The 115,343-nt window shown below is 60.6% G+C and carries 93 protein-coding genes and 1 pseudogene (1 of these 94 running past the window's edge); 53 read left to right on the top strand and 41 right to left on the bottom strand.

What is annotated here, in order from left to right; genetic code table 11:
• Positions 1-1,166, top strand: partial view of a serine hydrolase gene (locus tag CFE428DRAFT_RS23235; protein ID WP_006982106.1) — the 3' portion only. 490 nt of this gene lie to the left of the window's left edge; 1,166 of the gene's 1,656 nt are visible here — the last part of the coding sequence; the start codon falls outside the window, past its left edge; its stop codon occupies positions 1,164-1,166.
• A gap of 179 nt (positions 1,167-1,345) precedes the next feature.
• Here CFE428DRAFT_RS23235 and CFE428DRAFT_RS23230 read toward each other — a convergent pair whose 3' ends face one another.
• A complete protein-coding gene (locus CFE428DRAFT_RS23230) occupies positions 1,346-2,410 on the bottom strand; it encodes a hypothetical protein (protein WP_006982105.1) in 1,065 nt (354 codons plus the stop codon).
• A gap of 86 nt (positions 2,411-2,496) precedes the next feature.
• Positions 2,497-3,585: a winged helix DNA-binding domain-containing protein gene (locus tag CFE428DRAFT_RS23225; protein WP_042725608.1), complete on the bottom strand. Its 1,089-nt coding sequence runs from the start codon at positions 3,583-3,585 to the stop codon at positions 2,497-2,499.
• A 79-nt stretch (positions 3,586-3,664) separates the two neighbouring features.
• Here CFE428DRAFT_RS23225 and hpnJ point away from each other — a divergent pair, with 79 nt between their 5' ends.
• Complete coding sequence (gene hpnJ / locus CFE428DRAFT_RS23220; RefSeq protein WP_006982103.1) at positions 3,665-5,095, top strand: hopanoid biosynthesis associated radical SAM protein HpnJ; 1,431 nt, start codon at positions 3,665-3,667, stop codon at positions 5,093-5,095.
• 120 nt (positions 5,096-5,215) lie between these two features.
• Here the strand turns inward: hpnJ and CFE428DRAFT_RS23215 are convergent, their stop codons facing one another.
• A complete protein-coding gene (locus tag CFE428DRAFT_RS23215) occupies positions 5,216-5,893 on the bottom strand; it encodes a SanA/YdcF family protein (RefSeq protein ID WP_006982102.1) in 678 nt (225 codons plus the stop codon).
• Between the two features lie 395 nt (positions 5,894-6,288).
• On the opposite strand from CFE428DRAFT_RS23215, the gene CFE428DRAFT_RS23210 reads away from it, so the two are divergent.
• From CFE428DRAFT_RS23210 to CFE428DRAFT_RS23195, 4 genes are all read left to right on the top strand, one after another.
• Complete coding sequence (locus CFE428DRAFT_RS23210; protein WP_006982101.1) at positions 6,289-6,681, top strand: hypothetical protein; 393 nt, start codon at positions 6,289-6,291, stop codon at positions 6,679-6,681.
• A gap of 111 nt (positions 6,682-6,792) precedes the next feature.
• Positions 6,793-7,815 (top strand): hypothetical protein, encoded by a 1,023-nt coding sequence (locus tag CFE428DRAFT_RS23205; protein WP_006982100.1) that lies wholly within the window; start codon positions 6,793-6,795, stop codon positions 7,813-7,815.
• 180 nt (positions 7,816-7,995) lie between these two features.
• A complete protein-coding gene (locus CFE428DRAFT_RS23200) occupies positions 7,996-8,886 on the top strand; it encodes an SGNH/GDSL hydrolase family protein (protein WP_006982099.1) in 891 nt (296 codons plus the stop codon).
• A gap of 267 nt (positions 8,887-9,153) precedes the next feature.
• Positions 9,154-9,495 (top strand): DMT family protein, encoded by a 342-nt coding sequence (locus tag CFE428DRAFT_RS23195; RefSeq protein WP_006982098.1) that lies wholly within the window; start codon positions 9,154-9,156, stop codon positions 9,493-9,495.
• Here CFE428DRAFT_RS23195 and CFE428DRAFT_RS23190 read toward each other — a convergent pair.
• The 5 genes from CFE428DRAFT_RS23190 to CFE428DRAFT_RS23170 all read right to left on the bottom strand — a co-directional run bounded on the left by CFE428DRAFT_RS23190 (position 9,479) and on the right by CFE428DRAFT_RS23170 (position 15,879).
• Complete coding sequence (locus CFE428DRAFT_RS23190; protein WP_006982097.1) at positions 9,479-11,488, bottom strand: transglutaminase TgpA family protein; 2,010 nt, start codon at positions 11,486-11,488, stop codon at positions 9,479-9,481. The two genes, CFE428DRAFT_RS23195 and CFE428DRAFT_RS23190, sit on opposite strands and share 17 nt — an antisense overlap.
• Before the next feature lie 5 nt (positions 11,489-11,493).
• Positions 11,494-12,396 carry a DUF58 domain-containing protein gene (locus CFE428DRAFT_RS23185; RefSeq protein ID WP_006982096.1) on the bottom strand — a complete coding sequence of 301 codons (903 nt, stop codon included), beginning with the start codon at positions 12,394-12,396 and terminating at the stop codon, positions 11,494-11,496.
• Between the two features lie 112 nt (positions 12,397-12,508).
• Positions 12,509-13,420 (bottom strand): AAA family ATPase, encoded by a 912-nt coding sequence (locus tag CFE428DRAFT_RS23180; protein ID WP_006982095.1) that lies wholly within the window; start codon positions 13,418-13,420, stop codon positions 12,509-12,511.
• Between the two features lie 183 nt (positions 13,421-13,603).
• On the bottom strand, positions 13,604-14,146 hold the full coding sequence (locus tag CFE428DRAFT_RS23175; RefSeq protein ID WP_006982094.1) for a DUF2127 domain-containing protein: 543 nt from the start codon (positions 14,144-14,146) through the stop codon (positions 13,604-13,606).
• A gap of 167 nt (positions 14,147-14,313) precedes the next feature.
• On the bottom strand, positions 14,314-15,879 hold the full coding sequence (locus tag CFE428DRAFT_RS23170; RefSeq protein WP_006982093.1) for a lipase maturation factor family protein: 1,566 nt from the start codon (positions 15,877-15,879) through the stop codon (positions 14,314-14,316).
• A gap of 65 nt (positions 15,880-15,944) precedes the next feature.
• Between CFE428DRAFT_RS23170 and CFE428DRAFT_RS23165 the strand changes: the two genes are divergently transcribed.
• Positions 15,945-16,187, top strand: a complete 243-nt coding sequence (locus CFE428DRAFT_RS23165; protein WP_006982092.1) for a hypothetical protein — start codon at positions 15,945-15,947, stop codon at positions 16,185-16,187.
• Positions 16,188-16,610: 423 nt separating this feature from the next.
• Here the strand turns inward: CFE428DRAFT_RS23165 and CFE428DRAFT_RS23160 are convergent, their stop codons facing one another.
• Positions 16,611-18,101 carry a sulfatase family protein gene (locus CFE428DRAFT_RS23160; protein WP_006982091.1) on the bottom strand — a complete coding sequence of 497 codons (1,491 nt, stop codon included), beginning with the start codon at positions 18,099-18,101 and terminating at the stop codon, positions 16,611-16,613.
• 283 nt (positions 18,102-18,384) lie between these two features.
• Here CFE428DRAFT_RS23160 and CFE428DRAFT_RS23155 point away from each other — a divergent pair, with 283 nt between their 5' ends.
• Positions 18,385-19,317: a sugar phosphate isomerase/epimerase family protein gene (locus tag CFE428DRAFT_RS23155; protein ID WP_006982090.1), complete on the top strand. Its 933-nt coding sequence runs from the start codon at positions 18,385-18,387 to the stop codon at positions 19,315-19,317.
• Between the two features lie 32 nt (positions 19,318-19,349).
• On the top strand, positions 19,350-19,886 hold the full coding sequence (locus CFE428DRAFT_RS23150; RefSeq protein WP_006982089.1) for an Imm21 family immunity protein: 537 nt from the start codon (positions 19,350-19,352) through the stop codon (positions 19,884-19,886).
• A gap of 406 nt (positions 19,887-20,292) precedes the next feature.
• Here the strand turns inward: CFE428DRAFT_RS23150 and mutY are convergent, their stop codons facing one another.
• Positions 20,293-21,297 carry an A/G-specific adenine glycosylase gene (gene mutY / locus CFE428DRAFT_RS23145; RefSeq protein WP_157447610.1) on the bottom strand — a complete coding sequence of 335 codons (1,005 nt, stop codon included), beginning with the start codon at positions 21,295-21,297 and terminating at the stop codon, positions 20,293-20,295.
• A 25-nt stretch (positions 21,298-21,322) separates the two neighbouring features.
• Here mutY and rnhC point away from each other — a divergent pair, with 25 nt between their 5' ends.
• The 4 genes from rnhC to CFE428DRAFT_RS23125 all read left to right on the top strand — a co-directional run bounded on the left by rnhC (position 21,323) and on the right by CFE428DRAFT_RS23125 (position 30,236).
• Positions 21,323-22,282, top strand: coding sequence for a ribonuclease HIII (rnhC, locus tag CFE428DRAFT_RS23140; protein ID WP_006982087.1), 960 nt, complete (start codon positions 21,323-21,325; stop codon positions 22,280-22,282).
• Positions 22,283-22,386: 104 nt separating this feature from the next.
• Positions 22,387-22,710 carry an HU family DNA-binding protein gene (locus tag CFE428DRAFT_RS23135; RefSeq protein WP_006982086.1) on the top strand — a complete coding sequence of 108 codons (324 nt, stop codon included), beginning with the start codon at positions 22,387-22,389 and terminating at the stop codon, positions 22,708-22,710.
• Between the two features lie 481 nt (positions 22,711-23,191).
• Entirely contained in the window at positions 23,192-28,708 is a 5,517-nt protein-coding gene (gene uvrA, locus CFE428DRAFT_RS23130) for an excinuclease ABC subunit UvrA (RefSeq protein ID WP_006982085.1), read from the top strand.
• A gap of 85 nt (positions 28,709-28,793) precedes the next feature.
• The gene (locus CFE428DRAFT_RS23125; protein ID WP_006982084.1) at positions 28,794-30,236 is read left to right on the top strand and encodes a type IV pilus twitching motility protein PilT; all 1,443 of its coding nucleotides are present in this window, start codon (positions 28,794-28,796) and stop codon (positions 30,234-30,236) included.
• 78 nt (positions 30,237-30,314) lie between these two features.
• On the opposite strand, the gene CFE428DRAFT_RS23120 is transcribed toward CFE428DRAFT_RS23125, so the two are convergent.
• From CFE428DRAFT_RS23120 to CFE428DRAFT_RS23110, 3 genes are all read right to left on the bottom strand, one after another.
• Positions 30,315-31,049 (bottom strand): 3-keto-disaccharide hydrolase, encoded by a 735-nt coding sequence (locus CFE428DRAFT_RS23120; protein WP_006982083.1) that lies wholly within the window; start codon positions 31,047-31,049, stop codon positions 30,315-30,317.
• 109 nt (positions 31,050-31,158) lie between these two features.
• Entirely contained in the window at positions 31,159-31,680 is a 522-nt protein-coding gene (locus CFE428DRAFT_RS23115) for a hypothetical protein (RefSeq protein ID WP_006982082.1), read from the bottom strand.
• 15 nt (positions 31,681-31,695) lie between these two features.
• On the bottom strand, positions 31,696-32,547 hold the full coding sequence (locus CFE428DRAFT_RS23110) for a sugar phosphate isomerase/epimerase family protein (protein ID WP_006982081.1): 852 nt from the start codon (positions 32,545-32,547) through the stop codon (positions 31,696-31,698).
• A 169-nt stretch (positions 32,548-32,716) separates the two neighbouring features.
• Between CFE428DRAFT_RS23110 and CFE428DRAFT_RS23105 the strand changes: the two genes are divergently transcribed.
• The 5 genes from CFE428DRAFT_RS23105 to CFE428DRAFT_RS23090 all read left to right on the top strand — a co-directional run bounded on the left by CFE428DRAFT_RS23105 (position 32,717) and on the right by CFE428DRAFT_RS23090 (position 40,292).
• Entirely contained in the window at positions 32,717-33,667 is a 951-nt protein-coding gene (locus CFE428DRAFT_RS23105; protein ID WP_006982080.1) for a ThuA domain-containing protein, read from the top strand.
• 600 nt (positions 33,668-34,267) lie between these two features.
• Positions 34,268-37,762, top strand: a complete 3,495-nt coding sequence (locus tag CFE428DRAFT_RS23100) for a DUF1553 domain-containing protein (RefSeq protein WP_006982079.1) — start codon at positions 34,268-34,270, stop codon at positions 37,760-37,762.
• Between the two features lie 4 nt (positions 37,763-37,766).
• A complete protein-coding gene (locus CFE428DRAFT_RS23095; RefSeq protein WP_006982078.1) occupies positions 37,767-39,218 on the top strand; it encodes a DUF1501 domain-containing protein in 1,452 nt (483 codons plus the stop codon).
• Between the two features lie 70 nt (positions 39,219-39,288).
• Positions 39,289-39,522: a hypothetical protein gene (locus CFE428DRAFT_RS36115; protein ID WP_157447609.1), complete on the top strand. Its 234-nt coding sequence runs from the start codon at positions 39,289-39,291 to the stop codon at positions 39,520-39,522.
• Positions 39,523-39,566: 44 nt separating this feature from the next.
• A complete protein-coding gene (locus CFE428DRAFT_RS23090) occupies positions 39,567-40,292 on the top strand; it encodes an SMP-30/gluconolactonase/LRE family protein (protein WP_006982076.1) in 726 nt (241 codons plus the stop codon).
• 10 nt (positions 40,293-40,302) lie between these two features.
• Here CFE428DRAFT_RS23090 and CFE428DRAFT_RS23085 read toward each other — a convergent pair whose 3' ends face one another.
• Positions 40,303-41,802, bottom strand: a complete 1,500-nt coding sequence (locus CFE428DRAFT_RS23085) for a sulfatase family protein (RefSeq protein ID WP_006982075.1) — start codon at positions 41,800-41,802, stop codon at positions 40,303-40,305.
• A gap of 167 nt (positions 41,803-41,969) precedes the next feature.
• Here CFE428DRAFT_RS23085 and CFE428DRAFT_RS23080 point away from each other — a divergent pair, with 167 nt between their 5' ends.
• Genes CFE428DRAFT_RS23080 through CFE428DRAFT_RS23065 form a run of 3 tightly spaced genes read left to right on the top strand, consistent with a single transcriptional unit; the run spans position 41,970 to position 47,466 of the window.
• Positions 41,970-44,405 (top strand): FlgD immunoglobulin-like domain containing protein, encoded by a 2,436-nt coding sequence (locus CFE428DRAFT_RS23080; RefSeq protein WP_006982074.1) that lies wholly within the window; start codon positions 41,970-41,972, stop codon positions 44,403-44,405.
• Between the two features lie 42 nt (positions 44,406-44,447).
• The gene (locus CFE428DRAFT_RS34310; RefSeq protein ID WP_006982073.1) at positions 44,448-45,899 is read left to right on the top strand and encodes a GDSL-type esterase/lipase family protein; all 1,452 of its coding nucleotides are present in this window, start codon (positions 44,448-44,450) and stop codon (positions 45,897-45,899) included.
• A 46-nt stretch (positions 45,900-45,945) separates the two neighbouring features.
• The gene (locus tag CFE428DRAFT_RS23065) at positions 45,946-47,466 is read left to right on the top strand and encodes a proteasome accessory factor PafA2 family protein (protein WP_006982072.1); all 1,521 of its coding nucleotides are present in this window, start codon (positions 45,946-45,948) and stop codon (positions 47,464-47,466) included.
• Here the strand turns inward: CFE428DRAFT_RS23065 and CFE428DRAFT_RS23060 are convergent.
• The 3 genes from CFE428DRAFT_RS23060 to CFE428DRAFT_RS23050 form a co-directional block, all read right to left on the bottom strand.
• The gene (locus CFE428DRAFT_RS23060) at positions 47,463-49,565 is read right to left on the bottom strand and encodes a response regulator (protein ID WP_006982071.1); all 2,103 of its coding nucleotides are present in this window, start codon (positions 49,563-49,565) and stop codon (positions 47,463-47,465) included. The genes CFE428DRAFT_RS23065 and CFE428DRAFT_RS23060 overlap by 4 nt on opposite strands.
• Positions 49,562-51,772 (bottom strand): TOL_0243 family YfiR-like periplasmic protein, encoded by a 2,211-nt coding sequence (locus tag CFE428DRAFT_RS34305; RefSeq protein ID WP_049975728.1) that lies wholly within the window; start codon positions 51,770-51,772, stop codon positions 49,562-49,564. The genes CFE428DRAFT_RS23060 and CFE428DRAFT_RS34305 overlap by 4 nt, the downstream gene beginning before the upstream one ends.
• A 358-nt stretch (positions 51,773-52,130) precedes the next feature.
• On the bottom strand, positions 52,131-52,886 hold the full coding sequence (locus tag CFE428DRAFT_RS23050; RefSeq protein WP_006982069.1) for a nucleotidyltransferase family protein: 756 nt from the start codon (positions 52,884-52,886) through the stop codon (positions 52,131-52,133).
• 113 nt (positions 52,887-52,999) lie between these two features.
• Between CFE428DRAFT_RS23050 and lexA the strand changes: the two genes are divergently transcribed.
• The 3 genes from lexA (at position 53,000) to CFE428DRAFT_RS23040 (ending at position 54,978) form a co-directional block, all read left to right on the top strand.
• On the top strand, positions 53,000-53,611 hold the full coding sequence (gene lexA / locus CFE428DRAFT_RS23045; protein WP_006982068.1) for a transcriptional repressor LexA: 612 nt from the start codon (positions 53,000-53,002) through the stop codon (positions 53,609-53,611).
• 13 nt (positions 53,612-53,624) lie between these two features.
• Positions 53,625-53,771 carry a hypothetical protein gene (locus CFE428DRAFT_RS37690; RefSeq protein WP_157447608.1) on the top strand — a complete coding sequence of 49 codons (147 nt, stop codon included), beginning with the start codon at positions 53,625-53,627 and terminating at the stop codon, positions 53,769-53,771.
• Positions 53,772-54,006: 235 nt separating this feature from the next.
• Positions 54,007-54,978 carry a 5'-3' exonuclease gene (locus CFE428DRAFT_RS23040; protein ID WP_006982067.1) on the top strand — a complete coding sequence of 324 codons (972 nt, stop codon included), beginning with the start codon at positions 54,007-54,009 and terminating at the stop codon, positions 54,976-54,978.
• Between the two features lie 229 nt (positions 54,979-55,207).
• Here CFE428DRAFT_RS23040 and CFE428DRAFT_RS23035 read toward each other — a convergent pair whose 3' ends face one another.
• The 4 genes from CFE428DRAFT_RS23035 to CFE428DRAFT_RS23020 form a co-directional block, all read right to left on the bottom strand.
• Entirely contained in the window at positions 55,208-55,858 is a 651-nt protein-coding gene (locus CFE428DRAFT_RS23035) for a transposase (RefSeq protein ID WP_006982066.1), read from the bottom strand.
• A 588-nt stretch (positions 55,859-56,446) separates the two neighbouring features.
• Positions 56,447-57,598: a site-2 protease family protein gene (locus CFE428DRAFT_RS34300; RefSeq protein ID WP_006982065.1), complete on the bottom strand. Its 1,152-nt coding sequence runs from the start codon at positions 57,596-57,598 to the stop codon at positions 56,447-56,449.
• Positions 57,595-61,002, bottom strand: coding sequence for a hypothetical protein (locus tag CFE428DRAFT_RS34295; protein WP_157447607.1), 3,408 nt, complete (start codon positions 61,000-61,002; stop codon positions 57,595-57,597). The genes CFE428DRAFT_RS34300 and CFE428DRAFT_RS34295 overlap by 4 nt, the downstream gene beginning before the upstream one ends.
• Positions 61,003-61,624: 622 nt before the next feature.
• Positions 61,625-62,782, bottom strand: coding sequence for a Fic family protein (locus CFE428DRAFT_RS23020; RefSeq protein WP_042725605.1), 1,158 nt, complete (start codon positions 62,780-62,782; stop codon positions 61,625-61,627).
• Between the two features lie 102 nt (positions 62,783-62,884).
• Between CFE428DRAFT_RS23020 and CFE428DRAFT_RS23015 the strand changes: the two genes are divergently transcribed.
• On the top strand, positions 62,885-63,112 hold the full coding sequence (locus CFE428DRAFT_RS23015; RefSeq protein ID WP_131989957.1) for a hypothetical protein: 228 nt from the start codon (positions 62,885-62,887) through the stop codon (positions 63,110-63,112).
• Between the two features lie 1,027 nt (positions 63,113-64,139).
• Here the strand turns inward: CFE428DRAFT_RS23015 and CFE428DRAFT_RS23005 are convergent.
• A complete protein-coding gene (locus CFE428DRAFT_RS23005; RefSeq protein ID WP_006982060.1) occupies positions 64,140-64,556 on the bottom strand; it encodes a hypothetical protein in 417 nt (138 codons plus the stop codon).
• 343 nt (positions 64,557-64,899) lie between these two features.
• On the opposite strand from CFE428DRAFT_RS23005, the gene CFE428DRAFT_RS22995 reads away from it, so the two are divergent.
• Both CFE428DRAFT_RS22995 and CFE428DRAFT_RS22990 read left to right on the top strand, forming a co-directional pair.
• On the top strand, positions 64,900-66,105 hold the full coding sequence (locus tag CFE428DRAFT_RS22995) for a hypothetical protein (RefSeq protein WP_006982059.1): 1,206 nt from the start codon (positions 64,900-64,902) through the stop codon (positions 66,103-66,105).
• The gene (locus CFE428DRAFT_RS22990) at positions 66,098-67,582 is read left to right on the top strand and encodes an ATP-binding protein (protein WP_006982058.1); all 1,485 of its coding nucleotides are present in this window, start codon (positions 66,098-66,100) and stop codon (positions 67,580-67,582) included. Before CFE428DRAFT_RS22995 ends, CFE428DRAFT_RS22990 begins: the two co-directional genes overlap by 8 nt.
• 60 nt (positions 67,583-67,642) lie before the next feature.
• On the opposite strand, the gene tnpC (CFE428DRAFT_RS22985) is transcribed toward CFE428DRAFT_RS22990, so the two are convergent.
• The 7 genes from tnpC (CFE428DRAFT_RS22985) to CFE428DRAFT_RS22955 form a co-directional block, all read right to left on the bottom strand.
• Positions 67,643-69,160 carry an IS66 family transposase gene (gene tnpC / locus CFE428DRAFT_RS22985; RefSeq protein WP_006982057.1) on the bottom strand — a complete coding sequence of 506 codons (1,518 nt, stop codon included), beginning with the start codon at positions 69,158-69,160 and terminating at the stop codon, positions 67,643-67,645.
• Positions 69,161-69,205: 45 nt separating this feature from the next.
• Entirely contained in the window at positions 69,206-69,562 is a 357-nt protein-coding gene (gene tnpB, locus CFE428DRAFT_RS22980; RefSeq protein WP_006982056.1) for an IS66 family insertion sequence element accessory protein TnpB, read from the bottom strand.
• On the bottom strand, positions 69,556-69,999 hold the full coding sequence (gene tnpA, locus CFE428DRAFT_RS22975) for an IS66 family insertion sequence element accessory protein TnpA (RefSeq protein WP_083805300.1): 444 nt from the start codon (positions 69,997-69,999) through the stop codon (positions 69,556-69,558). The genes tnpB (CFE428DRAFT_RS22980) and tnpA (CFE428DRAFT_RS22975) overlap by 7 nt, the downstream gene beginning before the upstream one ends.
• Positions 70,000-70,045: 46 nt before the next feature.
• A complete protein-coding gene (gene tnpC / locus CFE428DRAFT_RS22970; RefSeq protein WP_006982055.1) occupies positions 70,046-71,611 on the bottom strand; it encodes an IS66 family transposase in 1,566 nt (521 codons plus the stop codon).
• A 61-nt stretch (positions 71,612-71,672) separates the two neighbouring features.
• The gene (tnpB, locus tag CFE428DRAFT_RS22965) at positions 71,673-72,026 is read right to left on the bottom strand and encodes an IS66 family insertion sequence element accessory protein TnpB (protein ID WP_006982054.1); all 354 of its coding nucleotides are present in this window, start codon (positions 72,024-72,026) and stop codon (positions 71,673-71,675) included.
• A complete protein-coding gene (tnpA, locus tag CFE428DRAFT_RS22960) occupies positions 72,020-72,427 on the bottom strand; it encodes an IS66 family insertion sequence element accessory protein TnpA (protein WP_006982053.1) in 408 nt (135 codons plus the stop codon). The genes tnpB (CFE428DRAFT_RS22965) and tnpA (CFE428DRAFT_RS22960) overlap by 7 nt, the downstream gene beginning before the upstream one ends.
• A 72-nt stretch (positions 72,428-72,499) precedes the next feature.
• Complete coding sequence (locus CFE428DRAFT_RS22955) at positions 72,500-73,822, bottom strand: hypothetical protein (RefSeq protein ID WP_131990145.1); 1,323 nt, start codon at positions 73,820-73,822, stop codon at positions 72,500-72,502.
• A 104-nt stretch (positions 73,823-73,926) separates the two neighbouring features.
• Between CFE428DRAFT_RS22955 and lipA the strand changes: the two genes are divergently transcribed.
• The 3 genes from lipA to CFE428DRAFT_RS37680 all read left to right on the top strand — a co-directional run bounded on the left by lipA (position 73,927) and on the right by CFE428DRAFT_RS37680 (position 76,505).
• On the top strand, positions 73,927-74,814 hold the full coding sequence (gene lipA / locus CFE428DRAFT_RS22950) for a lipoyl synthase (RefSeq protein ID WP_006982051.1): 888 nt from the start codon (positions 73,927-73,929) through the stop codon (positions 74,812-74,814).
• 105 nt (positions 74,815-74,919) lie between these two features.
• Positions 74,920-75,753: a CHAP domain-containing protein gene (locus CFE428DRAFT_RS37685; protein ID WP_006982050.1), complete on the top strand. Its 834-nt coding sequence runs from the start codon at positions 74,920-74,922 to the stop codon at positions 75,751-75,753.
• Between the two features lie 62 nt (positions 75,754-75,815).
• Positions 75,816-76,505 carry a glycosyltransferase family 2 protein gene (locus CFE428DRAFT_RS37680; protein WP_006982049.1) on the top strand — a complete coding sequence of 230 codons (690 nt, stop codon included), beginning with the start codon at positions 75,816-75,818 and terminating at the stop codon, positions 76,503-76,505.
• 201 nt (positions 76,506-76,706) lie between these two features.
• Here CFE428DRAFT_RS37680 and CFE428DRAFT_RS22935 read toward each other — a convergent pair whose 3' ends face one another.
• Both CFE428DRAFT_RS22935 and CFE428DRAFT_RS22930 read right to left on the bottom strand, forming a co-directional pair.
• Positions 76,707-77,285: a DUF3106 domain-containing protein gene (locus CFE428DRAFT_RS22935; RefSeq protein ID WP_042725601.1), complete on the bottom strand. Its 579-nt coding sequence runs from the start codon at positions 77,283-77,285 to the stop codon at positions 76,707-76,709.
• Entirely contained in the window at positions 77,270-77,632 is a 363-nt protein-coding gene (locus CFE428DRAFT_RS22930) for a hypothetical protein (protein ID WP_006982047.1), read from the bottom strand. The genes CFE428DRAFT_RS22935 and CFE428DRAFT_RS22930 overlap by 16 nt, the downstream gene beginning before the upstream one ends.
• Before the next feature lie 759 nt (positions 77,633-78,391).
• Between CFE428DRAFT_RS22930 and CFE428DRAFT_RS22925 the strand changes: the two genes are divergently transcribed.
• Positions 78,392-79,630 (top strand): D-alanyl-lipoteichoic acid biosynthesis protein DltD, encoded by a 1,239-nt coding sequence (locus CFE428DRAFT_RS22925; protein ID WP_006982046.1) that lies wholly within the window; start codon positions 78,392-78,394, stop codon positions 79,628-79,630.
• Between the two features lie 184 nt (positions 79,631-79,814).
• Here the strand turns inward: CFE428DRAFT_RS22925 and CFE428DRAFT_RS22920 are convergent, their stop codons facing one another.
• Genes CFE428DRAFT_RS22920 through CFE428DRAFT_RS22910 form a run of 3 tightly spaced genes read right to left on the bottom strand, consistent with a single transcriptional unit; the run spans position 79,815 to position 81,666 of the window.
• Positions 79,815-80,249: a TPM domain-containing protein gene (locus CFE428DRAFT_RS22920; protein ID WP_006982045.1), complete on the bottom strand. Its 435-nt coding sequence runs from the start codon at positions 80,247-80,249 to the stop codon at positions 79,815-79,817.
• Between the two features lie 7 nt (positions 80,250-80,256).
• Entirely contained in the window at positions 80,257-81,030 is a 774-nt protein-coding gene (locus CFE428DRAFT_RS22915; protein WP_006982044.1) for a TPM domain-containing protein, read from the bottom strand.
• Positions 81,031-81,036: 6 nt separating this feature from the next.
• On the bottom strand, positions 81,037-81,666 hold the full coding sequence (locus CFE428DRAFT_RS22910) for a LemA family protein (RefSeq protein WP_006982043.1): 630 nt from the start codon (positions 81,664-81,666) through the stop codon (positions 81,037-81,039).
• A gap of 133 nt (positions 81,667-81,799) precedes the next feature.
• Here CFE428DRAFT_RS22910 and CFE428DRAFT_RS22905 point away from each other — a divergent pair, with 133 nt between their 5' ends.
• Positions 81,800-83,191: a glycosyl hydrolase family 79 C-terminal domain-containing protein gene (locus CFE428DRAFT_RS22905; protein WP_157447606.1), complete on the top strand. Its 1,392-nt coding sequence runs from the start codon at positions 81,800-81,802 to the stop codon at positions 83,189-83,191.
• Between the two features lie 78 nt (positions 83,192-83,269).
• Here CFE428DRAFT_RS22905 and CFE428DRAFT_RS22900 read toward each other — a convergent pair whose 3' ends face one another.
• Together CFE428DRAFT_RS22900 and CFE428DRAFT_RS22895 are read right to left on the bottom strand one after the other, a co-directional pair.
• A complete protein-coding gene (locus CFE428DRAFT_RS22900) occupies positions 83,270-83,659 on the bottom strand; it encodes a periplasmic heavy metal sensor (protein WP_006982041.1) in 390 nt (129 codons plus the stop codon).
• A gap of 77 nt (positions 83,660-83,736) precedes the next feature.
• The gene (locus CFE428DRAFT_RS22895) at positions 83,737-85,449 is read right to left on the bottom strand and encodes a sialate O-acetylesterase family protein (RefSeq protein ID WP_006982040.1); all 1,713 of its coding nucleotides are present in this window, start codon (positions 85,447-85,449) and stop codon (positions 83,737-83,739) included.
• A gap of 82 nt (positions 85,450-85,531) precedes the next feature.
• Here CFE428DRAFT_RS22895 and CFE428DRAFT_RS37675 point away from each other — a divergent pair, with 82 nt between their 5' ends.
• The 3 genes from CFE428DRAFT_RS37675 to CFE428DRAFT_RS22880 all read left to right on the top strand — a co-directional run bounded on the left by CFE428DRAFT_RS37675 (position 85,532) and on the right by CFE428DRAFT_RS22880 (position 88,421).
• The gene (locus tag CFE428DRAFT_RS37675; protein WP_157447605.1) at positions 85,532-86,917 is read left to right on the top strand and encodes a hypothetical protein; all 1,386 of its coding nucleotides are present in this window, start codon (positions 85,532-85,534) and stop codon (positions 86,915-86,917) included.
• Positions 86,918-86,969: 52 nt separating this feature from the next.
• On the top strand, positions 86,970-87,560 hold the full coding sequence (locus CFE428DRAFT_RS34290; protein WP_006982038.1) for an NUDIX hydrolase: 591 nt from the start codon (positions 86,970-86,972) through the stop codon (positions 87,558-87,560).
• A 351-nt stretch (positions 87,561-87,911) separates the two neighbouring features.
• Positions 87,912-88,421 (top strand): 3-keto-disaccharide hydrolase, encoded by a 510-nt coding sequence (locus tag CFE428DRAFT_RS22880; RefSeq protein ID WP_006982037.1) that lies wholly within the window; start codon positions 87,912-87,914, stop codon positions 88,419-88,421.
• A 5-nt stretch (positions 88,422-88,426) separates the two neighbouring features.
• Here CFE428DRAFT_RS22880 and CFE428DRAFT_RS22875 read toward each other — a convergent pair whose 3' ends face one another.
• Together CFE428DRAFT_RS22875 and CFE428DRAFT_RS22870 are read right to left on the bottom strand one after the other, a co-directional pair.
• The gene (locus CFE428DRAFT_RS22875) at positions 88,427-89,296 is read right to left on the bottom strand and encodes an alpha/beta hydrolase (protein ID WP_006982036.1); all 870 of its coding nucleotides are present in this window, start codon (positions 89,294-89,296) and stop codon (positions 88,427-88,429) included.
• Between the two features lie 437 nt (positions 89,297-89,733).
• Positions 89,734-89,955, bottom strand: a complete 222-nt coding sequence (locus tag CFE428DRAFT_RS22870; RefSeq protein WP_006982035.1) for a hypothetical protein — start codon at positions 89,953-89,955, stop codon at positions 89,734-89,736.
• Between the two features lie 119 nt (positions 89,956-90,074).
• Here CFE428DRAFT_RS22870 and CFE428DRAFT_RS22865 point away from each other — a divergent pair, with 119 nt between their 5' ends.
• The 17 genes and pseudogenes from CFE428DRAFT_RS22865 to smc all read left to right on the top strand — a co-directional run bounded on the left by CFE428DRAFT_RS22865 (position 90,075) and on the right by smc (position 111,525).
• Positions 90,075-90,782 carry a hypothetical protein gene (locus tag CFE428DRAFT_RS22865; protein WP_131990143.1) on the top strand — a complete coding sequence of 236 codons (708 nt, stop codon included), beginning with the start codon at positions 90,075-90,077 and terminating at the stop codon, positions 90,780-90,782.
• Positions 90,783-90,792: 10 nt separating this feature from the next.
• The gene (locus CFE428DRAFT_RS34280) at positions 90,793-92,322 is read left to right on the top strand and encodes a serine/threonine-protein kinase (protein ID WP_006982033.1); all 1,530 of its coding nucleotides are present in this window, start codon (positions 90,793-90,795) and stop codon (positions 92,320-92,322) included.
• Positions 92,273-92,644: a hypothetical protein gene (locus CFE428DRAFT_RS22855; RefSeq protein WP_006982032.1), complete on the top strand. Its 372-nt coding sequence runs from the start codon at positions 92,273-92,275 to the stop codon at positions 92,642-92,644. Before CFE428DRAFT_RS34280 ends, CFE428DRAFT_RS22855 begins: the two co-directional genes overlap by 50 nt.
• Positions 92,645-92,866: 222 nt before the next feature.
• Positions 92,867-93,985, top strand: a complete 1,119-nt coding sequence (gene hisC / locus CFE428DRAFT_RS22850) for a histidinol-phosphate transaminase (protein ID WP_042725599.1) — start codon at positions 92,867-92,869, stop codon at positions 93,983-93,985.
• A gap of 588 nt (positions 93,986-94,573) precedes the next feature.
• Positions 94,574-95,899 (top strand): tRNA uridine-5-carboxymethylaminomethyl(34) synthesis GTPase MnmE, encoded by a 1,326-nt coding sequence (gene mnmE, locus CFE428DRAFT_RS22845; RefSeq protein ID WP_064736178.1) that lies wholly within the window; start codon positions 94,574-94,576, stop codon positions 95,897-95,899.
• Between the two features lie 27 nt (positions 95,900-95,926).
• Complete coding sequence (locus tag CFE428DRAFT_RS22840; RefSeq protein WP_006982029.1) at positions 95,927-96,934, top strand: quinone-dependent dihydroorotate dehydrogenase; 1,008 nt, start codon at positions 95,927-95,929, stop codon at positions 96,932-96,934.
• 239 nt (positions 96,935-97,173) lie between these two features.
• Positions 97,174-98,265, top strand: a complete 1,092-nt coding sequence (mqnC, locus tag CFE428DRAFT_RS22835; RefSeq protein ID WP_042725617.1) for a cyclic dehypoxanthinyl futalosine synthase — start codon at positions 97,174-97,176, stop codon at positions 98,263-98,265.
• 149 nt (positions 98,266-98,414) lie between these two features.
• Positions 98,415-98,741, top strand: a pseudogene (locus tag CFE428DRAFT_RS40605) (POTRA domain-containing protein); the annotation flags it as partial.
• Between the two features lie 148 nt (positions 98,742-98,889).
• A complete protein-coding gene (bamA, locus tag CFE428DRAFT_RS22825; protein WP_083805295.1) occupies positions 98,890-100,749 on the top strand; it encodes an outer membrane protein assembly factor BamA in 1,860 nt (619 codons plus the stop codon).
• Between the two features lie 64 nt (positions 100,750-100,813).
• Positions 100,814-101,446: an OmpH/Skp family outer membrane protein gene (locus CFE428DRAFT_RS22820; RefSeq protein WP_006982025.1), complete on the top strand. Its 633-nt coding sequence runs from the start codon at positions 100,814-100,816 to the stop codon at positions 101,444-101,446.
• A gap of 9 nt (positions 101,447-101,455) precedes the next feature.
• The gene (lpxD, locus tag CFE428DRAFT_RS22815) at positions 101,456-102,505 is read left to right on the top strand and encodes a UDP-3-O-(3-hydroxymyristoyl)glucosamine N-acyltransferase (protein ID WP_006982024.1); all 1,050 of its coding nucleotides are present in this window, start codon (positions 101,456-101,458) and stop codon (positions 102,503-102,505) included.
• 104 nt (positions 102,506-102,609) lie between these two features.
• On the top strand, positions 102,610-103,017 hold the full coding sequence (locus CFE428DRAFT_RS22810; RefSeq protein WP_131990140.1) for a hypothetical protein: 408 nt from the start codon (positions 102,610-102,612) through the stop codon (positions 103,015-103,017).
• 717 nt (positions 103,018-103,734) lie between these two features.
• Positions 103,735-104,889, top strand: a complete 1,155-nt coding sequence (mnmA, locus tag CFE428DRAFT_RS22805; RefSeq protein ID WP_202797486.1) for a tRNA 2-thiouridine(34) synthase MnmA — start codon at positions 103,735-103,737, stop codon at positions 104,887-104,889.
• Positions 104,890-105,092: 203 nt separating this feature from the next.
• Entirely contained in the window at positions 105,093-105,431 is a 339-nt protein-coding gene (cutA, locus tag CFE428DRAFT_RS22800; protein WP_085951233.1) for a divalent cation tolerance protein CutA, read from the top strand.
• Between the two features lie 15 nt (positions 105,432-105,446).
• Positions 105,447-106,859: a dihydrolipoyl dehydrogenase family protein gene (locus tag CFE428DRAFT_RS22795; RefSeq protein ID WP_006982020.1), complete on the top strand. Its 1,413-nt coding sequence runs from the start codon at positions 105,447-105,449 to the stop codon at positions 106,857-106,859.
• Positions 106,860-107,063: 204 nt separating this feature from the next.
• The gene (locus tag CFE428DRAFT_RS22790; RefSeq protein WP_006982018.1) at positions 107,064-107,420 is read left to right on the top strand and encodes a hypothetical protein; all 357 of its coding nucleotides are present in this window, start codon (positions 107,064-107,066) and stop codon (positions 107,418-107,420) included.
• 262 nt (positions 107,421-107,682) lie between these two features.
• The gene (gene smc, locus CFE428DRAFT_RS22785) at positions 107,683-111,525 is read left to right on the top strand and encodes a chromosome segregation protein SMC (protein ID WP_006982016.1); all 3,843 of its coding nucleotides are present in this window, start codon (positions 107,683-107,685) and stop codon (positions 111,523-111,525) included.
• 462 nt (positions 111,526-111,987) lie between these two features.
• Here smc and CFE428DRAFT_RS22780 read toward each other — a convergent pair whose 3' ends face one another.
• From CFE428DRAFT_RS22780 to CFE428DRAFT_RS22770, 3 genes are read right to left on the bottom strand one after another with little or no spacing between them, the layout of a single operon-like run.
• Positions 111,988-113,220 (bottom strand): M16 family metallopeptidase, encoded by a 1,233-nt coding sequence (locus tag CFE428DRAFT_RS22780; protein ID WP_049975726.1) that lies wholly within the window; start codon positions 113,218-113,220, stop codon positions 111,988-111,990.
• Between the two features lie 38 nt (positions 113,221-113,258).
• Positions 113,259-113,981 (bottom strand): 2-C-methyl-D-erythritol 4-phosphate cytidylyltransferase, encoded by a 723-nt coding sequence (ispD, locus tag CFE428DRAFT_RS22775; protein WP_006982014.1) that lies wholly within the window; start codon positions 113,979-113,981, stop codon positions 113,259-113,261.
• Positions 113,982-113,999: 18 nt separating this feature from the next.
• Positions 114,000-114,452: a GatB/YqeY domain-containing protein gene (locus CFE428DRAFT_RS22770; protein WP_006982013.1), complete on the bottom strand. Its 453-nt coding sequence runs from the start codon at positions 114,450-114,452 to the stop codon at positions 114,000-114,002.
• Between the two features lie 129 nt (positions 114,453-114,581).
• Between CFE428DRAFT_RS22770 and mscL the strand changes: the two genes are divergently transcribed.
• Positions 114,582-115,007 carry a large conductance mechanosensitive channel protein MscL gene (gene mscL / locus CFE428DRAFT_RS22765; RefSeq protein WP_006982012.1) on the top strand — a complete coding sequence of 142 codons (426 nt, stop codon included), beginning with the start codon at positions 114,582-114,584 and terminating at the stop codon, positions 115,005-115,007.
• Positions 115,008-115,343: the final 336 nt, after the last annotated feature.

The following is a 115,343-nucleotide window of genomic DNA, read 5'->3' as shown; positions in this document are numbered from 1 at the left end:
TCGCTCCGGGGACGCGTTACGAATACTGCAATTCCGGCTACTTCCTCCTTGGAGAGATCGTGGCCAAAGTTTCCGGGCAGTCTCTCGCCGATTACCTCCGAACCACGTTTTTCGAGCCACTCGGGATGAAGGACACTGGCATTTATGTGAATGCGAATTCGCCAGCGGGCGCGGCCAAGGGTTACGCGGTGGCGGGTGGAAAGGCGACTCTGGCGCTGGATTGGGACATGTCGTGGGCCGGTGGGGCGGGGGCGATTTATTCCACGGTTGGCGATCTCTTCCACTGGACCGAGACGCTCCACGCCGGTCGCGTGGTCAATGCCGAGTCGCTGAAGGTGATGACTACGCCTTATCCGCTGCCGCCCGAGGTCGATCCCTCCCACTATGGTTTCGGCCTGGTGATCTCCGATTTTGAGGGGCTTCCCGCGATCTGGCACAATGGTGGATTGCAGGGTTGGTCGAGCAATGTGGTCTGGCTGCCGGGACAGAAGGTCGTCCTCGTGGCGCTGGCCAATGCGCTGCCTCCCCAGCCCAGCCTCGAGCCGGCCGCTCTCAATCACCAGTTTGCGAAGCATTTCCTCGCCGACGAAATCGCCCAACTGCCCAAGCCGTTGGAGGACAAGGCGGTCGATCCCAAAACCTTCGTGGCCTTTGTCGGTCGTTACGATTACCTGAGCGCGATCATGAACGTGACGCTGGAGAACGATCACCTATACGCCCAACTGACCGGCCAGGAGAAATACGAGATTTTCTCGAAAGCACCGGATGTTTTCTTTTGGAAAATCACGTCGGCGCAGGTGCAATTTCTACGCAACGACAAAGGCGAAGTGACCGCCGCGCGGCACTCGCAGAACGGCAACACCTTTCGCGCTCCGCGCCTGACCGACACCAAGGTCACGCCCGAACAACTCGATGCCTTCGTGGGCAAATACTACTACGGCCCCGCCGCGGTGTTGAACATCCGGCGGGACGACCGGCAGCTCTATGCCCAACTCACCGGGCAGCCCGAAATGCCCATCTTTCCCACGGCCGACGACAGCTTCGAGTGGCACATGGTCAAGGCCAGCATCCACTTCCTGAGGGGCGAGGACGGCAAGGTGACCAAGCTGGTGCACACGCAAAACGGCAACACGATCGACGCGCCGAAACTTGTTCCGGCCAAGTAGTGAGGCGGAAGGAGTTGCTGGCCGTCCATAGAGGGCGTACCGAAACTCATTCGGGATGAAGAGTGACCACGGATTACGCGGATTTCACGGATTACAGAAATCTGCTCCGCTCGCCTCATCTGTGAAATCCGCGTAATCCGTGGTCAAAACTCCTTTTGTCCGGCTTTCGGTCCACCCTCTTACGGACTGGCCAGCTTCGAGCCCTGCAAGTCGATGTTCAATTGCAGGTGGCCTTTGTTATTGATGTCGCAGCGACCGATGACGCCGGAAATGACAATCTCACTACCGACAGTGGCCTTGCCATCCGGTGGGACGGAGCTTTCTGGGAAGTAAGCCCAGAGGCGCCCGTTGATGTCATCGCCAGTCCCGTTGGCGACAGAAGCGTCCACCATGCGGACGCGGAATTTGTTGCGCTTTTCTGCGACAGGCTCGGCGACGGCGATCTTCACGCGGAACTGAGCCGGCTTCCCTTTGGCATTCTGAGCCAGGTATTGATTGATCTCGGTGATGCCGGCTTCCACGGTCGATGCGTCCTGGAGCTTCTTCAGCGAATCTGGCGGCACGGATTTCAGAACATCCGCCAGCGATCCAAACGTGCCCGCCGGGAGCGGGGAAGTGGGAATTGCCGAAGGAGGCGGGGCCGCCGGCCTGGCGAAGGGCGCCGAGGCGGGAGGTCTGGTTTCCGGCATTGGGGTCGCGGCAGGGCTGGGAGCGACGGGTTGCGGCGGTTGGTTTTCGACGACCTTGCTCGGTTCCCGCACTTCCACGTCGTCGACCTGCACCTTGCCGGTGCCGATCAGCGTCGCGATGTTCAATTCACGAGCGTCGACGTTTCCACCCGCACGGGTATAGAGGATGTGGAATTCGCGCCAGCTTCCATCTTCGGGCAACTGCTTGTTCCAGATCAGCGAACCACTGCCGGTTTGATGAATGGAGACGCGCAATCCCGGGCCGGTGTAATTGAGTGACCGGGCGCGGAAGATGACTTCCACCTGCTGGAGTTGCTTCATGTGAAACTCCTGCTTGATGTCTTTCATCCGGCTCTTGGATGCCTCAATCTCGCACACGCGATTGCCTTCCGGCAGTAAGACGATCTTGCCGTCGCCTTTCCAAATCTGCATGCCGGCTTCGAAACTGCCATTGACGATGAGGTTGCCGGGGACGTCGGCGCTGAACCCGAGTGTGGCCGAGAGGAGGAGAGAAGTGCTGGAGATGAACCAACGCGCAGCGAAGGAGTAAGCCATGGGGAGAAAATGAGTTTGAGGGCCTGCCTTTTGAACCCCGTGGACTTTATCCTTCGAGAGCTGTGCGGGTCAAAACGAATTGGGCGTCAGTCGACGACGGTCGCTTTGCTGCCCACGAATTGTCCATAGCGCCGAGCAGGTGCAGCGAGGGCGCGTCGGACGGTTGGGCCGAAACTCTCGAAAGGAGTGGGAGTGATCGATAGCGCGGATTTCTGGGCGATGCGCTTCCAAGTGCCGATGACCTGGCCGTCGACCACCACTGTGGGATGGAACACCCCATTGGAAGACGGACAGATCTTGTCCGCGTGCTTCGGTGCCAACGATGGAGAGCGGTCGCGATAGCCGAGCATGAATTCATCAAAGCCAGGCAAGAGATATGCGGCACTCGATTTCTTCGCCGCAACCGGTGTGTCGGTCGAAAACCAGTAGGTTTTCTCCGCCACGTTTTCGCGGGCGAGTCTCGTGGAGAGCAGGTGCACACCGGCTTTCGCCTCGGAAATGCGCAGCCCGGACCAGGCGACGAAATCGTCCATCGTGGCCGGGCCATGACTGGTGAAATAGCGGAGAGCGAGTTCGGCAAGGCAGGCTTCCGCATCGCGCGGTTGGCCAGCGGGCAGCCATTCGTCGAGCAAGGTGAAGGTGGGTTGCTTTCCCCGGTGTGTGCCGAAGCAGAGCAGGCCTTCCTGCGCGAGGCGCCACAGGATGTGATAGCCGCGCTGGTCCGTGGTGCTGATCCGCGATTTCTCGAGCAGGGCGAACATTTCCTCGCGGGTCAATTGCTGACCGCCACGCAGGGCCTTGAGGAAGATCTTCTCGGCGCGCGTAAAAATCGCGTCCGTCAATTCCAGTTGCCGGTGCCGGCCGGCGCTGCGGGCAATGATGCGCGGGGCGAGCAGCGTGCGCATCCAGTGCAAGTCCTCTGCTGCGACGAAATGCAGCGTGCCACGCATCGGCCAGGTGCGAACGATCGTGCGCTCGGCGATGGCGTGCTCGATGTCCTCTTGCGTGGCACCGGGCAGACGCAGTCCGATCGACCACAGCGCGCCGGGATAGTCCTGGGCCTGCATCGCGCCCAGCCAGGCGACGACCTCTGCCGGGCGCGTGAAGCGGTGCGTGGAGATCTGCTGGTTGTGAAGTCGAAGGCGGCCGATGTTCAAAGGCCACTGTTCTGGCATCAGTCGGACCGGGATGCAATCTGTCGCGATTGTCACAATCATGATGCAAACCGCGAATTCCGCGGCTAGATAGCTCGGTGTGAGCTCTTTCCAGAAAACCCTCTTCGTCAATCCACCCTCGTGGCAAGGCTTCGATGGCGGAGCGGGGTCGCGTTATCAGGCAAAACGTGAGGTGCGTTCGTTCTGGTTTCCGACCTGGCTGGCGCAACCGGCGGCGCTGATCGAGGGGGCGAAGCTGGTGGATGCGCCGCCGCATGATCTGTCGCGGGACGATGTCCTGCGGATTGCGCGGGATCAGGAGATCGTCATCATCCACACCAGCGCGCCGACCTTGCGCGGCGACGCCGAACTGGCCGAGGCGTTGAAGTTACAGAACCCCGATGTGCGCGTCGGATTGGTCGGCGCCCACGCGGCCGTGCTCCCGGAGGAGACGTTGCGCGCGAGCGAGGCGATCGATTTCGTCGGGCGCAAGGAATTTGATTTCACCTGCCGCGATGTCGCACTCGGCAAGCCGTTGGCGGAAATCGATGGGCTTTCCTTCCGCCGCGACGGCCAGATCGTGCACAATGCCGAGCGGGCGATGATCGAAAGCTTCGACGAGTTGCCGAGTGTCATGGATGTGTATGCGCGTCACCTGGAGATCGAGCGTTATTTCATCGGTTACCTGAAGCACCCCTACGTTTCGCATTACACCGGGCGCGGTTGCCCGGCGCAGTGCACGTTTTGCCTCTGGCCGCAGACCGTCGGCGGACATAAGTATCGCGCGAAATCACCGGCCGGTGTGGCGCGAGAGATGGCCCATGCGCAGCGGCTTTTTCCGCAGGTGAAGGAGTTCTTTTTCGACGACGATACGTTCACCGCGTATCAGCCCCGCGCGCGGGAGATCGCCAGGGAACTCGGCAAGTTGGGGATGACATGGAGTTGCAACGCACGGGCGAATGTCAACTACGAGACGCTCAAGACGATGCGCGACAATGGGCTGCGGTTGCTGCTCGTCGGTTACGAGAGCGGTGTGCAGCGCATTCTCGATAACATCAAGAAAGGCATTCGCATCGAGGAGGCGCGGGAGTTCACCGAGAATTGCCGGAAGCTCGGGATCACCATTCACGGGACATTCATTCTCGGATTGCCGGGCGAGACGCCGGAGACGATTCGCGAGACGATCGAATATGCGAAGTCGCTCGATGTGTTTTCGATTCAAGTGAGCCTCGCGGCACCGTATCCGGGCACCGAGCTTTACCGGCAGGCCAGGGAAAATGGCTGGTTTGCCGGCGACGCGCATCTCGTGGATGAATTCGGCCAGCAAGCCGCGGCGCTGGAATACGAAGGCCTGACGCAGGCGGAGATCTTCCGCTCGGTCGAACGCTTCTACAAAGCGTACTACTTCCGTCCGCGCCCGATCGCCCGCATGCTCGGCGAAATGCTCGGCGATTGGGATATGATGAAACGGCGTTTGCGCGAGGGTGCGGAGTTTTTCCGTTTCCTCAGTTTGCGCAGCGCGGGGACTTAGGTGCGGGTTAATACTGGTTTCTAGTTTCTAGTTTCTAGTTTCTGGTTCCAAGTGGGCGCCGCGCAATCTGAGGGGTCGCGACTTGGGACAACCAGAAACGAGAAACAAGAAACGAGAAACCTACTTGCCGTCCGTCCCGACAGCGATCTTCACCGGTGGGCCGAAGTAACGAGGCTTGGTGTGGAGCAGGTAGACTTCGAGAAAGGCCACGGTGCGGGAGGCGAGTTCGCGGGTGCGGACCTTTTTCGACCACCAATAGGCGACCCGTTCCGAAGGAAAGCCCACAACATCGAGGCCATAGGAGCGCGCGAGGAATACGGAGCGCGAGATGTGAAAGTCATCGGTTACGATCGTGAAGCGTTGCAGGCCGAAGACATTCTTTGCGCGCGCCATTGAGTCGAGCGTGCGGAAGCCCGCATAGTCGAGTGTGATCGCGGAGCGGGGGACACCACGGGCGATCAACGCGTCGCGCATCCACGTGGGTTCGTCGTATCCGACGTGGCCGTTGTCACCGCTCACGAGCAGATGGCGCACCTTGCCTTCATGGTAGAGGCGGGCGGCGGTGTTCATGCGCCCGAGGAAGAAGGGATTTGGGCTATGGCCGTCGCCGTTGTAACGCGAGGTGCCGAGCACCAGGGCGACGTCGGTCTTTGGCAGGAGCGCGAGGTCGGTGAAGATCGCCTCGCGCGTGCTATGAATGACCCAGTAATTGGCGCCGGCGACGAAAGCGACGAAGAGAAGAGCCAGCGCGGTGAGGACGAGCCAGAACGAGCGGCGTTTGAGAAAAGAGAGACCCATCGAGATGGGAGCTTGGGATGGAAAATGGGAAATTGAGAATGGAAAATTTTGCAACGATTAGCTGGCGGGGGAATGGCGCGGCAGTGGTAGCGGCGGTCTGTGACCTGATCTTTATAGAGACATCTCCGCAACATGCCACCGCTCCGAATGCCACTGGGAGCGGCGACTTCCCAGTCGCCGACCGAAAAACCTCGGCGCGAAGCGCCCTCCCTGAAGGGCACCGCTCCGCGGTGCAGGGTTTTTTCTAGGAAGTCGCCCCTCCCCGTGCTCTCGTGACTCATTGCCCCTTCTAGGAAAGATGTGCATAAAGATCAGGTCTGTGACCGGCGACCGTATTTGCCTTTTTCGGCATATCGTGTTGACAGCTCCTCCATCACCCCTGTAGCACCCTGCCCATGCCCCCAACGCTGCTCCGATTTGGCCAGGTGCTGATGCTCCTGGTGCTTTTCGCGGCTTCGGGTGGGCATTGGATGGCGCTGCAATCGCTGGCGTGGACGCGTATGTTGCTCTCGTATTCGCGCAGTGGTCACATCGTGACTGCGGTGACGAAGACCTTCGACGGCAAGCATCCATGTTCGCTGTGTAAGGAAGTAGCACGTTCGAAGAGCGCCGAGCCGCAGCCGGCGCAGAACATGGAAGTGGAAAGCCAGGCGACGTTTGTCATGCCGGCGCTGATGACCTTGGTGAGGTTGGAGGGAACCTCGTGGAAATTGGAAATCCCGGAATGGCACGGTAAAGCCCGTGCGGAGCAACCGACAGCCCCGCCTCCTCGAGGCGAGTTGGCCTAATTCGCAAACCGCTCCCTGCCCACCACGCTGTTCGTGGCCGGGCTTCTCCATTCATCCGCGGATCGTGCGCACACTGACGTGCGGCGCCGCATTTCCATCAATCTAATCCACATGAAAATTTCTCCTTATCTTCTTCCTCTTCTCTCCCTCTCCATCGCCGCTCCCGCTCTCGCTTGCGATTTTTGCGGCTGCTACACGCCCTCTCTCCGGGTGGTCGACGAAAAATCCTTCAGCCTCTACGGCGGTGCCGCGGAACAATTCACGCACTTCGGCACCGAGCGTCTCAATGGTGTGAAGCAACCCAATCCGGCGGGCGAATACATCGACAGCTCCATCACCCAATTTGTGGTCGGCGCTTCCTTCTTCCACGATCGAGTCGCTGTGCAGCTCAGCGTGCCCTACATCTATCGCGCCTTTCAGCGTCAGCTCGGCTTCGATATCGATCGCGGACACGTCGATGGCCTGGGTGACCTGACGCTCACGACCAACGTGACCGTCTTCCGAAAGGAAGCGCTTTTCCATGAGGAAGCCGCCTCGTATTCGAAGGACGGGAAACAGGTCATGCCCGCGCGGCGTGGCGAACCGGATTTCAGCGCCACGGTCAGCCTCACGGCCGGCATCAAATTTCCCACGGGCGACAGCGATCGGCTGAAGGAGAACTACCGGCCGGATGTGGAAGGCGCGCCGGACAGCGGCATCGGACCGCACGATCTCGCGCTCGGCAGCGGTTCCGTCGATGGGATTTTTGGCATCCAGGCTGAGTTGCGTTACAAGGCGTTGTTCCTGCAGGCGGAGTTGGAGTATTCCGTGAGAGGGTATGGCGACTTCCAGTTCCGCTATGCGAACGAGCTCGCCTGGAGCGGCGGCCCCGGCGTGTATCTTTATCGCAAGAACGGCAAATCCCTCGGCGTGCAGTGTGTGGTTGCCGGGGAAACCAAGGGCTATGATCGCTTCCAGGGTGTGCCCGATCCTGACAGCGGCGTGACGGCGCTTTACGTTGGGCCGCGCATCGTCGCCTCGTTCGGGCGCATCAACGGCGAGGTCAGCGTGGATCTGCCGGTGATCATGAACGCGACGTCGTTCCAGACCACCGCCGACTATCGCATCCGCGCTGGTTTCACGGTGCAGTTCTAAGAGACTGTAAATCAACCTGCAGAGAGGTTGTCTGGCCCGCGAATTACACAGATGAAGCGAATGGAAATCATCGCATTCGTGTCATTCGCGTGATTCGCGGGCCTTCTTTTCACCGTCGCTAAAGCCGCTCCGCCACGTTCGGGCTTGCGTGGGCGGGCGCGGCTTTGAAACAAAGGAAGCATGTTTCCTCCCACCCTCCGCTCCGTCGTTCGTCTCGCGTCCGTTGCCGTTGCCACCTCGCTGTTCTGCGCGTCTGCGCCCAGCAGTTTCGCGGAGATTCCCGTCAAGCCGGGCGACAAGGTGGCTTTTCTTGGAGATTCGATCACCGCGCAGGGATGGAGCAATCCGGCTGGTTATGTGAAATTGATCGTTGCGGCGTTCGATGCCAATGACATCAAGATCGACCCGGTCCCGGCGGGCATCAGCGGACACAAATCCAATGACATGCTGGCGCGTGTCGATCGCGACGTGCTGAACAAAAAGCCGCAATGGATGACGCTGAGCTGTGGCGTGAACGACGTGTGGCACGGCTTGAAAGGCGTGCCCCTCAACGACGCCGAGGCCGCGGCGCAGACCTACCAAAAGCGCAACGAGATGGAGCCGCCGAAGGGGACGTACGAGAAGAATATCACGGAGATCGTGGACAAGGCCCTCCACGCTGGTGTGCAGGTGGTCATCCTCACCTCGACGCCGATCAAGGAGGAGAATCTGGGGAACGACGAGAACAAGAAGCTGGTGGCCTACAATGATTTCCTGCGCAAGCTGGCGAAGGAAAAGCATCTGCCGCTGGCCGACCTGAACGCGATGTTCCAGGAGCGCATCAAGGCAGCGAATCGGCCAGGACAGAAGATCTTCACCGTCGACGGCGTGCACATGAATACCGACGGCAACAAGGTCATGGCGACCGGCGTATTGCAGGCTTTCGGCTTCGACGCTGCGCAGCTCAAGAAGGCGGAAGCGGCATGGGTGCCCCTCGAAGCGCAGGCCGTGGAGAGTGCGAAAAAAGCTGCCGAGGCCAGGGCGGCGAAAGCGGCCGCCAAAGCCGCGGCGACGCCCGTGCCGGCGAAGTAAAGATTACGGGATAGCACCGCAGCCACGGAACTCTGGGAGGGGCGATCTCCAGGTCGCCCTGCACCGCGGAGCGTTGCCCCACGAACAGAGGCGCTTCGCGAGATCCTATACCTCCTTCTTCCTATATCTCCTATCGCTAAGGCGAATGGCTCGCCGAGAAAATAGGCGCTATAGGAAGAATAGGAAGTATAGGAAGTATAGGAAGTATAGGAGCCCAAACCCGCACCTTCGCTCGCACGGGATCGGGAAACTGGTGTAAATGCAATCATGCCTGCCATCTGGAAAAGCGCTCTCCTTCTCATCGTTTCCAACGTGTTCATGACCTTCGCCTGGTATGCGCACCTGAAAAATCTTCTCAGCAAACCGCTCTACATCGCGATCGTCATCAGTTGGGCGGTGGCATTTTTGGAATACTGTTTTCAGGTGCCGGCCAATCGCATCGGCAACACCGCGCTCAGCCTGGGGCAGCTCAAGATCATGCAGGAAGTGATTACGCTCTCGGTCTTCGTGCCGTTTGCGATCTTCTACATGGGGCAACCCATCAAGCTCGACTACCTCTGGGCCGGGCTGTGCATGCTCGGCGCGGTTTACTTCATGTTCCGCTCTTAACGCTGAAGCGTGGCAGTTGACGGACAGCGGTGAGGAAGTGCGCGGCGCTGGCTTCGCCGCGGCCGTAACGCAGCTCGATGTAGAGCTGCGAGATGCGCCCGATGAGTTCGGCCTGTTCCGGAAAATGAGCAGCCGCGCGGGCGGCAAAATGTTGGGCACCTTCCCACGGTTCGCGGGGTAGACCCGCTCGCGCGAGCGCGTGGCAGAAGCCGGCATAGCCGCGGCCAACTTTGTCCACGGTGCTGCGGGAGCGCCGCAGGAAAAAACTCAGGCCGCCGACAAAAAGCGCGGTGGCGATCAGGACCCAGATGAGAATGCTGGCCCAGGACACCGAACCGAGGCCGAGGAGCATCAGGAAATTCATCTGTGCGTCCTCATCGAAATTGAGGATGTGCAGATCCCATTGGTAGTTCAGGCTGTCCCAGGCGAGTTGGAGATCGTGCTGGATTTCGCGCCAGCCGGTGGCGGCGAGGGAGCGCTCTCCGGAGGTGGCGTCGCTTTGCGAGGTGTGCGACTCGAGATACGACTCGAGGTTCGAGGAGATGCGATCCGGCGCGATGACATCCGTGGGATCGATGCGCTGCCAGCCGACATTCTGCAGCCACACCTCGCACCAGGCGTGGGCGTCGGATTGCCGGACGATGACGTATTTCCCCAGCGAATTGTACTCCCCGGCGTGATACCCGATGACGACGCGCGAGGGGACGCCGGCGACCCGCATGAGCGTGGCAAAGGCCGCGGCGTAGTGCTCGCAGAAGCCCTGCCGCCGCTCGAACAGAAATTCATCGAGCGCGTTCGCGTCACTGTAGGAGCCGGGCTGGAGGGTGTAGGTGAAACGTTCGTGGCGGAAGTAGCGCAACGCGGCTTCGACGATCTTTGCCGGGTTTTTACTTTCGGCTTTCCAGCTGGCGACGAGCGCTTTGACGCGGGGACTGAGGTGCGCGGGCAAATCCAGCGCGGCTCTCATTTGATCGCTTGGCAGCTTGGTCTGGCGGTCTTCGGGCAGCGAGGTGACTTCGTAACGATAGCGGCTGAGGATGGCGCGCTTGCTTTGCAGCACTCCACCCGGCAGGTAGCTGGCGCCGTGCATTTCCATCGGACGGTCGAGCGCGAACAGCCAGCGCCCGCCATGCGGTTGAAGACTGATCCGCTGGCGGATCTTCGGGCCACTCATCGGAGCGGGCTGATATTCCGTCCGCGAAAAGAATGGGCCGAGCACCCAGGTGAGTTCGTCGCCACGCCACAGGACGCCGCCGCGCCAATACATCGAGGACATGGGCGGGATATTTCCGTCGGGAAAATCCGCGCGAAAGACGACGTCGCTATTGAGGGCGATCGAGGACATGCTGCCGGGGGAAAGCCGGTCGGACATGCCGCCGATATTCATGAGCGACTGGCTGAACTGAAAACGGAAGCCGCCGTAGACACGCGGAAAAAACAGGAAGAGCAGTACCGCGATGGGCAACGCCTGGAGGAGCAGTCGCATGGCCAGCCAGGTGGATCGCGAGTAACTGCCGGGGCTCGTACCGCGATGAAAGCGCACCAGCGTGGCAAGCACGAGGAGCACGATGATCGCGACGTAGAGCCAGCGGAGAAGATCCTGCGAGAAAAACAAATCGCAGAGGGCGAGGAAGAAAGCCAGCAAGCCGAGGACGTGAAAGTCGCGCGGCCCATTGGCCTCGATCAACTTGAGCCCGACCAGCGCGACGAGAATGCTGAAGCCCGGCTCAATGCCCACCGCCGAACCGTAGTTGAAGGCGACGCCACCGACGCTCCCGGCGAAAAGCAGGAGCTTGAGGGGCAGCGAGGGCAGGCGCGCGCCGGGACGGTTGAAGATGAGGCGGGCGATACAGGCGGCGAAGAAGCCGCAGATGACCCAGCCGGCGACTTTCTCACCCATCGGAATGACCGCCGCGGCCAGGGCGATGATCATGCCGACCAGCGGGGCCGTGGCGACGTTGCTCGAGTACCGGGAATGGCGGAAGATGTCCATGGGCGTCAATTCGCGGCCGGGGATTCGAACGAAGCGAGCGCGCGCAGGCACGCGTGAAAATGGGATTCGCCACGGCTGGCGCGGACAATTTTTCCCGGCAGGCGCAGTTCGTAGGTCTCGAAGCCGCGCTCGGCGGTCACGACCCAGCGGGCGAGTTGGCTGATCCGCGTTTCGGTATCGAGCCCGGGCAACGTCGCCCAGTCGAGGTAGAGGATTTCATCCGTCTCGCCGGTCCATTGTTTGGTGAGGAGCACCGGATTGCGGGCCGCGGCTTTCCAATCGATGTGGCGCTGCGATTCGCCCGGACGCCACAGGCGTGTGCCGCCGAAGTCATCGCCCTCGTGCCGCACACCGTCGCGTGGTTGGCGGGTGGGAGCGACGGTGAGGGGAAACGGAAGGTCGCCGTGCGGTGTCGGGTAGACGTAAAATTCGTGGGCGACTTTGATGCGCCGTCGCGCGGTGAAAAAGCCCAGCGGGTAATCGCTGGTGATGCGCAGAGGGATCACGCGATAGTGCCCGCGCGCGGGTGAGGGAAAGCGCACCTCGAGACGCGAGGGTGACTCGGGAACAACAGCGCCTTCGTGGGCCGATGGTGCGCCGTCGGAGACAGAAACCAACACGCCGAAATGGCTGCCCCCTTTCCTGGCCGTGAGGACGACCGGCACAGAGACATCGTCCCCGGCGAAAACGGGAGGGATCGATTCCACGGAGGCACCGAGTCCATGGAGATTGGCCCACGCATGCACCAGCGAGACGATGGCCAGGCTGGTCAGGATGAAGCAAAGCAGATAGGCCGCGCCATTGCTCTGGCTGGCGCCGGCGTAACACATCGCGACCAGCACCGCCGCGAGGCCGAGCGTGCGGCCATTGGGCCAGACCCAGACGCGATCTGTGGGGGCGGATTCCATTTTGGGGATGAGTGATTAGTAATCAGTAATCAGTAATCAGTGATCAGTAAGAGAGAGCGGAGGCGATCGGCGGCGCACTGATTACTGATCACTGAATACTGATTACTTCTTCCTACGGCACCGGCACCTCGCGCAGGAGGTTCTGAGCGAGGGTGCGACCGGAAGTTTCGGTGGCTTCCATGTCGTGGCCGAGGCGGTGGGCCATGACGGCGACGCCCACGGCCTGGATGTCTTCCGGCAGGACCATCTCGCGGCCTTGCATGAGCGCCCAGGCCTGCGCGGCGTGGAGCAGGGCGAGACCGGCGCGCGGGGAAAGCCCGGCGCGATGTCGTCGTCGGCTGGCCTCGAGCAGGTCTTGCAAGTAGTCGAGCAATGCGGGCGAAGCGTGGACCCTGCGCACTTGCTCCTGCACTTCGGTGAGCGTCTCGATCGGCATGACCGGGCGGAACTCTTTCAGCATGATCTTGCGATCCTGCCCGAGGAGCATGGTGCGCTCGGCGGCGCGTCCCGGCACGCCGAGTTCAATGCGCATGAGGAACCGGTCGAGCTGCGACTCGGGCAGTGGGAAGGTGCCGATCTGGTGCTGCGGATTCTGCGTGGCGATGACGAAAAATGGTGAGGGCAGCGGATGCGTGACGCCGTCGATGGTCACGTGCGTTTCCTCCATGGCCTCGAGCAGTGCGCTCTGGGTCTTCGGCGTGGCGCGATTGATTTCGTCGATCAGTACCATCTGCGAAAAGAGCGGGCCGGCGTGGAAGATGAAACGCTGCTGTTCGCGGTCGAAGATGGAGTTGCCGACGATGTCCGCGGGCAGCAGATCGCTGGTGAATTGGATGCGGCGGAACTGCAGGCCGAGCGAGCGGGCCAGGGTGTGGGCGAGCGTCGTCTTGCCGACGCCCGGAATGTCTTCGATGAGCAGATGTCCGCGCGCGAGCAAACACGCAGTGGCTAGACGAACGGCGTCTTCCTTGCCCACAATGATCTGTCCGATTTGGGAGACGAGCGTTTCGATCCTACTTTTCATTGAATGGTCACTTTCGAGGGGGTGAGAGAGATGGTCCAGAGTGGGCGATGCAGGATGCATTCCACGTAATCGGTGCGATTGCATGCAGAAATCGACAGGCCGAGGCGGAAGAACCCGGCGGCGAACGAAAATCGATCGAGATGTGTTAAACACGCGATGAGAGTCGCGTGCCGACGGTGCGCCTTAAACCGTCTCGCAACTCACCGCCACCGGCTGCGGTCCGGCAGCCAGCGCTGGCTTGGTCAATTGCGTCCGCCGTTTCTCTCGCACGAGCGAGACGACGAGGAAAGCGACGATGGCGATATTCACCGCCAATACCCCAACCTTGATCCAGCCGAAGTGCCGGAAGAGTTCGACGATTTCCACAGGAATGAGCGCGCTGGTCACGCTCACTGTGAGATACTTCGCCCACTGCTGGCGTAGCAGAAGGCCGGAGCCTTGGGTGAGAAACACACCCGCCACGGCGAAGGTAATGCCGCTCAATTCGCGCAGTTGCTTGTCGGTCACCTTGTCCAGCCGTGCGAGAATGGCGATGACATGGCGGTTTTCCATGTTGAAGCCGAGGAGGCTCATCCAGTTGCCGACGATCATGTCGACGTCCTTGTGCAGGAAGCCGAGGAAACCGATGGCGAGGAGGCAGAGAAGGAGACCTTTGCCAACGGTGTAAATGGCGATCACTCGGAGGTAGCGATCTTCTTTCGAGGAGGGAACGGGATTGGGGGCCATCGATTGCCGCAATTTCGACTGTTTCCGAGATACTAGCACTGAGAACCGCAATGTCTTGTGAAAATGTGGCGAAATCCTCCACTCAACGACCACGCCACGGGCGAATAGTGTCCAACACTACAGAGGTGAGGTTGATGTAAAGAGAGCATTGGAGAACGGAAAATGAATTAGGGCTCATTGGGTTTAAGCCAGCCTTCTTCCCGGAGCAACTGTCGGAATTGCGGATGATCCACGGACAGCGGCGGGAGCCATTCGCCGACGCGCTCGCGAGTCCACCATGCGCCATCCTGGGTGCCTGGCGGTGCGAAATGGTAGCGATAGAGTTCGGCGCGGATGTAACGGGGCGGCTCACCCGGGAAAGGGTTGTTCGCGAGCAGACTCAGCGTGCCGGGATCGTTGTGCAGGAGCTTCCAGACAAAGTGGAAAGTCCACGGATACTGTTGCGGCGTGGCCATCGCCGCGAACCAGATCTGCCAGTCGATGCGCGGCTGATACGGCGCGATGATCGGCGGGCGCCGCTTGGGATCGCCGGGCTTGGCGACGAACTCGTATTCGCGCCAGGTCGCGGATTGAGGCGAAGGATCGCTGGTGCCTTCGAAGATGATTTCGAAGCGCTCACGCCCGACGGTGCCAAAGGCGCCATAAGTATTCACGAGGCTCAGCCGGTTGAACGAGGTGTTCATGACCTGGCCGGGCGAGATGAGGTTCATCACCGGTTCGAGGCTGAGGATGGCGATGACGAGGCAGAGAAACACCGCGGCAAATTCCGCGCCGCTGGAAGGCTGGGCGCGCTTCGTGGCATCGTGGGCGCGCTGGACCAGGGCCCGCGGGAGCAGTCGCGCCCAGAAAGTATCGTTGAAGCAAGCGAGGCAGGGGACGATGGTGAGCCAGTTGAGAAAGGAGAGATTGCCGCTGATGATGAGGATGATCTGGAAGCTCACCATGAGGACACCCGCGATGTGACGGCTGATCCGCGGGTAAAAGCCAAACCACGGGACGATGAGTTCGACGAAGTGATTCCACAGCACGCCGAAACGCTGGAACCAGTGCGGCCGGAAATACAGCCACCAACTCACGGGATTCGGAATCGGCTGCGTCTCGTAGTGATAGTAGAGGCAGGTGAGATCGCGCCAGCAAGCGTCGCCGCGCAGTTTGATCAAGCCCGCGCCGAGCATGATCCGGAAAATGAGCCAGCGATAGAGCCAGAGGACGGCGACCTGCGGCGCGCGTCGTGGAAAGGGCCGCCAGTCGAGCAACGGGCAGAGGAAGACGGCGAGAAAACCGGTCTCGAGCAATTGGATTTCCCAACCGTATCCGTACCAAAGCTGCCCGACATTCACGATGGACATGTAGAGCGCCCAGAGCGCGAGCATGATGAGCGAGTTGGCGTATCCGCACATCACGACCACGGAGAGAATCAGCCCCAGCCAGGAGACGAGCATCAACCCGTCATCCGAGATGCCGAGCCAAAAGAGGCTCGGCAGTTCAAAGAAGCCTTCGCTGTTCGATCCGAGATGCTCGGAGAGCCGGTGGAGGAAATCATCGGCCGGGAGCAGGCCGTCGTGGCCAATCAACGGGATGAGTTGTTTCACCGCGCAGAGGAAGGCGATGAAATAGATGAAGCCGAGAAACCGCAGCAGGACGAAACGGGTCAGCCAGTATTCGGACTTCGGAGCCGCGGGCGAAGAAGCGGCGGGCTTTGTAATTGGCGGTTCGTCGGGAGCGGGAGGCACGGGTGGAGGAAAAGGATGAAGGAGGAAGGCGGAAGGATGAAGAAAAACCGTCGCGAGTGGTGGTCATGAAACGGTTTCGATTGCGTGAGCGTCCGGAGAGCACGGGTCCGGATTTTAATTTTCCGGGGTATACTGCGAACGACGATCCGAAAATCATCATCCTTGCTTCACCGCGACCGTTTGAAAGTTCCTCCGGCCGCAAGCGTGCGGTCGTGCATGTAGATGTCTCCGCTATCATTATCAAGGAGTCGGAATTTCAGGAGCTCATGCAAAAGCAACGAGCGGCGAAAGCCGCCCGGCAGCAGTGAACGGAGGGACTCGCTCCCGCCGAGGTGGCGGTGTACGGGACAAGCGGTGACTGGTAAATGAGCGAGCCGCGTTCCCATTCTTTCGCAAACCGCCGTCCCAGGCTGAATCGACATTCCGTAAAGGCGTCCGACAGCGGTCTTTTCAATCGCGGAGCGATATTTGCTTGTAGCCGTGGACTTTAGTCCACGGAAAGGAGTTCGTCGTGGTCCGTCGCGGAGCGACGTTTGCCGCGACGACTGAACAGCAAATGACAAACGTCGCTCCGCGACGAGGCCGCTGGAAAAAGGTTTCCGTGGACTAAAGTCCACGGCTACAGGCAAGGATCGCTCCGCGATGAGAAGAATCGCCAGCGCGCGCTTCCAGTGAATGCCGATTCAGTCTGGCCTTTGAAGGTGAAACGCGCAGGAGCGCGTCCCTCCGGATTATCGGATCTTCGCGTCCGGCAGCTCTTGCTTGATACCTTCGTCGATCGGCATCTTGTCCGTCTCGGGTGTGAGGCCGGTTTCCTTCATCTTTTCCACGAGGAGCTTTTTCAACTCTTCGATTCGCCCCGCCTGTTGCGGGTCCTTGACGAGATTGTGGTCCTCATTCGGGTCGGTCTTCTCGTTGTAGAGCTCGCCAATATAACGATCGGGCGTGCCGTCGCCGTGCGGATAATGGACGTACTTCCATTCATCCGTGCGGATGGCGCGGACGTTGGGCGTGTAGGGAAATTGCTTCTCGTAGTTGTATTCGTAGAACCAGGACTTGCGCCATGTCGGGTCGCCTTCGCGGACGAGTTTCACCCACGATTTGCCTTGGATATTGTCCAGCGGCTTCGCGCCGCAGAGTTCGAGCAGGCTGGGGGCGACGTCCAGGGTCAGCGCCTGTCCCTCTTCGACCTTGCCCTTGGCCAGGCCGGGATAGCGCACCAGCATCGGAATGCGCATGGAGGGCTCGTGCGCCGTGCGCTTGTCCACCATGCCGTGTTCGCCTTCCAGCAGGCCATTGTCGCCCATGAAGACGATGATGGTGTTGTCGAGTTGCTTCGTGTCCTCGAGATACTTGAGCAGACGCCCGACACTGTCATCCACGCTCAGGATCGTGCCCCAGTAACCGTGCACCATGTTCTCGAAATCCTTCACTGCTTCGGGCCGGTCATCCGGGAACTTTTTGCGCCACTCGAAGAGCGGGCCGTAGATGCCGTGCCAGGTGTAGAGGCGCTGCTTCATCCATGTCGGCTTGTCCTCGAGATGAAACGCGCTCTCGGGATACGGCACGCGGACGTTGTCGAAGACATGCGCGTATTTTTCCTCGGGCGTGTAGAAGCTGTGCGGCGCCTTGTGGCCGATGCAGAGCGCCCAGGGCTTGCCGCCGTGATCCTTCTTCAGCCAATCGAGCGCCATGTCGGTGACGATGGTTGTGTAGTAGCCGGGAATGACCTTCGAGCCGGCGCCGTTGATGTTCCAGGCGGTGTCCCAATATTTGCCCTGGCCCTTGTGCGTGGCGAAGAAATCGAAGCCCGGGCGCGGCGCATCGTTATCCTCGCCCATGTGCCACTTGCCCATGTAAGCGGTCTCGTAGCCGCTCTCGTGCAGGCGCATCGGCCAGTGGACGAGTTTCTCGGGGAATTCGGTGAAATTATTCGTCACCCCGTGGGTGTGCGCGTAGACGCCCGAGAGGATCGAGGCGCGGCTCGGCGAGCACAGCGAGGTGGTGCAGAACATATTGGCGAAACGCACGCCTTCATTGGCGATGCGGTCGATGTTCGGCGTCTTGAGCGCGGGGTGCCCCGCGCAACTCATCGCGTTCCAGCGGATGTCGTCGCAGAGAATGAAAAGCACGTTCGGGCGCTTGGTTTCAGCGCGCGCAACGGACGCGACAATGCAGAGCGTCGCGAGGAAGAGCAGGGGGAGGGGGAGAAAACGTTTCATGATGGGCGGGATCTCGAGTAAACAGTGCTTAGTGCTCAGTGCTTAGTAGTGACGGAATCGAACGTCATCCGCAGGCTACTGAAACTAAGCACTACGCACTAAGCACTGATTACTTTTTACTCCGCCCAGTCTTAGGTCCGCCCGCCTTCCACGGCAATCGCCGTTTGCATTTGTCCGCAACCTGCCTCTTTTTCGGGGTTCACGATGGACGGAATCTGCGTGATATGCTTTTTGAGTCACGCGGAATTTTCTTCTGCATCATCCACTTCAAATACTCCACGCCTTGAATATCCCTCCCCAAACTCGTCGCGAATTTACCAAATTTGCTCTTTCGTTCCTGCCCGGAGCGGCCCTGCTTTCCGCGGCCGGCCGGCTCGCCGCCGCCGATGCCAAACCCAACTCGAAGGTCAACGGCGTGGTGATCGGCTTGAACGTGCCCTATAGCTTCGGCAATGGGTTGATGAGCGGGGACGACATCCTCAAGAATTGCCTGCAGCTCGGGTTGAGCGGGGTGGAATTGCGCACCCAGCCGGTGGAAGCCTTCCTTGGCTTGCCGCCCGTCGAGCACGCGAAGAACAAGGCGGACATCGCCCAGCAGACCCGCGAATGGCGCAAGACCGTGTCGCTGGACAAGGTGAAGGACTTCCGCAGCAAGTATGAGGACGCGGGCGTGAAGATCGACATCGTGAAGGTCGACGGCGTCTTCGGCATGACGGACGACGAACTCGACTACGCCTTCAAGCTCGCCAAGGCGCTGGGCGGTCGCGCCATGTCCACGGAAATTTCCCACAAAGTGGAAGACCTGAAGCGGGTCGGCGCCTTTGCCGACAAGCATGAATTCATGATCGGCTATCACGGTCACGCCACGACCACGCCCGAGCACTGGGAAGCGGGTTTCGCCGTGGCCAAATACAATGGCGCCAACGTCGACCTCGGACACTTCGTCGCCGGCAACAACACCTCGCCGGTCCCGTTCATTACGAAATACCACGACCGCGTGACGCACGTGCACGTGAAGGATCGCAAATTCAACAACGGCCCCGCCGTGCCCTTCGGCGAAGGCGACACGCCGATCATCGACGTGCTGAAACTGATCCGCGACAACAAGTGGAATATCCAGGCGACGATCGAATTTGAATACAAGGTCCCGGCCGGCTCCGATCGCATGACCGAACTGGCGAAGTGCGTCAAATACTGCCGCGACGCGCTGGCGTAAGCCGGCGCGAGGGGAATAACCATCGGGAAAATATGGCGACGTTGCCATACGTGAGCTCGGAAGGCGGCCCACTATTGGTGGCCGATGCCGACGCGTTGCGTGCTTGGAGCGGCGCTTTTGATGATGGGGAAGACTACACGCGGGCGTGCTCGGCATTGGGATCCGGCGGCCTAGCGTCGCTCGACGGGCGAGCCCTGGTCTGGGACATCCAGGGAGGCGGCACCGCTTATTTGACGCGATCCGATGAGCAGTCGTTTCAACTGGTGCGGTTTTGGGCCAACGCTGAACTCGATGATGCTGCCATCCAGGATTGCATTCGGCTGATCAAACCGGCCGGCGAGGCATCGACGGTTCAGATCACCGCCCCGCTGGCCATAGTCGTATGGGCCTGTGAAGATACGCGAACGATGGCGATCAAATCCTGCCCAGGAGTTCCCGAGGGAGATTGGAGCATGGGCGGGACGGTTTATTGTTTTCCGGTGAAAGCCGGCACCTATCTGGCCGAGACCGGCTCGTTTGAATCTGCCGACTGCTCCGCGGTGTCGCTCACTTGTACGCTTTCGACCTGAGAGCCTGTGGAATGAGAAGCGTCACTTCGCTCGGCTCTTCGACTGCGTGCCTGGCCACATTTACCGACGGCACTCTGCTAGAGCGTTTTAAATGCAGATTATCGCGTGGCACTTAGCGCCAGCGCCGAAAAAAAGCTGTCATCCTGAACGAAGCGGGGAAGCATGGGCGAAGTCGAAGGATCTCCAATATATGCGGGTTTTCGTGCGGAGCTGCTATGCTTACAAAGCAACTGTATGCCTCCTGCAACCAAGCAGGTGAAGAAAGGCGGATATTGGAGGTCCTTCGACTTCAGTCAGTCGCTTAGGCTCCCTCTTTTCGCTCAGGATGACAGGGTTTGTGTTTCGACGCTATCGCTGCCTTCCGTGCGACATCCCGTATTGAAAATGGTCGCCGCAGAATGTATGCCTATTTGTGCGAGGCGGCGAGGCGTTTGATGGCGCGTCGATGCGGGGCGGCGAGGGCGATGCTGTCGATACTGGTTAGCGGAACCCATTGCTGGTTCGGACGCGATTCCATGGGGACACGCGAAGCGTAGACGCTGAGGGTCACGCGGTGATTGGTGAACGGGTAATCGAAGGCGAGCAGCAGTTTGTTGCGCGGGTGCGATTCGCCGATGACCGGCAGTTTCCACAGGCCGCGCCAGCGGGAGCCGGTCTGTTGTTCGAGAAGGAGGTTCCCGTCGTTCACGATCCACGCACAATTTTCGGCGAGGGCGATGGTTTTCGGGCGCGGCTTTTTGCGGGGAAGCGATTCGGGGCTTTTGGTGCGGCAATGCTCGCGAATGGGACAGATAGGGCACTGCGGCGCGCGGGGCGTGCAGAGGAGCGCGCCGAGTTCCATGAGGGCGGAGTTGTGCACGCGGCCGCTCTTCGCGGGCAGAAGTTCCTCGGCGGTTAGCCAGAGGATTTCGCTGCCGCGCTTGGTGTCGATGGGTTCCTGGAGATCGAGCAAGCGGGCGATGACGCGGGCGATATTGGCGTCGATGATGGGAGTGGCTTGATCGAAGGCGAAAGTCGCGACAGCGCCGGCGGTGTAGCGGCCCACGCCGGGCAGTGCGGAAATGGCGACGAGGTCGTTCGGTAGTTGACCGCTGTGCAGATCGGCGACTTGCTTGGCGGCGCGATGTAGGTTCCGCGCACGCGCGTAGTAACCGAGTCCCTGCCACACGTGCAACACATCCGCCTCGCTGGCGGCGGCGAGCGCGTTGAAATCGGGAAACCGCTCCAGCCAGCGGGCGTAGTAATCGCGCACCGTCACGACCTGGGTCTGCTGCAGCATGAACTCCGAGACCATGATGGCGTAAGGATCGTGGGTGCGCCGCCAGGGGAGGTCGCGGCCATGCTGGCGAAACCAGCGGGCCAGCTTCTGCCGCAACGATTTCGGATTTTCGATTTGGATTTTAGCAGCCAAGGCGCGCAGTTTGATCGCCAACCCGATGCCCGAAAACGAAAAACCGCTTACGCTCTACACTTCACCGCTCACAGCCGCCCAAGCGGAGAAGCTGCGCGCCATTCTCGTGGCCGATGGTTACAAATTCGAGCCCAAGCCCTACACGCTCTATTATGCGGCGAAGGACAAGCTGAACGTCGCCGTTTACGAGAAGGGGCCCAAGGTTGTGTTGCAGGGGAAGGGGACGCAGGATTTCATCACTTTCCGTCTCGAACCCGAGGTGCTCGGCGAGGCCAGGCTCGGCTACGAAGACGTGCTCAACCCGGAGATGTTTGCGCCGCATTTCGGCGTCGATGAAAGTGGCAAGGGCGACTTCTTTGGACCGCTGGTCATCGCGGGCTGCTACACCGACCGTGGGATTACTCGCACGCTCATGGAAGCGGGTATCCAGGACAGCAAGAAGATCGGCAGCGACAAGCGGATCCGCGATCTCGCAGCCATCATCAAGCGGACCCAAGGAGCGGTGCATAGCGTGGTGGCGATCGGGCCCGAGCGTTACAACCAGCTCTATGCCAAGTTTGGCAACCTGAACCGGCTCCTTGCCTGGGGCCACGCACGGGTCATCGAGAACCTATTGGAAATCCGGCCCGATTGCCCGCGGGCGTTGTCGGATCAGTTTGCCAATCCCGCGCTGATCAAGCGCGCTCTCCTGGAAAAAGGTCGCGCCATTCAGCTCGACCAGCGGACGAAAGCGGAGAGCGACGTGGCGGTAGCCGCGGCGTCTATTCTAGCCCGCGAGGCATTTATCGATTGGCTGCGGAATAAAGGCCGGGAATTCCAGATCGAATTGCCCCGCGGCGCCTCCGCGCTGGTGAAGCAGGTCGGGCGCGGCCTGATTGCCCAACGCGGCCAGGAAGTGCTCGGCCAGCTGGCCAAGACGCATTTCAAGACGGCCAGCGAGCTGGCGCCCGAACTTTTCCCGCCCCGTCCGCCGGACGGGGAATGACGCAAAACGCTGGGATTCAACGGAAAAACCTGAATATCCATTCATTTTTCACCAAACCGTCCTTGCCCGCAAACATGAGACGCGCTAATTGTCCGCTCATATTTATGGGAACATTAACGAAAAGGGAACTCGTCGTTAAAATCAGCAACGAGACGGGCTTGGTTCAGCACCAGGTCTTCGATGTTGTCCAACGGACACTCGATCATATCACCGACGCGCTCGCCCAAGGCGACACAGTCGAACTGCGCAACTTCGGCATCCTCGAAGTGAAGCTCACCAAACCGCGGGTCGGCCGCAACCCGAACCAACCGGGGAGCAGCTTCGTCATTCCGGCGCGGGCCACGGTGAAATTCAAGTCCGGCAAGATCATGCGCCAGAAAGTGGCGAAGCTCTCCGCTGTCTTGAAGCGCGAGACTCCGGCCAAATAGTTTGGCCGGCGACCGCGGCGATCACGTCGCTGGAGATCGGGCGGATCTCGGTCCTCTTTCACTCCTGATGAGGGAGCGCTTTCGGCGTCCCTTGATCGTTCGACCCTTTCGAGGAGCGTTGCAAGGCAGGGCGGTTTCCACAGGCATCGGTGTGCCCGACGTCCGTTCAAAGGCGCTGCCAGATCGCGTGTCCCGTAGGAATCAGTGCGACTTCGAAATCTGGTAGATCACGCTGGCGGCGCAGAAAAGGCCGAGGCTGAAACCGAAAAGGCAGAACAGGTAGGTCATGGTATATCGAGGTGATTTTTCACACCGCACACCCGTGCGGTGTCATTGCGACGAAGCAAACGCCGTTGTAGAAATTCCCGCTCTCCATCTTTTGGCGAAGGTTTGACCGGGATTGCGCAAGAATTTCTTACGAAAGTGCGTTGTGTTGGTTGCAATCGTGCCGCTGCAGGGCGAGCATTCACGCCCTTTGTCGATGAAGAAACCGAAGCTGACTGTTGTTCCTGATCTTGGCGTGATTGAAATCCGTGGTGCACGGCAGAACAACCTGAAGGGATTCGATCTCGATGTTCCGCTGGGCAAGCTGAACGTCGTCTCCGGCCCGAGCGGCAGCGGCAAGTCGTCGCTCGCCTTCGACACCATCTACGCGGAAGGCCAGCGGCGCTACGTGGAGACCTTCTCGCCTTACACCCGGCAGTTCCTCGATCGCATGGACAAGCCGCAGGTCGATGAGATCCGCGGCATCCCGCCGGCCATCGCCATCGAGCAGTCGAACCCGGTGAAGACCACGCGATCCACCGTGGGGACGATGACGGAGATCAACGACTACCTGAAGCTCCTCTTCCCGCGCCTGGCGCAGGCGTTTTGCCCGGATTGCTCGCGAGAGATCCGGCCCGAGACGCCGAAATCGATCGTCGACGAGATCTTCCAGGCGCTGGCGGAGGACACCGTGATCGTGACTTTCGGGGTGCCGGTGCCGTCCGGGACGAAGCCGGCGGACTTTTTCGATTTTCTCAAGCAGCAGGGTTACCTGCGCGTGTTGCTGAATGACCAGACGGTGCGGGTCGATGAGCCCGGGAAGATCACGCGACTGCCGGCGGTCGTGCCGGTCATTCAGGATCGCGTGACGGTGAACGCCGAGGGACGCTCGCGGCTCACCGAGGCGATTGAAATCGCGCTTCGCTATGGCAAGGGGAAGGTGGCTGTCTATGGAGCGGCGAAGAAGACGCACCTGCCGTTTTCGACCAGCTGGCATTGTGCGCATTGTGATCTCGATATCACGCCGCCCTCTCCGGGACTGTTCAGCTTCAATCATCCGCACGGGGCGTGTCCCTCCTGCCGCGGGTTCGGGCGCACGATCGCCATCGATTTTCTGCGGGCGATTCCCGATCGGAACATCAGTATCGCCGGTGGAGTGGTGAAGCCGTTCCAGACGGAGAACGGCAAGGAGTGCCAGCGCGACCTGCTGCGTTGCGCACGAGCCAAGGATATCGACACGCTCTGTCCCTTTGCCGAACTGTCGAAGGCCGAGCAGGATTGGGTGCTCTACGGCGAACGCTCCGGCGGCGGGACAGTGGAGGAATTGTACGAGAGCGGGCAGTGGTATGGTGTGAAGGGCTTCTTCGCCTGGCTCGAGACGAAGAGCTACAAGATGCATGTCCGCGTGCTGCTCAGCCGCTATCGCAGCTACACGCTCTGCCCGGATTGCCACGGCGGCCGCTATCAGCCCGCGACGTTGAATTTCCGTCTCGGAGGCAAGACGCTGCCGGAGTTGATGCGGGCTTCGATCAGTGACCTGAGCGCGCACATCCAGGAACAGAAAAAGCGGACGGACAACAATGCCTCGACGCTGATGCTGATCGGTGAAGTCGCCTCGCGCCTTGGCTTCCTCATCGAGGTCGGGCTCGCCTATCTTTCGCTCGATCGTCCCACACGTACGCTCAGCGGCGGTGAGGTCGAGCGCGTCAATCTCACGACGTGTCTCGGCGCCTCGCTGGTCAATACGCTCTTCGTCCTCGATGAACCGAGCATCGGCCTGCATTCGCGCGACACCAGCCGGCTCATCCGCGTGATGCAACAGCTCCGGGACAAGGGGAACACGCTGCTCGTCGTGGAGCACGACGAGGCCGTGATCCGGTCGGCCGACAATCTCATCGAACTCGGCCCGGGCCGCGGCGCCGCGGGCGGTGAACTCGTTTTCAATGGCTCCCTCGGCGCGCTGGAGAAGCGCGGCAAGGGCTCGCTCACGGCGGACTACTTGATCGGCCGCAAATCGATCCCCGTGCCGAAACAGCGGCGCAAGGCTCGCAATTTCATCTCGGTGAAAGGTGCGAGTCAGCACAACCTGCGTAATGTCGACGTGGAGTTCCCGTTGGATGTCTTCACCTGCGTGACGGGCGTCTCCGGCTCCGGGAAGAGCACCTTGGTCCACGATGTCCTCTACGCCAACTTGCAGGCGGCGAGTGGCAAGATCAGCGAGGAAGCACCGGGTGCGCTGAAGAAGCTGCTCGGCGCGCATAAGGTGGAAGAAGTGGTGATGGTCGATCAGTCGCCGCTCTCCCGCACGCCGCGTTCCAGCCCTGCGCTCTATCTCGGTGTCTTCGACGGTGTCCGCGAGCTCTTCGCCTCCACGCCGGAATCTGTGGCGCAAGGCCTCACCGCCGGCGCGTTCTCGTTCAACTCCGGGGCCGGCCGCTGCGAACGTTGCGGCGGCATGGGTTACGAAAAGATCGAGATGCAATTCCTCAGCGACGTTTTCATTCGCTGCGCGGAATGCGACGGCAAGCGTTACCAACCGCACATTCTCGATATTCACGTCTGCGGAAAAAGCATTCACGATGTGCTCTCGTTGACCGTGACGGAGGCGATCAAGTTCTTCCGCGACCTTGGCGAAGACCGTGTGGCCGCGCCGTTGGCCACGCTGGAGGAGGTGGGCCTCGGTTATCTTACGCTCGGCCAACCGTTGAACGTGCTCAGCGGTGGTGAATCGCAACGGCTCAAGCTGGTCGAGCGGCTGGTGAATCAGCGCGAAGAAAAAGCGCTGCTCATTTTCGACGAACCGACCACCGGTCTGCATTTCGATGACGTGGCGCTGCTCGTTCGGGTTTTCGATCGTCTGGTGGAGCGGGGAAATTCGTTGCTCGTCATCGAACACAATCTCGAAGTCATCAAGTGCGCCGATTGGGTGATCGATCTCGGACCGGAAGCCGGTGATGGCGGCGGCCTGGTCGTCGCGACCGGCACACCTGAGGAGGTCGCCCAAATCGAGGAATCCCACACCGGTCGCTTCCTGCGTGAGGCCTTGGAATCCGGCATTTCGCGGAATGGCAAGCATGGCCTCGGCGGAGAAGAGGCCAGCGCCCGCGTAGCGGAAGAGCCGGCGCCGGGTTATGCGGTGCGCACTTCACAGGCGATCGCCGTGCATGGCGCACGGGAGCACAATTTGAAGAACATCTCGCTGGAAATTCCGCGGGACAAGATGGTCGTGATCACCGGCCTGAGCGGCTCCGGCAAGTCGACCCTCGCCTTCGATATTCTCTTCGCCGAAGGGCAGCGCCGTTTCCTCGATTCCATGTCGCCGTACGCGCGGCAATTCGTCGAGCAGCTCGAAAAGCCCGATGTGGACTTGATCACCGGCCTGCCGCCGAGCGTGGCCATCGAGCAGCGCATCACCCGTGGCGGTGGCAAATCGACGGTCGCGACCGTGACCGAGGTCTACCATTTCCTGCGGCTCATGTTTGCCAAGCTCGGCACGCAGTACTGCCCGAAGTGCAATGTGGCCGTGGAAAAGCAGACGAACGCAGCCGTGGCCAAGCATGCCGAGTCGCTGGCCCGGGGCAATCGCGTCCGCGTCCTCGCGCCGCTCATTAAAGCCCGGAAAGGTTTTCACACCGACGTCGCGAAATGGGCGGAGAAGCAGGGCTTCAGCGAACTCTTCGTCGATGGCAAATTCGTCGCCGTCGAGGGCTTTGAGAAGCTCGACCGTTTCCGCGAGCATACCATCGACGTGCTGATCGGCGAGCCGGATTCCCCGGAGGAGATCCGCGAGATGGTGAAGCACGCGCTGAAAATCGGCAAGGGAACGGCGAAGCTGCTCGATGCCCGCAAGCGCGCCACGGTGCTGAGCACGGAGATGAGCTGCCCCAGTTGTGGACAGTCCTTCGAAGAGCTCGACCCGCGTCTGTTTTCCTTCAACTCGCCCCACGGCTGGTGCGAGGAGTGTCACGGATTTGGCGAAGTGTGGAAGGCCTATGTCGATCCGAAGCTGGAGTCCGCCATCGAGATCGAAATGGCGCAGGAGCGTCAGCACGAATGGTTGGAAGAAGGCGAAGCGAAGCCGTGCCCGAGTTGCAACGGTGCCCGGCTCAATGAGATTGCGCGGAACGTCCGCCTGCAGTCGCGCACCATCGATGAGTTCACCGGACTCTCCGTGAGCGGCGCGCTGGAATTGCTCAGCAAACTGAAGTTCGACAACGCGAAAAAACCGATCGCGCAGGATATCGTGCCTGAGATCGAGCAGCGGTTGAAATTCATGGGCCAGGTCGGCCTCGATTATCTCGCGCTCAGCCGCTCGGCGAAGACCTTGAGCGGCGGTGAAAGCCAGCGCATCCGCCTCGCGGCACAGCTCGGCTCCAACCTCCGCGGCGTGCTCTATGTGCTCGACGAACCCACCATCGGCTTGCACGCCCGCGACAACGAGAAACTCCTCGACACCCTTGAGGCCCTCAAGCGCAAGGGCAACTCGCTCATCGTCGTGGAGCACGACGAAGACACCATGAAGCGCGCCGATTCCATCGTTGACCTCGGCCCCGGCGCCGGCTCGCGTGGTGGCACCGTGGTCGCGCAGGGGACGATCGCGCAGATTCAGCAGGTGAAGGAATCGGCGACCGGCAAATACTTGCGCGAGCCGCTCAAACATCCCACGCGCGGCGAGCGCCGCAGTCTCAAGGACGTAAAACGCTGGCTCGAAGTGCAGGGCGCGACGTTGCACAACCTCAAGGACGTGGACGTGAAATTCCCGATCGGGCGCCTGAGTGTCGTCACCGGCATTTCCGGCTCGGGCAAGAGCACGCTCATGCGCGGTGTCTTGAAGCCGGCCGTGACCGCGAATCTCAAGCGGACCCGCAAGATGGAAGTGCCCGGCTGCCGCGGCATCAGCGGCGTCGAGCATTTGGAAACGGCTTACGAGGTCGATCAATCACCCATCGGCAAAACCTCACGCTCCACCCCGGCGACCTATATCAAGGTCTTCGACGAAATCCGCGCGCTCTATGCGCAGATGCCGCTGTCCCGCATGCGCGGCTACACCGCGAGCCGGTTTTCGTTCAATGCCGAAGGTGGGCGTTGCGAGACCTGCCAGGGGCAGGGCGTGATCAAGGTGGAGATGAATTTCCTGCCGACGAGTTACGTGCCGTGTACCGATTGCCACGGCAAGCGATACAATTCCGCCACGCTCGAGGTGCTCTACAATGAGCGCAGCATCGGCAACGTGATGGAGATGACGCTCGAGCAAGCGGCGGAATTTTTCGCCGCGCAGCCGAAGATTCACCGTCCGCTCGCGCTGCTCTGCGACACCGGCCTCGGCTATCTCAAGCTCGGCCAGCCCAGCCCGACTTTGAGCGGCGGTGAAGCGCAACGCCTCAAGCTGGTCAGCGAATTGACCCGCGGCCTCGGTCGCGCCCAGACCGCCCGCCTCCGGCAAAACCGCGAGACGAAGTCCACGCTTTACCTATTGGAAGAACCGACGATCGGCCTGCACATGGCGGACGTCGCGGAACTCCTCAAGGTGCTCCACCGACTCGTGGACGATGGCAACACCGTCATCGTCATCGAACACAACCTCAGCCTCATCGCCGATGCCGATTACATCGTCGATATCGGCCCCGAAGCCGGGGCCAAGGGCGGGGAAGTGGTCGCCGCCGGGACGCCGGAAGAAGTGGCCCGGAACAAGCGCAGCCGGACCGCGCCCTTCCTGAGTGAAGTCCTTCGGTAGCGAGAAGTTGTAACAATCGTGTTTTTACGACAGCCAAAAGAGGCTGTTGGCACGTAAACTGTTTCTGTTTGGAACGCGAAACGGCATGCAAACTCCTTCCGCTACGAATTTAACTCCCGGCAACCGGCCTCCGATCAACAGCGCATCGACGCCCGGCACCCAGGTCCAGGTCCGCCCCAACATCGCCAATATCGGCGGAGCCGCCCGCCCGGGGGCACCGGTCCAATCCTTTTCGCTCGACGATATCATCTCCAAGATGGTCAGCGCGGGCGATGGTGTATCCGATCTGCTCTTCGTCGTGGGTCGTCCGCCACAGGTGGAAATTTTTGGCAAGCTGACCGGGGTCGAGATCGAAGGCCTCATGCCGACGCTTCGTCCGGAGCACGTCGAGGCGATCGCCCTGCGGATCATCAATGAGAATGAGCGCCTCACGGCGGATCTGAAAAATCACGGCTCGTGCGATACCAGCTACGCGGTGCCGGAACTCGCTCGCTTCCGCGTGAATATCTTCCGGCAGAATGGTTTTCACGCCATCGTCATGCGGAAACTCAGCACGAAGATCCCAACGTGTGACGGGCTGAACCTGCAGCCGATTTTCAAGGAGATCATCAAGGAAAAGACCGGCATCGTCTTCGTCACCGGGGCCACGGGCAGCGGCAAGACCACGACCCTCGCGGCGATGCTCAATGAGATCAACCAGCAGTCCGAATTCCACATCGTGACGCTGGAGGATCCGATTGAATTCCTGCACCCACACCTCAAGGCGACTTTCAGCCAGCGTGAACTGGGCAAGGACTTTTCCGGCTTCGAGGTCGGCCTGCGCGCCGCGTTGCGCCAGGCGCCGAAGGTGATTCTCGTCGGTGAAATTCGTGACCGCGAGACGATGGAAATTGCGCTCACCGCGGCCGAGACGGGCCACATCGTTTTCTCCACGCTGCACACCATCAGCGCCGCGCAGTCGGTCAATCGCGTGATCGGCATGTTCGGCAGCGAGGAAGAGCCGCAGATCCGCCAGCGTCTCGCCGATACCTTGCGCTATGTCATTAGCCAGCGACTCGTGCCGAAGGTGGGCGGCGGGCGGCTCATGGTCAACGAAATCATGGGCTCGAACCTGCGCACGCGCGAAGCGATTCTGCTCGGCGAAAACGACATTCGCAATTTCCACGAGATCATCGAGTCGGCTGCCCAGGCGGGCTGGAACAGCTTCGAGCAATGCCTGCTCCGGCATTACAGGGGTGGGACGATTACCGAGGAAACGGCGATTCTCTACAGCGTGAACAAGTCGAACATGCGCAAAGCGATCGACGTCGCGAAAAAGGACATGGGCACTGCGGATTCCGGTCCGTCGGGCTTCAAGCTCATGGATCACGAGGAGGCGGCGCCGGCGGTTGGAGCTGCTTCGCCCGCCTCACATTCCGCGCACGCCGCTGCCGTCGCCGCCAAAGCGGCTGGAATGGCCGGAGCCGTCAAGCCGGAGCCACCGCCACTGCCGAAGCTTTCGCTCAAGCCGACGCCCGGGGCGTCGTAAGGTCGTCACCCGAAAAGCAAAACGCCCCGGCGTGGGGCCGGGGCGTTGCGAGAGTCGAAGCTTGAAGCGAGCGCGGAGTTATTCCGTCTTCAGCACCATATCCTTGAACTGCACGGTCATGCCCGTCGGGCCTTTGTGCAATTGCAGGGCGAGGACGCCGGTCTTGGCGGCGTGCTTCGCGTCGTTGTCGATGATGTCGGCGGTCTGGTGACCGTTGATGAAGTGCTGGAGGTGATTGCCCTTGGCGATGATCTTGTATTCATTCCAATCGCCGGCCTTGATGAAGCCCTTGATCTCGGCAGGCGTGGCGGTCGTGCCGGTGACTTCGATCTTGAAGTCCTTGGCTTTCGGATTGGCCGGATCTTTTTCCGCCGCGCTGAGCGTCACCTTTTCGCCCGGCTTGCAGAGGATGCCACGACCCTTTTCCTCGTAGAGCATGCCGGTGTAGGTATTTCCCAGATCCATGTCAGCCTGGTAACCGGCCACGACGAAGTATTCCGGCTTCACGATCTTGCTGCGGTACTGAATGCCCGAGTTGCCGAAGCCTTTCAGTTCGCCGTTTTGGTCTACGAGCTTGAATTTGCAGGTGAGCTCGAAGTCGCCGACTTCGCCATCCTGCCACACGAGGAAGGAATTCTCGGCGATCATGTGATCGGTCTTCGTGGCGCCGGTGATGCAGCCGTCCTGCACGCTCCAGAAACCGTCCACACCTTTCCAGCCGGTGAGGTCTTTGCCGTTGAAGATGTTCTTTTCGCCGGCGTGCAGTTGGGCCGCGGCGAAGAGCGTGAGTGCGACGAGAGGGAGGAGTTTCATGCGATAATATGATGGGTGTGTTTTGGGGAATCGATGGGAGCGGTCGGCCTTAGCGGAAATCGATGTGGGGGTGGCGAATTCAGAGTTGGTCGTTCGCGGGAAGAGAGGGTTATTCGGCAGCGGCACCGAAAAAGATACGGGTGACCTTGCCGTGTTCCGCTTGAAAAATGATGCCGTCATAAATGGAAGCGACGACGAAAGTGTCCGGGGAGATGGAGCTTTCAGGATCAATCCAGGCCGCGTAAGTCTTCTTCGCCGCGGCCGCGAGACTGCCAATCTTGATGCCGCGTCCGGTGGCCAGCTTACAAGGAGCCCCGGCCGTGATCGAAGCGACGGTTTTCCTCCCACCCGGTTTGCCGCCCGCCGAGATCCCCAGCTCGATTCCCTTCGAAGGATACTTCCACGTTTGCACGTAATTCCCATCCGCTGCCTGGAGGGTGAGCTTGGTTTCCTTCTCGGGTTTGCCGAGGAGCTTGATGACCTCGCTCACCGGTTGATCCAGCCGCAAACCACCGAGGGTCTCCCTGTGGACCACTTCGCGCGCGGCGTCAGCATCCGCCGCCACCGCCCATGTCCCGAGGCCCGCCAACATCATCGTCGTGAGGAAGAAGAGAAGGCGGGCCGCGGACATGGCGTGCAGATTAGATTACTTCTTGAAGAACTTCTTCAAGTTCGCGAGGCCCTTCACGGCGATGTCGTCGCGCTTGGGCTCCATCTTGCGCCAGATGGCAGCGGCGCGGGCGATGACCTTCACGTCGGTGGTGAAGGATTCGATGACGACGTCGCCCTGGTAATTGATCTTCTTCAGCGCCGCGACGATCGGCTTCCAGTCGATGTGATCGCCGCCGGGCGTGCCGCGGTCGCTGCCGCAGGCGTGGAAGTGGCCGAGGTGCTTGCCGGCCTTGATGATGGCGGCCGCCTGATTCTTCTCCTCGATGTTCATATGGAAGGTATCGAGGTGCAGCGTCACCGCCTTGCTGCCCACGGCCTTGATGAGCTTGAGACCCTGGTCGCAGGTGTTGAGGAAATCGGTCTCGAAACGGTTGAGCGGCTCGATGCAAAGCTTCACGCCTTTCTTCTCGGCATACTTGGCGAGCGGCTTGAGGTTCTTCACCACGAGGTCGAACTGCTGTTTCTTCTCCTGGTCGTCATGCGGCCCGATGAGACCCACGACCGAGTAGATCGGTCCAATGATCGACGGGCAGCCGAGAACGACCGCCTGATCGATGAGACCCTTCACGTATTCCGAAGCGGTCTTTTGTTCCGCCACGCTGCCGCGGAGATCGCGGCCCGGGCCCATGCACGCGCAGATGCTGCCGATCTTCAGACCGGCCTTGTCCGCCGCGGCCTTGACCACCGCGGGATCGATATGCTCGAGCGCCTCGACGGGAATTTCGACCGTTTCAAAACCCCACTTCTTGAGCTTGGGGAAGAGCTTTACGCTGTCGTTGGTGAAAGGGCTGGCGTAGAGGAAGGTATTGAGTCCGAAGCGAGGCATAGTGGTTGAGGATTGGGTGTATTTGTTCGGGGAAGACGAAGTTTTGTCCGCAAAGAGCGGGCGCCCATATGGCGGAGTGGGGGAGGGCGAGTCAAGCCGCGGAGTTCGCTGGACAACCTGCCGCCCTTGGCGGCAACGTACCCTTCCACGTTCCAATCTTCCACCCCACATGAATCGCCGTTCCTTCCTCCGCACCACCACCGCCACCACGCTCGGCAGTTTTCTCCTTTCCCGTCCCGTCCTCGCCGCTGGGCCGAAGCGCAAGATCCTCTTCTTCTCGAAGTCGAGCGGCTTCGAGCATTCCACGATCAGCTATAAGAATGGGCAGCCGAGCTTTGCGGAGAAGCAATTGCAGGAACTCGGTGCGAAGAACAACTGGGAGTTCACGTTTTCGAAGGACGGCTCGCTGTTCAATCCGCAGTACCTCGCGCAATTCGACGCGCTCTTTTTCTACACCACCGGCAATTTGTGCGCGCCGGGCACGGACAAGAATCCGCCGATGTCCCCCGAGGGCAAGCAGGCCTTCCTCGATTACGTGGCGAGCGGCAAGGGCTTCATCGGCTCGCATAGCGCGAGCGATACTTTCCATACGAACGACGAAGCGCAAAAGGGGCCGGATCGTTACCAGAATCACGGTGACGAAGCCGATCCGTACATCAAGATGCTCGGCGGGGAGTTCATCATTCACGGCAAGCAACAGGTGGCGAAGATGCGCTGCGCCGACCCGAAGTTCCCGGGGTTGGCCAGTCATGCCGATGGCTTTGCCTTCCAGGAGGAGTGGTATTCGCTGAAGGATTTCCGCAAGGACCTGCACGTGCTGCTCGTCCAGGAAACGGAATCGATGGAAGGGCCGATGTATCAGCGTCCGGCGTATCCCGCCACGTGGGCGCGTCCGCACGGCAAAGGCCGCGTGTTCTATACTTCCATGGGGCATCGCGAAGATGTGTGGACGAATCCCATTTTCCAGGACGTGCTTACCGGCGGCATTAGCTGGGCGCTGGGCGATGTGCAGGCGGATATCACGCCGAACATCGACAAGGTGACGCCCGGCGCGCTGACGAATCCGGCGTATCAGGAGCCGAAGCCGAAGGCCCCGGCGGCGCCGGCGCCGGCAAAGTAGTCGGTAAGCCAGTGGCCAGTCCGTAGCAGAACTGCCCACCGGATCTTTATGCCATCCCCGGTGTCATCCTGAGCGGAGCGCTCGTGGGCCAGCGGGGAGCGCGCAGTCGAAAGCCGAGTCTGCGAGACGCCTATGGGACTGCGGGGCAAACCCCGTCGCTTACGTGCGATATTCGCTGGTTGTTCGGGCGCGTTTGCCAGGCAGTCCCATAGGCGTCTCGCTGGTTGTTCGACCGGGTTTGCCCCGCCGTCCCGTAGGCGTCTCGCAAGCTCGGCTTTCGACTGCGTGCCCCGCCGCCGCCTGGCCCCGGGGCACTCCGCTCAGAATGACCACGGGGAGAGAGCGGCCTCGCGGGGCAACAGCGGTCGGATATTGCAACTTTTGTATAAAGCTCAGCTGCCCACCGGAGTCACCATCGATAGCGTTTTGCTCCTTACCAGCGTCTGGAGGCGGGGCCGCCGATGCGACGGGATGCGTTCCTGTGCGTTTTCCAATGACGGAAATATGGGAGAACACGCAGGAACGTATCCCTTCGCTGTTCTTCTTACGCCGACCCGTAAATTGCGCAGTTTCCTCTGTCCCGGCAGCATAGCTCTTCACATGTTCGCCCTCCGCCGCTCCCTCCTCGCTCTACTCTCAATTCTGAGCCCGTGGCCGGCTGGCGTCGCGCTGGCCGCGGACAAAGTGGATTTCAACTACGACATCCGCCCGCTGATTTCCAGCAAGTGCTACCACTGCCATGGGCCGGATGAAAAATCGCGCAAGGCCAAGCTGCGGCTCGACAAGCGGGAGGACGCGGTCAAGGAACACGAAAGCGGAGTGACGATCGTCCCGGGCGACCCGGCGAAGAGCGAGTTGATGAACCGCATCCTGTCCAAGGATCCCGATGACATCATGCCGCCGCCGAAGGAGCAGCACGCCCTGACGGCGCAGGAGGTGGACCTGTTTCGCCGCTGGATCGCGGAAGGCGCGGAGTACAAGCCGCACTGGTCTTTCGTCAAGCCGACCCGGGCCGACGTGCCGCCCTTGCCAGCCGGGGCGCGGGCCGACAATGCGATCGACCATTTCATCGCCGCCAAGCTGGCCACCGTGGGGCTGAAGCAATCGCCCGAGGCGGATCGCTATTCGCTCATCCGCCGCGTCGCGCTCGATCTCACCGGATTGCCGCCGACCCCGGAAGAAACCGAAGCCTTCGTCAACGACCGGAGCCAAGATGCTTACGAGAAAGTGGTCGACCGGTTGCTGGCCTCACCGGCTTATGGAGAGCGTTGGGCGAAGCTCTGGCTCGATCTCGCCCGCTATGCGGATTCCAGCGGCTATGGCTCGGATTTCGTGCGGCTGAATATCTGGCCCTATCGCGACTGGATGATCAATGCCTTCAACCGCAACCTGCCCTACGATCAATTCACCATCGAACAACTGGCCGGCGATTTGCTGCCGAATCCGACCACCGAGCAACTCGTGGCCACGGCGTTTCATCGCAACACGATGACAAATTTCGAAGGCGGCACCATCGATGAGGAATTTCGCGTCGCCGCGGTGAAAGATCGCATCGCCACAACGGGTGAAGTGTGGATGGGGCTGACCGTGGGCTGTGCGCAGTGCCACTCGCACAAGTTCGATCCGATCTCGCAAACGGACTACTACAGTTTCTTCGGCGTCTTTAATCAGAGCGAAGACGCCGACCGCAACGACGAGGAGCCGAAGATGCCGCTGCCGACGGCGGAGGAAACGGCGAAGACGACGAAGCTGAAGGACGACATCGCGAAGATCGAAGCGGAATTGAAAGAGACGACTTCGCCGGAACTGGAAGGCGAGGAAGTCGCGTGGGAAAAGGAAGCGGCGAAGCCGATCGCCTGGCAACCGCTCCAAGCGGCGGAGATCAAGGCGGCGAGCCAGACGACTTTTGACACGCTGCCGGATGGCTCGCTGCTCGCCCGCGGGGAGATGCCGGAGAAGGACACCTATACGATCAAGGTGCGCACGGATCTGCCCGGCATCACCGCGTTTCGCCTCGAGGCATTGCCGGACGATTCGCTGCCCGCGCATGGTCCCGGTCGGGCGGACAACGGCAATGCAGCCCTGACCAATTTTCACGTCGCAATGTTGCCGGCGGATTCGAAGCTGCCGCGCGGCCGCTTCGTGCGCGTCTCGTTGCCGGGCGTGAAAAAGCTCCTCGCCCTGGCCGAGGTGCAGGTCTTCAGCAACGGCGAGAACGTGGCGCTCAAGGGCACGGCGAAGCAATCGAGCACGGCCTACGGCGGTGACTCCAAGCGGGCGATCGATGGCAATACCGAGGGCGACTTTTTCAAGGCGCAGTCCGTCTCGCATACCAACCAGGAAAAGGACCCGTGGTGGGAGGTGGACCTCGGGAGCAGCGTAGATATCGAGCGCATTGCCATCTGGAATCGCACCGACAGCAATCTCGGCGCGCGGCTCGCGAATTTCCACGTGAGCGTGCTCGACGAGGCGCGCAAGCCGGTGTGGGAGCAGGTGGTCGTGCCGGCACCGAGTCCGAGTATCGCGCTCAAGCCGGCCGATGGCCAGACGATCGCCCTGCGCGACGCCACGGCAGATTTCAATCAGGAAGGCTGGCCGGTTTCGAAGGCGATCGACGGTGACGAGAAGAGCGGCTGGGCCTTTGCGCCGCAATCGGGACACGCGCATGCGGCGGTCTTCCAAACGGAGAAGCCGCTCAAGGCGAAGGAGGCGGTTTTGCAGTTCACGCTCGACCAGAACTACGGGCAGAAGCACACGCTCGGGCATTTCCGCCTGCTCGCGACCACGCAGGCGCAGCCGGTGCGGGAATTACCGGGGCACATCAAGGAAATCCTTGCCGTGGCCGCGGAATCGCGGAGCGCGGCACAGCAGGCCGAGGTGATGAATTATTTCCGCCCGCTGTCGAAGACGTACGCCGGTCTGGGCAAGCAACTCGAGGCGAAGCGCGCGGAACTCGCGGCGGTGAAGCCGCTGCTGCTGCCGATCATGCGCGAACTCCCTTCGGACAAGCAGCGCGAGACGCACATCCTCAACAAGGGCAACTACCTCGTCCCCATGGACAAGGTCGAGCCGGGGCTGCTCTCGCAGTTTGCTTCGTTTGTCCCGAAGGATGCAAAGATGGACCGGCTCACCGCCGCGCGCTGGCTGATGAGCCCGGAGAATCCGCTGACCGCGCGCGTCGCGGTGAATCGCTTTTGGGCGCAGCTCTTCGGCCTCGGCATTGTCGAAACGCAGGAAGACTTCGGCTCGCAGGGCGCGCTGCCCACGCATCCCGCGTTGCTCGATTGGCTGGCGGTGACGTTCATGTCGCCGAAGTCGGATGATCCCGCGCACCCCGGGCTCGCCTGGGATATGAAGGGCCTGCTGAAGCTCATGGTGATGAGCGCGACCTACCGGCAGGCGTCCAAAGTCAATCCGGACACGTTGGAGAAAGACCCGCGCAATCGCTTGCTCTCCTACGCGCCGCGACGGCGACTCGAGGCGGAGACCGTGCGCGATCAGGCGCTGGCCGTGAGCGGCCTGCTCAGCCACAAGATGTTTGGCCCGAGCGTGTATCCGCCGCAGCCGGATGGCTTGTGGAAAGTGGCTTTCAACGGCGGCCAGAATGCCTACCCGACATCGAAAGGGGAGGACCGCTATCGGCGCGGGCTCTACACTTTCTGGCGCCGCTCCATGCCGCCGCCGGACATGACGACCTTTGATGCGCCCAGCCGTGAGAGTTGCACGTTGCGCCGCATCCCAACGAATACGCCGCTGCAAGCCTTCGTGACGATGAACGATCCCGTCTTCGTCGAATGCGCGCAGGCGCTCGGTCGACGGATGATGCACGAAGGCGGGAATGATCCGGAAGCCCGGGTGCGTTTTGCGCTCCGTCTTTGCCTCGACCGTCCGCCCACGGATACGCAGGTGATGACCCTGGTCGACCTTTATGAAAAGGAACTGTCCATTTACCAGACCGATAAGGACGGCGCCTTGAAGCTGGCCACCGAGCCGATCGGTGCGCTGCCGGAAAATTGCGAAGCCTCCGAAGCGGCGGCTTACACCGTGGTGGCTAATGTAATGCTCAATCTCGACTCCTTCCTCACCAAGAATTGATGCCATGAATCTCCGACTCGAACACGCTCGCGCGGTCACCCGGCGCGAATTTCTCTCTCGCGGCGGCAAACTCGGCCTGGGCGCCATGGCGCTGGAAGGCCTGTTAGCAAAAGGCCTCGCGACCACCCAGGCGGTGAATCCACTCGCGCCCAAAGCGCCGCCGCTCCCCGCGAAAATCAAGTCCGTCATCTATCTCTCGATGAGCGGTGCGCCGCCGCAGCATGATCTCTTCGATTGGAAGCCGGAGTTGGTGAAGCACCACATGCAGGAGTGCCCCGCGGAGTTTTTGAAGGGGCAGACTTTTGCCTTCATCAAGGGCACGCCGAAGCTGCTCGGAACGCTGGCGAAGTTCGCCCAATACGGCCAGAGCGGAACGTGGGTGAGCGAGCATCTGCCGCATTTTCAAAAGATCGTCGACGATGTCGCCGTGGTTCGCTCGATGAACACGACGCAGTTCAACCACGCGCCGGCGGAGTTGTATTTGCACACCGGCAATATGCTGGCCGGTTCGGCGAGCATCGGAGCCTGGGCGACCTACGGGCTGGGTTCGGAAAATCAGGACCTGCCGGGGTTTGTCGTCTTGCTCAGCGGTGGGACGGATCCGACGGGCGGCAAGGCGACGTGGGGCTCGGGCTTTTTGCCGAGCGTTTACCAAGGGGTGCAGTGCCGCGCGGCGGGCGAGCCGATTCTATATGCGAACAATCCGGCGGGGATGACACGGGAGTCGCGCCGGGAATCGCTCGATGCGCTCAAGACCTTGAACGAAGCGGAAGCGAAGCAATTTGGTGACGCGGAAACGGTCACGCGTATCGCGCAATACGAACTCGCCTACCGCATGCAGATGTCGGTGCCGGGAGTGATGGATATCTCGAAGGAAAAGCCGGAGACGATCGAGATGTATGGCGCGAAACCGGGCGAGGCGTCCTTTGCCAACAACTGCCTGCTCGCGCGGCGGCTGGTGGAGAAGGGAGTGCGCTACGTCCATCTCTTCGATTGGGGCTGGGATATGCACGGCACGGGCAAGGACAACGATCTGCTCAACGGTCTGCCGAAGAAGTGCGGGAATGTCGATCAGGCCAGCGCCGCGCTGGTGGAGGATCTCAAGCAACGTGGGTTGCTGGATTCGACGCTGGTCGTTTGGGGCGGTGAATTTGGCCGCACGCCGATGAATGAAGCGCGCGGTGGTTCGACGTTCCTCGGCCGCGATCACCATCCGCACGCGTTCACGCTGTGGATGGCGGGTGGGGGAATCAAGAAGGGCCTGAACTTTGGTGCGACCGATGAGCTCGGCTATTTCGTCACGGAGGACAAGGTGACCGTGCGCGATTTGCAGGCCACGATTCTGCATCTCTTCGGCCTCGATCCCTACAAGTTTGCCTTCCGCTATCAGGGGCTGAACAACCGGCTCATTGGTCCGACGAATGAGGGGCAGATTGTGAATGGGATTTTGACGTAGGAGCCGGAGGCGAACATCAGCGTTGTCTTCGGTTTGACATTCCTTGGCGGAAGGGCCATTCATGGCGGCGATGAAACGCTTCCTCCCCTTGCTGTTCGCGCCGGTCCTCGTGCTGGCGCAGGATTCCGACCTGAAATCGAACGGTTCGACCCGGCTTTCGACCAGCTCGTTGCCCCAGGGACCAGGATCGAAAAACTCGCCGAAGGGGTTTCACTGGTCGGAAGGACCGGGTGTGGAAGGACGGCTCGCTGTATTTTTTCCGATGTGCCGGAAGAACAAGCTGTACCGCTGGGCAGCCGGGTGAGAAAGAAGCCGCCAAAGGTTTTTCCTCCCAGCCGAGCGGGTGGCATGGAATCGACTCCGGCGTTCAAGGAGCCCGGTTCGAATGGCCTCACGCTCGATGCCAAGGGCAACCTGATCCTCTGCCAGCAAGGCACACAGCGGGTCGCCCGGCTCGAGCCGGATGGCAAGCAGGTGCCGCTGACCCATGGCTACGAGGGCAAGCATTTCAACAGTCCGAACGACGTCATCTATTCGAAGAACGGGAATCTGTATTTCACCGACCCGCCTTATGGGTTGGAGGGGCTCAATGATTCGCCGCTCAAGCAGCTGAAGTTCAACGGCGTCTTCCTCGTGAAGCCTTCCGGCGAGACCACGGCGATCATCAAGGACCTCACTTTCCCGAATGGCCTCGCGTTTTCGCCCGATGAAAAACTCCTCTACGTCGGCGTGAGCGATCCGCAATCCGCGAAGGTGTGGGTCTACGACGTGCAGCCGGACGGCACCGTGGCCAACAAGCGCCTTTTCTTCGACGCGGGCCCGCTGGTCAGCGACAAGCGTGTGGGCCTGCCCGATGGCATGAAAGTCGATGCGCAGGGCGATCTGTGGTGCGCCGCCGCGGGCGGGGTGCTCGTCATTTCACCGACGGGCAAGCACCTCGGCACAATTGTCACCAATCAGCAGACGGGCAATTGCGCGTGGGGCGACGACGGCTCGACGCTCTACATCTGCGCAAACATGTTCATTTGCCGCGTGAAGACGCTGACCCACGGCGTCGGCATGGTGAACAAATGAGATAGCCGCCTTACTTCGGAGCGAAGGGGGCGCGGATTGTGCCGTCGCGGCTGATGATCGGCTGGGGATTTTCGACCCGGCCGAGCGGACGCACGCCAGGGCCTTTGCCATCGCGGCCGAGATCGTCTTTCATCGCGTCAGCCAGCTCGCGCAGATGGGCCACCACGTCGGGATGCGCGTCGGCCACGTTGGTCGTTTCGCCGATGTCGGTTTGGAGATTGTAGAGTTGATCCGGAATGGGAGCGGCGGGTTTCTTCACCGGGCCTTTGCCTTCGGCCAAACCGGCGGAACCGAAACGCAGCTTCCACGGACCGGTGCGCACGCCTTCGAGCCGCAGCCCGTTGAAGTAATAGAACACCTCGTGCGGCGATTTCGCACCGGCTTCACCGGCGAGCACCGGCCAGATATTGCCGCCATCGATCTTGTGATCGGTCGGGACCTCGCCACCGGCTAGATTCACGAGGGTCGGCAGTATGTCGAACATGCCGGTGATTTCGTCGGACGAAGTGCCGCCGGGAATTTTACCCGGCCACCAGGCGATCGTCGGCTCACGCATACCGCCTTCCCATGTCGTCGTCTTGAAGCCGCGCAGCGGAGCATTGACCGCCCGTGGGGTGCCGCCGTTATCGGAGGTGAAGAGGACGAAGGTGTGATCCTGGAGCTTGAGCTCGCGGAGGGTGTTGAGCACCTGGCCGACACTCCAGTCCACTTGTTCGACCCAATCGCTGTAGTAGCCGTTCGGCGATTTGCCGGCCCATTCCTTGCCGGGATAGATCGGGAAATGCACCGCATTGTGTGGGAGGTAGAGGAAGAAGGGTTTGTCCTTGTGCTCCGTGATGAATTTCACCGCCGCCTTGGTGTAGCGGTCCACGAGACCTTGCTGCTCATCCTGGCGCACCCGGGCGATGACCTTCTCGTTTTCGAGCATCGGCAGCGGAGGTTGATTCCCCGTGATGCCGGTTTCGGGAATGGGTGCGGAAGGATTCGGAGTGGCTTTCGGTTTGGGAATTGGATCGCCGAGGCTGCTCTTCGAGCCGTCTTCGCCTGGCCCCATGTCATTCGAATAGGGCAGGCCGAGGTAGTAGTCGAAGCCGCGGCGCGGCGGGAGAAATTCCGGTTGATCGCCGAGATGCCATTTGCCGATGCAGCCGGTGGCGTAGCCGGACTTCTTCAGCAACTCCGCGACCGTGTGCTCGGCGGGATTCAGGCCGACGGCAGCGCCGGGAAAGAGCACGCTGGGAATGGGCAACACGCGCTTCGGGTAGCAACCAGTCATGAGCGCCGAACGTGAAGGCGAGCAGACGGGCGCCCCGTAAAAGCAGGTGAGCTTGCGGCCTTCCTGCGCCATGCGATCGAGATTGGGGGTGCGATTGAGCTTCGAGCCAAACGGCGCGATGTCCGCGTAGCCCATGTCATCGATATTGATGATGATGAAGTTAGGCTTGTCCGCGGCCAGGGCAGCGCCGGCCAGCAGGCAGAGGGTGGAGAAGAGGAAGCGCAGGGGTTTCATGGGGTGAGGGGGAGACGAAAAGGGGAGAGCTTGCTTTCCGACGATGACCAGAAATGGAGCGGTACCTTTGAAGAGAGAAGCGAAAAAGAAGAGGCGAATGCGGGGAGCCGGGACGCGGATTGATTTCGGGCTGTTAATCGGACCATTCCCTGAGGCTCTATGGGCCGATGGAATTCCCGCACCGTCACGCCCCGGTTGACTCGCCGCTCAAGCGTCTTTTCGTCGCGCTGTGTCTGGCGTTGGCGCCGCTGGCCGCGGGTGCGGCCGGGAAAGCTGCGGTGCCCAATGGCATGAACGTGCATTTCAGCACGCCGCGGGAGGGTTACGTGATGGTGAACATCTATCGCGCGGATGGCACGCTGGTGCGCCGATTGGAGCCGGGAAAGACGATGCCCAAGGGCGCACACGATCTGACTTGGGACGGACTCTCGGACGACGACAAGATGGTGGAACCCGGCGACTACACGTGGAAAGGACTCTTTCACGAGGGCATCGGGCTGAAGCTGCGCGGCTGGGTGGGCAGTGGCGCAGATCTGCCTTGGAAAACGGCGGATGGAGAAGGGGGATGGGGCGGAGACCGCGGCGTGCCCAGTGCGGTCACGGCGGATGACACGCACGTCTATCTTGGCTGGTCGCTCGCGGAAGACGGCCATGCGGTCGTCGCCTGCGATCCCAGCGGACACGTGGTCTGGCGACACCGCCGGAGTGAGGGGCCTTCCGGTTGCAAGGCGCTGGCCGTGGATGATGGGCTCGTCTATGTGCTGGGCGGCCTGGACAAAGAAGGTGCGGAAGGCAAAGCGATCTATCGCCTGGATGCCCGCGACGGCAAACCCGTTCCCTGGCCGAACGGATCGGTCGACCTGAAGATCTTTTCGTTCTGGCCAGCGGATACGAAGTCGAATCCCGACGTGGCCGATGCCATGGCGGTGCGTCACGGACACATCTATCTCAGCTTCACGAATTCCCAATTCCTGACCGTTCTTGATGCCAAGAGCGGAGCCTATTTGCAAACTGTGGTCGGCGCTGCGCCCGGCATGATCGATATCGCGCCTACCCAGACCGAGTTGCCCGATGCACCGGGCAAAATGGCCGATGCGGATTTCGGCGTCATCGCGATCCGCGTCTCGCCGGAACTCCGGATGAGAGTGGGCAGCCAGGATGACCCCGGCTATTCCGTCCTCGGGCGCATTCTCTTTGCGCATGATCCGTTTTGGGTCATCACCAGTGACATGGCGGGACTCAAGACGGATGCGCCGGTGACAGCTCTGACCGTGGTTGGTGAGCGCGCCAAGTTTCACGCTCGCACGGCGTTCCTCGGCTTTGGCGCGCCGGTCAATCAACTCGAAGCGCGCCCGCTGCTCGATGCCGAGAATCCCACCTGGGTTGCGGGGCGGCGGGGCGGTCGTGCCTTGCTCGGTCCCTGGCAGGCGGATGGATTGCATTCGATCCGCGGAGTGGCGATGGCCCCGGATGGAAAGTTGTGGGTCGCGGAGAGCGACGCCTATCCCAAGCGCTTCAGCGTGTGGGATACGACCGGAAAGGAAGGCAAGCTGGTGCACGAGTTTTTCGGGCCGATGGACAAGGATGCCGCGGGAAGCGCGATCAACCCGCTCGATCCGGATGTGATGTTTGCTCAAGGCTGCGAATGGCGGATCGATCGCAAGACGGGCGTGGCGAAGTGCCTTGGTGTCGTGACTCGCGAGCCGGCTCGAGCAGCACGTTATGGCGTCGGAAAGAATGGGCACGCCTATTTGATCGTGTCTGCCGCGGAAAAAACCTCCTTGGATATTTACGAGCGAATCGGGGAGGGCGATTACAAGCTCCGTACCCGATTCTTCCAAGCAACCGAATCGGACTCGCCGGCATTTGTCGGAAAGACAGTGATGTGGGTGGATGAAAACGGAGATGGCAAGATGCAGGACAATGAAACGATCGCGATCTATAACGAGCCGGTCGGGCTGGAGGTGGGGCCAGCGGGTCCGAATCTCGCCGTGCGGACGAGGCCCTCGGCCACGGACGCCCCCATACCGACGATCATTCATACCGTAAAGGAATGGAGTGCCTGCGGCGCACCCCGCTACGATTTTAAAAATGGAACCCGACTCGCCGTTCTCGGAAGCGCCTTTGCCATTCGGGCAGCAGAGACAAGCCCAGATATGCAAATGGCGTTGGTTATGCGGACAGATCTGGCCTGCGTCGGGGGTGATTGGGGTAAAACGCTTCATTGGAGTATCCCTGAGCAGCAACTCCGAGAAAGCATCCCGGCGAAGATCGTTGGGAGTGCCCGCTTGTTGGCGCCGGTGAACAACGCGTGGCTTGTCACCTTTCAGAACAATGACTGGAGTATTTGGACGGAGGATGGATTTAACCTGGCGCATTTCTTTGCCAAAAGCGGGGAGCAGCCACACTGGCCGAAAGCGGCCGTACCGGGGGCGGAAATGACTCACGCAGGGGCTCCGCAGAATGGCCGACTGACCCAAGCGCGCGACGGCAAGTTGTATGTGGAAGCCGGCGATACGGCTCGTTGGAATATGGAGGTCACCGGCTTGGAAAAAGTGAAGGCATTGCCCGGCGGCAAGCTCACCGTGCCGGCGGCAAAATAACGCATCGACCTCGAAGAACTTTCCGCAATCATTCCCGACGTCATGAAAATCCTCCCGATCCTTTTCTTCGCACTTCTCGCGATGATCCTTTGCGCGCCGCTGCGCGCGGATGATTACGAAGCGCGGACCTTTTCCGCAGATGGAGCGCAGCTTGGTTACCGTTTGCTGAAGCCGAAGAATTTCGACGCGGCGAAGAAGTATCCGCTGGTGCTGATCCTGCACGGCGCGGGCGAGCGCGGGACGGACAATGCCGCGCAGCTCAAGTATGGCGCGCCGCTTTTCCTCAAGCCGGACGTGCGCGACAAGTATCCGTGTTTCGTCGTCGTGCCGCAGTGTCCGCCGGATCAGACGTGGTCGGCGGTGAAAGGCTGGACGGGGCCGAATGCTTACGAAGACCAGCCGACCGCGCCGATGAAGCTGCTGCTCGCCGCACTCGACGCGACGCTGAAGGAATTTCCGATCGACCAGGACCGGCAGTATGTCACTGGTCTCTCGATGGGCGGTTATGGGACGTGGGACTTGATCACCCGCCAGCCCACGCGCTGGGCGGCTGCGGCGCCGATCTGCGGCGGGGGTGATGTCTCGCGAATTGCACCGGCCAAGGGCGTAGCCTTGTGGGCGTTTCACGGTGTGCTCGACCCGACCGTGCCGGTGGTGCGCAGCCGCGAGATGATCGCCGCACTCGAAGCCGCTGGCGGTCACCCGCTCTACAGCGAGTATCCCTACGCGAAGCATGACTCTTGGAATATCGCCTATGGCGAGCCGGAGTTGCTGCCGTGGATGTTTGCCCAGAAGCGCGGGAGCGTGGTGCCTTGGGAGCAGATTGCTGGGCCCTTCTCGCAGCCGCCGTCGAATCTCTGCCCCGGCGCGGGGCCGATGCAGTCGGGGCTGTGGTTCCGCACGCTGTGGAAAGGACGGCGCGAGCAGTGGTCGAAGATGAAGGAAACCGAGGCGAACTCGGTGGTCTTTTTCGGTGACTCGATCACCCAAGGCTGGGGTTCGCTGGCGAACGACTTCAAGGAGCTGAAAGTGGCCAACCGAGGGATTAGCGGCGACACCACGCGCGGCTTGCGCACTCGTCTGCAGGGGGACGTGCTCGATCTGCACCCGAAGGCGGTCTCGATTCTCATCGGCACGAACGATCTCGACCAGGGCGCGGAACCAGAAGTGGTCGTGGAGAATCTGAAAGCGGTTGTCAACGCCCTGCACGCGGCGAATCCGGCGATGCCGATTGTGATCAACAAGGTCATGCCGCGGGGGCCGAAGCCGGGCTTTTTTCCGGAGAAAATTCGCCAGTTGAATGGGCTCTACGAAGAGGCGTTCAAGAGCGATAAACAAGTGACCTTCTGCGATACGTGGTCGCTTTTCGACGATGGCAACGGCTCATGCAAGAAAGAGGAGTTTCCCGACATGCTCCACCCGAATGCCACCGGTTATGCGAAGTGGACGGCGACTTTGCAGCCGATTTTCAGCAAGCTCGGGTTGGAGAAATAGCGGCTGGTACTTGCAGGGACGCACCGCCTGCGGGACATTGCCGCACATGAAACGCGTCTTCGGTCTCGAAACGGAATACGGTATCACTGTCGACGGCGTAACCGACCTGGATGTAGTGCGCGAATCCATCGAGATCGTGCGCAGCTACACTGAGCACGGTGCGTCGATGAAATGGGATTACAACCTCGAGGACCCGCACCAGGATGCCCGCGGCTTTCGCGCCGAGGAGTTGCTGCAGGACACCGACGAGGCGGCCTACTACGAACTCGATAAGAACCGGCCGCTGAGTTTCCAGGAGATCAAGAGCGACCTCGTGCTCAGCAACGGGGCGCGCTTTTACAACGACCACGCGCACCCGGAATACTCGACGCCGGAATGCACCACACTGCGGGAGATCGTGGCGCAGGACCAAGCGGGGGAACGTATTCTCGCGGAGTGTGCGCGGCGCCGGAACTCGCATCTGCCGGAAGGCTGCGAGGCGCGGCTCTATAAGAACAACACGGACTTCATCGGCCACAGCTACGGGTGCCATGACAACTATCTCATGCGGCGCGATGTGCCGTGGGAGTGGCTGGTCCGCGACGTGGTGCCCTTTTTGGTGACGCGACAGATTTTCGCCGGCGCGGGCAAGATGGGGATCGAGGGCGAGGACTCCGGTGGGCAGCCCGGGGTGTATCAGATCGCCCAGCGCTCCGACTTTTTCAGTGTGCTGTGCTCGATCGATACGATGAACCGGCGGCCGCTGGTCAACACTCGCGACGAGCCGCACGCGGACGCGGAGAAATACCGTCGCTTTCACGTGATCATTGGCGATGCCAACATGAGCCATTACGCCACGGCGTTGAAACTGGGGACGACTGCGCTGGTGTTGGAACTGATCGAGACGGGGCATGCCCCGCAGCTCGAACTGGCCAATCCGATCGAGGCGACCAAGTTGTTGAGCCGCGATCAATCGTTGCAATGGTTGATCGATCTCAAGGATGGGCGAAAGATTTCGGCGATCGATGTGCAGCGGCTGTATCTAGCTGCCGCGCGCAAGCATTGTCACGAAGCGGAAGAGACGAACTGGGTGCTCGCCGAATGGGAGTTGGTGCTCGACGACCTCGCGGCGGATTATTGGCGTTGCCGCGATCGGGTGGATTGGGTGGCGAAGAAATTTCTCCTGACCACTTTCCAGGAAAGTGAGGGACTGGAGTGGGACGATCCGTGGCTGCAATCGATCGATCTAGAGTATCACAACGTGTCCCTGGAGCAGGGGCTCTATTACGAGTTGATGCGCGAGAATCAGATGAAGCGGCTGGTTTCCGAGGACGATATCCGCCGGGCCATTTTCCAGCCGCCGGAAACGACGCGGGCCTTTTTCCGCGGGCGGGCCGTCGCGCGATTCAACCGCGAGATCGAGTCGATCCAGTGGGACGAGATCGTGCTCGGCTCAGGGCCGCTCAAGCGAAATGTCGAATTGGCCCATCCCGCGCACCATGCGGGATTGGATCGCCTCAACGCGGCGATTCGCGAGGCGAAGAGTTTTGAGGAACTGATGGGGATGCTGGAGGTGAAAGCCGACTAAAACTCCGTCTGCGCCGCGGGTTGCTTTTCTTCCTCGGGATGGAGGGCGCGATGCAGGATGTTCGTGAGCTTCGCGGAAAGGTACGGCTTCGGCAGGTAATTGCGGCCGTCTTCCAGGCGCACGTCGCTGCCGAAGAGTTCCGCGCTATAGCCGCTGGTGTAGATGACCTTGAGATCCGGTTGCTCGGCTAGCAGACGCTGGGAGAGCTCCAGACCGTTCACGCTGCCGGGCATGACCATGTCGGTGAGCAGCAGATCGATCTCGTGCGAGTGCTCTTTCCAGACCTCCAGGGCCGCGTCGCCGTGCTCGGCCTCGAGCACGCGATAGCCGCTGTGATCCAACACTTCGCGCACGAGGCTGCGGACCGCCTCGTCATCTTCCACGATGAGGATGGTCGATTCGGCACTGACGGGCGCAGTGTCGTGATGGTCGGTCTCCAGCGGTTCGGCCAGGCGTTCGGTGACCGGGAAATACACGCGGAATTCCGAACCCTTGCCGACGGCGGTGGAGACTTCGATCCAGCCGTCATGCTGCTTGGTGATGCCGTAGACGGTGGCCAGACCCATGCCGGTGCCCTTGTGCGTTTCCTTCGTCGTGAAGAAGGGCTCGAAGATGCGGCTGCGCGTGGCCTCGTCCATGCCGGTGCCGGTGTCGATCACGCTGAGCACCGTAAAATCGCCCGGGCGCGCTTCGGGATTCTTTTCGGTATCGGCGATGGTGAGCTCCACCTCGGACGTCTTGATCGTGATCCGGCCGCCCTTGGGCATGGCGTCACGCGCGTTGAGCGTCAGGTTCATGAGCACCTGCTCGAGTCCAGTCTGGTCGGCCCAGATGGGCGGCAGTTCTTCGCCGAAGGCGCAGCAGAGCTCGATGTGCTCACCCATCAGGCGGCGCAGCATGGAGGTGAGGTCGCGGATGAGGGTATTGAGCGACAACACGCGCGGGCGCATGACCTGCCGGCGGCTGAAGGCGAGCAACTGGCGCGTGAGATCGGCGGCGCGCTCCGAGGCGAGGGCGATCTGCTGCAGGGAATCGACCGCGTCTTCGTCGTGCCCGGGCAGGGTGAGCTGCAGGCTGGCGTGCCCCTGGATGATGGTCAGGAGATTGTTGAAGTCGTGGGCAACGCCGGCGGCGAGCTGGCCGATGGCTTCCATCTTCTGCGCCTGGCGAAGCTGGGCTTCCAGATTGAGACGCTCGGAGATATCGAGCACCATGAGCAGCAGATGCGGTTCGCCGCTAATCGTGATGCGCTCGAGCGAGACCAGGGTGTTGCGCAACTCGCCGGATTTCGTGCTGACCTGCGCTTCCACATGATGGAGCGGCTTCTCGTCGCTGGCCGCCGGCTGATTGTAATCGAGGCAGAAGCGTAGTTCGAGCGGCGTATGGCCGATGAGCTCTTCCCGCGTATAACCGGTCATCTGGAGGAAGGCATCGTTGACGTCGATGAAGCGATTCTCGCGCGGCGTCTGGATGACGAACGGAATGGGGCTGGCGCGGAAGGCCTTGCCGAAACGCTCTTCCGAACGCCGCAATTCGGCATTGCTGTCTTCCAGCGCCTTGGTGCGCTCCTGCACCATCTTGTCCATCGTTTCGAGGCGCACACTCGCCTGCTCGGTGACGTACCACTTCTTGGTCAGCGCGTGGGCGAGTTGCAGCACTTCGATGTTATCGAAGGGCTTTTTCAGGATGACGAGGTTGTCGTTGACGCCGAGGCGCACCGTCATCTTCTCCCACGAATAGTCGGAATAGGCGGTGCAAACGACGACTTGCAGCGAAGAATCGACCTGCCAGAGGCGCTCGATGGTCTCCACGCCATCCCAACCCGGAGGCATGCGAACGTCGACGAAAGCGAGCGCGAAGCGGTTCCCATCCTTGACGGACTTGGTTACTTTTTCCAGCGCTTCCTTGCCTTGATAAGCTGACTCGAGCTCGAACGTGGCGACATTGACCGGCACGTGCGGCGTTCCGAAGAGCACGGATTCCATCGCGTCGAGCTCGGTGCTCGGCTTGGTCGTGCCGAGCAGGATCTTGCGAAAGTCCTCGTGGATGGCGGGATTGTCGTCGACGAGAAGGATGCGATTGTTCGTCGGGAGATTCATGTCGTGGTAGCGGGCGCTGCCATGGGCAGTTCGAAAGTGAAGGTGGCACCGAGGCCGGGGCCGTCGCTGTGGGCGAGGAGGCGTCCGCCCATTTGCTGGGCGGCCAGCGCGGCGCTGTGCAGACCGAAGCCGTGACCGTCTTTGCGGGTGGTGAAGCCGTGGGAAAAGATGCGCGTCAGATTCTCCGGGGCGATACCGCAGCCGGTGTCCGTGACGATGAGGGCCACGGTCGTGTCGTTCTGCCGCCGAACGCACAGGGTGAGCTGCTTCTCGTTTTCGCTATCGTCCATGGCGTGCTTCGCATTGCGCAGGAGATTCACGAGGATTTGCAGGACCTTGTGCTTGTCGACCGAGACCGGAGGCACCTGCTCGTATTCGCGCACGACATTGATGCGATGGCGCGCAAAGCTGTCCATATTGAGCTGCAGAGCGTCCTCGATGAGCGACTCGACCGGTAGCACCTCGGAAAGACCCGAGACCCGCGCGTAGGTCTGCTGCATGGCGACGATGTCCTTGATGTGCTCGATGTTGCGGGTGAGCAGATCGATCTCCGCGCGCGCTTCCAGGCGCTCGTTTTCGAGATGCTGCGAGAGGTCGGCGATGTAAGAGGGGAGCAACTGGCCCTTCGGATCGCTGGTCAGGAACTCGGCGAGCTCGCCGTTCTTGTCGCGCAACATGGCGGCGGCGCGGGCGAGATTGGAAGTGCGCGATTGGCCAAGGCGCTCGGCGATGAGCGTGGCGGAGACATTCACGCTATTGAGCACGTTGCCCACGTTGTGCAGCACGCCGGTGGCGACTTCCGCCATGCCCGCCTGGCGCGAGGCGTCCATGAGCTGCTGCTGCGCGCGTTGCAGTTCTTCTTCCGCGCGTTTGCGCTCCGCGATCTCGTGTCGCAGTGCGGTGTCCCGCGCCTGGATTTGATCGAGCATGCTATTGAAGGAGTCGGTGAACGTTCCCAATTCATCGTCCACCACCTTGGCGGCGCGCGCCGAGTAATCGTGATTCCCCATGATGTGGCGGGCGGTGTCGGCGAGGTTCTGGATGGGGTCGAGAATGACGCGCTCCAGTTTCCAGGAGACGAACACGGCGACGAGGAAGGAGATCGAGAGCACCGCGACGAGGATACTGGCGTAGAGGCGGTGCAGTTTGTTGGCCTGCCGGCTGTAGTCCGCGTGCAGGATCAGGGTGCCGAGGCGTTCGCCCTCGAGCAGGATCGGTTGGGAGTAAACGATATCTTCTCCCTGATTGTGAAAGCCGAGGGGAGGATTCGCCTCGCCGGCGGAGGGAATGGTGACCCGCCCGATGCTGGCCAGGACGGTGCCATCCTTGAGCACCAATGCGGAACCGGTGATGTTCGGCTTGGCCTTGAGCGCCGCCAGATTTTCCCGCGCGGCCTGTTCATCGGCAAATTTCAGGACGGCCGTGCTGTTGCTGGCGACGATTTCACCCACCGCCACGAGATCCCGGCGGAAGTCGCGCTGGAAGAAGTAGAACTGCAAGGCGAAGAGCGCCGACGACGCCACGCAGAGCGCCGCCGTACAAGTAGCCAGCACGACAAGTCGCAGCTTGCGTTGGATCGGAAAACTCCGGAGGCGGGTATTCATCGCAGGGCCTAGCGGGGGGCGTCGATAAACCGCATCAATGGCAAGGCCAGTTGGAGCAGATGCGAACTGACGCTGAGCTTCTCGCGCGCGGCCTGCATCGGTGCTGATCTGAAAACGGACCTGGCCGCCGACGGTGACGAAGTTGATGACCCCACCTTTTTCGAGGAAGTTGTCGCATTCGCCCACCGTGAGCACATTTTCGCGCCGCACCTCGGCCAGGATCGGCCCCAGGCGATCGCGCTCCGAGCGGCTGATGAAAAGGACATGACAGCTGTGCAGTTCCTCTTTGTTGAGCAAATGTTTGATCACTACCGGGCGGCCCTTGATCAGCCGCTCCTGAATTGATTCCTGGAGCAGAGCGGAAATGTTGTCCGCTCCGTAAACGCCAATCACAAAAGGCGAATCCGGTTGTGCAAACTTCCGTGCGGGCCATTCCACGAACTTGGTGAAGCTGTTGATGAACTCGGCTTTCTTCTGGAATTCGCGTACGTCGCCGGGCCGCTGCGCCAGGGCTGTAGCCACCATCAGGATCATCCAGACGACAAGCCAACCGCAGCGCAGTGCGCAATAAAAATGCGAACTGGGAGCGCGACGTTGAGACATCACGCACAAAGTAAGCGGTAGGGATGCGCCGATGCGAGGCAATTGGTCGACGGAAGGCGAAGTTCGGAAGCCATTGGTAGTATTACGGACAGGACTTTGAAGCATCCGACATGCCTTGGAGTAGATTCTCTTAAAAATGACACGAAATAGGGATCAGCGGTTACCGGTGGGTGTGGCGTCTGTAAGCGCCTTTTGTTGAGGAATTTCCCTTCGCTTCAGCAGCGAATCGCCCTGCGTGATGTCAGGTACAAGCCTCGCCGATTGACTGCCGCAGACTGCAATCACCAAGGGTCGTGCCACCACGCAGGCCAGCATGGCACACCGATTCTGGCTCTATCCAGCCAAAATTGACCGTATTTTAACCTTTGAACTCCGCAAAAATGCGATTCGCCTCTTCCAAGGTCTCCTTGCTGCCCACGTCGAACCACGTGCCCGGCACCTGCCACGTCTGCACCGGCGTCCGCTGGTAGAGCCACTGAACGAACCGTCCCGGCTGGTCCGGGTTGTTGCCCGCCGCGAGGTAGGTGACGAATTCGGCGACCACTTTCGCCGGGTAATAGTACAGGGCGATCCCGATGAGCGTGCTCTTCGGCTCGGCCGGTTTTTCCTCAAAACTGCTAATTTCGCCCGATCCATTCACGGCCACGACGCCGTATTTCTTCGCCTCGGTCAGGTTGCCCACATCGTAAACGCCGAGCACCGGCTGCTGCTTCGACTGGCAGAAGGTGCCGAAGTCCTGGAGGCTCTGGTTGAAAAGGTTATCGCCGGCGACCACGATGAGGTCGCTGCTGGCCAGACCCGCGCGGCTGATGACCAGATTGATGTCACCGATCGCCCCGAGTTTGTCCGCGTCGCTGGTCGAGCCGTCGTTGATGATCTCGAAGGCCAGCTTGGCGTGCGTCTGATTGTAATGATCCGCCCACGCCTGGAAATCAGCGGCGAACTTGCTGTTCGTCACCACATAAACCTTCTCGATGCCCTCGATCGGCGCGAGATTGTCGATCACCCATTCCATCATCGGCTTGCCGGCCACTTCGAGCAGCGGCTTGGCCTTGTTTTGCGTCAAGGGGTAGAGGCGCGTAGCGTAGCCGGCGGCGAGGATGAGGATGTTCATGGAGCGCGGTTTGATGCCTCAGATACGCATCTTGTGTCCAGAGCGGATTCGGGAGAATCCATGCAAAATGCTGCTTGCGTTGACTCTTCGAAAGACGCAGTGTTCTGGCGAACATGATTCTTACGCAGCGCCAACAAGAGGTTCTGGATTACATCTCCCACATGCAGGCCACCGCGGGCGTGATGCCCTCGACGAGAGAGATTCAGGAGCACTTCGGTTTTGCCAGTCAAACAGCCGCGGTCAATCATCTGCGCGCCTTGGAGAAGAAGGGCATGATCCAGCGGCAACCGGGCAAGGCACGGGCGGTCGCGGTGGTTTCGCAGTTGCGGCGGGAGCGGATCGTGGATGTGCCGGTGTATGGTAGCATCGCGGCCGGTTTTGCCGAGACGACGGATCAGCAGGATGAGGGGACCGTTTCCATCGATGTCGCGACGCTCGGCCTGGGACGCAACAAGCGGGTCTTTGCGCTGAAAGTGCGCGGCGATTCCATGATCGGCGCCGCGATCAACGACGGCGACCTGGCGATTCTCGAGAATCGCGAACCGCAAGCCGGCGCCATCGTCGCGGCGCTGATCGATGGCGAGACGACGCTCAAGCGACTGGTGCAACAGCGGGGACGTTACTATTTGCGAGCGGAGAATCCGAACTTTCCGGATTTGATGCCAATGGCCGAATTGAGTGTGCAAGGGGTGCTGGTGGCGTTGATCCGCAAGTACCGCAATTAATCGAAAGGTTGTCGTGATAGCGCTGGCGCTGGAATTCTGTGTCGTCGTCGGGTGGTTCATCTGGCTGTATCGTCGCCAGATCCGGGACCGCGAGCGTCAGCGGCGCGTGCCGTTGCGGCAACTTCCGTTGCCGTTGGAGCAGCAGGATCGTGAAGCCTAAAAACGGAACTGGAAATGGTCACAAAAAGGCTCAAGAGGCACAAAAAGAAAATATTCCTTGGGCCAGTAGGTCGCGCTCATCGACACCCTGCGGGTGAAACAGCCGTATTCTGCAAGGACATGCTTTTGTACTTTTTGTGCCTCTTTGTGGCCATCCATTCCCTTATCTAGGTGAAGTTGGGAGTTGAGCCGGGTGGAGGGTGTGAGCGAAGCTGCCTTTCCATTTTCCTGCGCCCGTGAAGCTTCTCCTCATCGACGGTCATTACTACGTTTATCGGTCCTTCTTCGCCATCCGCGAACTCAGTAACTCGCGCGGCGAGCCGACCAACGCCATCTACGGCTTCATCAAGACGGTGCGCCGCATGGTCAAGGACCTCCAGCCCGACCTCGGCGCGATCATGTGGGACATGGGCATGCCGCAACGCCGCGTGGCCCTGCAGCCGGCTTACAAACAGCAGCGCGCGGAGATGCCGGACCTCATGCGGCCCCAGCTCACTTTCATCCAAAACCTCGTCCCGATGCTGGGCTTTGCCAGCGTGTGGCTGCCCGATACCGAGGCCGACGACCTCATGGGCACCTACGCGGTGGCCGCGCGGGCGCGGGGGGATGACGTCGTGCTGGCCACGAATGACAAAGACCTCTTCCAACTCGTCAACGGCAACGTGAAGGTCTACTCGACGAACAAAACGGATCTCGCCGCGCCGTCCGATACCCACGCGCTATTGGGCATCGATGCCGTGCGCAAAAAGTGGGGCGTGGAACCGCAACAGATTGGCGATGTCCTTGCGCTCATCGGTGACACCGTGGACAACATCCCCGGCGTCGAAGGCGTCGGCCCCAAAGGTGCGGCGACCTTGCTAAACACCCACGGTTCGCTCGACGCGCTGCTCGCCAATCTCGACGCCGTCAAAAACGAGCGCACCCGGGAGAAGCTCAAAGCGTCGCGCGCCCAGATCGAGCAGAACCGCGAGATGGTCCGCCTCGATCTCGACCTCCCACTGCCCGAACCGCTCGATGCCCTGGCGATCCGTCCACGTTGGAACGACCTCATCGCCGAGTTGGAGAAGTGCGAGTTCAAGTCGTTGCTCGCCGAAGTGCGCGCGGAGGCGGCGACGTTCGGGGTGGTACCCACTGTGCCTGTGACGCCTGCAGCACCCGTAGCACCCGTAGCACCCGCACCGTCTCATCAGCAAGGCGAGCTGTTTTAGGCAAATTGAGCTGAGCGACGCGTCACGCTGGCGTCTTTGGTGCTGAGCTGCTGCCTCAGCAGTAGCCACATCTTTTTGTCGGTTTAGGGGCAGCGGGAATTCGGCTGCAGCCCACTGGGGAGGGGCGACTTTCCAGTCGCCCTGCGTCGCGGAGCGACGCCCTCAGAAGAGTGGCGCTTCGCGCGTAGGTTCGGTCAGCGACTGGAAAGTCGCCGCTCCCAGGTTTCTGCTAACCCTCTGCTTCCAAGAGCGTTCGCACGGCCTGGCTTTCGTAATGCAGATACTCCGCGGTTTTAAGAGACGCTTCCAAAGGGTTGTTGCGGATATACCGTGCACAATTGAGGAAGTGCCTGGCATTTCGAACGATCCGGTCTCGATAATCCTTCTGCCAGAGAGGTGTCGTTCGATCGAAGTGGCGATTGATTTCCCATGCGGTGAAACCTTTCCAACTTTTCACAATCACTGGTAGCTTTGTCTCGCCTCGCGCTGAGAAGAGCGCGTGGACATGATTCGGCATGACGACCCACGCATGCTGATTGTATCGGACGCCGTCGAAATGCTGCAGGGCGTTCCCCACAATCAGCGCCAAAGGCGGCTGGCGCAAAAGACATTCGCCATGACCGGCGTCCAACCAGTGTTCCATGCGCATGGAAAACCGTTCGCGGTATTCACGCTCCTGTTTCGGTGACCAAGGTTCAGGATTCCATCGCATCCATGCTTCGCGTTCTTGTTCCCACCGTTTTAAAAGTTCGGTCGGCACAGAATCCGCGAGACGGAACGTGACGAAATAAGTGGCTTCGTCCTGCTGCCAGTGAGGAAGGCGATTAGTGTGCTGAGCGACCTCGGCGTGTGGATCCAGAAAACGCGGCTCAACCTCCATGGAGCTTGAGAATAGGTGAGCGCATGGCAAAAGCGCAAGTCACTGGGAGCGGCGACTTCCTGGAAAAGACCCTTCATTGCGGAGCGGTGACCTCAGAGGAGTGGCGCTGCGCGCGTAGGTTCGGTCAGCGACTGGAAAGTCGCCGCTCCCAGTGGCGCCATCTCCTTCGGCGTCCAAACACCACGCAAAGAGGTGCGGTTTGGGACCCGGGGTTATACGGCTGCGGCCCACTGGGAGGGGCGACTTTCCAGTCGCCCTGCACTGCGGAGCAGTGCCCCTGAGAAAGTGGCGCTGCGCGCGTAGGTTCGGTCAGCGACCCCGCCATGGCGGGGTCGCCGCTCCCAGTGGGGCCATCTCCTTCGACGTCCAAACACCGCGCAAAGATGCGGGCGCCTCCGCCGGAGTTCTTCTCTCTGCGGCTCGCCCGTTGACCACCGCTATGCCCCTCCACCTCAGCCCTCTGCGGCCCTCTGCGTTCTCGGCGTCCTCTGCGCTTAAATCAGCCGCGGCTACAGTTTTGTTTAAAATGATCCAGCCCGTCTGATCACCGCTCGTCCAGGTTCGCCTGAACTCGCCGAGGAAAAAGGCTCACCCCTCGAGCTCGGTATGGATCTCGATGAAATGGAGGATGTCGTGCTGGGTGACGATGCCGACGAGGCGGCCATTTTCGACGACGGCCAGGCGGCTGAGCTCGGGTGCGAGGAGCAGCTTCATGGCGCGCGCCGCGGACTCATTCACGCCGATGCGCAGGTTCTCGGCGCTCTTCTCGGCCACGAGGTCGCCGGCGGAAACGTAAGGCCATTTTTCCTTCGGCACTTCCTTGAGAAAATCCAACCGCAACAGGCCGCGAAATTCTCCGTCGGCCGTGCACACGGGATAGGTCACGTGGTGGCCGTTGAGAAAGTAATCGTCGATCGCGAGGTTGAGCGGCAGGGTATCCGGGATCGACGCCGGATTGGCGGTCATCAAGTCGCGGACGCGGACACCGGCCAGGATTTCCCGCTGGATGGCATTGGCGTAACCGCTATCCGCCGCGCTTTTCAAAAAGAAGCCGATGAAGATGAAGCTCAGGCCGCCGAGTTGATGCCAGATGAAAAGCATGGCCGCGCCGGCGAGAATCAGAAACCAACTGAAGGCCACGCCGATGCGTGACGTGATGTAAGTCGCGCGCCGCAACTTTCCGGTCTTCGCCCAGATCAACGCGCGCAACACCCGTCCGCCATCGAGCGGATAGCCGGGGAACATATTGAACACCACAAGCATGCCATTCGTGAGCGCGAGCCAGCCCGCCACATGCGCGGCCGCTTGCCAGTGCAATGCTTCCGCGCCCGCACTCAGCGCGGCAAAGACGCCGCAGAGCAGAATGCTGACGATCGGCCCGCCGAGCGCGATCTTGAGTTCCGAGCGCGCGTCATCCGGCTCCCGCGAGATCTCCGCGAGACCGCCGATGAAGAGCAGCGTGATTCGCGGCACGGGAATGCCACATCGCTGACTGACGAGGCTGTGGCCGAGCTCGTGCAAAAGAATGCTCAGGAAAAAGAGCAGCGCAGCCCCGAGGCCGAGCGCGAGATAAACCGGTTGCGGCCGGCCGGGCAATTCCGTGGGAAAGACATCGAAGGCCAGCGCACCCGTGACCAACGCCGCGATCAGAAACCACGAGGCATCCAGGTAGAATCGGATTCCGAAATAGCGGCCGATATAGAGTCCGGTACGTCGGCCGGGCGCGTCTCCGTTGCTCATTGCTTAGGATTCGCCGTTGGCGGCGTCGCTGGCCCTGCAGGAGTCGCCGCAGGAGCCGCTGGAGCCGGAGCCGTCTTGGGAACGGCAGGTGCGGCAGTAGCGGCAGTAGCGGCAGGTGCGGCTGCAGGTGGCGGAGCGGGAGTTCCCTTGGCGGCGGCCGGGGCGGGAGCAGGAGCTGAGGGCGGTGGAGCGGGAGCTCCCTTGGCGGTGGCAGCCGGGGCGCGAGCAGGAACTGCGGGACTCGAAGCGGGCGCCGCTGCGGGAGTGGGAACCGCGGGGGTGGTCGTCGGAGGGGCCGGAGCTGCGGAAGCCGCAGGGGCAGGTGTGGCAGATTCCGGCGCCGGAGCGGGTGCCGGCGGGGCGGGGGGCGGCGTGGGAATCGTCGCCCAGTCGACCACATCCAGGCCATCGTAGAAAGGCGAAGGAACGCGGAGCCCGGAAATAGGGTCGCCAAATAGCTGGTGGGTGAGGCTGGCGTTGAGCGCGGAGACGATGATCTTCTCCGTGAGGGGCGGCTCGAAGACGAAGAAATGGAACGGGTGCTGCAATGTCCCGGTGCCGTAAGCAGCGAAATTCTTGTCGAACACAGAGCCGTCCAATTTCAGGTCGAACGAGGGATCGTGAGTATGCCCTTCGCGGAATTCGAATTTGGCGCTTTCCAGAGTCAGGGGCCCCTCCGCACCCCTGGTGTTGATGGAAACCCTCGGATTCAAAACTTGGAACGTGAGGTTGCCGAGAAGTTCAGGAGTGCGCCCGGAACCCTGCAGTTTCAAATCCGCGTTGGCCGTTGTGCCATCCAGCATCGTGTACCGCACACTGCGTTGCGTCCCAACCGTGGCAGAAGACGCATGCACCGCGACATCGCATTTCCAATCACACCACGGCTTTTCATTAAAAGCGAAAACAGAGGGCAATTCGCTCACTCCGCCTTCGGCGAAAAAGGACAGGATCGAATTCTCCAAGGCCGCATTCATTTCCAGGTAGGAGATTTGTGCATCCCCGGAAATGGTCGCCGCGCTGACTGGCCCGGTGATCTGAAATTTACCGCCGCCGGTCGCCGTAGTGGCAGCAAGACTGCCGGTCATAAAATCGAATTTCGACTTCGTCGTCGCCACTTCCAGCTTCAAGGCGGGATCACGGAGATTGGTGAAATCCACCTGACCGGTGGCCGAAAAATCCTCGCTCGGATGCAAGCCGGTGAGCTTGGCGATTTGCAGCGTCTGTCCATCGAGCGCGGCTTCCCCTTGCACCACGGTAAGCAGATATCCGCTCCAACCAATCGGGATCTGGCCCTTGTTCAAGGTCAGCTTGCCGCCGGTCTTGAGCGCGCCGAGCGGACCCTCGGCGGTGACGTTGCCGCGGACCACGCCCTGGATCGGGAAGTTCAGGCCGGTGAGCAGCGCGGCGTCGTGCAAGTTGAGGTCGTAAGCGGTCAGGTTCACCTTGCTCACCGTGTGATCGTCGAGCAGCGTCGCGAGCGAAGTATTCGGCCACGCATTCCAGACATCGAGCGGCAGGATGGCGTCGCCTTCCAGCCAGAGCGTCTGGCGATGCATGAGACGGATGCCCTGCAGGCTCAGCGCCTTGTTGCCGATGCCGATGTTGGCGGTGAAGGAGGAATCGTCATCCGACAGCATGAAGCGGTCGAAGAGCATCATGCCCGGCGCGTAGTTGCCCTCGAAATCGGCGTTGATCGGGTGCAACAGCGAGGCGCTGGCCCCGAGCGAACGCAGCTTGCGCAGCCGCGCGGAGAATTGCCCGCTATGCCCCTTGGCCGAGCCCTCGCCACTCCAGTCGATGACCGCGCCGCCGGCCAGAGGCTCGGGCACGATCGGCTTTTGCAGGATGGCCGCGTATTTCGCCAGGTCCTCGATCGAGGCGTGAAACTCGCCCCAGTACTGCTTGTCACCGAGGATGTTCACCACGCCGTGCCCGCGCAGGTAATCGCCGTTGTTGAAGATCGAGACGTTGGTGAACTGGAACTCGTTGCCGTTCAGCTTCACCCCGGCCTGCAATTCCTCGATCGGCGCATTGTGCCACTTCAGGTCCGAGCCGGAGATGATGAGCTGGCCGTGAAACTGCTGGTCCTTGCCGCGGATGGAACCATCGATGTTCGCCTTGCCGGCGGTGTATTGGAAATCCGGCAACATCAGCGCCGAGAGCTCGGTAAGGTTGTCGATCTTGGCCGCGATGTTGACGTTGAATTCCGTCTGCCACCACTCCACGCCGGGCGCCGGGAGCGGCATCTCGCCGCTGAGATTGAGCCGGTTGTGCCCCTGGGTGAGGGACAGCTCGGGCACCTGGACGCGTCCCTCCATGAGCGTCGCGCCGAGGACCAGCGAATCCCACTGGCGCGAATCCCATTGGAAATTCGTCGCCTCGAAGCGCAACGAAGCGGTGGCCTGCGCAAGCCGCTGCGGCGGACCGCGAAAGCTGAACTTGCCTTCCTTGATCGTGCCGCCCGCGGCGTCGTTGTAACCGAGGAACGGGGCGAGCTTGGCCAGGCCGATCTGCGAGAAGGTGCCGGTGGCCTCGAAGACCAGGGGGCGGGTATCGCCCAGGGCCTGCGCGGCCACGCGGATATTGCCGCCGAAGGCCGCGACCTGCATGTCGAGATTCAGGCGGCCGCGGGCGAGATCGTCGAGCTCGGCGGAAAGGCTGCGCACCTGCACATCGGGATCGAGGGCGAGATTGGCGATCTCCACTTTCGTGTCCTGGATCGCGGTGGTGCCGCGGACGTTGCGAAAGGCGCGGTTGATCCACGGCTGCTTGAGCACGATCTGCCCGGCGTGAATGGTCCCGGCTTCCTGCTCGCTCAAGGTGAAATCGGTATCGGCCAGCCGCACGAAATCCTGGTTGCTTTGGAAGACGAAATCCACGTCCCGCGCCTCGATGCGCTCCGGCGGAGGCAGCCAGTTGCCGGAAGGCCGCGGCAGATGCCATTTGAAGGCGGCGAAGCGGGCCGGAGTCGCGGTCACCGCGCCCAGCGGGAGCTGGGTCTTGCCGCTCACCCCGTGCAGGATGAGCCGCTGGAAGACATGGCCGGTGGAGCGGGGGAGCAGATTGTGCCAGTCGAACTCCGCCGTGGCGCTCTGGATTTCCACCCGGGTGATCGGGCCGGTGTCGCTCTCGTAAATCCAGACCGAATCACGCAGGGTAATGGGCTCGAGCAGGCTGCCATCCACCTCGCCGAGGTGGGCGGAAATGCCCGCGCGCCAGGCCTCGATCGTGATCAGCTCCCGGGCAATGAAGCGGAAGCTATCGGGCACGAAGAGGGCGACGATACAGACGATGAGCAGAAGGAAAGCCAGCCGGACCGGACGGAGACGGCGCCGGGCCCGCCGGCGTTCGAGAGAGGCGGCGGAGGAGGCAGGCGGGGATGAAAGTGACGTAGATTGACTCAAGGCGAGCCGTGAATCCTAACGCGGGCTGGCGAAAAGAAAAGCCGGCATCGTGGGAAGAAAGTTGATAGTGGAGAGTGGATACTGGAGCGAAGCGACAGGTCCGTGGTGCCGTGGGGACAATTGATAGCCGGTTTTCGGCCTGCCACGCCGCCCGTTGAAAGGGCCCTTTCGGCGCTCAAAAAGCGACGAGTGGGGGAAAGTGGCAGCGCGCATCCTGCCGCTGACGGTGAACGCGAGGCATAGATGCGCGAAGCGCCCCAAAAAAAACCTGTCATCCTGAGCGGAGCGAGGAAGCATGGGCGGAGTCGAAAGCCGAGTCTGCGAGACGCCTATGGGACTGTGGGGCAAACCTCTGACTTCCGTGGGTTTTCGCGCGGAGTTGGCTTTTGGAGATCCCACCCGCAGACACTCACCGCCCTGCGAAGCAGAGCGTCGCTCCCAGTCGCGTTACCAATTCCCGCTGGAATGAACTTTCGCTGGATTGTCGAAATGTCCGAACTCTGGCCTTGGATCGCTCGCACCACTCTGCGTTTCGTGATCCGATGTCGCGCCTGCACAATCTCAAACCGGATGGCGAAGGGGGAGTATTCCGGTGATGGTCGACCAACGGCGTTCGAAGAGCCTAGCGCTCAAAAAGTTCAAGGTAAGGCTTGTACTCGTACTGCCGGTTGCGCAGGCCACCGGTGATCTCCCTGAGAAGCCCAAGGCCAGTGAACTGCTCCACGAGCTTGTTCGCGGTCACGAAAGCGCAGTTGAGCCGTGATTCCACCATGCGAACGCTGATGAGGGGATACTGAAGGAGAAGGTCCAGCAGCAATTGGCTGAGCGCGGCATTTGAAACTCTCTGAAGCGTCAACTGACGGTGCTCTTGTTGCAACGCGAGGATTGCCTGTGCGGTGCTGGTTGCAGACCGGCTCACTTCAGCAACACCCTTCAGGAAAAATTTGATCCATGGCTCCCATTGCCCATCGTTCCTCACAGCCGTAAGCCGATCGTAATACTCCTGCCTGTGCTGTTTGAAATAGAGACTCAGGTATAAAAGCGGTCGCCGAAGAATCTTCCGATGGCAGAGCAAAAAGGCGATGAGCAGACGTCCGATGCGCCCGTTGCCATCCAGAAAAGGATGAATCGTTTCAAACTGAGCGTGCACCAAGCCAAAATGAATGAGAGCGGGCAATCGCTCTGTCTCGTGAAGAAATTTTTCCAAGTCGCCCAGCGCGTCGTTCATGTCTGGCACCGGCGGGGGGACAAAAGAAGCGTTCAGCAACGTGCCACCGGCAGGCCCAATCCAATTTTGAGTGCGACGAAATTCTCCGGGCGTTAAGGCCGAACCTCGCACACCTTTCATGAGTCTTTCGTGAATTTCACGGATCAGACGCAAAGAGAGCGGAAAGTCTTCGAGACGTTCGAGCCCGTAATTCATCGCTCCGACGTAATTGACCACCTCGGCAATCTCCTCAGGTTCCGAGACGGCGGACGCATCGAGCTCAAAGCGAAGGACGTCTTCCAAGGTGCATTGGGTGCCTTCGATTTGCGATGAAAGCACAGCCTCCTGACGAACGTACATCCCGACAAATAGATCTGGGTTTGGGACGAGCGCCCCGGCGCCATCCAATCGGCCAAGTTCAAGACTGGCTTCTGCGAGAAGTCGCACCGTCTCCCAATCCATTTCAAGAGGCGGATCAGGAGGCAACGCTTTTGGGATGAATGCGCGATATCCTCCTGGCTGTTTAAGGAAAGTGCCAGCTCGCGTAATTAAATTGCTGTCGTTGGCTGCCATATTTAGGGGCGACAAAATAAGGCCCCATTCAGGAAGGTGCAATTTTACATTTCAGGCCTTACGCAAAATAAGAGGCTTTTAAACCTCATCTTTGGTCGGCGCGTGGTATTTCTCCTCTTTCGCTACTGCGCTGTCGACAGGAAGTGGGTCGATTTCTTCCGGAAGGCGATGCCGGTCCAAAGTGAAAAAGTCGAAAGAGAGGCCGTAGGCGACGGTCACATTTGGCGGATGGTGCTGCCCACGGAGGAGGAACTGCGGCAGGAACTGGAACGGGACCGCGAAGAGATCGAGGCCCGGAGAAATTTAGAATCAGAAAAGTCTGACGAATGATCGCCAAAGCGCCGCGGTTTCCGAGGCGAAGAAATCAGAGTGCAAATTTGCACTCTTATCCTCTGAATCCCTCTGCGCCACGACGTTGGGGAGATTGAGATTACGATTAAGATTAAGAAGGAAGGCCTGCTCGCAGACACCCAACCGCCATGCGAAGCAGAGCTTCGCTCCCAGTCGCGTTACCAATTCCTGCTGGAATGACCTCCCGCATACCGGGACGGCGGAGTGGCCTCCAGACGGCTACAAATGGCCAATTGATTTAGGCGGGGACAAAAATCTCGTTGGTTTCGGCTTGGTTGTCAAAGTCGGTGAGAACCCAAACCCGTGCTGGCGTGTATCCATCTGGAAAAGGGCGGGGTTCACCACTTAGCCGGTCGGCGTCCCAAATGACCTCCTGCTCTCCATGGCCTGCTGCATACTTTATCAATAATCCTTCCACGCTATTCTGGTCCATTCGGTCGCTGGTAGGCGCCTCTTCGCATGATAACCATCTGGATAACCAAACGCCCACTGGCATCCAGCTCGAGGAATTGTATCCTCGTGATAATGGCCCTGACGGGAATTGGTCAAGAAGGCTCTGCACGCTTGCGATGCGCACGTTGTGGCGCATCTCGTCGAGTGCAACGACAAAGCTCCGCACTTTAATTCGGTCGTCTACACACGCAGCGTTCAGTTGCTCACGCCTAAGGCGTAGCTTACAATTTGCGCTCTTTTTGAATTGGAAGAATGCGGTTTTCGTGAACCGCCCGTTTGGAGGATGAACAGTGACTGCAAGGTCGGCACCAAAAAGGTCTGTTGCGTCGGGGCCACGCCTATGCAACGGAATTAATCGAGTCGACACGTAAACGGGAGACGTTAGGCCGATGTCGCACTCGTCGTGCCTCGTCCGAAGAGCTTCCGTGAAGCGGTTCATAAATGCGGTTTCCTCCGTAGGCCAACCCCCGGTCCAGCCTCGCATTACGTGCTCCAAATCGCCCAGCACCGCGCGCGTAACGATGTCCAAATCAATGTTGTTTGGAATTGCCATCTATCCGACTTGGTGGAGCAGGAAGTCCGCTTCCAAAACGATTCGCTTCAATCCGATTCCAGCTTCTGTGACGGTTTGCTCGGACCATTGCTCCGGGTCGCGCCAGTAACCAGCCTTGAGTCGGAAGCGGCGAGCAAGTGGTTCATTGATGTTTCGCATTGCCACATAAACGGCATACCAAAGATTTTCCAATTCAAGTTCAATTTTAGTATTCCTCTCCGCGCCTTCCCGACGGGAATCGATATATCTTTCCGTGTGAGAAGCCGCTTCTCTCAATGCGATTAGACCTTTGTCGACAGAACCTCTCTGTTCTGTCTCGCGTTCATTTCTGGTGGCCAAATGGTCCCTGAGAAACGAAATCGCGGCGATACTGGCGCTCGTCACACTCAACCACATAGCAATCTCGGTCTCCGTCATGCGTAAGAGCGTTTTGCCGCTGAATGCCGCTGTCAATTCAAATCATTTCGCCAGAAATAGGGATCAGGAAACACGGGTCAGGATCAAGGTCCAGGGTCTGCAAGGGGCAGGGGCAACTTTCTATTCAGGGAGAGGATGCGAGGTGCTTGAGAACCTCTCAGCGGCGATCTTGGATTCCGTCGGCAAGTGGGAGGTCAGAGGCGGGATGATTGAATCCTTACCTGTTTCCGTTCTTAAGTTTACGCGAACTTCATTGAACAAGATGCGTCAAGTCTCAATAGTTGACTCCGAGTAATGCACTCAGATCAATGCAACTCGAATCTAACCGAAAATAAGATGAAGCATGGACAGAACAGCCGACTACACAATTCAAGGGTTTCTGTATCAGTTCAACAAAACACTGCTGGAGGTGCTGCGGTCTGCCGATGAGGCCGAGATCACCGTAGAAGGAATCATCGAAGACATTGAAATTGTCACCCCCGAAGGGTTGACGGCGATTCAATGCAAATACCACGAAGCAAAGGAAAGCTTCACTCCCAGCACGATCTTCAAACCACTGCTGCAAATGATGCAGCATTTTCACACTACCCAGCATTCTCACATTTCTTATATTCTTTTCGCGCACTTTCCCGAACCGCCGAAAAATAATAAGATCGGTAAATCTGACCTCGAAGAAGCACTTGCCTCAAAAAACGAAAAGCTTCAGAAATATTGCGACGATCTTAGGGGGAAGGTCGACCTAGACAAGTTTCTGGCGAAAATCTCCCTCCAGTTTGGCCCAACATTGGATGACATGGTTAATAACGTTCAGGCAGCTCTTGTGGCGGCTGGGATACCCGCGAGCGATGTTGACGTCCTCTCCTATCCAAATGCTATACAGGCGATAGCCAACCTGAGCATCAAACACGATCCAAAGCAGAGGCGGATCACAAAGGCAGAACTGCTGGATAGCCTCACAAGGATTAAATCGACAGCAATCAGTCGTTGGACACTGGCTTTAAAGACGCGAAAGCAAATCCTCGAAGCAAGACGCAAACAGATGAAGCCGCATTTGGATAAGAATGCCCGACTTCGCTATTTCATCGTGAATTGCGCCACGCTCGAAGATTTCGATGCCAATGTCGTCGGCTTTTTTCGCGATTTCTTGGCAAAATTTCATTTCAAAGCCGCGCACATCTGCACGCCTCTTGTATGCCTAGATACGACTGAAGATATTTTTCGCGACATACAACTCCGGCTTCACAGAAAAGGCGTGATCTCCACGGACGGCTACGTCGGACGAATATTCGATGAAAGCTATTTTCTTCGTGAACCGATTGTGCAAAAGGCGGGTCGCGCAGTTGGATTGCGGAGGGAATTTCAACTCCGGTTTTTGCGATGGATAAATTTTGAGAAAATTATCGCAGGTCAAAAACCAGACGATCTTTTTATCCTTGGGAAAAACGGCTATACGAATTTGGATATTAAAGACATCGTCGTTGAGGAATTGGAAACATTCAGCATCAAAGAAATCGCTTTTATCACAGGAGTAAATCCATCATATGAATGAAATCGGCCAAGTTCTGCTGTGTGCACCGAATGAAATCACGGTAGCGATTGAGAGTCTCAAGACGTTCGAGAAGCACAAGAGTGACCTCCAAGTCGGTCGCTATCTACAAATAGCGCAGGGAAATAACGATTATACTGTGGCGGTGATCAGAAATGTCCGAGGAAACACGTCGACGAACGAGGTAGGTGCTACGGAGTGGCAGTTTGTTGTATCTTGTCAGGCGGTTGGCAATCTCTCCGCCGCAAATGCCTTTGAGCGCGGTGCTGTTTTACTTCCTGTTCCCACCGAACCGGTTTACGTGCCTGACCAGGAGACGCTCGATACATTATTTGCCGAGAGCGCCGAATACGATTTTCCATTTGGTTCATTATCTGTGAATAAAGGCGTGACGCTCAAAATTAGCGGGGACAGATTCTTCAGCAAACATATCGCCGTCGTCGGCTCGACTGGCTCGGGAAAATCATGTGCAGTCGCGAGAATCCTTCACGATGTGGTTGGTATCTCGCGAAAGAAAAATAGCAATGTCGGGAAGCAGCGGAATGCCCACATCGTAATTTTTGATGTGCATGATGAGTACACAGCCGCGTTCACGCTGGATAAGACAGAATCCTTTACGCTGAATCCTCTCGATATTGATTCACTTCATCTTCCTTACTGGCTCATGAACTCTGAGGAACTGGAGAGTATCTTCATTGAGAGCAATGAGCAGAATTCTCACAATCAAGTTTCGCAATTCAAACATGCCGTTATCCTCAATAAGGAAAAACACAATCCCGGTTTAGATGTTACATACGACAGCCCGGTATTTTTCTCCCTGTGCGAGGTCTACAATTACATCGAAAATTTAAACCGAGAAGTAATTGGACGTTTAGATGGGGAAAACCATCCGAAGCTCGCCGACGGTAAATTGGTAACTGAAAGGAAAAATTTCTATTTCGATAAAATACAATCATTCGTTCAGCAGTCCACCGCCGCTGCCACTAAAGCTACTAACGGCCCATATAACGGGGAGTTCAATCGGTTCGTTTCGCGACTAGAGACAAAGCTTGCGGATCGTCGCTTGAAATTCCTGCTCGAACCCAAGAAGGCGGATGGAACGCTGTATCAAACGGGTGATTTTGAAGAGATTATGCAACAGTTTCTTGGGTATCTCAACAAGGCAAACGTGACCATCGTTGATTTGAGCGGTATTCCGTTCGAGGTGTTGAGCATCACCGTTAGCCTGATTTCCCGGCTAATATTTGATTTTTGCTTCCATTACTCCAAACTCCGACATGAGGCCGAGTTAACCAACGATATTCCGGTGATGATTGTGTGTGAAGAGGCCCACAACTACATTCCTCAGAGCGACAATGCTGCGTATCGTTCTTCGCGTAAATCTTTGGAGAGGGTCGCCAAAGAGGGCCGTAAATATGGCCTCAGTTTAATGGTCGTTAGCCAGCGGCCTTCCGTAAGCGTCCGCGCCAGCGCCTATTGACAAGGCGTTCGTAGATTCTGGTTTCAAGTCGTAGACGTCATAGGCGTAGGCCTATGACATCTACGCTGCGGCACGTTGAGCGGTGCGGCATTGCTGCTTGGCCCAGACTTCGGGAGTGATGTCCTTGATCTGCCAGTTGGTCATCGATGGCAGTCGGGTGAAGACGTCTCGCAGGTAGGCGAAAGGATCGATACCCCGACGTCGGCAGGATTCGATGATCGTGTAGAGGATGGCGCTGCGCTCGCCGGCGGCAGCCTCGCCAAAGAAGAGCCAATTCTTTTTACCGATCGCGGTGGGGCGGATCGCGTTTTCGACCAGGTTGTTGTCGATCTCCAGGCGGCCGTCCTCGAGGAAGACCAAGAGCGCGGGCCATTGATTGAGGGCGTGGTCGATCGCTCTGCCCATGAGGCTTTTGGGCAGGTAACGGCGCACGGTTTTTAACCGCACCAAGGCACGGTGTAGTCGGAGCAGTACGGATCGGCTCAAGCTGGCTCGCTCGGCATGTCGTCGTCTGGGGCCGGCTCGCGACTGACGCAGTTGGGCTTCCAACTCGTATAGGTTTTGAAAGTGCCGAAGGAACCAACCGGCCACCTTCGGTGCCGTTTCTTTGGCTTCGTAGAACTTGCGCCGGACGTGAGCCAGGCATCCCGCGAGCACGATCTTTTCTCCACGGCCTTTGGCAAAGCAATCGTAGGCTTCGTAGCCGTCGCACTGGATGGTGCCGCGAAAGTCTACGGGAATGATCTTCTCCAGGCAGGAAGCGGCGCGGCTGGTCTGCCAGTGGAAGACCACGTCGCCACGCGGCGCATGGCAGGTCCACAGGTAGCCCAACTTGGTCCGGCCGTGGCCTGGTTCCAGATAGCGGATGGGGGTTTCGTCGACCTGCACATAGCCGCGGCTGAGCACCTCGCTGCGGATATGCTCGTAGATGGGTTTGAGCCAGTCGGCGGCCAAGCCCATCCATTCGGCCATCGTCTGCCGTGGCAGCCAGACTTGGTGGCGTGTCCAGTAGATCGACTCCTGCCGATAGAGAGGAAGGTGGTCGCAATACTTGGCTACGACGATTTGCGCCAAAAGCCCCGGCGCCACGATGCTGCGCTCCAGGATCGCGGGCGGCAACGGCGCGATCACCGGCACCGCATCGAGCAGACCGCGCCGCACATACTTCGGCCGCACCGTGCGCCGCCGCAGGAAGCGGGCGGGCTCGTAATCGAGCCGCTCGCTGATCTCTTCACCGATGCGCCGCCACTGCTCAGGAGCCGCCTTCACCGGCTCGGGCACGATGACTTCTTCAATGATCGGCAGATGGGCCGGGTGCTTCGGGGTTCGCGAGCGCGGAGGCGATGGAACCTTCGAGCACCGTGGGGCCTCCGCGGCCACGGGCTCGGGAGCTTTTCCCGGCTCGTCGAGCCCTTGCAAAAGCAAATGCAACTGCGCCGGATCGAGCTTCTCGCTCGAGACCCCGTAGATCTTGCGCGCCAGTGCATCGATCTTCTGCCGCAAGAGCGCGTTCTCCTTTTCCAACTCCGCGATCCGCGCCAGCAACTCGGCAGCGTTGGGGAAGGTCGAATCAGGCACGCCAGATCAACCGCACACGCCACCGCTTGTTAGTACTTTGTGCGGTTAATTTTCACGTTCATACCAAGGCCGCAGTTTCGCTCCGCGCAAATCAATCCCGTCGGTCAACATCGCCAGGGCTTCCGGCGTTAGTTTCAACTTCACTCGGCCGGGTTCGATGCTCTTGGGCCAGGAAAAGGTGCCTTGCTCCAGTCGCTTGATCGCCAGCCATAAGCCGGTGCCGTCCCAATAGAGGATCTTCAGTCGCGTATGCCGCCGATTGGTGAAGACAAAGAGTGCTCCCTGGCGCAAGTCCTCGCCCAATCGCTCGCTGACCAGCCCTTCCAATCCGCTGAAGCTCTTGCGCAAGTCCACCGGCTCCAGCGCCACGAAGACCTTCAACCCTCCGGTAAAGCTCAGCATCCGCGGCTCCGTTGGGCGATCAGGGCAAGTAACTCGGCAGCCATCGCCAACTGCGCTGGCGAATGCACCCTCAACCGTGCGGCGCCAGGCAGCTCAATCGATAGACCCGCACCGTTCCCGCCAGCTGGCGTAGCCTGCTCCTCCACGACTGCTTCCCAAAGCCGGATCGGACCTTCGCCGTTTCCACCCTCCACCGGTGCTCCGACCAAATTGCCTCCCGCCTTACGCCGCTTTTGCAGCCAGTTGGCAAACGTCGGATACTTGATCCCGGCCATCGCCGCAAACGCCGACGCGCTCAGCCCGCTGCCGGCAAACTCTGTCAGCAGCGCTTCTCGCCGTTCCTTGGATACCCGTACCCGTCCACGCCGATCCTGCTTGAGCACTTCTTCTTCGTAAGCGGTATCCGTGGCTCCATGCGGATTTGGTTGACGACGCAATCGATCGGCGGGCTCGCGTAGATTGCATAGCTTCACGCTATGCAACTTATGATGCGGCCTTGAGGTCGGGCGCTTGGCGCTGGGCCTTGGCCCAAGCCTGCGGGGTGATGCTGGGAACCTCGGTGATGAGCATCTTGGGCAGGCGGGTGAGCACGTCGCGTAGATAAGCCAGTGGATCGATCCCCCGGCGGCGGCAGCTCTCGACGATGGTGTAGAGGATGGCTCCTCGCTGGCCAGCTTCCGCGGCGCCGACGAACAACCAGTTCTTTTTTCCCACGGCCGTGGGCCGGATGGCGTTTTCGCAGAGGTTGTTGTCGATCTCGAGCCGGCCATCACCGAGGAAGCGTTCCAGAGCTGTCCATTGATCGAGAACGTAACTGATCCCACGCCCCAGGGCGCTTTGCGGCAAGTAACGCCTGCGGATGCGCCAGAGCGCAGTGTGGATGCGGCGCACGATCATCGCGCTTTGCGCCGCTCGTATGGATTGGCGCAAGGCCCCGCCAGCGCAGTTCTCTCGCAACTGGCTTTCGATTTCGTAGAGGTTGGCGATTTGCTTCAAGAGCCAGTTCACCGTCTGCGGCGCGCTCGGCTGGCCTTCGAGAAGGGCACGACGCGCATGCGCCCAGCAGCCGGCCAGCGTGATCGCTTCACGGCCAACCTGCGCATTGTGGGTGCGGACAAAGGCGCTGTAGCCACGATACCCATCGCTCTGGATTGTGCCCTGCCACGGCGCTGGCACGATCTCTTCCAGACACGCGGCCGCACGGCTGGTTTGCCAGCAAAAGATCGCGTCGCCTCCAGGACTTGAGCAGACCCAGAGGTAACCGAGTTTGGTTTCTCCGTGGCCGGGGGACAGATATTCGATGGGGGTTTCATCGATTTGCACGTAGCCACCACCGAGCACTCCGGTGCGGATGTGCTCGTAGATCGGCTGCAGCCAGTCGGCGGCCAGGGCCATCCACTGCACCATGGTTTGCCTCGGGAGTTTCACTCCATGGCGGGTGACAAAGATCTGTTCCTGCCGGTAGAGCGGCACGTGATCGACGTATTTGCCCACGATGATCGCGGCGATTAACCCAGGCGCCGCCAGGCAACGGTCTTGCAAGGTCTGCAGCGGAGCGATGATCGGCGCGGCAAAGGGTTGCTCGCGCCGCACATACTTGCGCCGGATGAGCCGCCGTTTGAAGAACTCCGCCGGTTTGAAGTCGAGTTGCTCGGTCACTTCCTCACCAATGCAGCGCCACGCTTCGCGGCACGCCTTGACCGGCTCCGGATCGATCACTTCTTCGACCACCGGCAAGTGCTCCGGGATGCGTGGCCCGCGCTCACGCGGAGGTGATTGGCCCGTCGAGCGCCGTGGAGCCTCCGCCCCCACGGGCTCCGGTTCTTTTCCCGGCGGAGCGTCCAGTCCTTGCAACATCAGGAGCAGTTGCCCCGAATCGAGTTTCTCACTGCTCGCCCCGAAGAGCTTGCGCAAAAGCGCGTCGATCTTTTCCCGCAAGAGTTTGTTCTCCGTGCGCATCTGCCCGTTCTCTTCGCTCAGCCGCGCGTTCTCCGTCACCACCTGGGCAAGCGCTTCCTGCAATTCACGCAAGGAGGAAGACTTCGCCATTGCTCTTTCCACCTCCCACCGCGACCAATGTTAGTACGATTTTAACCGGCGCGAAAGATTCTTACCCACGCTCGAACCACGGGCGCATTTTCGCTCCCCGCAAATCGATCCCATTGGTCAGCATGGCCAGCGCTTCGGGCCGCAAGGCCAGCTTGACCGCACCGATCTCCTCCAGCTTCGGCCAGGCAAACGAGCCCTCTTCCAGCCGTTTGGTCAAAAGCCACAAACCCGTCCCGTCAAAATAAAGCATCTTCAGCCGCGTGTGGCGCTTGTTGGTAAAGACGAACAAAGCACCCGAACGCACGTCTTCGCGCAAAACTTCGCTGGCCAGCGCATGCAGCCCCTCGAAGCCCTTGCGCATGTCCGCAGGTTCCACCGCCAGAAACACTCGCACGCTGCCGGGAAAGCTCAGCATGTCCGGCTTCCTTCACTCCACGCCCGCAACAATTGCGCCGCCAACAGCACTTGGCCGCCATGGTTCACCTCCAGGCGTGCCCCGCCAGGCAGATGCACGACCAACGTCTGCGTTCTGTCCTCGGCCACATTCTCTACTGTCGCCTCCACCCAACCCGCCAACCGCGGGACCGTGGGCCTCTGCTTCTGCAGCGCATTGCCTTCGCCACGCGCCTTGCGCCGCTTCTGCATCCAACTGGCAAAGGTCGGATACTTCACTCCGACATGGGCGGCAAACTGCGCCGCCGGTAACCCGCTCCTTTCAAACTCATCCAGCACCGCCTCCCGCCGCTCCGCTGGCGTCCACACACGCCCTCGGGCGTCCTGTTTCAATACTTGATCGGCCTGCTCCATAGATTGCATAGCGTAGCTCCTACCCAATCTACGAAACTACCCCGTTCCGATGGCGCTACGGATAACGCTTACGTTCCAACGTTACGCGTGCTCGAGTAGCTGCAAGCGGTAGGCCGCGGATTCGGCGGGGAAGAATTGGGAGTAGTAGAGCTTTTTGTAATCGAGATGCTGGAGGGCGGTGAGCAGCGTGGTGCGATGCGGCTCGATGAGAGCGCGATCCGGGCAGAGGGTGACGATCCACGCGGCGAAGAGCGATTCGCGGATGAGGTTAAATTCCGGGCCGCGGCGCGGCGAGAGCCGGCCGAGTTCCTTGGCCTGGCGCTCGGCGACGGCGACGGCGTCGGCTTCGCTGTGTTGCGGCTGCCACCAGAGATTGAGCATGCGCCAGTTGAGCAAGCAGGCGGCGGTGGACGCGTTGTCGAATTGACCCACGAGTGGTACGCCTTCAGCGGCGAGCTGGAGGCTGGCGGCGAGGCCTTGCGCATAAGCGCGCAAGTAAGCGGGGTTGCTTTCCATTTCCCACAGGCCGCGCAGGCAAACCACACCCGAGGCACCGGTCCACGACTGGCGGGATTTGCCGTGAAATTCCATGCCCCTGGCGCAGATCTCCAGGCGGCTCAGCGGCGGCGCGGTGTCGCCGGGTTTGGCGCCACGTTCTTCGACCGCCTTTTGATACATCTCGAGCCATTTGCCGTCGCGCGTGAGATCGTGCATCGCCCGCAGGACGAAGAGCAGCCGCGGCGCGTGTTCCCAAGTGAAGCCGGCGAAGCTGCCACGAAACGGCGAGGGCGCGCCGGTATTGCACGGCATGAGCCAGTGGGTGGTGACGAGGACATTCGCGACCTCGACCATTTTGGCGATGATGCGATCGCGTTCCTCGCGCGCGGCAAGCCCTTCGTGAATATATCGCCAGAGGCCGTAGAACCAGGGCGACGTCTGGTCGTTCGAACCCATGGGGTAGGGCGTGCGACCGTCATCGGCGACGCCCCGGGCAATGAAGCCGGCCGGCCCAAGCGAGGAGAGCAGGAGGAGGCCATTGGCGAGCCGCCGCGCTTTCTCCTTGTCGGTCTCGGCGTGGGAAAGCTTCCAGCGATTGACGGCAGCGTCGAGGTAGAAGCCGTTGAACATCGAGCCGTTCTCGGTCGGCGTCCACCACCCCAGCGCGTTTGGCTTGCCGAGGCGGCACTCTTCGGGCGTGGGGCGTGGGAAAGTGCCGTCGAAGTCGGTGTAGTCGACCAGGATATCGTACGGGTCGATGAAGCGGCGCCAGATTTCGTCGTGGACCTTTTGCGCGGCGTCGGCGATTTCATTGGCCGCCCGCGCGCGGCGCAGGCCGAGGCTGAAGCTCGCGGTGAAGGCGGCGGTCGCCTTGAGCATCGTGCGACGGGGAAACGGATGGGGCATGCGAAATTGATGCGGTTTGTCGCGGGTTTTTGCAACAGCACTGGAAGTTGCGCGCGACATCGTCCATCATTGCACCGAACTTCCAAAAAATACCTCTTCGCGAAATGTCCTGCAGTAAGATCGATCCCGCGCTCCATCAGGCGAAAAAGCCTGACTGGATCAAGGTGCGCCTGCCCACGAACCCCGTGTTCTTTTCCACCAAGGCGCTGATCTCCGATCTGCGGCTGCACACCGTGTGCGAAGAGGCGCAATGCCCGAACCGCTGGGAATGCTGGAGCGCCGGCACGGCGACGTTCATGATTGCCGGCGAGCGCTGCACGCGCGCGTGCGGCTTTTGCGCGGTGACCACGGCCAAGCCCTTCGCGCTCGAGGTCGATGAACCGGAGCGGGTGGCCGAGGCGGTGAAGCGGATGAAGCTCAAGCACGTGGTGGTGACGGCGGTGGCGCGCGATGACCTGAAGGATGGCGGCGCCGAGCATTTTGCGCGGACGATCGAAGCGATTCGCGCGGCCCAGCCGGACATGGCCATCGAAGTGTTGACGCCCGATTTCCATGCGAAGGAGGAATGCCTGCGCATGGTCGCGGACGCGAAGCCGCACATTTTCAATCACAACGTGGAGACCGTGGAACGGCTCACCCCGTTGGTCCGCTCGCGCGCGAAGTATCGCGTGTCGCTGCAGGTTCTGCGGCGCATGAAAGACATCGCGCCGGAGATCGTCACCAAGAGCGGCATCATGCTCGGCCTCGGCGAGACGGAGCCGGAGATTTTCCAGACGATGGACGACCTGCGCGAGGCCGGTGTGCAGGTGCTGACCATGGGACAGTATTTGCGGCCGACCCCGCAACATTTGCCAGTGGTGGAATACGTCCACCCCGACACCTTCAAGCTCTACAAGGAGATCGCCGAGAAAAAGGGTTTCGAGCACGTGGCCTCCGGGCCGCTCGTCCGCAGCTCGTATCACGCCGCGGATTTCAATCCGCTGAAGCGGTAGCAGGAAAAGGCAGAACATCCAACGCCCAACGCCCAACATCGAACATCCAATGGCGCCGCTGCGGAGCTTCAGCTCATTGATGCCGGTTCTTCGGAGGAGGGCTCGATGACGGTTGGTCGAGGACGGCAGTTGCTGGTGGCCGCGGTCTTTTTTGGGGCCTTTGCTTTCAGCCCGTGGGTTCGGGCGCAGCCGATTGGGCCGATGTATCGCTGGCCGACGCGGGACGGGCATTTCTTTGAAGCGGCATTTTTGCGGCTGCAGGGCAACGCGGTCGTGTTCGCCAAGGATGGCTGGGAGTTCACGGTGCCGATTTCCACGCTCTCTCCGAAGAGCCTCGAGCTGGCGCGACGGCAGGCCGTGCGGGTGCCGGCTGCCATTCCGGCTATCCCGGCCGTTCCCGCCACGCCGCTCGCTCCCATTGCTTCGTTTTCCTGCAATTCCTCGATCCTCGAATTCTGCCGGGAGAATCTCGGCAGGCAAATCGGCAGCGGACAGTGCGCCATGCTTGCCCAGAACGCACTCCGGAGCGCCGGCGCCGCACCGCGAGGCCCGGACTCGCCAGGGGAAGGGGATTACGTGTGGGGAGAATTGGTGGCGACGATCAAGGCGGGTTTTTATGGCGCCTCGGGCGTCAAGGATCTGGCTTACGTGCAGCCGGGAGACATCATCCAATTTCACGACGTCCGCTTCTCCGGCTACCTGCACGGGGATTTCGGCGTCTATCACATGGAAGCCAAACATCACACCGCGGTCCTCGAGAGTGTGGATGCGGCGCACAATACCATCACGGTCCTGCACCAGAACTGGAACGGCCAGAAAATCATCCGGCGGCAGACATTGTATCTCGGAGGGATGAATCGGGGCTGGTTGCGGTTTTACCGACCGTCCGCGGCCCCGCAGCCGGGTGGGTTCCCTCCGTATTATATTCGCCGGGGATAGAGCTTACCGCTACATTTCGGGCTTCCCCGAACGCCGCCGCATCCCTAGCTTCGCCGCTTCTTGTGATCGACCGCACCAACGTCGCTGCTCTCATTCCCTGTTATTTCGAAGCCAAACGCATCCGCGAGGTCGCGGCGCGCGTGAAACAGCAACTCGACCAGGTCCTGGTGGTCGATGACGGCTCGACCGATGGCACGGAAGCCGAGGCCCGCGCGGCCGGGGTGGAAGTGATCCGCCACAGTGTGAATCAAGGCAAAGGCGCGGCCATCAAGACCGGCTTCCGCGCGTTGGCCGAGCGCCCGGGGATCGAATACGCGCTCGTCCTCGATGGCGATGGCCAGCACGCTCCCGACGAGATTCCGCGGTTTCTCACCGCGGCGAACGAGACCCAGGCGCCGATGCTGGTGGGCAATCGCATGAGCGACACCCGAACGATGCCCTTTGTCCGCAAGGTAACGAACCGTTTCATGTCCTCGCAGATCAGCAAAGTCTGCGGGCAATGCGTGCCGGACACGCAGTGCGGCTTCCGCATGATCCACCGCGACCTGCTCCAGGCGATGGTCGAGATCGCCACCACGAAATTCGACTACGAGACCGAGCAATTGGTCGTGGCCTCCCGCCGCGGCTGCCAGATCGCTGCCGTGCCGATCAGCACCATCTACGGCGACGAGAAGAGCAAGATCCACCCGCTCCGTGACTCGGTGCGCTTTTACGAGATGATGCAGCGCTTCAAGCGCGAGGCGCGGAAGTAAGGGGGCACGTAGAGCATCTTCTGGAAGACGCTTTCGAGTCGGAACTGGAAGGGAAGCGCTCTGTCGCTTCCGCGTCGACTCGTTCCCCCAGCACCGACGGAGGCTCGTCCAAGGACCTGCCGCCACTTGTCCCGGACGCCGCCGCCTCGGCGGTGCTCTCCCAACACCGCTAATGAGAGCGGTCGCCTCATTCCAGCCGGCCTATGGCTTTGCCGTCGGAGCAGGGGAGGCGGTCTGAATAGTGGTCGGCGTGGTGGTGGGGGCCACGGACTCACTGGCAAACTCGTTGCGCAAGTGGCTGACGAGCTCGTGGACCAGCGGCTTGCGCTTTTCGTTCATTTCCTTGCGCAATTGCTCCTCGATCGTGCGGCGGCCTTCGGTGTAGCGCTTGGCAAACATTTCCCGGCGCTCGCCCTCGAGCTGGAGACCGCTTTCCTGGATGGCGGCATTGATCTCCTGCTCCATGAATTTCTTCCGCACTTCCTCGCGGTCGCGCAGGGCCTTCTTTTCCTCCGGCGAAAGGTTCATCCACCGGATCATGTTTTCCTGAAATTTCTTCCGCTGCTCCGGGGTCAGCGCCTCGAGGGCCTTACGGACGTTTTCGTAGGCGGGGCCGTTGGGGCCTACCTCATTGGGGTGACCTCCTGGAATCCATGTGACCGGTTTGCCTTCTTTCTTGGGAGTCGCAGGGGTAGGGGTAGCGGTCTGGGCAAGCGCCGTCCCGGCGATCGCCATCAAGGCGAACGCCGCCAGGACACCGCGCCTCACTTGTCGAGCCATACCGAGGTTTCCTCTGAAGCCAGCAACTCGTCGAGATGGTTGATCACTTGATAATCCGGACTGGTGGACACTTGTTGCGCGAGAACCATCACAGGGTCCACCTGAGCCGTCTTTTGGGACAGAGTGGCTTGGGGGCGATGAAGCGCGACACCCGAAGCGACGATGAGCACACAGGCACTCGCCGCGAGCGAAACCCACCGCCAATTGAACCAGGCAAGCAGGCTCGGTCTCTCCTGTTTTTCCTCGCGAACGGCGCGAAGGACATTGCGGGAGAAGAACGGGGACACAGAAGGCGCTTTGGCTTGGCCCAGAAGGCGCCACAGGTCATCTTGCTCGTCGGTATTCATGGCTAAGGGTGAAAACCCTCCCGAAAAGGAAAGTTGCACTTTTTATGTAACGCCGCCGCCCAGTCCGCCAGTCTAAAGGAGATTCAGGGGAAATTATTTTCGGATTTCCGAGGTAAAGGGGGGAATCGCGGGCATCCAGCCTGCAGAGCGGTTGGGAATGTCTCCCCAAACGAATCTCCGAGTTCCGAAAGCCTTCCAGCGCTCGGATTTCAGGTGCCGCTGTAGAGAGCGCAGACGTAGGGCGGCGATCTTCGCCGCCAGACGTGGGCGAATGGCTCCGGAAGTGGACGGCCGCCTTCGATAGTGTGTCGCCCTGCAAACATTCTCCATCCTGAGAAAAAAACGCGAACGGACGCGAATCGGAAACATCCATCTTCCTCCTCTATTCGCGTTCATTGGCGCCCATTCGCGGGTCCTTTTTCTTTTCAGATATGGTGGATGCTTTTGTCTCTTCTCTAAGGCGTTCTGCGTTCTCCGAAGTGCTAACCATGAAAATGTCCGCACGACGCGTAGAATTTTTGGCCCGCGAATCACGCAAATAACACGAATGAGGGCAGATCATTCGCGTCATTCGGGTGATTCGCGGGTCACTTTCCCTTCCCTGTCTTTTCGCATGTTCGTGGCTCCCCTTTTGGTTGCGGCTTTGCCGCGCTGCGCCCTTTGCGTTTAAATAATCGACGTTCGGTTACAATGGGTTGCGCGTAATGATTTACGCTACATTATTTGGCCATATTGAACTCGACTGTTTTCGATTCGCCCATGGTTGAAAACACCGCGAGCGCTCCCGCGCCGCCGCGGACGCATCTTCGCGCCGTCTTGCTGGCGATGGTACTCCTCGTCCTTCTGGGCGCGGTGGCGGGCGTCTTCACGTCGCGGTTGGAAAAGCGGGAAATTCACGTGGTGGCCCTGGAGAGCTCGGTGCTGAAGGATCTGAGTACCGCGTGGCAGCGGGCGGCGATGGCGCAACCGGATATCCTGCCCTTTTACGGCAGCTCGGAATTGACGCGGAATTTCGGCAACGAGCCGCAGCGTTTTTTTGCCAGCTACCCGACGGGATTTGGTGTGTCGCCGGTGGGACGGGCGGGCTGCACGTCGCTGACCCTGGCGGAAAAGATCGCCGCAGCCTCCAGCGGCACGGTGCCCCAGCGCAAGGTGGCGATCAGCCTTTCGCCGAGTTGGTTTTTCAGCCCGCAGACGCATGCCCGCTGGTATGCCGGCAACTTTTCCGCTGCCCAGGCCAGTGCGCTCATTTTTCATCCGCGCCTGAGCCTGGAACTGAAACGGGACTTCGCCCGGCGGATGCTCGATTACCCGGATACCTTGGAGCAGGCTCCGTTGCTCTCTTTTGCGGTGCATCGACTGGCTGGCTCGGGGCAGTGGGATGCGATGCTGTATCGGGTGGTTACGCCCCTGGCGCGGATGCAAAGCGGGGTCGCCGATCTGGGGGATCACTTCGCTTTTGCCTGGCACATCCTGCACGATCACGAGCGGCCGCATGCGGTGCGCACCCCGATGCGGCTGGATTGGGAGACGATCCTCCTCGCCGGCGGCGGCGAGATCCAGCATGACCCCAGGTTTCATAAGGAACGCACGCAGCAGATCTTTTTTGGCAACCGCCGGTTTGCGCAGGTGCTCAACGGGTCACGGGAATGGGGGGATCTCGAACTGCTGTTGCGGGCGTCGCGTGAGCTCCATCTCGATCCGCTGCTGCTCAGCATTCCGATCGATTACCGCTATTACCAAAGCATCGGCGTCGCGCGGGAGAATCTCGACCGCTACCGCGAGCGTCTCCACGAGATCGCGTCGCGCCATGACGTGGCTTTGATCGATTTCGCCGAGCACGTGGAGGATCCCGTTTTCTTTGCCGATCACAATGATCACCTCAGCGCGCGCGGCTGGCTGTATGTGGATCGCGCGCTGGATTTCTATTTCCATGCGGCGAAGCACCAGCGGTATTTTGCGCCGGTTGGAGCGGGGGAGGATCACGAGTATCCGTGATTCGAAATCTTTAATCCTTAATCGTTGTTCCTTAATCGTTAATCCCGGCCGGAGAGATTAACGATTAAAGATTAAAAATTAAGAAAGGGGAACGTGGCTCGCCCATCGCCAGCCTTCCGCCATTCCCCTCATCCTCCTCGGCGGGAGCGCGTCCCTTCGATGAGGGGCGCCGCGCGGCAGCGAATCAATCGTGCTCGATCTCGTTTGGTAATTCGTCGGTGTCGTCCGGTTCCGCGGGGAAATGTTGCGCGAGGAGGGCGCCGACTTTGCGCACGGCGTGTTGCACCGCCTCGGTGAAATGATCGCTGCGCAGATGCGTGCCGATTTCCATGACGGTTTCTTCCCAGAAGGCGTCACCGCATTTCTCGTGAATGCCGCTGTCTCCCACGACGGCGAATTTTTGCACGAGGGGTGCGAAATAGATGAGCACGGCATTGCGGTGACGCGTGCGGGTCATGCCCATCTTTTCGAAACGCTCGCGGGCGCGGACGAGGGCGTCGTCTGGCTTTTTTCGCGAGATGAAAATCCGGATTTCGCCGGAGGTGGTTTTTTCCGCTTCGGTGATCTCGGCGACGATCTTGGAGTCGTCGAGACGGCTGATGAATTCGCGCGTTTTCATGGCGTGTTTACCAACTGCCGCTGGCGCCGCCTCCTCCGGAACTGCCGCCACCGCCACTAAAGCCACCACCATCTCCACCGCTGAAGCCTCCGCCTCCGCCACCGCCCCAACCACCGCCACCCCAGCCGCCGCCGCCCCAGCCCCCACGGTCCCAGTAGCTTCCGCGGCTGGAATAGACGGTACCGCCCCGCAAGCCCTGGATGAACTTGATCACGAGGATGATGAGGATGATGGCGACGAGGATCGTCGGGATGTGGGACGGGGTGGCGGGCTCGCTGTGGATGTGACCGTTGCCTTTGTACTCGCCCCGCGTCGCTTTGATCATTGCATCGATGCCCGCGCTCAAGCCGCCGTCGAAATCGCGGTTTTTGAAGCGCGGCACGATTTCGTTTTCGATGATCTGCTTGCAGAGAATATCCGGCAGCGCGCCCTCCAGGCCGTAGCCGGTCTGGATGCGCATCTGGCGATCCTGCACGAAGACAAAGAGCACCGCGCCGTTATTCAGCTTGGCCTGGCCGACTTTCCACGACTGGAAGATGCGCTGGCAGTAGTCCGCGATGGACGACTCCGTGTTCATCTTCGGAAACACCGCGACGACGATTTGATTCGAGCTCTCGCGCTCGAATTGCCGCAACCGGTCGTTGAGCTGAGTCGCGGTGCTCCGCGAAACTGCGTTCGCGTAGTCGTTGAAGTAATTGGCCGGCTTGGGCGGGAGCGTTTCCGCACGTGCCGCGAAGAGCAGCACCAGCCAAAGGAGCGGGATGAGAAAGGCCGTCCGCACGCGAGATTATTTCGCGGGGGCGGGCGTGGCGTTGCCGAAGTTGAAATTGACCGGCGGCGGGACGTCGGAGCCTTCACGCGCGGTAAAGTAGGGCTTCGGCTGGAAGCCAAAGGCGCCGGCGTAGAGGCGTGCGGGCATGGAATTCACCGCGGTGTTGTAGGAGACCACGGCGTCATTGAAATTGCGGCGCTCGACGGCGATGCGATTTTCGGTGCCTTCGAGCTGCACCTGCAAGTCGCGGAAGGCCGCGGTGGCCTTGAGATCGGGGTAGCGCTCGGAGACGGCGAGCAGGCGCGAGAGCGCGGAGGACAGGCCATCCTGCAATTTCTGGAAGCGTTTGAGCGCCTCGGGATCGTTGGGCGCGGAATTCGGATCGAGCTCGATCTTGGTCACTTGCTGGCGGGCCTGGGTGACTTCGGTGAGGGTGGACTTCTCGAAGTTGGCCGCGCCTTCCACGGTCTTCACGAGATTCGGGATGAGATCGGCGCGACGCTGATAGACGTTCTGCACATCCGCCCAGGTCTTGTCGGTCTGCTGCTTGAGCGTGTTGAGGTGATTGTAGCTGCTGCAGCCGCCGGCGAGGACGACGAACGCGATGATGGCCAGGATGCCAAGGGCAAGGAGGACGGATTTCATAAAGGCAACGGTATGAAATCGTAGTTTCTACGAAATACAACTTCCGGCTCGCGAGACGATACGTTTGCGCGGAACAATGCGGTGTTCCACGACTATGCGTTTTCTTCATTCTTTCGCTCGATTTTCCGCCGTTTTGACTCTCGCGTTGTCCCTGCCGGTCAACAACAGGGCGGCAGAATCGGTGGCGGTGACGGCGACGATCGATGTCGCTCATCCACAGAGCGCCATTCCGAAATCTTTCGCCGGTTTTTCCCGGGAATGGCGGCGCTTTCCTTCGCCCGATGGCGGCCCGGCGGGGGCGGTGCATCCGACCTATCTTCGCTTGCTCGAGAATCTCGCGGCCTTCAATGACGAAGGGCTGAGCTTCCGCGTCGGTGGGAATAGTGCCGATGGCATGGGCACGGTGCCGGAGGACGATCGCTGGCGGCAGATTGGGGAGGTCTTCAAGGCGACGCGCACGCCGATCATCATCAATATCAATCTCGCCAAGGAGAACGCGGAACTCGACAAGGATCTCATCCGTGCCGCGCAACGCCTGCTTCCGCCGGGTGCCATCGCGACCTTCGAACTCGGCAATGAGCCCGATGGCTGGAAGGGGCGTTATCGTCCGGAAGATTACACCTACGAGCAGTATCTCGAGGCGTATCATAAGGTGGCTGAGCAACTCGTGCCGTCGCTCACGCCGGGACTCGCTGGGCCGGCCTGGGCTCACAGCGCGCCGCCCGAGGTGCTCATGCAATTTCTGGCGAAGGAGCGGCCTTTCATCAACTTGCTCACGGTCCACTCGTACCGGTTCGATCCGAAGAGCCATCCCGAGGTGAAAAAGCTGCTCGATGAAGGACCGACGGCGGGCTTTGCCAAAAGTCTCGCGCCGGGCATCAAGGTTGCGCACGACGCGGGTCTGAAGCTGCGCCTCGGCGAAGCGGGCAGTGCGTGGAGTGGGGGAATCGCCGGCTTCAGCGATACCTACGCGTGCTCGCTGTGGACGATCGATTTTCTTTTCGAACTCGCGCACGCGGGCCTCGATGGCGTGAATTTCCACGGGGGCGGTGTGTCGCATTACACGGCGATCAAGGAGGACGTCGACAAGGCCAGCGGCAAGGCGATCATCTCGGCGAGTGCGCCGTACTATGGGATGCTCGTTTTCTCCGAGGCCGTGGCCCATGAGGCGCGCTTCGTGCCGGTGCAGACCGCGGGTCCGGCGACGCGGGTGAAGTTTTGGGCAACGGTGGATCGCACGGGCACGGTGCGCGTGGTGGTGATCAACAAGGATTTCACCGCTCCCGCGGACGTAGAGATCCGTCTGTCCGGGAAACAAACGGGCGCGACTTTGAAGCGATTGGAAGCGCCCTCCCTCGACGCGACCACCGGCCTCACCTACGCGGGGCAGACCTTCGATGGAACCGCTGATGGCAATCCCGTCGGCGCGCTCAAACAGGAAGCGCTGGCGGAACAGGATGGCGTGCTCCGCTTTCACCTCGACCCTGCCAGTGCTGCGCTGCTGACGGTGCCGGCCGTTCCCTGAAGCGGTAGTACGCAAAAAGGGCGAAGCACCGTGCTGGCACTTCGCCCTTTTTGAGAATGGATTTAAACGGCTGTCGGCTTACTTCTGGTCGCCGGTCGGACGACGTCCGCCGCCTTCTTTCTGCGCCTTTTCACGGGCTTCCTGCAGCTTCTTGAGGATGGGCTCGACCGAGGGATCGGCGGCAATTTCCGCGGCGTTCATCGCCTCACGGTATTCCTTCATCGAGGCTTCCATCTTTTCGCGGGCCTCCTTCACTTTGGCGTCCTGCCCCGCCTTTTCCACGGCCGCCTTGAGCTTGTCTTTTTCTTCCTGCGACAGGCTGTCAAAGCCCGGGCCGCGCATGCCGAAGCCGGCGCCGCCGCGGCGTCCGCCCTGCTGCTGGGCGTCCTGGCCGTGGAGGGAGAGAATGCCGCCCAGCGAGAGGGCCAGGCAGGTGGCGAGAGTGAGAGTTTTGGAATGAGTTTTCATATGGAGAAACGGAGAAAAACCACGACCCGCGAGAAGTTGTAAAATTTTATCGTGCTATTGATCGTCGATTTGGCGGCCTACGGCTCAGCGATGGGGAATCCGCTGTAATGCACGCTCCAATTCCACAGCGGATAAGGCTGGCCGGCGCGGTGCCCGTAAGCGGGATCGGCGAACTGATAGATCGCCTTCTCCGGATCGGAATCGCGCAAGTTCCCGTAGAGAAAAGGGCGGAGCGCGGTCAGCGTCTGGCCTACGGCGAAGTCCGTGTTGTTGCGGCGTTCGCGATTTTCGAAAGCGAGCACGGTGTGGCCGTTTTCTTCGTAAACCGAGCGTGCCGGCGCCTGGGCGTAAGTGTTGCCGGAAAGCAGGTTGGCGATGTTGAAGACCCCTTCGTCGAGCAGGGGTCTGGCGTGATCCGGGAACGGGCCATCGAGCACGAGTTCGGTCATCGATTGGCCATTGGCTGCTGTGCGGGTGCGAGTCGAAACCACCGTCCCAATTTTGCCGGCGTAGGCGAGGCCGTAGGAGAGTGTGTAACTCGCGCCTGGCTTGAGCGGTGATGCCAACCGGATGCGCAATTGATTTGGCGCGGTGATTTCCACGGCGGTAATCGGTGGAGCACCGGCGGCGCCGCCGCGAATCTGGAATCCATCCAGCGAGGAGAACCCTTTGGTCAGTTCGCTCTGCTCGCGCGGCAGGAAGGTTTCATCGAGTACGAGCGGCGGACGCGGGACGGTAAACTCCACGACGACGCTGTCGCGCGCCGTTTCGATCCATGCCTTGCGCGGACGCAACGGCTGCCACTTTTCGCCCTCCTGCAACACGCGGCGCACGACCTTGGCCAACTGTTCGCCAAACCAGCGCTGGCCATCCGCGGAAAGATGGATCGCGGCTCCATAAGTGCCGTCGCGCCGGCTGTTGATCGCGCTCGGCACCATGTAGTGCGGGCCGACCATGACGATCTGCGGATCGGCATCAGCGGCCATGAGCTGTGCTTCGCCGGCGGGGCCGAGGGTCTGGTAGGTGAAGAGCGGAATCTCGCCGGTTTGCCCGGTGATGGCGCGCAGGTCGTCCGACCATTCTTTCCGATAGGCGATGAGCCGGTCGCGATACCACTCCTGCCCCGCGGGCCGCGGCAATTCGTCTTTCCAACGACTCGGCACGATGCCGCCATGCAGTCCGCCATTGGCTTCGCCTTGCATCCAAACCAGCGCGCCGATGCGGAAAGCGTGGCCCTGCGATTTTGCCTCGGCCACGGCGCGGCGCGCATCGTCGAGGCTCGTCTTATAGTAACCACCACCGTTGCGTTTGAAGACCGGTTCGCGCGGATCGGTTGTTTCATCCGCGCTGGAAAGTTCGGCGATGGTCATCCCGCCCTGACCCGCATAGGCGGCGAGAAAATGCGGCGGGCCGCTCTTCACCACATCGGGCAGCGTCGCCTTCAAATGATCGGCCAGTCCATTGGCAATCGTCTCGCCGAGCGCGCCATTGACCGCCGCGGTCAGCGGCACGAAGGCAAATTGATCCGCCGGTCGCAACTCGGGCTGCGCAGCGTGGTCGCGCTGGGACCACGTCCGCACGCCGCGGCGGAAGGCATAGTTGCCCCAGCCGGAATCCGTGGTGCTGACAATCGGCAGCGACTCCGCGCCTTCGCAGAGCGATTGCCCCATCAGCCAGAGGCCGACGATCGGTGTCTTGAATGGCGCGTCTGGCCGCGCACTCTGCCCGCGAGTGAGGGATGCGGAGGCCAGGAGCCCAACCGCGATGAGGAGAGAAAGGGGGTTTTTCATTCCGGGGTGGCGAATGGAACAGGTGTTCGCGGATTGTGCGAGTGACATCACACGAGAGAATCGCTATGGCTGGGTTTCTCTTATGGACCCGAATTCGCCCAATCAACCGTCTGGATGCCGCAAGCACGGTTGCCTCATTGCCATCCTCACGTTGGTGGTGCTGATCGTGGTGGCTGGCGCAGCGGCCTATTACACGATTTTCCACACCGCGATGCCGTTCCGGTTGGTGGCGAACATGATGCAGAAGGCGAACCCGAGCATGCGCATCGAGGGCATCGATGGGAACCTCTCGACGGGGGTGAGCGTGGCTTCCATTAAGTGGGGCGATGCGCCGGGAAGTCCTTCCGAAATCACCGGTCTGCGTATTCGCTACAACGGCTACGAGGACGCGGGCAAAACGCACCGGCTGGTCATCAACGACGTCGGCGTGAATCGCGCGCACATCGACATTGCGGACCTGCCTTCCAATAACGGCGTCACGACTTCGCAGAGCACGACGGTCGTGAATTCCAATGGTACGACTACGACGACCACAACGACGTCTTCCGGTTCCTCCGCGAATGCCCCGAATCCTTTTACCGCCATGGCCAATGCCAATAATGGCTCGGGTTTCCCGCAAGGTCTCGACAGCGTGGAAGTCCGCAATGTGTCGATCCTGGACGTGCTCATCACGAATCGCAACGTGCCGGAGTTCCGCGTTTCCATTCCGAAGATCGAGTGGACGGGATTCAAGGCCACGCCGGATAGCTTTGAGCCCGGTGTGCTGACGATCGAGAGCGACCGTCTTGCCGTCGCGACGAATCCGGGCCGCACCGTGACGGTCGAGGGCCAGAGCACTGCTTTTCAAAAATCGATCATCGGCATGGTTCAGCCCGCGTTGCACCCAGCGATCAAGCAGTCGATTAGCTTCAGCGCGGACGTTTCCTTTGTGCCGAAGGGCGGCGCCTTGCGGCCATATCACTTCGTGGCGGCGGACGGGAAGCTGGAGATCAACGAGGCCCTCGATGGTAGCGGTGCGGTCCATGCGCGGCAGCTCGACCTCGCCGGCTTGATCGATCCGCGAAAGCTTTTCGGCGATCAAACGGCCGACCTGCCCAGCGATCTCGTGCTCAATGCGGTCGTGGCCAAAGGCTTCGAAGAAGGCAACGGGACGATGAAGATCGTCGACGGCAGCTTCCGCTTGGGGACAACCACATTTGAAGTCCAGCCTCTCGAATTCTCCAAAGCGGCCCTGGCGCAGATCAACCTGAAAGCGGTGGCGAAGACCGATGCGGGAAACATCACCTGGTCGCTTCCGCTCGCCAAATTTGGGAGTGAGTATCATCCAAGTCTGGCTGCGCAGGGGATGTCGCCGGGCGATGTGCTCGCGCATCTCTTTGCCGGGAAGGCGTACGCTGAACTCAGCGCGGATGAGAAGAAGACGATCGACGCGCGCATCCCGGTGTATTTCTCGCCGACGGAGAAGTAGCGGGCATCTACTTTGCCTTGCCTTTCCCGGGCGACTCGGCGATTTCGCGCGGATGGCTTTTCATGATTTTATCCGCGATTCCGAAGGGTGGCAGACCCGGCAGAACGAAACGCTCTTTGCCAATCCGTATCTCTCCGTCCATCGCGTGACGACGACTTCGCCCACGCGGTCCGAGCCGTTTACCTGGACGGTGGTGCATCGCAAAGGGGCCGTGGTGGTGGCGCCGATGACCGCAGAGGGAAACCTGCTGCTCATTCGCCAGGAGCGGGTGCCGATCCGCGCGCAGATTTGGGAATTTCCCGCGGGCCAGATCGATGACCAGGCGGAAGCCGACGCGATTCGTGCGACCGGTCTGCGCGAATTGCAGGAAGAGAGCGGCTACGAGCTGGCCGCCGGAGGGGAGATCGTTTCGCTCGGCCACTTTTTCCCAAGCGCCGGGTTCACCGATGAGCACAGCCACTTGTTGCTCGCGCGCCCCGTGGTGCCGAGCCCGCGTGGGCACCAGCATGACGAACACGAAGCGATTCTCGGCTGCCGCGCTTTCTCCCCGACGGAGTTTCGCGCCATGATCGCCAGCGGAGAAATCCGCGATGCGAACACACTCGCGGCTTTTGCCCGGCTGGTCGCGATGGGGCTGATGTGACGGCGAAAAACGGAGGTAGCCACAAAAAGGCACAAAGGGCACAAAAGGATTTCGTTCGAAACTCTTCTCCGCTCCTCCGCGTTTTCTACGAAACTCAAAGTCGGCCAGGGCATGCTTTTTTTGCGCCTTTTGTGCCTTTTTGTGGCCATCCCCCTTTCTTCCTCGGACCCGCAATTTCGGGATTGAGGTCTGATTCCGAACCATCTCTCTTGGCCGGATGCACTTCCTCGCCCCTCGAACCTTCCTCACCGCCGCGCTCGTCGTTTGCGGAGCTGCTTCCGCTTTCGCTGCCGACGCGAAAGACCTCTTCGCTCCGGACCTTTCCAACGCCACGAATGCCGAGCATTGGAAATGGGACAACGGCGAGCTGGTCGCGAAGGATCACGAGACTCTCTGGACGAAGGACTCGTATTCGAACTTCATTCTCGATCTCGATTTCAGGTCGCGAAGGAATCCAACAGCGGCGTCTTCCTGCGCTCCGGCAATATCAAGGACACGCTCGCCGCGCCGGAGATCCAGGTGCACGAAAACACCGACGGCAGCAAGTATGGCATGGTCGCCGCCATCTACGATGCGATGCCGCCGAAAAAGGATATGAACAAGCCGGCGGGTGAGTGGAACCACTACACCATCACATGCAAAGGCAGCGTCATCATCGTCGTCTTCAACGGCGAGGAAGTGATCCACGCCGACCTCAACGACTGGACGGAAAAGGGCAAAAATCCTGACGGCACGCCGAACAAGTTCAAGGTCGCGCTAAAGGATTGGTCTCACACCGGCCCGATTGGTCTGCAAGGCCTGCACGGCAAGGCGCAGGCGCCGGTGTGGTATAAGAACCTAAAGATTCAGGTGCTCGAGTAAGCGAATCACTCCTTCGGCCAGTCGCGCCAGAGCCAGCGCAGCGTGTCGGGGAAGAGGGACGCGCCCTGTTTACCGGAGTGGGCGCCGTCGCCGAGTTCGAATTTGTAATCGTAGCCGGCGAATTTCAGCGCCGCGGCCATGTCCTGGCTGGAGAGCGGCCAGTTGCCGTGCAGATTATCGAGGTCGTTCGAGCCATCCTCCAAATAGACGCGGATCGGTTTCGGCGCGGTTTTCGATTGGCGGATGAGCGCCGGGTAAACGAAACCGCCCCGGATATTGGTGAAGCTGCCGATCCAACTCACGACCTTGTGAAAGTAATCCGGCTTTTCCCACGCGGCGGTGAAGGCCGCGATGCCGCCGCTGCTGATACCCGCCACGGCGTGGCCGTTCGGATCGGTGGTGATGTTGAGCCCCTTGGTCGCTTCCGGCAGGAGTTCCTCGAGGACGAAGCGAACATTCGTGTCGCCGGTCGAGTCATACTCGTAGCTGCGGTTGCTGCGATCCTTGGCCGGCGGCGCGCTGGCCTTGACGGTGCCCGGGTTGACGAAGACGCCGATCGTCACCGGCATTTCCTTTTTGGCGATGAGATTGTCGAAGACCACGGTCGCGCGCGTGCCGCCATCGGGCTTTTCGTAACCGCCGCCATCGAAGAAGACCATGAGACAGGCCGGTTTCTTGCCGTCGTATTGCTTCGGCACATAGACCCAGTAGTCGTGGGTCGTGCCGGGGAAAACCTTGCTGTCGGCGAGCACCGCCTTTTTCACCTCGCCGTGCGGGACATCCTGCGGCTGGGAATCCGGGCCGAGCTGGTAGTCATTGGCGGCGAGAACCGGCGCAGCGAAAAGGCAGGTGAGGGCGAAGGGGAGGAGACGCATGGGAGTTTTGTGGCTGGGTGAGAAGCGGGACGCAAATGCAAACCCGCGAGCGGGCGGATTTACAGGAGAATTCCTGGGGCGTTGTAGCCGGGCTCAGTGAGACCCGCAGAGTTCAGTGTATCCGTTGAGCGTGCGTTGGTCTCAGCCCGGAGGGCTGATGGATCGTAGCCCGGGGGTTGAGCGAGTCTGCGAGTGATACCCCCGGAAATCATCCACAAATGAATGCACCCCGAAGGTGGTGCCGGAATTTCTCACGGAGGGGAGATTCCGCCATCCCTCCGGGATGGAACCCGTGGATGACGGGTGTTCCGGGGGTGGCGCTCGCAAGCTTGCTTACCCCCGGCTACGGTCCGGCAGCCCTTCGGGCTGGCATTGGGGAACGCGCCGGAGCGCATCCCTCGGGTCGATGGCTTCCGCCACCGCTCCCGCAATACGGCTTACGCCTTCGAGCCTTTTTCGATCGTCGCTTCGGCGATCTGGGAGACCTGGATGATCTCGAATTTCTCGCCGTCGGTGTGGACGACCGCGGCCCGGCCGGTCGGCGAGATCGAGATGAAATCGGGGTGGGGGACGGGCACGGAGCGGCCGTCCTCGGTGTGGATGGTAAAGGCCCGGAATGGCGCGGCGTAGACCAGATTTTTCAGCGCATCGGGTGTCATGGGTTAACGAATGGTAACCGCATCGGAGGCGATCACAAGCTGCGTATTCGATTGAATGCACGCCGATTTTCCTCGCGCTTGACGCTTTATCTCCAAATGGCGCTATGCTGAGCGTTCCCATGCCACCTTCCATTCCCGACGAAATGCCCACGGTGGCTAGCAAACCGTTTCGCAGCTTGTGGGATGCCGCGGTCCTGGGGCATCGCGAGGCGATGTCGCAGTTGGCGACGCGTGCGGCGCAAAGTGTCTATGCGTGGTTGCGCGCCAATGGGCTGCTGGCCGAGGAGGCCGACGTGCGCACCGACCACTTTTTCGCGCGACTGCTCTCGTGCGATCCTCCCAACCCGAATGAGGAGGACGTCGAGCGGTATCAGGAATTCTTGCAACGGCGGCTGGCGGCCTATGTCGCCGCGGGGTTGCCCGATGCCGATGCCCAATCCCTCGAACTGCGTCCTTTCTTCGACCGGGCGCAAGCGGAGCGCCGCTTTTTGCGCGAGACCCAGCGGGCGCCGGACGATGTCTTTACCCGTCGTTGGGCGCTCGGGGCGCTGGAATTGACCATCGAGACGCTGAAGGAGGAGTTCACTAACGACGGTAGGGGGGCTCTGGTGCCCCATCTGCAGCAATTCCTGAGCTTTAGCGGGGGCGAAGAGCGATATGGCGAGGTGGCGTCGAAGACCGGCACGTCGGTCAGCGCCCTGCATGTGGCGGTTTTTCGGTATCGGCAGCGGTATCGGGAGCTCCTCCGCCGCCTGGTGGGCGACACCGTCCGAAATCAAGCCGAAGTGGATAGTGAATTGACTAAATTGTTAGTGGCGGCAAGCTAGTGGCTTCGCCATGCCGACCACCCCGGAAAATCCGACGCCCAACAATGACGCGCCAGAACCGTCCCTGCTGGCCGGCGTAACCGTCGACGAGCTTTTCGCCCGCGGCATGCAATCCGTCCGCATGACGGGCGGCGGGAGCATGCAGAGTTGGGAACCGCCGACCCTGGAGGAAGCGTGCCGTCTTTTCCCGAACTACCAGATCGTGGACGTGCTTGGCCGTGGCGGCATGGGCGTGGTCTACAAAGCAGTGCAGAAAGCGCTCGACCGTGTGGTGGCGATCAAGCTGCTGCCGCTGGAGATCAGCATCGACCGCGATTTTGCGGATCGCTTCGTGCGCGAGGCGCGGACGATGGCGAAGCTGAATCACCCGAACATTGTTTCGGTCTACGACTTCGGCACCACTCCCGAAGGACACCTTTATTTCGTGATGGAATTCGTCGAAGGGACGACGCTGCATCACTTGATCAAATCGACGGGGCTCAAGCCGACCCAGGCGCTGGAACTGATCGTGAACATTTGTGAGGCGTTGCAATACGCACACGTCGAAGGGGTGGTGCACCGCGACATCAAGCCGGCCAACGTGCTCGTGGATACCAAAGGCCGCGTGAAGGTGGCGGACTTCGGCCTGGCGCGCGTGGATGCGCCGACCGCCGAGCAATGGGGCCAGACGATGACGGGCATGGTGCTGGGCACGCCGGATTACATGGCGCCCGAGCAGAAAAGCGGTTCGCGCGTGGACCATCGGGCGGACATCTATAGTCTCGGCGTGATGCTTTACGAGATGCTGTGCGGCCAGGTGCCGCAGGGCGTTTTCGATCCACCCTCGCAGCGCGTGTCGGTCGATGAGCGCATCGACCAGGTCGTCATCCGCGCGATGCAGCAGGAACCGGATCGCCGGTATCCGAACACCGGGGAAATGAAGACCGAGGTGGAGAATATCCGCCTCACCCCGCTGCCGAAAGCGGCCACTCCGGGGAAGAAGGCGGGTGCCGCCAGTCCGGCGAAGAAAGCCGACGCCACCGCCAATTCCTCGCCCGAGACGCGGCGGGAAAGCAATATCACGCCCTGGCTGGCTGGCTTCGCTGCGGTGTGCGCGCTCGTGGCAGTGAGTGTGGTGATCATTCAAATGAAGCGGCCGAACCGCGAGGCAGCCGGCCAGGCGGTGCCGCCGCCCCGCGCCCGAGTTGGCGCCCGTGAAGTCGGCAGTGCCTCCTCCTCTTCCAGTAGCCGATGCCCCGCCAGGGAAGTCCGAGTCGACGGCCCCAAAAGTGGAGTCTATAGCCGAACCGCATCCGGCGAAAGTCGAGGCCGAGACGCCGATTGCCGCGTTGCCGCCGAAGACGGGCGAGCCACCGGCCCCTGTGTCTTTGCCTCCGTCCGAGGCGCCCGTGGCCGTGGCGACGGTGCCCGGCCCGACGCGCGTCGAGCAGATCGTTCCTCCTCCCGTGGGCACTTCGAATGTGGAACCAGCGCCGCGCCCGGCGATCCCGGTGCAGACGGCGCCTCCGCCGGCAGAAACGCCAACGCCGGAAGCCGTTGATCCTTCCGCCGACTGGCACGCCTTGGTCAGCCGCGGTGACGCCCTGCTGGCGCGGCACCAGCGGGACGATGCCCTGCAGGCTTACCTGGACGCTTTCGATCTCGTGACCGACGGCCGGCCGGTATCCCCGGCGGAGGTCGAGCATCTTTGCAAGAAGCTGGCCAGCTACCAGTTGAGTTTCGGCTCACGTGCCGAGGCGCGGCAGACGTTGGAACTGGGCCGTCAGACCCTGAAGAAGATGACTGCGGCCAAAGATCCGGTGGAACGTCAGAAATCCATCGAGCAGATCGAAAACGCGATGCATGCGCTGCCGAGGGATTGAGGGGAAGTTGATAGTTGAGGGTTGAGGGTTGAGGGTTGAGAGTCCTCCACGTGACCGTATTTGAGCGCGCTCCGCGCGTAGGTTTGTCGAAATACTTTGCCGCGGAGCGGCGACTACAGTGGCAAAGCGGCGGACTCTCAACTCTCAACCCTGAACTCTCAACTTCTCCGCCCCTCCTTCCCGCTGGCATTTTCCCAACTGCAGGCTAACGTCACCGCCCCTATGTCACTCTGGAATACTGCCCACCCCTGGCTGCACGACCTCGTCTCCTACGAGCCTGGCAAGCCGATCGAGGATGTGGCGCGCGAACTCGGTCTCAAACCCAGCGAAATCATCAAGCTGGCCTCCAACGAAAACCCTCTCGGTCCGTCGCCCAAGGCGCTCACGGCCATGCACGAGGCGCTGGAGCGGGCCAATTTCTACCCTGATGGCGGCGGTTATTACCTTCGCGAGGGCATCGCGCAGAAGTTCGGCTTTGCGCGGAACCAAGTGATTCTCGGCTGCGGCTCGAATGAAATCATCGAGTTCATCGGCAAGGCTTTCCTCAATGCCGGCGATGAGATCGTCGTCGCGCGGCATGCTTTCGTCGTCTACAAGCTCATGGCCACGCTCTTTGGCGCAACGACCGTCGAGGTGGCAGACCCGAATTTTGCCCACGATCTCGATGCCATGGCCAAGGCGATCACGCCGAAAACCAAGGAAGTTTTCATCGCCAATCCAAACAACCCGACCGGGACGCTGCTCTCGCAGGCTGAGATCGACCGTTTCATGGCGAAGGTGCCGGATCACGTAATCGTGGTGTTCGATGAGGCCTACTACGAGTTCCTCGAAAATCCGCCGGACACGCTGAAGTACATCCGCGAAGGGCGGAATGTGGTTGTGCTGCGCACCTTCTCGAAGATCCAGGGTCTGGCCAACTTGCGGATCGGTTACGGCCTGGCCAAGCCGGAACTCGTCGAGGTGCTGCAGAAGACGCGGCAGCCTTTCAACGTGAACGGCATCGCCCAAGCCGGCGCGCTCGCGGGTTTGCTCGACGACGAGCACCAGCGCAAGACGCGCGACATCACCATCGAAGGCCGCGATTATCTCCAGCGTGAGTTCGCCGCGATGGGACTCGACTACGTGCCCAGCTTCGCCAATTTCGTTCTCGTGAAAGTGGGGGACAGCAAAGCGGTCTTCCAGGCGCTGATGAAGCGCGGGGTGATCGTGCGCGATATGACCAGCTACGGTCTGCCCGAGTGGATCCGCGTGAGCATCGGCACTATGGAGCAGAACGAGCGCTTCTTGAAAGAGCTCAAGGTGCTGCCCAATCTCGCAATCCGCGAGCCGGTGCCAGCGTAGGCTGGGGAGATAGGAGGAATAGGAGATATAGGACTGATAGGATTCCTATAGCTCCCATTTTTCCTATTCCTCCTATTCTTCGACGGCCGCTACAGCAGCTTCTCCGAGGAGTGACAAATGCCGCGGATTTCGCTCCAATGAGCGCAGATCTCACGGACTGTGAGATATTCGCGCCCCCTTTCGCGTGTCATTCTGAGCGGAGCGCCCCGGTGGTCAGGTGGCGGGGCGCGGAGTCGAAAGCCGAGTCCGCGAGACGCCTATGGGACTGCGGGGCAAACCCCGCCGAATAACCAGCGATGATCTCTGGTAAAGCGACGGGGTTCTTCGACTGCGTTCCAGTCGTTACACTCCTTCCACTCCGCTCAGAATGACCCGCGAAGGGAGGCGTGAATGGTTTCAGTCTCCCAGAGGTGTCGGCTGGCTGCTGCCTCGGGCATGCGCCGCACGACTTTTGCTATCTATCCATACTGTTTGTCGCCCTTTGCCAAACGCATCCATCCGTGATTTCCCGCCCCGCCACCGCCGCGCAGAAATTTTTGGCGACACACCTTTGCCTTGCGCCGCGATGTCTCTAACATGCGGGCCTCCATGAACGACACGATCGCTGCCATTTCGACACCCTTCGGTGAAGGGGCGATCGCTTTGCTGCGCTTGAGCGGTCCGCGCGCGGCCGGGATCGCCGGTGCCATTTTCCGCGGGAAAAAGCCGGTGACAGAACTCGTGCCGCGGGTGCAGCACTACGGCGCGGTCTACGATGCGAAGAAGCGCAAGCTGGATGACGTGCTGCTGACCGTCTTCCGCGGGCCGCACAGCTATACCGGTGAGGATGTGGTGGAGATCTCCTGTCACGGCGGCGTGCTGGTTTCGCGGCGCATCCTCGGGGCGCTCTTGAAGTCCGGGGCGCGTTCGGCGGAGCCAGGCGAATTTACCCAGCGCGCGTATCTCCATCACAAGATGGACCTCACCCAGGCGGAAGCGGTCATGGATCTGATCAGCGCGCAGACCGACCTGGCCATGCGCGCGGCGACCGAGCAACTCGAAGGCCGCTTGGGCGAGTGCATCCGCGCCTTGCGCGAGACGATCATCGAACTGCTGGCCAACGTCGAAGCCTACATCGATTTTCCCGACGAAGACATCGACCCCGACAGCGGCGTGGACCTGCTGGCCAAAATGGATGCCGCGCGGGCGGACCTGGAAGCGCTGCTGGCCACCGCGGATCGCGGCAAGGTCTTGCGCGAGGGCGTGCGCACGGTCATCTACGGCGCGCCGAACGTCGGCAAATCGTCGCTGCTCAATCTGCTGCTCGGCCACGAGCGCGCCATCGTGAGCCCGCGCCCGGGCACGACGCGCGATGTTATCGAGGAGACGATCAACCTCGGTGGCTTGCCCATCCGCCTGATTGACACCGCCGGGGTGCGCGTGAGCGATGATGAACTCGAGCAAGAGGGCATGAAGCGCACCTGGCAGGAACTCGCGCGCGCCGATCTCGCCCTGCATGTTTTCGACGCCAGTGAGCCGCCCAGCGAAGAGGCGAATGGCACGGTCCTCACGGTCTTGAATAAAACCGATCTCGGCGAGCATCCCGGCTGGCGGAAGATCGATGCGGTGCGCATTTCGTGCCTGAAGAACAAGGGCATCGATGCGCTCACCAAGGCGATCGTCGCCCGGATCGCGGGGGGATCGACCACGCACCGCGACTGGTCGCTGGCCATCAATGCGCGCCATGCGGATTGCCTTGGCCGGGCGCGTGGTTTCATCGAGGCGGCGCGCGGGGCATTGACCGGTGAGATGTCGCCGGAATTTGTCGCCGAAGAATTGCGCGGGGCGTTGGACGCGGTGGGCGACGTGGTAGGCAAGGCCGATAGTGAGGAAATACTCGGCAAAATCTTCAGCACATTCTGTATTGGAAAGTAGCTCTCTGGCCCCTGCGGCTGTTTTTGCATGAATCTCTACAAAGAAGTCATCCGTCCCTTTTTGTTCCTCGGCGATCCCGAGAAGGTGCACCATCTCGCCATGGACGCGCTGGCGCTGACCGGGCCATTGCTCCGGCGCTTCGCCCCGAAGCCCGACCCGCGGCTCGAGCGCACGGTCTTCGGTCTGCGTTTCCCGAATCCCGTGGGACTGGCCGCCGGCTTTGACAAGAACGGCGTGGCCTTGCCGGCGTGGGAGGGGCTCGGCTTCGGCTTCGCGGAAATCGGCACCATCACCGCGCGGTCGCAGCCCGGCAATCCCAAGCCGCGCATCTTCCGTATCCCGCAATCGCGCGCGCTCATCAACCGCCTCGGCTTCAACAACGACGGCTGCGACCTGGTTGCCTCACGTCTGCAGCGTCTGAAGGAATCCGGCCATTGGCCGACGGTCCCGGTGGGCATCAACCTCGGCAAATCCAAGGTCACGCCGCTGGCCGAGGCGACGGCGGATTACCTGCTCTCCTTCGAGCGTCTCCAGCATTTTGGAGACTACTTTGTGCTCAACGTCTCGTCGCCGAATACTCCGGGGCTGCGCAACTTGCAGGATCGCGCGGCGCTCGATGAATTGCTCGGCCATGTCCAGCGGCGTAACACCTCCGGCAGACCCGTGCTGGTGAAGATCGCGCCCGACCTGCAGTGGGAAGCCATCGAGGAAATCCTCGCTCTCGTCGAGGAACACAAGATCGCCGGCATCATCGCGACGAACACCACGATCGACCACACCAGCATCCCGGAAGCGCAGCGCACCCAGGGCGGTCTCAGCGGCGCCCCGCTGCAAGCCCGTTCCACCGAGATCATCCGCTTCATCACCAAGCACAGCAAAGTCCCGGTCATCGCCGTCGGCGGCATCATGAACGCCGATGCGGCCTTGGAAAAATTCGACGCCGGCGCCGCGCTCGTGCAGCTCTACACCGGCTACATCTACGAAGGCCCGGGGTTGATCGGGAAGATCTGCCAGGCGCTGCTGCAGCGAGGGTAGGGCGGCGCCTCCGGCGCAAACATCCAACACCCAACGCCCAACATCCAACATCCAATGCTCCGACCACCAGCCGGTCCCCGAAGAGAGCTTGCGCCATTGGATGTTGGATGTTGAGCGTTGGATGTTGGATGTTTTTCCCTTCCCTCCCACCAGCCAGCTCCCTGCCACGCGAACTCGTGCTCTTTGCCGCATTTGCGTGTTGGACGTTGGGTGTTGGATGTTGGATGTTCTGTCCGTTTATGTCCGTAGCCACAGTTGAAGATGCCTTGATCGACAAAGTCCTCGCCGGGGAGCGTATCACTCGCGAAGATGCCCTTGCCCTTTACCTCCTGCCGCTGGTCGAACTCGGCGAGCTGGCCAATCGCCGGCGCAATCTCATCAAGCAGGATGCCTTCGACGGTCGCGGCAACGACATCGTCACCTACATCATCGACCGGAACATCAACTACACGAACGTCTGCAACGTGTATTGCAAGTTCTGCGCGTTCTATCGCACCGAGAAGGATGAGGATCACTACGTGCTTTCCCACGAGCAACTCGACCAGAAGCTCGACGAACTCTCTGCCATCGGTGGCGTGCAGATTCTCCTGCAGGGCGGGCATCACCCGAAGCTCGATATCGACTGGTATCTGGCGATGCTCAGCCACATCCGGGAGAAATATCCGCACATCAACATCCACGGCTTCTCCCCGCCGGAGTTCAACCACTTCTCCGAGGTCTTCCAGATGCCGCTGCGCGAGGTGATCGCGAAATTCAAGGAAGCCGGCCTCGGCTCGATTCCCGGGGGCGGGGGAGAGATCCTCGTCGATCGTGTGCGCAATCGCATCGCGCCCCTCAAATGCGACAGCGACCATTGGCTCAAGGTCATGGAGATCGCCCACGAACTCGGGCTCAATTCCAGTGCGACGATGATGTTCGGCCACGTGGAAACGCTGGAGGACCGCATCGAACACCTCGACCGCCTGCGGGTGCAACAGGACGCCACGGGTGGTTTTACGGCGTTCATCTGCTGGACCTTCCAACCTGAGCACACCAAGCTCCGTGCCGAACCGGTGGGCAGCGGGGAATACCTGCGCATGCAGGCTCTTTCACGTATTTACCTGGACAATATTGAGAACCTGCAGAGTTCCTGGGTTACCCAAGGACCGAAGATCGGTCAGGTGGCCCTGAAATACGGGGCCAACGACTTCGGCTCCGTCATGATGGAGGAAAATGTGGTCAGTTCCGCCGGGACCAGCTTCCGGCTGGCCAAGGAGGAAATCGAGTTCCTGATCCAGGATGCCGGCTACGAGGCGCGGCGCCGGAATAATTGGTATCAGCTCTTGGATTAGAAGCGCTTATAACGGGTGGGGCCTTGCGGTTTCCGATGAGGGGTCTGCCTCGGAAAAAGGCTGCTTGACGCTTCGCGCCCAACCCCTCATATACGCGGGCTTTCCGCTGGGAGCGCGCTCCCAGCTGGGGATTTGCAGCCCATCATTTCATGAATTTTCGCCACCTTATGGTCCTGGCCGCTATTGGCGCCATGGCCGCGGACCCAATCGTCATTTCACTTCACGCGCAGACGCCGCCTCCGGCCGGCAGTCAGACCCAGCCGCTCAGCGGTCCCATCGTGCGTTCCATCGAGGTGCAGTACGCGGGGGCGAGCACAGTCAGCAAGGAGAAGCTGCTGGCGAACATGCGCACGCGGGTCGGCAAGCCGTACTCGGAGCAGGCGGTGGAGGAAGACATCCGCAATCTTTACAAGACGGGCAACATCTCCAACGTCCGTATCTTCGGCGAGCCCGTCGCCGACGGCGTGAAGGTGATCGTGGTGGTGCAATCGAAGGCGAAGATCACCGAGGTGCATCTCAATGGTGTCACCAAGCTGAAGGAAAGCCGCATCCGCAAGGAGATCTCGGCCAAGCCGGGCGACACGCTCGACGAATTCTGGCCTCGAGCAGGACCGCCAGAAGGTAATCAAGTACTACGGCGACAAAGGCTTCTCGGAAATCGACGTGAAGTATCATGTCGACGTGAACGACACGGCTGGCACAGCGGTGGTGACCTTCGACGTGAACGAAGGCGGCAAGATGGTCATTCGCCACGTGAAATTCGAGGGTAATACCGTTTTCTCGAGCGGGGAACTGCTCAAGGCGATCAAGACCCGCCCGAAGGGCATCCGGTACATCTTCTCCGGTGGCGGAAAGTTGAACAGCGACACGGTGGAAGGCGACGTCGCGGCGATCAAGGAGAAGTATCTCGGTTCCGGCTACATCGACGTGAATGTGTTGGCGCCACGGATCGATCGGCAGGATGAAAAAGCCGACATCACTTTCGTGATTCAGGAAGGCCCGCAGTACCACGTGGGCAAGGTGGTCTACAACGGCGCCAAGGTCTTCACCATTCCCGAAGTGACCAAGAACGCCAAGATCAAGCCGGGCGCCGTCTATTCGCCGCAAGCCGTGCGTTCTGACGTGAAGGTCGTTCAGGATCTCTACGGGACCCGCGGTTACATCGACTTCCAAGCGGGCGCTTCCACGACTCCTGGGCCGGGCAACACGATCGACGTGACCTTCAATCTGGAGGAAGGCGCGCAGAGCTACGTCGAGCACATCAATATCACCGGCAATACCCGCACCAAGGACAAGGTCATCCGCCGCGAATTCCCGCTCGACCCGGGTGATATCTTCAACACCGTTTACGTCGACGCTGCCAAGCAGCGTCTCATGAACACCAAGTACTTCTCCAAGGTGGAGACGTATCCCGCGGATACCTTGGTGCCCGGCCGCAAGGACCTGAACGTCATCGTCGAGGAGCAGCGCACCGGTTCGTTCAACTTCGGCGCCGGCTTCAGCTCGATCGACAAGCTGCTCGGCTTCGCGGAAATCACGCAGGCCAACTTCGACCTCACCCGCTGGCCATACTTCACCGGCGGCGGTCAGAAGTTCCGTATCCGCGCCCAGTACGGCACCGAGCGTAAGGACTTCATCATTTCGCTCACCGAGCCCTACTTCATGGATCGCGAGATCGCCGTGGGCACGGACATCTTCTACCGCGAGGCGTCGTTCACCTCGGATGTCTATAGCGAGCGCCACTACGGGTTCGACATCACCGGGCGCAAGCGGCTCACCCAGTTCATCACCGGCCGCGCCGAGTATCGCCTCGAAGACATCGGTATCTTCAACGTCGATAGCAGCGCTTCCGATGCCATCAAGAACGAAGAGGGCAGCCGCCTGAAGAGCCAGATCTCCCTGGGCCTGACCTACGACACGCGTGACTCGCTGTTTCTCACCCGCAAGGGCGAGCGCGTCGACCTCACCGCTTACGTCGCCGGTGGATTCCTCGGCGGCAAGGAAGACATCTACGGCTTCGATCTCGAAGGATCGAAGTATTTCTCCCTCCCGTTTGACGGCATCCTGACGATCAACGGCGAAGTTGCGACCGTGAGCACCTGGGCCAATGGCGATGAAGTGCCGATCTGGGACCGCCTCTACCTCGGTGGCGCGAACAACCTGCGCGGTTTCAAGTTCCGCGATTCCGGCCCGAAGGATGAAAACGGCGAAGCCATCGGCGGTAATACGCTCGCCCGCCTCACCGTGGAATACACGTTCCCGATCGTCGACAAAGTGCGCGGCGCGGTCTTCTACGATGTCGGCTTCGTCAATGCCGGCACCTACGACTTTGGCACGGGCAATATCAATGACGACTTCGGTATCGGTGTCCGCCTCGATCTGCCGATCGGCCCGGTGCGTATCGACTACGGCTTCCCGCTGCGGACGGACCAATTCTCCAGCAAAAACGGGCAGTTTAACTTCAATATCGGCTATCAATTTTGAACGAATCGGCCCGGCACGGGTCTGATTGTCCTCCGTTTTCCCGCACTTTTATCCTCTTAAACTGATGAAAAAATACCTCGCAATCCCTGTTTTCCTGCTCGTAGCGGCCATCACCACCGCCGCCGCTTCCGCCCAGTCGACCAAGTTCGGCACCGTGGATATGAAGCGCGTGTTCGATTCCTACTATAAGACCAAGGACGCTGAATCGAAGATCAACGAAGCTCGCAACGCGGCGAAGAAGGAACTGGAAGATCGCATGGACATGGCCAAGAAGCTTCTCGAAGAGGTGAAGAAGCTGGACGAGGACATCCAGAAGCCGGAACTCAGCAAGGATTCCAAGGAACAGAAGTCCAAGGTTCGCAGCGACAAGGCGTCGGAATTGCAGAACATGGATCGCGAGATCCGCGAATTCCAGGCCTCCCGTGAAAAGCAACTCCAGGAGCAGTCGGTCCGCATGCGCGCCGGCATTGTCGATGACATCAACAAGATCGTCTCCGACAAGGTGAAGGCGGAGAACTTCGATTTCGTGTTCGATAAGTCCGGCCCCAGCCTCAATGGCGTGCCGATCGTGCTCTTCTCGCGCGATAACTATGATTTCACGGATTCGGTGATCACCTCGCTGAACAAGAATCGCGCGTCCGCCGCGGAAGCGCCGGCCGCGACGCCCGTCACTCCGTCGGGCAAATCCAAGAAGTAATTGTTGACCGTGGAATTCACGGTTCAGGAAATAGCCGCCCTCGTAGGAGGGCGGCTTGTTTCTAATTCCGGGCTGGAGACAAAGGTCCACGGGGTCGCCTCGCTTTCCGAGGCGGAACCCGGCGAGATCACGTTCTTCGGTAACGCTAAATACATCACGCAGCTCAAGACGACACGCGCCACGGCCGTGCTCGTCCCCGCGGATTTTGCCGAGACGATCTCCGCCCTGGCGATTTGCGTGGAAAATCCGTCGCTGGCTTTTGCCCAGTTACTGCAAAAGTTTGCGCCGGAACCTATCCGGTTCCTGCCGGGAGTGCATCCTACCGCGGTGTTAGGTAAGAATGTGGTGCTGGGGGAGAATGTTTCCATCCAGCCCTATGTGGTCATCGAAGAGGGTGTGCAGATCGGAGCTAACACCCTGATCGGCGCCCACGGTTACATCGGTCACGAAACGCATATCGGGCAGGATTGCCAGTTTGCCCCGCGGGTTACCGTGGGCGCGCGTTGCCAGGTGGGTAACCGGGTGATCCTGCACAGTGGGGTGGTGCTGGGGAGCGATGGCTTTGGCTTCGAGTTTGCCGAGGGCAAACACGTCAAAATCCCGCAAACGGGTATCGTTCAGGTCGACGACGACGTGGAAATCGGGGCCAATACCACCATTGACCGCGCCCGGTTTGGCCGGACGTGGATCCAGCAGGGGACCAAGATCGATAATCTGGTGCAAATAGCTCACAATGTGGTAGTTGGGAAACATTGCATTCTCGTTTCACAGGCCGGTGTTTCGGGTAGCACCAAGCTGGGTAACTATGTGACCCTGGCCGGCCAGGTCGGCATCGTTGGTCATATCGAGATTGGCGACCAGGCCATCATTGCCGCCAAGAGTGGGGTGAGTAAAAGTGTCCCACCCAAGGAGATTTTCTTTGGGTATCCGGCCACCCAGATTCAGGAACAAAAGGAGCAATTGGCCTGTATTGCCCGCTTGCCAAAGCTTTACGCCCGCGTCAAGAAGCTGGAGCAAGTTTCGGACTCACAGCAGAAATCTTCCTTCCCGGAAAGCTAATCCTTGTTGGCTAATTAACGCACTCGTAGCCTGCGCGCGTAACTTCATCCGCACGCTTTCAAATGGCCACGCGCAAGCGCAAAGTCCTAGCTCCAAAACTGCCCATGCAACGGCAGTTTTCCTTCGCCGAAAAGGGCCGCTTTTTCGATCTCGGTGCTATCTTCGATAAGATCAACGCCAAATACTTTCGCAATCGTCTCCGCGGTTACAGCATCGTGTGGGGCCGCAAGCGCAAGCAGCGTCCGAAGACTTACATGGTCTTCGGGACGATCCAGGAGGAAGATAAGATCATCCGCATTCATCCGTTGCTCGATCGCGCTTTCGTCCCCACCTGGTTTTTGGAATACGTCGTCTATCACGAGATGTTACACGCGATGGTGCCCGACGAGTACGACGAGAATGGTCGCCGGCTCGTGCACCACGATAAGTTCCTCGAGAAAGAGCGCCGCTTCCATTGGTTTCGTCGCGCGAAGAATTGGGAACAGGAAAACCTCGCGCGGTTTTTGCAGTAGCAGTTAGCGACGCGTGTCATGCGGCGCGCTTGGGGTTGTGTGAAAGGTTATTAATTTAAACGCAGAGACGCAGCGCGGCGGAGCCGCAACCAAAGAGGAGCGACGAACACTCGAAAAGAGAGGGAAGGGAAAGTAAGCCCCGGCGAATCACGCGAATGACACGAATGAAAACAGATCATTCGAGTCATTCGCGTGATTCGCGGGCCAAAAATTCTACGCGCCGTGCGGACATTTCAGGGTTAGCACTGCAGAGGCGCAGAGGGCCGAAGAGGAGTGACTGGATTTATTCGTTTCCATTCGCGGGTCATTCTGAGCGGAGCGTCCCGGTGGTCAGGTGGCGGGACGCGAAGTCGAAGAACCCCGTCGAACAACCAGCGAGACGCCTATGGGACTGTGGGGTAAATCCGGCTGAACAACCAGCGAGCATCGCTGGTAAAGCGGCGGGGTTCTTCGACTGCGTTCCAGTCGTTACACTCCTTCCACTTCGCTCAGAATGACTCGCAAAGGAGGGCGCGAGTTTTGCACTCGTTACCAAGTTGCACTTGGTAACGCACCTTCGGAGCGAAGTTTTACTTCGCATGGCGGGGGTGTCTGCGGGAGGGAAAATGATCATCACCGGATTCGCATTCATTCGTGTCCATTCGCGGTTTTTCCTCTCCTGAAAAAACCGGTTGAGCAAAGGCGCTTTCCCGTCGACAGTGCGGACCGTTTTTCTCCGTGAATTCTTCCATCTCCACCAATAGCTCCGAATCTGGTCAACGTCCCCGTGTCGTCATCGGCATGAGTGGGGGCGTGGACTCGAGCGTCGCCGCGTACCTGCTCAAGCGGCAAGGTTACGACGTCGTCGGCGTGACGATGAAGGTGTGGCCGCAGGATTGCATCTCGCGAGCGGAGGACAAGTGCTGCGGTCCGCAAGCCATCGCCGATGCGCGCGGAGTGGCCCATGCGCTGGGCGTCCCGCACTACGTCGTGGATGAAGGTGAAAACTTTGAGCGTCTCGTCATCGACTACTTCACCGAGGAATACAAAAACGGCCGCACGCCGAATCCCTGCGTGATGTGCAACGAGAAGGTGAAGTTCGGCAACCTCTGGGGCAAGGCGAAGGCCCTCGGCGCCGAATACATCGCCACCGGTCACTACGCCATCATCGAGCACCACGCCGACCGCGCGGTCTTGCGCAAGGGGCGCGATCCGCGGAAGGACCAGTCTTATTTTCTTTTCAGTCTGCGCCAGGCGCAACTCCAGCACGCCATCTGTCCGCTCGGCGAAATGTCCAAGCCGGAAATTCGCGCCATCGCCCGCCAGCTCGGTCTCAAGGTAGCGGAGAAGGAGGACAGCCAGGAAATCTGTTTCGTGCCGGGCAACGATTACAAAGCCTTCCTCAAATCGCACATGGGCGCGGGAGAGTTTCATCCCGGCGGCATTTACGACAAGGCCGGCAATCGTCTCGCCGAGCACGAAGGCATCGAGATGTTTACCATCGGTCAGCGCAAAGGGCTGCCCGGCGGTTCGCCGCGCCCGCGCTATGTCATCGATATCGACCCGGTGACGAGCAGCGTCATCGTCGGCGATGCGGAGGATTTGATCACCGGAGAATTCACGATCGACCACTGCATGTGGCACCCTTCGACTTCGCTCAGGGCAGGCGGATCGGCGACCGAACCTTTCGAGGTGAATGTGAAAATCCGCTATGGGCACGCCGGTGCGGACGCGACCGTGTATCCGGGTGAAAACGGCGAAGCGCGCGTGCGTTTGCACAAGCCGCAGCGCGCGGTGACACCTGGCCAGGCCGCGGTGTGCTATCGCGGTGATGAAGTGCTCGGCGGGGGATGGATCGTGCGCCAGATGGCTGTAGAGCCGGTGGCCGCCTAAACGGAGGGGCGGGTTCCCCAATCCAAAAAGTGGGACGCGCGGGAGCGCATCCCTCCGAGGTGGATCCGCGCCCAGCCGCGGAACACGGCCGAAATTTTTCATCCGCAGAATTGCGGACTCCTTGTAGAGAAACAACATTTTCAACGATCTCCGCGACTAAAATCCGGCTGGCGTGTTGTCGATAGAAGACATTACAAACCGCTATCGACTCGCAAACACCCCCCAACGCCGTTTTTATCGTTTTCACCACCTGGCCTGACGCCGAAACGGCTCGTATTGCCGTGCGGAAACTCGTCGACGAGCAACGCGTGGCCTGCGGCAATCTCGTGCCCGGCGTCGAGTCGATCTATCGCTGGCAGGGAAAAGTCGAGACGAGCAGCGAAGTCCTGGTGATTTTTAAAACGACCGCCGCGCGGTATCCGGAATTGGAAACGCGCATCCGCGAATTGCACAGCTACGAGGTGCCGGAAATCATCGCGCTGCCAGCGGGCGCGGGTCTGCCGGCCTATCTGCAATGGGTGGGGGAGAGTTGCCGCGGCTGAACCCTATCGAGTCTCATGCAGACATCTGACAAGTCACCAGAAGAGTACGATTTCCTCGTGTTGGGCAGCGGCGAAGCCGGCAAGTATCTTGCCTGGACGATGGCGCGCAAAGGCCTGCGCACGGCGGTGATCGAGCGGAAATATGTTGGCGGTTCGTGTCCGAACATCGCCTGCCTGCCGAGCAAGAACGTGATCCATAGCGCGAAGGTAGCGAATTACTTTTGGCGCGGACGCGAGTTCGGCATCCACAAGGAGCATTGCTGGATCGATATGTCCGCGGTGCGTGATCGCAAGCGCAAGATGGTCGACGGCCTCGTGCAGATGCACCTCGATATTTACCAGTCGAGTGGAACGGAACTGGTCATCGGCACCGGCCGCTTCGTTGCGCCGCGGACGATCGAGGTGGACCTGGCCGAGGGCGGCTCGCGTCTCCTGCGTGGGGAGAAAGTCGTCATCAGCACGGGCAGCCGGGCGACCGTCGAAGCGATTCCCGGGTTGCGCGAAGCGGAACCGTTGACCCATATCGAGGCGCTCGAGCTCGATCGCGTTCCCCCTCATCTGCTGGTCATTGGCGGTGGGTACATCGGCCTCGAAATGGCCCAGGCCATGCGCCGGTTTGGCAGTGAGGTGACCATTCTCGAGCGCAATGCGCGCCTGTTGCACCGCGAAGATCCGGACGTGTCCGCGGAGATCGAGGGATTTCTCGGTGAGGAGGGTGTCCGCATCATGACCGGCGCCCGCATCAACCGCGTGGAGGGAAAATCCGGCACGTGTGTGAAAGTGCATGTCACGCGCGAGGGGAAGGACATGGTGCTCGAAGGCTCCCATCTCCTCGTGGCCAGCGGCCGCACACCGAATACCAGCGGCATCGGTCTCGACCGCGCCGGGGTCAAGATCACCGAGCGCGGTTTTGTGAAAGTGAACGATCGTCTCGAAACCACCGCCGCGAGCGTGTGGGCGGTGGGCGATTGCGCGGGCAGTCCGCACTTCACCCACATCGCCTACGATGACTTCCGCATCGTGCGCGACAATCTCGCCGGTCGCCGGCGGGTGACGAATGGGCGCCAGGTTCCGTTTTGCATGTTCACCGATCCGGAGCTGGCGCGGATCGGCTTGAGCGAGACCGAGGCGAAGAAGCGGGGCATCGCCTATCGATTGGCGAAGATCCCGATGACGACCATCCTGCGGTACCCCGCACGCTTTCCGAGACGCGTGGGTTTTCTCAAAGCGCTCATCGACACGAACAGCGATCGCATCCTTGGCTTCACCGCCTTGGGCGTGGAAGCCGGCGAACTCATCGCCGTCGTGCAAGTGGCCATGCTGGCCGGGACGCCCTACACGACCCTGCGGGATGCGATCTTCACCCACCCGACGATTGCCGAGGGGCTGGTCCCACTTTTCAGCGCCGTGCCGTCGCGGGCGTCGTAGGGGGAGCTGCGCGGGCGAAGCGAGATGCTGTCGCGGGCAATAGGAAGAATAGGAGGAATGGGAAGAATAGGAGCGATAGGATCCTATTACTCCTATTCTTCCTATCCCTCCTATCCCTCCTATCCGTCGCCCCACGCCGACCACTCCAAGCCGACCACGCATTTCCCGTGAAGCGAATCGCCGTGTTCCACGTCAGATAGCCAAATGAAGCGTGTTGCCCTGTTCTTGGTCTGGCTGGGAATGATGGTCGGTCATTCGGCTTTCGCCTCGGAACCTCCGCCTCTGGAAAAGTCGGACGCGCAACGGATCATGGAAGCGATGGACTGGACCGACGTCACGGTGCTGGCCATTCGGCAGGGCGTCGACGCCCATGGTGCGACCGCCCCCATTTACGCGACCGTGGTCGGTCTCGGCACATTCCAAGGGCGGCACCACAGCATCTGCCAGACGGTCTATTACGATAAAGACCTCGACTGGTATTTCCTGGATATCCACGACCAGAGCGCCCGGCTTTGGAACAAAAACGGTTGCCAGGACATCAAGCCTTGGGGGCTCTGGTAGCTCAAAAGGGGAGGGGAAAAGGGCCGAAAATGGCCCTCATTTTGGAACCCCAACGGCGCTTTTCCCCTTGAGGAAAAGCACCTTACAGAGAAGCTTCCTGCGTAGCTCTTCGTAAATCGCCACCCACAACATATTGTGGAGCGAATTTTTCACGACCACTGCAAATAGCGCTTGCGCCTGGGGAGGGGCCAGAGGCATTCTCCCGACGTCCACCCCCGGATAGCCGGTTTTTCAGCAGCCTTTAACCCCTTAACTCGTTCGCATGTATCTCCAGTCGCTCGAACTCTTCGGATTCAAGTCCTTCGCTCCCAAGACCAAGCTCGAATTCCATCGCGGCGTGACGGCGGTGGTCGGGCCCAATGGCTGCGGCAAGTCCAACGTGCTCGACGCCATGCGCTGGGTGCTCGGCGAGCAATCCGCCAAGGCCCTGCGCGGTGGCGAAATGGCCGACGTCATCTTCAGCGGCACCGATTCCCGGGCGGCCGTGGGCATGGCCGAGGTCTCGATGACCTTCGCCGAGTGCGAGGAGCAACTCGGGCTCGACTGGCACGAGGTCACCCTCACCCGCCGCGTCTTCCGCGACGGCGGCAGCGAGTATTTTCTGAACAAGACGCCCTGCCGTCTCAAGGACATCCACCAGCTTTTCATGGATACCGGTATCGGCCGGTCGGCCTACTCCATCATGGAGCAGGGCAAGATCGACATGATCCTGTCGTCACGGCCGGAAGATCGTCGCGCGATCTTCGAAGAAGCCGCCGGCATCACCAAGTACAAGTCTCAGAAGAAGGAAGCGCTCCGCAAACTGGAGGCCACCGAAGCGAACCTGCTGCGCCTCTCGGACATCATCAAGGAAGTGAAGCGCCAGATCGGCTCCCTGCAGCGGCAGGCGGGCAAGGCGCGGCGTTACCAGTCGCTGATTTCCGACCTCAAGTTGCTCGAGACGCACTCGGCCAAGCGGCAGTTTGACCTCCTCGCGGAGCAGCAGGAGTCCATCCGGGTGGATCTGGCACGGCTGGTCGACAAGCAGACCGAGAGCCAGCAGGAGATCGAATCGCGCGAGAGCGAAGCGGCGGTCCACCGGGCGGCGCTGGATGAAATCGAGCAACGTCTCAATAGCGCGCGCCAGGGCGTGGCGGATCTCAAGACGCGCATTTCGAATCACGAAAACCGCATCATCTTTAACGAAGAGCGGGCCTTGGAATTTGAGCAATTGGTCGATCGCTATCGTGGCGACGTCGCCGGCGCGGAGGAGAAATTCCGCATCGCCGAAACGCAGTTGCACGACACAGATGTGGAACTCGAGCAGATCACCACGATGCTGGCCAGCGAGCTGCGGGTGATGGAGGAAAAGCAGGCCGCGACGGCCGCGCTGACCTCCCAACGGCAGGAAGCGGAACGGGCGATCAACACGGCGATGAATGACATGGCGCGGGTCGAAAGCCGCGTCAGCGGGCTGCGTGGACAGGTCTCCAGCGTCTCGCAGCAACGGGATGGCGCTGAGGCGCGTATGCAGATTCTTACGGGTGAGTTGGATCAACTGACGTTCGCTTTTGCGGAATTTACGGATCGCCTCCGCAATACCCAGGCGGAGATCGATCACACGGCCTCGGAGTCGGAATTGCGGTCTGCCCAACTAGCCGATGCGGAAGTGCAATTGCGCGAGATTCAAGCGAGCCTGGCGGAGACGGATCGCGTGCTGCGCGAGACCCAGCGTTCGCTGGCCGAGCGTGACTCGAAGGTCGAGGTGCTGCGCAATCTCATCGAGGGTGGCGAAGGTCTTTCCGAAGGCACCCAGGCGGTGTTGCGTGGTCTGGATAACCCGGACTTTTTCAAACCGGCGGTGGCGGGCGCGCTGGCGCAATTGATCGAAGTCGAACCGCAGCATGTGCGCGCGGTGGAGACGGCGCTCAATGGTCACCTGCAGGCCGTGGTGATGAAGGATGTGATGGTCGCGGAGGCGGTCATCAAATCGCTGACGTCTCAACGGTTGGGCCGGGCGACGCTGGCTTTGCGGGAATTGATGCCGTTGGTCTCGGGCGGGGCGACCGAATCGATCCCCGGCTTGCAGCCGGTGCGTTCGCTGGTGCGCAGCGGGGATGATCTCGCGCCGTTGCTCGATGCGTTGCTCAGCAATACTTACCTCGTCGATTCGCTGGAACGGGCGTTGGAATTGCGTCGCAATCACGCGGCGACTTTTGTTACCGCCGGTGGCGAACTTTTGACCTTGGAAGGGTTGCTGATCGGCGGTGCGGCCGGTGGTGCGACGAATTCGCTGCTCGAGCGTAAGAACCAGATGCATACCCTTGAGGCTGAGGCGGAACAGATTCGACTGCAGGTCGAAGAAGCGACCCAAAAGCGACAGGATTTGGTCGTGCAGATCGAGTCGGCGCAAGCCCGCCTGGATGAGGTCCGCGAAGAGAAGCAGAACCTCACCGTGCATCTCTCGACGCTGCGCAGTCAGTTCGCCTTGGTCGAGCGCGAGGCAAAGGAGACCGAGCGCAAGCAGCAGAACCTCGAAGGCGAGCGGGCCAGCAGCGAGGCGCGTCATCGCGAAGCGGTCGACCGCGTGGACGCGCTCGAATCGGAAGTCGCTTCGAACATGCAGCAGCTCGAAGCCCTGCAAGCGCGCCGCGCCGAGGGATCGAATGAACTCGAGGTCCTCCGTTCCCGCGAGGGTGAACTGGCGGCGGAGTTGAACGACCTGCGCGTGAAGGTGGCGACCGAGCGTCAGCGGCACTCCTCGTTGCATCATCAGCGCGCGCCGATGGAGGCTCGGATCGTGGAACTTACGGAACTTATTGCGCAGCGGCAGCAAGATATCGTCGGCTACCAGCAGCGCGCGGAATCGACCGTGGCCGAAAATGCCGAGATCGCGGTCAACCTCGAACGGCTCCGTGAGCAGGTCGGGGAAGGGGAAACCGCGGTGATGGCGATGATTGAGGAGCGCAGCGGCCTGGCGGCGGCGACGGAGGAGATGTCGAATGCGCTCCGCGTGTTGCGTCATCAACTCAGCGAGGCGCACGATCAGCGCAGCCGTTTGGAGGTGAGGCAGACCCAGGTCGATATGAAGCTCACTGCGATCACTGAGCACATCCAGAAGCGTTACCAGATCGACCTCGCTACTTTCGAACGCGACCTTCACGGGTTGCGTGTGGCCATCCGCGATCACGCCAAGCGCCAGCAGCGCGCCATGGCGGCCGAGGCGGCGGAAGAAGCGCCTTCCGGTGCGCCGGCTGAGCCCACGGAAGCGCCGGCGGCTCAGGCCGAAGAAGCTCCCGAGCCCGAATCCGAAGGGCCGATGGTCGAAGACGCCTTCGCCATCGACTGGGATCGGATCGACGCCATCGTCCGCGAGATCGACTCGCGCATCGATTCCATGGGGCCGGTCAATCTCGACGCCATCCAGGAATACGACGAACTGGAGCAGCGGCACACCTTCCTCGAGCAGCAGAATACCGACCTCACGAACTCGAAGGCGGAGCTCATGGAGACCATCACCAAGATCAACGCCACGACCAAGACGCTCTTCGCCGAGACCTTCGAGAAGATCCGGGTCAACTTCGGTGAAATGTTCCTCGAGCTCTTCGGCGGCGGTAAGGCGAACCTCGTTCTCACCGACGAAAGCGATCCGCTGGAAAGCGGCATCGACATCATCGCCAAGCCTCCCGGCAAGCAGCTGACCTCCATCTCGCTGCTCTCCGGTGGTGAGAAGACGATGACCGCCGTCGCGCTGCTCTTCTCCATCTACATGGTGAAGCCCTCGCCCTTCTGCGTTCTCGATGAAATGGACGCGCCGCTGGACGAATCGAACATCAACCGCTTCATCAAGATTCTCGACCGCTTCGTCGGGCAGTCGCAGTTCGTGGTCATCTCCCACAACAAGCGCACCATCGCCCGCGCCGACGCTCTCTACGGCGTGACCATGGAAGAGCACGGTGTCTCGAAGCTGGTCGGCGTGAAGTTCAGCCGCCGCGACGAGAGCCAGCAAAACAACGACGTCCTCGGGTCGAACAACCCCGCGCCGGTACCGAGCGTCGCCGAGGCCTTCGGCAAGAGCCCGAACCTCCACAGCGAGAACCTCGAGTCCGCCAACGGCGCGGCCTGATCTTCCAAACATCTTCCCGCACAGGAGCGGCGCGCCGGTCACAGCCCGGCGCGCCGTGTTGCGTTTGGAGAGGTTGCTACGCGGATGAAGTAAAAAGGCGACCGCGATGGAGGTTGGGCGGAAAAAGGGGGGCGTCTTCTTCCCGGTGTCATCCCTTCCCGACGTCATCCCTTCCCGGTGTCATCCTGAGCGGAGCGCCCGAGGGCGGAGGCGGGGGGCGCGCAGTCGAAGGACCCCGTCGCTTTACAAGCGATATTCACTGGTTGTTCGGTTGCATTTACCCCGTAACTCCATAGGCGTCTCGCTGGTTGTTCGACGGGGTCCTTCGACTGCGCGCCCGCCCACCTTCGCCCTCGGGCGCTCCGCTCAGGATGACCGCGGGAAGGGAGTCGCCCTCGGATTGAATTGTGGCCAATGCTTAGGCCGGAGCGCCGCCCTCCACGGCATAGCTTCGCCCAGCCTCTACTGCCTCAGCCAGTCGGCGATCTTTTCCTGGTTCTTCAGCGGGCCGACGACGGCGACGCCGAGGCGGACGCGGTTCAGGCAATGGCAGGCCACGCGCTGAATATCCTGCGGCGTCACGCTGAGGATCTTCCGCTCGACGTCGCCCGGATCGAGAACCTTGCCGTAGCCGAGGATGCTTTCACCCATCCACATGATCTGGTTGGAGGTCGACTCCAGCCCCATGAAAGTCTGCCCGATGGTGTAATCCTGGGCCTTCTTCAACTCAGTGCGGCTGGGGGCCTTGTGGCAGATATTCTCCAACTCCTTTAAAATCATCCGCACCGCTTTTTCGAGATTGGCCGCATCCAAACCGGCGTAAACCTGGATCGCTCCCGTCTCCGCCAGGGTCACCATGCTGGTCTGCACGCTGTAGCAAAAGCCGTGGCGTTCGCGCAGCTTCTGGAAGAGCCGCGAGCTCATGTTCTCACCCAAAATCACCGACAACAGCTTGAGCGCATAGCGGCGTTCATCCGTCCGGCCAAAGGCGTGAAAGCCCATCGCCAGATGCGTCTGTTCCGTGTCTTGCGTATAAAGGGAAACCTTCGCAGCACCGTCTTTCGGGCGGGTGCGGGTAAAGCGCGGCGTCCGTCCTTTGGGTAGCCGTTCGAAAATGGGGGTCAAGAGCTCGACCACGCGTTCATGGTAAACCGGGCCGGCGACCGTGATGATCGTGGTGCTGCCGGTGTAGTGCTGGTCGTGGAACCCGAGGAAATGCGGCCGCTTCATCCGGCCGATTGTTTCCACCGTGCCGGTCAGGGGACGGCCCAGCGGGTGCTCCGGCCACATCGTAGCGGTCAGCAATTCCTGCGCATGCTGTGCCGGATGGTCCCGATACATCAAAATCTCTTCCCGGATGACCTCGCGCTCCCGCTCGATCTCCCCGGGCGCGAATTGGCTGTCCAGATACATGTCGCCGAGGACGTCGCACAGCTCCGGCAGATGGGGGGCCGCCGCCTTGGCGTAATAGCAGGTGTGATCTTCGGTGGTGAAAGCGTTCAGATACCCGCCCAGCCCCTCCACGGATTCCGTGATCCGCTTGGCCGTCCGCTTCTTCGTCCCCTTGAAGAGCAGGTGCTCCATGAAGTGGGAAATACCGCTCATTTCGGCCGATTCATGCCGACCGCCCACGCCTGCCCAGACGCCAATGCTGACGCTGCGCATCCAGGGCATTTCGACAGAAGCGATCCGCACGCCGTTAGGCAGGCGGGAGAGACGATACGGGGAATCCATTAGCGAGGTATCGCGCGCGGCTTGGTAGACTTAGCGGTTTTTTTTTCCCGAAGTGCGAGGACATGCTCCGCCAACTCCAGGTCATGGGGAAAGGTGACCTTCATATTCCAGTCGTCATTCTTCAGGAGAGCGATCTTTTTGCCCATCTTCTGCACGGCCGAAACCTCGTCCGTCACCATTTCGTGCTTGGCCATGAGCGCGGCGTAAGCCTGCAGGATGAGTCCGCTGCTGAAAACCTGGGGGGTCTGCATCGCCCAGAGCCCGGTCCGCTCCACGCTCTCGGTCACCATCTGCTCGATGTTGGCCCGCTTCACCGTGTCGGGAATCTGCGAAGCACACGTCGCGGCGCCATGGGTCTCGGCCAGGTCGAGGCAGGCCTTGATCAACTTCGGCGTGACCAAGGGCCGCGCCCCATCATGGATGGCAATATATTCGCTGCCCTGGCTGTCCACCGCCTGGAGTCCATTCCACACCGAGATGTGCCGCTCGGCGCCGCCGCTGATGACCTTCTTGACCTTCACCAGCCCGCTTTTCGAGACCAGGTCCTCCACCTCGTCCATCCGGTCATCCTTCGTCACGATCAGGATTTCATCGACTTCCTTGGTGTCGTTGAAAGCCTTGATCGAATGCCAGAGCACCGGCTTGCCCGCGAGCGGGGCGAAGAGCTTGTCGAAACCCATGCGCCGGCTGCTCCCGGCGGCGACAATGATGGCGGAGACCATAAAATGGAGATTGGGAAATTACTTGAGCTGGGCGCCTACGGCGACGCTCAGCGCCTTGCCATCCGCGCGACCGGCCGCCCGTTCGGTGGCCACCTTCATCACCGCACCCATCTGGGCCTTGGAAGTCGCGCCCACCTCGGCGATGGCCGCGGCGACGAGTGCGCTGATTTCCTCCGGGGTCAGCGGCTTCGGCAAATAGCCCTGCAAAATATCCGCCTCGGCCTTTTCCTTGGCCGCCAGGTCCGGGCGATTGCCCTTTTCAAAACCTTCGATCGAGTCCTGCCGCTTCTTCATCTCCTTGCGCACGATCGCCATCGCGCTGGCATCATCGAGCACGTGATCCATGCCGCCCTTTTCAATGGAGGCATTTTTCAGCGACGCTTTCAGCATGCGGATCACAGCGAGACGCTCCGGCTGCTTGGCCTTCATCGCCTCTTTGAGATCCTGATCGATTTGGGCTTGGAAACTCATGGGAACGTCGACCCTAACCCCATCCTGCTAACGGGCAAATTCTTTTGTCCGGAGTTTTCCCGATCCCATCTGGACGCTTTCCCCGGTGGCGCCTGCGGCGTATAACCACCGTACGAACATCCGCGTACTATGAACTTCAAAGAAATCGCCGGCGAATTCAAAACGTTCATCATGAAGGGCAATGTCATCGACCTCGCGGTCGGTCTGCTCATCGGCGCCGCCTTCGGTGCCGTGGTCAAGGACTTCACCGACGGCATCATTAACCCGCTCATCGGCTATTTCGGCGGGGGAAAAGACGTCTCGCTTCACCTCTGGATCTTCGATGTTGGCTTGGTGATCAATGCCATCATCAAGTTTCTCATCACCGCGGTGGTGCTGTTCTTCATCTTCGTCAAGCCGATGAACAAGCTGAAAGCGATGAGCGAGAAGAAGGAAGCCGGCGCCCCGCCGCCGCCCGAGGATATCCAGCTGCTGCGTGAAATCCGCGATCTGCTCAAGGCCGGGGCCAAGCCGTCGAGCCTGCCGCCGAGTGGCAGTCCCGGAGAAGCGGTGTGATGTCTGATCCGCGGGGGCGCGTTCCGTAAACGCGCAGCGTTGCGAGGAACGAGCTACCCTGGGTTTGCGCGCACATTTGGCCAATCCTGAAAGGGTTGTAGCTGTCTTCGTTGAGCATTCGGATTCAACCCTTTCAGGGTTGGGCGCTTTTTTAAGCATACCCAGGGTAGGTGCTCGTGCCTCGCACCAACCCTGGGCTGGATGATTCAACGCCTTCGGCGTAGGCCGAGCCATCATCTTCAAGGAGGCTCTTCCCTGTTTGTAGTGGATGACAAACTAACTGACCATGACCGCCTTAGGATCATAGCAGTAAGCGCGAACCGCCCCAAAAAAAGG

Origin of the sequence: Chthoniobacter flavus Ellin428 (genome assembly GCF_000173075.1) — a bacterium.
GTDB lineage: Bacteria > Verrucomicrobiota > Verrucomicrobiia > Chthoniobacterales > Chthoniobacteraceae > Chthoniobacter > Chthoniobacter flavus.
Note: the sequence above shows the minus strand (reverse complement) of the source record. Positions and strands in the feature narration are given on the sequence as shown.

Coding starts and splice junctions, on each gene's coding strand:
- CFE428DRAFT_RS23195 (WP_006982098.1), top strand. CDS start 9,154: ATGCCTGCCATCTGGAAAAGCGCTCTCCTTCTCATCGTTTCCAACGTG.
- CFE428DRAFT_RS23180 (WP_006982095.1), bottom strand. CDS start 13,420: ATGAAAAGTAGGATCGAAACGCTCGTCTCCCAAATCGGACAGATCATT.
- CFE428DRAFT_RS23060 (WP_006982071.1), bottom strand. CDS start 49,565: ATGAATCTCCCGACGAACAATCGCATCCTTCTCGTCGACGACAATCCC.
- CFE428DRAFT_RS22995 (WP_006982059.1), top strand. CDS start 64,900: ATGGACAGAACAGCCGACTACACAATTCAAGGGTTTCTGTATCAGTTC.
- CFE428DRAFT_RS22935 (WP_042725601.1), bottom strand. CDS start 77,285: ATGGCTCGACAAGTGAGGCGCGGTGTCCTGGCGGCGTTCGCCTTGATG.
- CFE428DRAFT_RS34280 (WP_006982033.1), top strand. CDS start 90,793: ATGCCGACCACCCCGGAAAATCCGACGCCCAACAATGACGCGCCAGAA.
- CFE428DRAFT_RS23150 (WP_006982089.1), top strand. CDS start 19,350: ATGGCGACGTTGCCATACGTGAGCTCGGAAGGCGGCCCACTATTGGTG.
- CFE428DRAFT_RS22880 (WP_006982037.1), top strand. CDS start 87,912: ATGGGACAACGGCGAGCTGGTCGCGAAGGATCACGAGACTCTCTGGAC.
- CFE428DRAFT_RS23005 (WP_006982060.1), bottom strand. CDS start 64,556: ATGACGGAGACCGAGATTGCTATGTGGTTGAGTGTGACGAGCGCCAGT.
- tnpA (WP_006982053.1), bottom strand. CDS start 72,427: ATGCAATCTATGGAGCAGGCCGATCAAGTATTGAAACAGGACGCCCGA.
- CFE428DRAFT_RS22955 (WP_131990145.1), bottom strand. CDS start 73,822: ATGCCCCATCCGTTTCCCCGTCGCACGATGCTCAAGGCGACCGCCGCC.
- CFE428DRAFT_RS23090 (WP_006982076.1), top strand. CDS start 39,567: ATGGAATCGACTCCGGCGTTCAAGGAGCCCGGTTCGAATGGCCTCACG.
- CFE428DRAFT_RS37685 (WP_006982050.1), top strand. CDS start 74,920: ATGACGGTTGGTCGAGGACGGCAGTTGCTGGTGGCCGCGGTCTTTTTT.
- CFE428DRAFT_RS37675 (WP_157447605.1), top strand. CDS start 85,532: ATGGACCCGAATTCGCCCAATCAACCGTCTGGATGCCGCAAGCACGGT.
- smc (WP_006982016.1), top strand. CDS start 107,683: ATGTATCTCCAGTCGCTCGAACTCTTCGGATTCAAGTCCTTCGCTCCC.
- mscL (WP_006982012.1), top strand. CDS start 114,582: ATGAACTTCAAAGAAATCGCCGGCGAATTCAAAACGTTCATCATGAAG.
- CFE428DRAFT_RS23115 (WP_006982082.1), bottom strand. CDS start 31,680: ATGTCCGCGGCCCGCCTTCTCTTCTTCCTCACGACGATGATGTTGGCG.
- CFE428DRAFT_RS23230 (WP_006982105.1), bottom strand. CDS start 2,410: ATGGCTTACTCCTTCGCTGCGCGTTGGTTCATCTCCAGCACTTCTCTC.
- CFE428DRAFT_RS22875 (WP_006982036.1), bottom strand. CDS start 89,296: ATGCGTCTCCTCCCCTTCGCCCTCACCTGCCTTTTCGCTGCGCCGGTT.
- CFE428DRAFT_RS23210 (WP_006982101.1), top strand. CDS start 6,289: ATGCCCCCAACGCTGCTCCGATTTGGCCAGGTGCTGATGCTCCTGGTG.
- CFE428DRAFT_RS22900 (WP_006982041.1), bottom strand. CDS start 83,659: ATGAAAACTCATTCCAAAACTCTCACTCTCGCCACCTGCCTGGCCCTC.
- CFE428DRAFT_RS23160 (WP_006982091.1), bottom strand. CDS start 18,101: ATGAAACGTTTTCTCCCCCTCCCCCTGCTCTTCCTCGCGACGCTCTGC.
- CFE428DRAFT_RS23110 (WP_006982081.1), bottom strand. CDS start 32,547: ATGCCTCGCTTCGGACTCAATACCTTCCTCTACGCCAGCCCTTTCACC.
- CFE428DRAFT_RS34300 (WP_006982065.1), bottom strand. CDS start 57,598: ATGAGCAACGGAGACGCGCCCGGCCGACGTACCGGACTCTATATCGGC.
- CFE428DRAFT_RS23185 (WP_006982096.1), bottom strand. CDS start 12,396: ATGGAATCCGCCCCCACAGATCGCGTCTGGGTCTGGCCCAATGGCCGC.
- lipA (WP_006982051.1), top strand. CDS start 73,927: ATGTCCTGCAGTAAGATCGATCCCGCGCTCCATCAGGCGAAAAAGCCT.
- CFE428DRAFT_RS23205 (WP_006982100.1), top strand. CDS start 6,793: ATGAAAATTTCTCCTTATCTTCTTCCTCTTCTCTCCCTCTCCATCGCC.
- mqnC (WP_042725617.1), top strand. CDS start 97,174: ATGTCCGTAGCCACAGTTGAAGATGCCTTGATCGACAAAGTCCTCGCC.
- CFE428DRAFT_RS22910 (WP_006982043.1), bottom strand. CDS start 81,666: ATGAAATCCGTCCTCCTTGCCCTTGGCATCCTGGCCATCATCGCGTTC.
- CFE428DRAFT_RS23065 (WP_006982072.1), top strand. CDS start 45,946: ATGAAACGCGTCTTCGGTCTCGAAACGGAATACGGTATCACTGTCGAC.
- CFE428DRAFT_RS22820 (WP_006982025.1), top strand. CDS start 100,814: ATGAAAAAATACCTCGCAATCCCTGTTTTCCTGCTCGTAGCGGCCATC.
- ispD (WP_006982014.1), bottom strand. CDS start 113,981: ATGGTCTCCGCCATCATTGTCGCCGCCGGGAGCAGCCGGCGCATGGGT.
- CFE428DRAFT_RS23095 (WP_006982078.1), top strand. CDS start 37,767: ATGAATCTCCGACTCGAACACGCTCGCGCGGTCACCCGGCGCGAATTT.
- CFE428DRAFT_RS22865 (WP_131990143.1), top strand. CDS start 90,075: ATGCCACCTTCCATTCCCGACGAAATGCCCACGGTGGCTAGCAAACCG.
- CFE428DRAFT_RS22810 (WP_131990140.1), top strand. CDS start 102,610: ATGCAACGGCAGTTTTCCTTCGCCGAAAAGGGCCGCTTTTTCGATCTC.
- CFE428DRAFT_RS22990 (WP_006982058.1), top strand. CDS start 66,098: ATGAATGAAATCGGCCAAGTTCTGCTGTGTGCACCGAATGAAATCACG.
- rnhC (WP_006982087.1), top strand. CDS start 21,323: ATGCCCGAAAACGAAAAACCGCTTACGCTCTACACTTCACCGCTCACA.
- CFE428DRAFT_RS22895 (WP_006982040.1), bottom strand. CDS start 85,449: ATGAAAAACCCCCTTTCTCTCCTCATCGCGGTTGGGCTCCTGGCCTCC.
- CFE428DRAFT_RS22795 (WP_006982020.1), top strand. CDS start 105,447: ATGCAGACATCTGACAAGTCACCAGAAGAGTACGATTTCCTCGTGTTG.
- uvrA (WP_006982085.1), top strand. CDS start 23,192: ATGAAGAAACCGAAGCTGACTGTTGTTCCTGATCTTGGCGTGATTGAA.
- tnpB (WP_006982056.1), bottom strand. CDS start 69,562: ATGCTGAGCTTTACCGGAGGGTTGAAGGTCTTCGTGGCGCTGGAGCCG.
- lexA (WP_006982068.1), top strand. CDS start 53,000: ATGATTCTTACGCAGCGCCAACAAGAGGTTCTGGATTACATCTCCCAC.
- CFE428DRAFT_RS22790 (WP_006982018.1), top strand. CDS start 107,064: ATGAAGCGTGTTGCCCTGTTCTTGGTCTGGCTGGGAATGATGGTCGGT.
- CFE428DRAFT_RS23190 (WP_006982097.1), bottom strand. CDS start 11,488: ATGGACATCTTCCGCCATTCCCGGTACTCGAGCAACGTCGCCACGGCC.
- CFE428DRAFT_RS23080 (WP_006982074.1), top strand. CDS start 41,970: ATGGAATTCCCGCACCGTCACGCCCCGGTTGACTCGCCGCTCAAGCGT.
- CFE428DRAFT_RS36115 (WP_157447609.1), top strand. CDS start 39,289: ATGAAACGCTTCCTCCCCTTGCTGTTCGCGCCGGTCCTCGTGCTGGCG.
- CFE428DRAFT_RS22770 (WP_006982013.1), bottom strand. CDS start 114,452: ATGAGTTTCCAAGCCCAAATCGATCAGGATCTCAAAGAGGCGATGAAG.
- mnmE (WP_064736178.1), top strand. CDS start 94,574: ATGAACGACACGATCGCTGCCATTTCGACACCCTTCGGTGAAGGGGCG.
- tnpB (WP_006982054.1), bottom strand. CDS start 72,026: ATGCTGAGCTTTCCCGGCAGCGTGCGAGTGTTTCTGGCGGTGGAACCT.
- CFE428DRAFT_RS23085 (WP_006982075.1), bottom strand. CDS start 41,802: ATGAAACCCCTGCGCTTCCTCTTCTCCACCCTCTGCCTGCTGGCCGGC.
- CFE428DRAFT_RS23050 (WP_006982069.1), bottom strand. CDS start 52,886: ATGAACATCCTCATCCTCGCCGCCGGCTACGCTACGCGCCTCTACCCC.
- CFE428DRAFT_RS22925 (WP_006982046.1), top strand. CDS start 78,392: ATGGTTGAAAACACCGCGAGCGCTCCCGCGCCGCCGCGGACGCATCTT.
- CFE428DRAFT_RS23215 (WP_006982102.1), bottom strand. CDS start 5,893: ATGGGTCTCTCTTTTCTCAAACGCCGCTCGTTCTGGCTCGTCCTCACC.
- CFE428DRAFT_RS23165 (WP_006982092.1), top strand. CDS start 15,945: ATGAAACGGTTTCGATTGCGTGAGCGTCCGGAGAGCACGGGTCCGGAT.
- CFE428DRAFT_RS23125 (WP_006982084.1), top strand. CDS start 28,794: ATGCAAACTCCTTCCGCTACGAATTTAACTCCCGGCAACCGGCCTCCG.
- CFE428DRAFT_RS34305 (WP_049975728.1), bottom strand. CDS start 51,772: ATGTCTCAACGTCGCGCTCCCAGTTCGCATTTTTATTGCGCACTGCGC.
- CFE428DRAFT_RS22920 (WP_006982045.1), bottom strand. CDS start 80,249: ATGAAAACGCGCGAATTCATCAGCCGTCTCGACGACTCCAAGATCGTC.
- CFE428DRAFT_RS23200 (WP_006982099.1), top strand. CDS start 7,996: ATGTTTCCTCCCACCCTCCGCTCCGTCGTTCGTCTCGCGTCCGTTGCC.
- CFE428DRAFT_RS22840 (WP_006982029.1), top strand. CDS start 95,927: ATGAATCTCTACAAAGAAGTCATCCGTCCCTTTTTGTTCCTCGGCGAT.
- CFE428DRAFT_RS34310 (WP_006982073.1), top strand. CDS start 44,448: ATGAAAATCCTCCCGATCCTTTTCTTCGCACTTCTCGCGATGATCCTT.
- CFE428DRAFT_RS23120 (WP_006982083.1), bottom strand. CDS start 31,049: ATGAAACTCCTCCCTCTCGTCGCACTCACGCTCTTCGCCGCGGCCCAA.
- CFE428DRAFT_RS23135 (WP_006982086.1), top strand. CDS start 22,387: ATGGGAACATTAACGAAAAGGGAACTCGTCGTTAAAATCAGCAACGAG.
- tnpC (WP_006982055.1), bottom strand. CDS start 71,611: ATGGCGAAGTCTTCCTCCTTGCGTGAATTGCAGGAAGCGCTTGCCCAG.
- CFE428DRAFT_RS22930 (WP_006982047.1), bottom strand. CDS start 77,632: ATGAATACCGACGAGCAAGATGACCTGTGGCGCCTTCTGGGCCAAGCC.
- CFE428DRAFT_RS23225 (WP_042725608.1), bottom strand. CDS start 3,585: ATGCCAGAACAGTGGCCTTTGAACATCGGCCGCCTTCGACTTCACAAC.
- CFE428DRAFT_RS34290 (WP_006982038.1), top strand. CDS start 86,970: ATGGCTTTTCATGATTTTATCCGCGATTCCGAAGGGTGGCAGACCCGG.
- hisC (WP_042725599.1), top strand. CDS start 92,867: ATGTCACTCTGGAATACTGCCCACCCCTGGCTGCACGACCTCGTCTCC.
- CFE428DRAFT_RS23020 (WP_042725605.1), bottom strand. CDS start 62,782: ATGGCAGCCAACGACAGCAATTTAATTACGCGAGCTGGCACTTTCCTT.
- CFE428DRAFT_RS22870 (WP_006982035.1), bottom strand. CDS start 89,955: ATGACACCCGATGCGCTGAAAAATCTGGTCTACGCCGCGCCATTCCGG.
- CFE428DRAFT_RS23105 (WP_006982080.1), top strand. CDS start 32,717: ATGAATCGCCGTTCCTTCCTCCGCACCACCACCGCCACCACGCTCGGC.
- CFE428DRAFT_RS23175 (WP_006982094.1), bottom strand. CDS start 14,146: ATGGCCCCCAATCCCGTTCCCTCCTCGAAAGAAGATCGCTACCTCCGA.
- CFE428DRAFT_RS23035 (WP_006982066.1), bottom strand. CDS start 55,858: ATGGAGGTTGAGCCGCGTTTTCTGGATCCACACGCCGAGGTCGCTCAG.
- CFE428DRAFT_RS23100 (WP_006982079.1), top strand. CDS start 34,268: ATGTTCGCCCTCCGCCGCTCCCTCCTCGCTCTACTCTCAATTCTGAGC.